Source organism: Agrobacterium sp. GW821-FHT02D03 (assembly GCF_059421725.1).
On record NZ_JBWKVN010000001.1, the window covers coordinates 1,649,308 to 1,761,805 of the forward strand.

The 112,498-nt window shown below is 58.0% G+C and carries 115 protein-coding genes, 1 tRNA gene and 1 riboswitch (2 of these 117 running past the window's edge); of the genes, 49 read left to right on the forward strand and 67 right to left on the reverse strand.

The annotated features are described in order from the left end of the window. The 4 genes from AC07U5_RS07680 to AC07U5_RS07695 all read left to right on the forward strand — a co-directional run. Positions 1 to 183: the end of a helix-turn-helix transcriptional regulator gene (locus tag AC07U5_RS07680; RefSeq protein WP_111850741.1), read on the forward strand. Its footprint begins 1,302 nt before the window's first position; 183 of the gene's 1,485 nt are visible here — the last part of the coding sequence; the start codon falls outside the window, past its left edge; its stop codon occupies positions 181 to 183. A gap of 147 nt (positions 184 to 330) precedes the next feature. After that, positions 331 to 510 carry a CsbD family protein gene (locus AC07U5_RS07685; protein ID WP_062427339.1) on the forward strand — a complete coding sequence of 60 codons (180 nt, stop codon included), beginning with the start codon at positions 331 to 333 and terminating at the stop codon, positions 508 to 510. A 25-nt stretch (positions 511 to 535) separates the two neighbouring features. Continuing rightward, positions 536 to 859 (forward strand): BON domain-containing protein, encoded by a 324-nt coding sequence (locus AC07U5_RS07690; protein WP_062427538.1) that lies wholly within the window; start codon positions 536 to 538, stop codon positions 857 to 859. Further along, positions 856 to 1,359 carry a DUF992 domain-containing protein gene (locus AC07U5_RS07695; RefSeq protein WP_113327145.1) on the forward strand — a complete coding sequence of 168 codons (504 nt, stop codon included), beginning with the start codon at positions 856 to 858 and terminating at the stop codon, positions 1,357 to 1,359. The genes AC07U5_RS07690 and AC07U5_RS07695 overlap by 4 nt, the downstream gene beginning before the upstream one ends. Before the next feature lie 96 nt (positions 1,360 to 1,455). Here AC07U5_RS07695 and AC07U5_RS07700 read toward each other — a convergent pair whose 3' ends face one another. The 3 genes from AC07U5_RS07700 to poxB are packed head-to-tail and all read right to left on the reverse strand — an operon-like array spanning position 1,456 to position 5,517. Then, on the reverse strand, positions 1,456 to 3,309 hold the full coding sequence (locus AC07U5_RS07700; RefSeq protein WP_494722674.1) for an FUSC family protein: 1,854 nt from the start codon (positions 3,307 to 3,309) through the stop codon (positions 1,456 to 1,458). Beyond that, entirely contained in the window at positions 3,296 to 3,781 is a 486-nt protein-coding gene (locus AC07U5_RS07705) for an FUSC family protein (protein ID WP_062437454.1), read from the reverse strand. The genes AC07U5_RS07700 and AC07U5_RS07705 overlap by 14 nt, the downstream gene beginning before the upstream one ends. 11 nt (positions 3,782 to 3,792) lie before the next feature. Further along, on the reverse strand, positions 3,793 to 5,517 hold the full coding sequence (gene poxB, locus AC07U5_RS07710) for a ubiquinone-dependent pyruvate dehydrogenase (protein WP_494722675.1): 1,725 nt from the start codon (positions 5,515 to 5,517) through the stop codon (positions 3,793 to 3,795). A 95-nt stretch (positions 5,518 to 5,612) separates the two neighbouring features. Here poxB and AC07U5_RS07715 point away from each other — a divergent pair, with 95 nt between their 5' ends. Together AC07U5_RS07715 and AC07U5_RS07720 are read left to right on the forward strand one after the other, a co-directional pair. Further along, on the forward strand, positions 5,613 to 6,551 hold the full coding sequence (locus tag AC07U5_RS07715; protein WP_494722676.1) for a LysR family transcriptional regulator: 939 nt from the start codon (positions 5,613 to 5,615) through the stop codon (positions 6,549 to 6,551). A gap of 95 nt (positions 6,552 to 6,646) precedes the next feature. Next, positions 6,647 to 7,750, forward strand: coding sequence for a hypothetical protein (locus tag AC07U5_RS07720; RefSeq protein ID WP_494722677.1), 1,104 nt, complete (start codon positions 6,647 to 6,649; stop codon positions 7,748 to 7,750). Positions 7,751 to 8,189: 439 nt separating this feature from the next. On the opposite strand, the gene AC07U5_RS07725 is transcribed toward AC07U5_RS07720, so the two are convergent. Together AC07U5_RS07725 and AC07U5_RS07730 are read right to left on the reverse strand one after the other, a co-directional pair. Then, positions 8,190 to 8,438, reverse strand: coding sequence for a hypothetical protein (locus AC07U5_RS07725; protein WP_112519110.1), 249 nt, complete (start codon positions 8,436 to 8,438; stop codon positions 8,190 to 8,192). A gap of 233 nt (positions 8,439 to 8,671) precedes the next feature. Further along, positions 8,672 to 8,761, reverse strand: a tRNA-Ser gene (locus tag AC07U5_RS07730). Between the two features lie 267 nt (positions 8,762 to 9,028). Between AC07U5_RS07730 and AC07U5_RS07735 the strand changes: the two genes are divergently transcribed. The 9 genes from AC07U5_RS07735 (at position 9,029) to AC07U5_RS07775 (ending at position 18,698) form a co-directional block, all read left to right on the forward strand. Beyond that, positions 9,029 to 10,084, forward strand: a complete 1,056-nt coding sequence (locus tag AC07U5_RS07735; protein WP_113179663.1) for a septal ring lytic transglycosylase RlpA family protein — start codon at positions 9,029 to 9,031, stop codon at positions 10,082 to 10,084. A gap of 111 nt (positions 10,085 to 10,195) precedes the next feature. Beyond that, the gene (locus tag AC07U5_RS07740) at positions 10,196 to 11,368 is read left to right on the forward strand and encodes a D-alanyl-D-alanine carboxypeptidase family protein (protein ID WP_494722678.1); all 1,173 of its coding nucleotides are present in this window, start codon (positions 10,196 to 10,198) and stop codon (positions 11,366 to 11,368) included. Between the two features lie 109 nt (positions 11,369 to 11,477). Beyond that, entirely contained in the window at positions 11,478 to 12,146 is a 669-nt protein-coding gene (gene tmk, locus AC07U5_RS07745) for a dTMP kinase (protein ID WP_494722679.1), read from the forward strand. Continuing rightward, on the forward strand, positions 12,143 to 13,168 hold the full coding sequence (locus AC07U5_RS07750; RefSeq protein WP_494722680.1) for a DNA polymerase III subunit delta': 1,026 nt from the start codon (positions 12,143 to 12,145) through the stop codon (positions 13,166 to 13,168). Before tmk ends, AC07U5_RS07750 begins: the two co-directional genes overlap by 4 nt. A 34-nt stretch (positions 13,169 to 13,202) precedes the next feature. Continuing rightward, entirely contained in the window at positions 13,203 to 13,622 is a 420-nt protein-coding gene (locus AC07U5_RS07755; protein WP_494722681.1) for an NUDIX domain-containing protein, read from the forward strand. 100 nt (positions 13,623 to 13,722) lie between these two features. Next, complete coding sequence (gene metG, locus AC07U5_RS07760) at positions 13,723 to 15,273, forward strand: methionine--tRNA ligase (RefSeq protein WP_494722682.1); 1,551 nt, start codon at positions 13,723 to 13,725, stop codon at positions 15,271 to 15,273. A gap of 8 nt (positions 15,274 to 15,281) precedes the next feature. Then, positions 15,282 to 16,064 carry a TatD family hydrolase gene (locus AC07U5_RS07765; RefSeq protein ID WP_494722683.1) on the forward strand — a complete coding sequence of 261 codons (783 nt, stop codon included), beginning with the start codon at positions 15,282 to 15,284 and terminating at the stop codon, positions 16,062 to 16,064. Between the two features lie 3 nt (positions 16,065 to 16,067). Continuing rightward, positions 16,068 to 16,898, forward strand: coding sequence for an MBL fold metallo-hydrolase (locus tag AC07U5_RS07770; protein WP_494722684.1), 831 nt, complete (start codon positions 16,068 to 16,070; stop codon positions 16,896 to 16,898). 18 nt (positions 16,899 to 16,916) lie between these two features. Continuing rightward, positions 16,917 to 18,698, forward strand: a complete 1,782-nt coding sequence (locus AC07U5_RS07775; RefSeq protein WP_494722685.1) for a chloride channel protein — start codon at positions 16,917 to 16,919, stop codon at positions 18,696 to 18,698. A gap of 149 nt (positions 18,699 to 18,847) precedes the next feature. Here the strand turns inward: AC07U5_RS07775 and AC07U5_RS07780 are convergent, their stop codons facing one another. The 5 genes from AC07U5_RS07780 to AC07U5_RS07800 form a co-directional block, all read right to left on the reverse strand. Next, complete coding sequence (locus tag AC07U5_RS07780; RefSeq protein WP_494722686.1) at positions 18,848 to 19,378, reverse strand: hypothetical protein; 531 nt, start codon at positions 19,376 to 19,378, stop codon at positions 18,848 to 18,850. Between the two features lie 107 nt (positions 19,379 to 19,485). Then, complete coding sequence (locus tag AC07U5_RS07785; protein WP_494722687.1) at positions 19,486 to 20,505, reverse strand: GlxA family transcriptional regulator; 1,020 nt, start codon at positions 20,503 to 20,505, stop codon at positions 19,486 to 19,488. Between the two features lie 21 nt (positions 20,506 to 20,526). After that, on the reverse strand, positions 20,527 to 20,649 hold the full coding sequence (locus AC07U5_RS07790; protein WP_494722688.1) for a hypothetical protein: 123 nt from the start codon (positions 20,647 to 20,649) through the stop codon (positions 20,527 to 20,529). Beyond that, a complete protein-coding gene (curA, locus tag AC07U5_RS07795) occupies positions 20,646 to 21,662 on the reverse strand; it encodes an NADPH-dependent curcumin/dihydrocurcumin reductase (RefSeq protein WP_494722689.1) in 1,017 nt (338 codons plus the stop codon). Before curA ends, AC07U5_RS07790 begins: the two co-directional genes overlap by 4 nt. Positions 21,663 to 22,105: 443 nt before the next feature. Next, a complete protein-coding gene (locus AC07U5_RS07800; RefSeq protein ID WP_494722690.1) occupies positions 22,106 to 23,029 on the reverse strand; it encodes an NADP-dependent oxidoreductase in 924 nt (307 codons plus the stop codon). 69 nt (positions 23,030 to 23,098) lie between these two features. On the opposite strand from AC07U5_RS07800, the gene AC07U5_RS07805 reads away from it, so the two are divergent. Beyond that, positions 23,099 to 23,881 carry an AraC family transcriptional regulator gene (locus AC07U5_RS07805; protein WP_494722691.1) on the forward strand — a complete coding sequence of 261 codons (783 nt, stop codon included), beginning with the start codon at positions 23,099 to 23,101 and terminating at the stop codon, positions 23,879 to 23,881. A 158-nt stretch (positions 23,882 to 24,039) separates the two neighbouring features. Further along, positions 24,040 to 25,245: an MFS transporter gene (locus AC07U5_RS07810; RefSeq protein WP_494722692.1), complete on the forward strand. Its 1,206-nt coding sequence runs from the start codon at positions 24,040 to 24,042 to the stop codon at positions 25,243 to 25,245. Positions 25,246 to 25,262: 17 nt separating this feature from the next. Here the strand turns inward: AC07U5_RS07810 and AC07U5_RS07815 are convergent, their stop codons facing one another. From AC07U5_RS07815 to crcB, 5 genes are all read right to left on the reverse strand, one after another. Next, on the reverse strand, positions 25,263 to 25,760 hold the full coding sequence (locus tag AC07U5_RS07815) for a hypothetical protein (protein ID WP_111850660.1): 498 nt from the start codon (positions 25,758 to 25,760) through the stop codon (positions 25,263 to 25,265). Between the two features lie 83 nt (positions 25,761 to 25,843). Beyond that, positions 25,844 to 26,629, reverse strand: coding sequence for an ATP12 family chaperone protein (locus AC07U5_RS07820; protein WP_494722693.1), 786 nt, complete (start codon positions 26,627 to 26,629; stop codon positions 25,844 to 25,846). 12 nt (positions 26,630 to 26,641) lie between these two features. Beyond that, on the reverse strand, positions 26,642 to 27,298 hold the full coding sequence (locus AC07U5_RS07825; protein WP_494722694.1) for an HAD-IA family hydrolase: 657 nt from the start codon (positions 27,296 to 27,298) through the stop codon (positions 26,642 to 26,644). Beyond that, a complete protein-coding gene (locus AC07U5_RS07830) occupies positions 27,295 to 28,287 on the reverse strand; it encodes an RluA family pseudouridine synthase (protein WP_062425328.1) in 993 nt (330 codons plus the stop codon). The genes AC07U5_RS07825 and AC07U5_RS07830 overlap by 4 nt, the downstream gene beginning before the upstream one ends. A 62-nt stretch (positions 28,288 to 28,349) precedes the next feature. Continuing rightward, on the reverse strand, positions 28,350 to 28,727 hold the full coding sequence (gene crcB, locus AC07U5_RS07835; RefSeq protein WP_062598390.1) for a fluoride efflux transporter CrcB: 378 nt from the start codon (positions 28,725 to 28,727) through the stop codon (positions 28,350 to 28,352). A 609-nt stretch (positions 28,728 to 29,336) separates the two neighbouring features. Between crcB and AC07U5_RS07840 the strand changes: the two genes are divergently transcribed. Continuing rightward, positions 29,337 to 29,765, forward strand: coding sequence for a plastocyanin/azurin family copper-binding protein (locus AC07U5_RS07840; protein WP_494722695.1), 429 nt, complete (start codon positions 29,337 to 29,339; stop codon positions 29,763 to 29,765). Positions 29,766 to 29,831: 66 nt separating this feature from the next. Here AC07U5_RS07840 and AC07U5_RS07845 read toward each other — a convergent pair whose 3' ends face one another. After that, positions 29,832 to 30,833 carry a copper chaperone PCu(A)C domain-containing protein gene (locus AC07U5_RS07845; RefSeq protein ID WP_494722696.1) on the reverse strand — a complete coding sequence of 334 codons (1,002 nt, stop codon included), beginning with the start codon at positions 30,831 to 30,833 and terminating at the stop codon, positions 29,832 to 29,834. Positions 30,834 to 30,909: 76 nt separating this feature from the next. Further along, entirely contained in the window at positions 30,910 to 31,317 is a 408-nt protein-coding gene (locus AC07U5_RS07850; RefSeq protein ID WP_494722697.1) for a hypothetical protein, read from the reverse strand. Between the two features lie 118 nt (positions 31,318 to 31,435). Between AC07U5_RS07850 and AC07U5_RS07855 the strand changes: the two genes are divergently transcribed. The 5 genes from AC07U5_RS07855 to AC07U5_RS07875 all read left to right on the forward strand — a co-directional run bounded on the left by AC07U5_RS07855 (position 31,436) and on the right by AC07U5_RS07875 (position 37,674). Continuing rightward, positions 31,436 to 31,621 carry a DUF3008 family protein gene (locus tag AC07U5_RS07855; protein WP_062598387.1) on the forward strand — a complete coding sequence of 62 codons (186 nt, stop codon included), beginning with the start codon at positions 31,436 to 31,438 and terminating at the stop codon, positions 31,619 to 31,621. Positions 31,622 to 31,748: 127 nt separating this feature from the next. Beyond that, positions 31,749 to 31,836, forward strand: a riboswitch (glycine riboswitch). 155 nt (positions 31,837 to 31,991) lie between these two features. Further along, positions 31,992 to 33,131 (forward strand): glycine cleavage system aminomethyltransferase GcvT, encoded by a 1,140-nt coding sequence (gene gcvT, locus AC07U5_RS07860; RefSeq protein WP_494722698.1) that lies wholly within the window; start codon positions 31,992 to 31,994, stop codon positions 33,129 to 33,131. 15 nt (positions 33,132 to 33,146) lie between these two features. Continuing rightward, the gene (gcvH, locus tag AC07U5_RS07865) at positions 33,147 to 33,509 is read left to right on the forward strand and encodes a glycine cleavage system protein GcvH (protein ID WP_494722699.1); all 363 of its coding nucleotides are present in this window, start codon (positions 33,147 to 33,149) and stop codon (positions 33,507 to 33,509) included. Further along, a complete protein-coding gene (gene gcvP, locus AC07U5_RS07870) occupies positions 33,509 to 36,373 on the forward strand; it encodes an aminomethyl-transferring glycine dehydrogenase (RefSeq protein ID WP_494722700.1) in 2,865 nt (954 codons plus the stop codon). The genes gcvH and gcvP overlap by 1 nt, the downstream gene beginning before the upstream one ends. Positions 36,374 to 36,537: 164 nt before the next feature. Beyond that, the gene (locus tag AC07U5_RS07875) at positions 36,538 to 37,674 is read left to right on the forward strand and encodes a GGDEF domain-containing protein (protein WP_494722701.1); all 1,137 of its coding nucleotides are present in this window, start codon (positions 36,538 to 36,540) and stop codon (positions 37,672 to 37,674) included. A gap of 36 nt (positions 37,675 to 37,710) precedes the next feature. Here AC07U5_RS07875 and AC07U5_RS07880 read toward each other — a convergent pair whose 3' ends face one another. After that, the gene (locus AC07U5_RS07880) at positions 37,711 to 38,211 is read right to left on the reverse strand and encodes a hypothetical protein (protein ID WP_112519090.1); all 501 of its coding nucleotides are present in this window, start codon (positions 38,209 to 38,211) and stop codon (positions 37,711 to 37,713) included. 137 nt (positions 38,212 to 38,348) lie between these two features. Here AC07U5_RS07880 and AC07U5_RS07885 point away from each other — a divergent pair, with 137 nt between their 5' ends. Further along, positions 38,349 to 39,608, forward strand: a complete 1,260-nt coding sequence (locus tag AC07U5_RS07885; protein ID WP_494722702.1) for an MFS transporter — start codon at positions 38,349 to 38,351, stop codon at positions 39,606 to 39,608. Between the two features lie 68 nt (positions 39,609 to 39,676). On the opposite strand, the gene AC07U5_RS07890 is transcribed toward AC07U5_RS07885, so the two are convergent. The 5 genes from AC07U5_RS07890 to cysG form a co-directional block, all read right to left on the reverse strand. Then, positions 39,677 to 40,489 (reverse strand): ferredoxin--NADP reductase, encoded by an 813-nt coding sequence (locus tag AC07U5_RS07890; RefSeq protein WP_062425338.1) that lies wholly within the window; start codon positions 40,487 to 40,489, stop codon positions 39,677 to 39,679. 145 nt (positions 40,490 to 40,634) lie between these two features. After that, the gene (locus AC07U5_RS07895) at positions 40,635 to 41,141 is read right to left on the reverse strand and encodes a DUF934 domain-containing protein (protein WP_144620799.1); all 507 of its coding nucleotides are present in this window, start codon (positions 41,139 to 41,141) and stop codon (positions 40,635 to 40,637) included. A gap of 11 nt (positions 41,142 to 41,152) precedes the next feature. Continuing rightward, positions 41,153 to 42,823, reverse strand: a complete 1,671-nt coding sequence (locus AC07U5_RS07900; RefSeq protein WP_494722703.1) for a nitrite/sulfite reductase — start codon at positions 42,821 to 42,823, stop codon at positions 41,153 to 41,155. A gap of 8 nt (positions 42,824 to 42,831) precedes the next feature. Next, positions 42,832 to 43,146, reverse strand: coding sequence for a DUF2849 domain-containing protein (locus AC07U5_RS07905; RefSeq protein WP_062437505.1), 315 nt, complete (start codon positions 43,144 to 43,146; stop codon positions 42,832 to 42,834). Next, positions 43,139 to 44,599: a siroheme synthase CysG gene (gene cysG / locus AC07U5_RS07910; RefSeq protein WP_312806615.1), complete on the reverse strand. Its 1,461-nt coding sequence runs from the start codon at positions 44,597 to 44,599 to the stop codon at positions 43,139 to 43,141. The genes AC07U5_RS07905 and cysG overlap by 8 nt, the downstream gene beginning before the upstream one ends. A gap of 234 nt (positions 44,600 to 44,833) precedes the next feature. On the opposite strand from cysG, the gene AC07U5_RS07915 reads away from it, so the two are divergent. Continuing rightward, on the forward strand, positions 44,834 to 45,421 hold the full coding sequence (locus tag AC07U5_RS07915) for a deaminase (protein ID WP_111850677.1): 588 nt from the start codon (positions 44,834 to 44,836) through the stop codon (positions 45,419 to 45,421). Between the two features lie 19 nt (positions 45,422 to 45,440). Next, on the forward strand, positions 45,441 to 46,274 hold the full coding sequence (gene mazG, locus AC07U5_RS07920) for a nucleoside triphosphate pyrophosphohydrolase (RefSeq protein ID WP_274102299.1): 834 nt from the start codon (positions 45,441 to 45,443) through the stop codon (positions 46,272 to 46,274). A 16-nt stretch (positions 46,275 to 46,290) separates the two neighbouring features. Here the strand turns inward: mazG and AC07U5_RS07925 are convergent, their stop codons facing one another. The 9 genes from AC07U5_RS07925 to dusB all read right to left on the reverse strand — a co-directional run bounded on the left by AC07U5_RS07925 (position 46,291) and on the right by dusB (position 58,467). Then, entirely contained in the window at positions 46,291 to 47,472 is a 1,182-nt protein-coding gene (locus tag AC07U5_RS07925; protein WP_113226133.1) for a GGDEF domain-containing protein, read from the reverse strand. Positions 47,473 to 47,713: 241 nt separating this feature from the next. Beyond that, positions 47,714 to 49,042, reverse strand: coding sequence for a GTPase HflX (hflX, locus tag AC07U5_RS07930; protein ID WP_494722704.1), 1,329 nt, complete (start codon positions 49,040 to 49,042; stop codon positions 47,714 to 47,716). Between the two features lie 198 nt (positions 49,043 to 49,240). Next, on the reverse strand, positions 49,241 to 49,483 hold the full coding sequence (gene hfq, locus AC07U5_RS07935) for an RNA chaperone Hfq (RefSeq protein ID WP_027673217.1): 243 nt from the start codon (positions 49,481 to 49,483) through the stop codon (positions 49,241 to 49,243). Between the two features lie 187 nt (positions 49,484 to 49,670). Next, entirely contained in the window at positions 49,671 to 51,047 is a 1,377-nt protein-coding gene (gene trkA / locus AC07U5_RS07940; RefSeq protein WP_062425344.1) for a Trk system potassium transporter TrkA, read from the reverse strand. A 46-nt stretch (positions 51,048 to 51,093) separates the two neighbouring features. Next, a complete protein-coding gene (ntrX, locus tag AC07U5_RS07945; RefSeq protein ID WP_062425345.1) occupies positions 51,094 to 52,458 on the reverse strand; it encodes a nitrogen assimilation response regulator NtrX in 1,365 nt (454 codons plus the stop codon). Further along, positions 52,448 to 54,712 carry a sensor histidine kinase NtrY-like gene (locus AC07U5_RS07950; RefSeq protein WP_494722705.1) on the reverse strand — a complete coding sequence of 755 codons (2,265 nt, stop codon included), beginning with the start codon at positions 54,710 to 54,712 and terminating at the stop codon, positions 52,448 to 52,450. The genes ntrX and AC07U5_RS07950 overlap by 11 nt, the downstream gene beginning before the upstream one ends. 148 nt (positions 54,713 to 54,860) lie before the next feature. After that, positions 54,861 to 56,312 carry a nitrogen regulation protein NR(I) gene (gene ntrC, locus AC07U5_RS07955; protein WP_062425347.1) on the reverse strand — a complete coding sequence of 484 codons (1,452 nt, stop codon included), beginning with the start codon at positions 56,310 to 56,312 and terminating at the stop codon, positions 54,861 to 54,863. Further along, positions 56,309 to 57,454 carry a two-component system sensor histidine kinase NtrB gene (locus tag AC07U5_RS07960; protein WP_062425348.1) on the reverse strand — a complete coding sequence of 382 codons (1,146 nt, stop codon included), beginning with the start codon at positions 57,452 to 57,454 and terminating at the stop codon, positions 56,309 to 56,311. Before AC07U5_RS07960 ends, ntrC begins: the two co-directional genes overlap by 4 nt. Beyond that, positions 57,451 to 58,467: a tRNA dihydrouridine synthase DusB gene (dusB, locus tag AC07U5_RS07965; protein ID WP_494722706.1), complete on the reverse strand. Its 1,017-nt coding sequence runs from the start codon at positions 58,465 to 58,467 to the stop codon at positions 57,451 to 57,453. The genes AC07U5_RS07960 and dusB overlap by 4 nt, the downstream gene beginning before the upstream one ends. A gap of 254 nt (positions 58,468 to 58,721) precedes the next feature. On the opposite strand from dusB, the gene AC07U5_RS07970 reads away from it, so the two are divergent. Continuing rightward, positions 58,722 to 59,909: a bifunctional 2-C-methyl-D-erythritol 4-phosphate cytidylyltransferase/2-C-methyl-D-erythritol 2,4-cyclodiphosphate synthase gene (locus AC07U5_RS07970; protein WP_494722707.1), complete on the forward strand. Its 1,188-nt coding sequence runs from the start codon at positions 58,722 to 58,724 to the stop codon at positions 59,907 to 59,909. Then, the gene (locus tag AC07U5_RS07975; RefSeq protein WP_494722708.1) at positions 59,906 to 60,409 is read left to right on the forward strand and encodes a CinA family protein; all 504 of its coding nucleotides are present in this window, start codon (positions 59,906 to 59,908) and stop codon (positions 60,407 to 60,409) included. Before AC07U5_RS07970 ends, AC07U5_RS07975 begins: the two co-directional genes overlap by 4 nt. Here the strand turns inward: AC07U5_RS07975 and AC07U5_RS07980 are convergent. From AC07U5_RS07980 to AC07U5_RS07990, 3 genes are all read right to left on the reverse strand, one after another. Further along, entirely contained in the window at positions 60,397 to 60,846 is a 450-nt protein-coding gene (locus AC07U5_RS07980) for a type II toxin-antitoxin system RatA family toxin (RefSeq protein WP_113226128.1), read from the reverse strand. The two genes, AC07U5_RS07975 and AC07U5_RS07980, sit on opposite strands and share 13 nt — an antisense overlap. A gap of 9 nt (positions 60,847 to 60,855) precedes the next feature. Next, positions 60,856 to 61,368 carry a P-loop NTPase family protein gene (locus tag AC07U5_RS07985; protein WP_494722709.1) on the reverse strand — a complete coding sequence of 171 codons (513 nt, stop codon included), beginning with the start codon at positions 61,366 to 61,368 and terminating at the stop codon, positions 60,856 to 60,858. 74 nt (positions 61,369 to 61,442) lie between these two features. Then, positions 61,443 to 62,027: a P-loop NTPase family protein gene (locus AC07U5_RS07990; RefSeq protein WP_494722710.1), complete on the reverse strand. Its 585-nt coding sequence runs from the start codon at positions 62,025 to 62,027 to the stop codon at positions 61,443 to 61,445. Positions 62,028 to 62,218: 191 nt separating this feature from the next. Between AC07U5_RS07990 and AC07U5_RS07995 the strand changes: the two genes are divergently transcribed. From AC07U5_RS07995 to AC07U5_RS08005, 3 genes are all read left to right on the forward strand, one after another. Continuing rightward, the gene (locus tag AC07U5_RS07995; RefSeq protein ID WP_062425355.1) at positions 62,219 to 62,401 is read left to right on the forward strand and encodes a hypothetical protein; all 183 of its coding nucleotides are present in this window, start codon (positions 62,219 to 62,221) and stop codon (positions 62,399 to 62,401) included. A 79-nt stretch (positions 62,402 to 62,480) separates the two neighbouring features. Further along, complete coding sequence (locus AC07U5_RS08000) at positions 62,481 to 63,212, forward strand: AraC family transcriptional regulator (RefSeq protein WP_494722711.1); 732 nt, start codon at positions 62,481 to 62,483, stop codon at positions 63,210 to 63,212. Between the two features lie 178 nt (positions 63,213 to 63,390). Further along, positions 63,391 to 64,323 (forward strand): DMT family transporter, encoded by a 933-nt coding sequence (locus AC07U5_RS08005; RefSeq protein WP_062425357.1) that lies wholly within the window; start codon positions 63,391 to 63,393, stop codon positions 64,321 to 64,323. A gap of 28 nt (positions 64,324 to 64,351) precedes the next feature. On the opposite strand, the gene AC07U5_RS08010 is transcribed toward AC07U5_RS08005, so the two are convergent. Continuing rightward, positions 64,352 to 66,079, reverse strand: coding sequence for an ABC transporter ATP-binding protein (locus AC07U5_RS08010; RefSeq protein ID WP_494722712.1), 1,728 nt, complete (start codon positions 66,077 to 66,079; stop codon positions 64,352 to 64,354). 222 nt (positions 66,080 to 66,301) lie between these two features. Here AC07U5_RS08010 and AC07U5_RS08015 point away from each other — a divergent pair, with 222 nt between their 5' ends. Next, positions 66,302 to 67,516, forward strand: coding sequence for an AI-2E family transporter (locus AC07U5_RS08015; protein ID WP_494722713.1), 1,215 nt, complete (start codon positions 66,302 to 66,304; stop codon positions 67,514 to 67,516). A 9-nt stretch (positions 67,517 to 67,525) separates the two neighbouring features. Here AC07U5_RS08015 and AC07U5_RS08020 read toward each other — a convergent pair whose 3' ends face one another. Further along, a complete protein-coding gene (locus AC07U5_RS08020; RefSeq protein WP_062438880.1) occupies positions 67,526 to 67,981 on the reverse strand; it encodes a GNAT family N-acetyltransferase in 456 nt (151 codons plus the stop codon). A gap of 101 nt (positions 67,982 to 68,082) precedes the next feature. Here AC07U5_RS08020 and AC07U5_RS08025 point away from each other — a divergent pair, with 101 nt between their 5' ends. Then, positions 68,083 to 68,481: a hypothetical protein gene (locus AC07U5_RS08025; protein WP_062425360.1), complete on the forward strand. Its 399-nt coding sequence runs from the start codon at positions 68,083 to 68,085 to the stop codon at positions 68,479 to 68,481. 154 nt (positions 68,482 to 68,635) lie between these two features. On the opposite strand, the gene AC07U5_RS08030 is transcribed toward AC07U5_RS08025, so the two are convergent. The 3 genes from AC07U5_RS08030 to AC07U5_RS08040 form a co-directional block, all read right to left on the reverse strand. Then, positions 68,636 to 69,772, reverse strand: coding sequence for a DUF2336 domain-containing protein (locus AC07U5_RS08030; RefSeq protein WP_494722714.1), 1,137 nt, complete (start codon positions 69,770 to 69,772; stop codon positions 68,636 to 68,638). 149 nt (positions 69,773 to 69,921) lie between these two features. Beyond that, positions 69,922 to 70,527: a flavin reductase family protein gene (locus tag AC07U5_RS08035; RefSeq protein ID WP_494722715.1), complete on the reverse strand. Its 606-nt coding sequence runs from the start codon at positions 70,525 to 70,527 to the stop codon at positions 69,922 to 69,924. Further along, positions 70,527 to 71,108 (reverse strand): nitroreductase family protein, encoded by a 582-nt coding sequence (locus AC07U5_RS08040; protein WP_494722716.1) that lies wholly within the window; start codon positions 71,106 to 71,108, stop codon positions 70,527 to 70,529. The genes AC07U5_RS08035 and AC07U5_RS08040 overlap by 1 nt, the downstream gene beginning before the upstream one ends. A gap of 108 nt (positions 71,109 to 71,216) precedes the next feature. Here AC07U5_RS08040 and AC07U5_RS08045 point away from each other — a divergent pair, with 108 nt between their 5' ends. Further along, entirely contained in the window at positions 71,217 to 72,197 is a 981-nt protein-coding gene (locus AC07U5_RS08045) for an RgsD C-terminal domain-containing protein (protein ID WP_494722717.1), read from the forward strand. 98 nt (positions 72,198 to 72,295) lie between these two features. On the opposite strand, the gene thrS is transcribed toward AC07U5_RS08045, so the two are convergent. The 4 genes from thrS to AC07U5_RS08065 form a co-directional block, all read right to left on the reverse strand. After that, the gene (gene thrS, locus AC07U5_RS08050; protein WP_494722718.1) at positions 72,296 to 74,305 is read right to left on the reverse strand and encodes a threonine--tRNA ligase; all 2,010 of its coding nucleotides are present in this window, start codon (positions 74,303 to 74,305) and stop codon (positions 72,296 to 72,298) included. Between the two features lie 109 nt (positions 74,306 to 74,414). Then, positions 74,415 to 74,849: a DUF2267 domain-containing protein gene (locus AC07U5_RS08055; RefSeq protein ID WP_494722719.1), complete on the reverse strand. Its 435-nt coding sequence runs from the start codon at positions 74,847 to 74,849 to the stop codon at positions 74,415 to 74,417. A 9-nt stretch (positions 74,850 to 74,858) separates the two neighbouring features. Continuing rightward, the gene (gene yidD, locus AC07U5_RS08060; protein ID WP_494722720.1) at positions 74,859 to 75,221 is read right to left on the reverse strand and encodes a membrane protein insertion efficiency factor YidD; all 363 of its coding nucleotides are present in this window, start codon (positions 75,219 to 75,221) and stop codon (positions 74,859 to 74,861) included. Between the two features lie 4 nt (positions 75,222 to 75,225). Next, positions 75,226 to 75,672, reverse strand: coding sequence for an iron-sulfur cluster assembly scaffold protein (locus AC07U5_RS08065; protein WP_494722721.1), 447 nt, complete (start codon positions 75,670 to 75,672; stop codon positions 75,226 to 75,228). A 273-nt stretch (positions 75,673 to 75,945) separates the two neighbouring features. Here AC07U5_RS08065 and folE point away from each other — a divergent pair, with 273 nt between their 5' ends. From folE to AC07U5_RS08080, 3 genes are all read left to right on the forward strand, one after another. Beyond that, positions 75,946 to 76,572 (forward strand): GTP cyclohydrolase I FolE, encoded by a 627-nt coding sequence (gene folE / locus AC07U5_RS08070; protein WP_062425368.1) that lies wholly within the window; start codon positions 75,946 to 75,948, stop codon positions 76,570 to 76,572. A gap of 32 nt (positions 76,573 to 76,604) precedes the next feature. Beyond that, positions 76,605 to 77,066 carry a phosphoribosyl-AMP cyclohydrolase gene (gene hisI / locus AC07U5_RS08075; protein ID WP_494722722.1) on the forward strand — a complete coding sequence of 154 codons (462 nt, stop codon included), beginning with the start codon at positions 76,605 to 76,607 and terminating at the stop codon, positions 77,064 to 77,066. A gap of 103 nt (positions 77,067 to 77,169) precedes the next feature. Next, entirely contained in the window at positions 77,170 to 78,120 is a 951-nt protein-coding gene (locus AC07U5_RS08080) for a patatin-like phospholipase family protein (protein ID WP_111850624.1), read from the forward strand. A gap of 60 nt (positions 78,121 to 78,180) precedes the next feature. Here the strand turns inward: AC07U5_RS08080 and AC07U5_RS08085 are convergent, their stop codons facing one another. Both AC07U5_RS08085 and AC07U5_RS08090 read right to left on the reverse strand, forming a co-directional pair. Next, positions 78,181 to 78,615: a CBS domain-containing protein gene (locus AC07U5_RS08085; RefSeq protein WP_062437545.1), complete on the reverse strand. Its 435-nt coding sequence runs from the start codon at positions 78,613 to 78,615 to the stop codon at positions 78,181 to 78,183. 129 nt (positions 78,616 to 78,744) lie between these two features. Next, positions 78,745 to 79,509 carry a rhomboid family intramembrane serine protease gene (locus AC07U5_RS08090; RefSeq protein WP_494722723.1) on the reverse strand — a complete coding sequence of 255 codons (765 nt, stop codon included), beginning with the start codon at positions 79,507 to 79,509 and terminating at the stop codon, positions 78,745 to 78,747. 310 nt (positions 79,510 to 79,819) lie between these two features. Here AC07U5_RS08090 and AC07U5_RS08095 point away from each other — a divergent pair, with 310 nt between their 5' ends. Continuing rightward, complete coding sequence (locus AC07U5_RS08095; RefSeq protein ID WP_062425373.1) at positions 79,820 to 80,425, forward strand: PilZ domain-containing protein; 606 nt, start codon at positions 79,820 to 79,822, stop codon at positions 80,423 to 80,425. 226 nt (positions 80,426 to 80,651) lie between these two features. On the opposite strand, the gene AC07U5_RS08100 is transcribed toward AC07U5_RS08095, so the two are convergent. Continuing rightward, the gene (locus tag AC07U5_RS08100) at positions 80,652 to 80,825 is read right to left on the reverse strand and encodes a hypothetical protein (protein ID WP_494722724.1); all 174 of its coding nucleotides are present in this window, start codon (positions 80,823 to 80,825) and stop codon (positions 80,652 to 80,654) included. A gap of 242 nt (positions 80,826 to 81,067) precedes the next feature. Here AC07U5_RS08100 and AC07U5_RS08105 point away from each other — a divergent pair, with 242 nt between their 5' ends. Then, positions 81,068 to 81,679 (forward strand): transglutaminase-like cysteine peptidase, encoded by a 612-nt coding sequence (locus AC07U5_RS08105; RefSeq protein ID WP_062425374.1) that lies wholly within the window; start codon positions 81,068 to 81,070, stop codon positions 81,677 to 81,679. Between the two features lie 215 nt (positions 81,680 to 81,894). Here AC07U5_RS08105 and AC07U5_RS08110 read toward each other — a convergent pair whose 3' ends face one another. Together AC07U5_RS08110 and AC07U5_RS08115 are read right to left on the reverse strand one after the other, a co-directional pair. Beyond that, positions 81,895 to 82,329 (reverse strand): DUF1489 family protein, encoded by a 435-nt coding sequence (locus AC07U5_RS08110; RefSeq protein WP_062437550.1) that lies wholly within the window; start codon positions 82,327 to 82,329, stop codon positions 81,895 to 81,897. A gap of 64 nt (positions 82,330 to 82,393) precedes the next feature. Beyond that, on the reverse strand, positions 82,394 to 83,797 hold the full coding sequence (locus AC07U5_RS08115; protein WP_335322579.1) for an L-serine ammonia-lyase: 1,404 nt from the start codon (positions 83,795 to 83,797) through the stop codon (positions 82,394 to 82,396). Between the two features lie 769 nt (positions 83,798 to 84,566). Between AC07U5_RS08115 and AC07U5_RS08120 the strand changes: the two genes are divergently transcribed. Continuing rightward, the gene (locus tag AC07U5_RS08120; RefSeq protein WP_494722725.1) at positions 84,567 to 84,920 is read left to right on the forward strand and encodes a hypothetical protein; all 354 of its coding nucleotides are present in this window, start codon (positions 84,567 to 84,569) and stop codon (positions 84,918 to 84,920) included. Here the strand turns inward: AC07U5_RS08120 and AC07U5_RS08125 are convergent. Then, on the reverse strand, positions 84,915 to 85,670 hold the full coding sequence (locus AC07U5_RS08125) for a phosphodiester glycosidase family protein (protein WP_494722726.1): 756 nt from the start codon (positions 85,668 to 85,670) through the stop codon (positions 84,915 to 84,917). The genes AC07U5_RS08120 and AC07U5_RS08125 overlap by 6 nt on opposite strands. A 235-nt stretch (positions 85,671 to 85,905) precedes the next feature. Between AC07U5_RS08125 and AC07U5_RS08130 the strand changes: the two genes are divergently transcribed. Next, the gene (locus AC07U5_RS08130; RefSeq protein ID WP_494722727.1) at positions 85,906 to 86,643 is read left to right on the forward strand and encodes an AAA family ATPase; all 738 of its coding nucleotides are present in this window, start codon (positions 85,906 to 85,908) and stop codon (positions 86,641 to 86,643) included. A gap of 203 nt (positions 86,644 to 86,846) precedes the next feature. Here AC07U5_RS08130 and AC07U5_RS08135 read toward each other — a convergent pair whose 3' ends face one another. Then, on the reverse strand, positions 86,847 to 87,008 hold the full coding sequence (locus tag AC07U5_RS08135) for an entericidin domain-containing protein (RefSeq protein WP_062425379.1): 162 nt from the start codon (positions 87,006 to 87,008) through the stop codon (positions 86,847 to 86,849). 116 nt (positions 87,009 to 87,124) lie between these two features. Next, positions 87,125 to 88,075 carry a LysR family transcriptional regulator gene (locus AC07U5_RS08140; RefSeq protein WP_440611975.1) on the reverse strand — a complete coding sequence of 317 codons (951 nt, stop codon included), beginning with the start codon at positions 88,073 to 88,075 and terminating at the stop codon, positions 87,125 to 87,127. Positions 88,076 to 88,271: 196 nt separating this feature from the next. On the opposite strand from AC07U5_RS08140, the gene AC07U5_RS08145 reads away from it, so the two are divergent. Both AC07U5_RS08145 and glgX read left to right on the forward strand, forming a co-directional pair. After that, positions 88,272 to 88,472 (forward strand): hypothetical protein, encoded by a 201-nt coding sequence (locus AC07U5_RS08145; RefSeq protein ID WP_443264209.1) that lies wholly within the window; start codon positions 88,272 to 88,274, stop codon positions 88,470 to 88,472. A 136-nt stretch (positions 88,473 to 88,608) separates the two neighbouring features. After that, complete coding sequence (glgX, locus tag AC07U5_RS08150; protein WP_494722728.1) at positions 88,609 to 90,684, forward strand: glycogen debranching protein GlgX; 2,076 nt, start codon at positions 88,609 to 88,611, stop codon at positions 90,682 to 90,684. A gap of 106 nt (positions 90,685 to 90,790) precedes the next feature. Here the strand turns inward: glgX and AC07U5_RS08155 are convergent, their stop codons facing one another. Then, on the reverse strand, positions 90,791 to 91,201 hold the full coding sequence (locus tag AC07U5_RS08155) for a response regulator (protein WP_246666337.1): 411 nt from the start codon (positions 91,199 to 91,201) through the stop codon (positions 90,791 to 90,793). A 94-nt stretch (positions 91,202 to 91,295) separates the two neighbouring features. On the opposite strand from AC07U5_RS08155, the gene AC07U5_RS08160 reads away from it, so the two are divergent. After that, a complete protein-coding gene (locus tag AC07U5_RS08160) occupies positions 91,296 to 91,586 on the forward strand; it encodes a hypothetical protein (protein ID WP_156380009.1) in 291 nt (96 codons plus the stop codon). Continuing rightward, complete coding sequence (locus AC07U5_RS08165; RefSeq protein WP_494722729.1) at positions 91,583 to 92,617, forward strand: GlxA family transcriptional regulator; 1,035 nt, start codon at positions 91,583 to 91,585, stop codon at positions 92,615 to 92,617. Before AC07U5_RS08160 ends, AC07U5_RS08165 begins: the two co-directional genes overlap by 4 nt. A gap of 211 nt (positions 92,618 to 92,828) precedes the next feature. Here the strand turns inward: AC07U5_RS08165 and gnd are convergent, their stop codons facing one another. From gnd to ccoG, 5 genes are all read right to left on the reverse strand, one after another. Further along, entirely contained in the window at positions 92,829 to 94,265 is a 1,437-nt protein-coding gene (gnd, locus tag AC07U5_RS08170; RefSeq protein ID WP_494722730.1) for an NADP-dependent phosphogluconate dehydrogenase, read from the reverse strand. 134 nt (positions 94,266 to 94,399) lie between these two features. Beyond that, positions 94,400 to 94,555 carry a cbb3-type cytochrome oxidase assembly protein CcoS gene (ccoS, locus tag AC07U5_RS08175; protein ID WP_113179613.1) on the reverse strand — a complete coding sequence of 52 codons (156 nt, stop codon included), beginning with the start codon at positions 94,553 to 94,555 and terminating at the stop codon, positions 94,400 to 94,402. Beyond that, a complete protein-coding gene (locus AC07U5_RS08180) occupies positions 94,552 to 96,852 on the reverse strand; it encodes a cation-translocating P-type ATPase (RefSeq protein ID WP_494722731.1) in 2,301 nt (766 codons plus the stop codon). Before AC07U5_RS08180 ends, ccoS begins: the two co-directional genes overlap by 4 nt. Then, complete coding sequence (locus tag AC07U5_RS08185; protein ID WP_494722732.1) at positions 96,849 to 97,349, reverse strand: FixH family protein; 501 nt, start codon at positions 97,347 to 97,349, stop codon at positions 96,849 to 96,851. The genes AC07U5_RS08180 and AC07U5_RS08185 overlap by 4 nt, the downstream gene beginning before the upstream one ends. Then, positions 97,346 to 98,929 (reverse strand): cytochrome c oxidase accessory protein CcoG, encoded by a 1,584-nt coding sequence (gene ccoG, locus AC07U5_RS08190; protein WP_494722733.1) that lies wholly within the window; start codon positions 98,927 to 98,929, stop codon positions 97,346 to 97,348. The genes AC07U5_RS08185 and ccoG overlap by 4 nt, the downstream gene beginning before the upstream one ends. Before the next feature lie 112 nt (positions 98,930 to 99,041). Between ccoG and AC07U5_RS08195 the strand changes: the two genes are divergently transcribed. Further along, entirely contained in the window at positions 99,042 to 99,443 is a 402-nt protein-coding gene (locus AC07U5_RS08195) for an SRPBCC family protein (RefSeq protein ID WP_494722734.1), read from the forward strand. Between the two features lie 42 nt (positions 99,444 to 99,485). On the opposite strand, the gene ccoP is transcribed toward AC07U5_RS08195, so the two are convergent. The 6 genes from ccoP to cobU form a co-directional block, all read right to left on the reverse strand. Continuing rightward, on the reverse strand, positions 99,486 to 100,349 hold the full coding sequence (ccoP, locus tag AC07U5_RS08200; RefSeq protein WP_494722735.1) for a cytochrome-c oxidase, cbb3-type subunit III: 864 nt from the start codon (positions 100,347 to 100,349) through the stop codon (positions 99,486 to 99,488). A 4-nt stretch (positions 100,350 to 100,353) separates the two neighbouring features. After that, a complete protein-coding gene (locus AC07U5_RS08205) occupies positions 100,354 to 100,506 on the reverse strand; it encodes a CcoQ/FixQ family Cbb3-type cytochrome c oxidase assembly chaperone (RefSeq protein ID WP_062425388.1) in 153 nt (50 codons plus the stop codon). 12 nt (positions 100,507 to 100,518) lie between these two features. Continuing rightward, the gene (gene ccoO, locus AC07U5_RS08210; RefSeq protein WP_333629904.1) at positions 100,519 to 101,250 is read right to left on the reverse strand and encodes a cytochrome-c oxidase, cbb3-type subunit II; all 732 of its coding nucleotides are present in this window, start codon (positions 101,248 to 101,250) and stop codon (positions 100,519 to 100,521) included. 11 nt (positions 101,251 to 101,261) lie between these two features. Continuing rightward, complete coding sequence (ccoN, locus tag AC07U5_RS08215) at positions 101,262 to 102,884, reverse strand: cytochrome-c oxidase, cbb3-type subunit I (protein WP_130979630.1); 1,623 nt, start codon at positions 102,882 to 102,884, stop codon at positions 101,262 to 101,264. Between the two features lie 166 nt (positions 102,885 to 103,050). Then, positions 103,051 to 103,728, reverse strand: a complete 678-nt coding sequence (locus tag AC07U5_RS08220) for a hypothetical protein (protein WP_494722736.1) — start codon at positions 103,726 to 103,728, stop codon at positions 103,051 to 103,053. 230 nt (positions 103,729 to 103,958) lie between these two features. Continuing rightward, the gene (gene cobU, locus AC07U5_RS08225; RefSeq protein ID WP_494722737.1) at positions 103,959 to 104,483 is read right to left on the reverse strand and encodes a bifunctional adenosylcobinamide kinase/adenosylcobinamide-phosphate guanylyltransferase; all 525 of its coding nucleotides are present in this window, start codon (positions 104,481 to 104,483) and stop codon (positions 103,959 to 103,961) included. 541 nt (positions 104,484 to 105,024) lie between these two features. On the opposite strand from cobU, the gene AC07U5_RS08230 reads away from it, so the two are divergent. Both AC07U5_RS08230 and AC07U5_RS08235 read left to right on the forward strand, forming a co-directional pair. After that, entirely contained in the window at positions 105,025 to 105,711 is a 687-nt protein-coding gene (locus tag AC07U5_RS08230; protein ID WP_494722738.1) for a DUF599 domain-containing protein, read from the forward strand. A 78-nt stretch (positions 105,712 to 105,789) separates the two neighbouring features. After that, positions 105,790 to 106,749, forward strand: coding sequence for an acetyltransferase domain-containing protein (locus AC07U5_RS08235; RefSeq protein WP_494722739.1), 960 nt, complete (start codon positions 105,790 to 105,792; stop codon positions 106,747 to 106,749). A gap of 24 nt (positions 106,750 to 106,773) precedes the next feature. On the opposite strand, the gene AC07U5_RS08240 is transcribed toward AC07U5_RS08235, so the two are convergent. From AC07U5_RS08240 to mgtE, 3 genes are all read right to left on the reverse strand, one after another. Further along, entirely contained in the window at positions 106,774 to 108,552 is a 1,779-nt protein-coding gene (locus AC07U5_RS08240) for a bifunctional diguanylate cyclase/phosphodiesterase (RefSeq protein ID WP_494722740.1), read from the reverse strand. A 333-nt stretch (positions 108,553 to 108,885) separates the two neighbouring features. After that, complete coding sequence (locus AC07U5_RS08245; RefSeq protein WP_062426111.1) at positions 108,886 to 109,272, reverse strand: MerR family transcriptional regulator; 387 nt, start codon at positions 109,270 to 109,272, stop codon at positions 108,886 to 108,888. 66 nt (positions 109,273 to 109,338) lie between these two features. Continuing rightward, positions 109,339 to 110,709, reverse strand: coding sequence for a magnesium transporter (gene mgtE / locus AC07U5_RS08250; RefSeq protein WP_494723273.1), 1,371 nt, complete (start codon positions 110,707 to 110,709; stop codon positions 109,339 to 109,341). A gap of 386 nt (positions 110,710 to 111,095) precedes the next feature. Here mgtE and AC07U5_RS08255 point away from each other — a divergent pair, with 386 nt between their 5' ends. Further along, positions 111,096 to 112,498 carry the 5' portion of an FdhF/YdeP family oxidoreductase gene (locus AC07U5_RS08255; RefSeq protein WP_494722741.1) on the forward strand. It continues 904 nt past the right edge of the window, so only the first 1,403 of its 2,307 coding nucleotides appear in the window; its start codon is at positions 111,096 to 111,098; the stop codon falls past the right edge of the window.

Below are 112,498 nucleotides of genomic sequence, written 5' to 3' on the forward strand. Positions count from 1 at the left end.
CTGACGCTGATCTGCGAAGGTTGCAGCGACAAAGAGATGAGCGACCGGCTTAATCTCTCCAAACACACCATCCGCAACCACATTGCCTCTCTCTATGGCAAGATCGGGGTGAACCGCCGTGCAGCCGCGGTCATCTGGGCGCGCGAGCGAGGCTTCAGCGGGCGCAAACTGCGCAAAGTTTGAATTTCCCTGCTGATTTTATTGAAAAAAGGCCAGTTTGTACCAGTAGGACTAGTAGTTTTCTCTCTGATGCGGAGGCCTTCCTCGCTCTATCTTTTCACCATGGCGCCAATGACGGCGACATCATGATGAGAAGGAAGGAGTTCTAAAATGGATAACAACCGCATCGAAGGCGCAGTTCGCCAAGTCAAGGGCTCGATCAAGGAAGCCGTCGGCAAGATTGCCGGCAACACGCACATGCAGGCTGAAGGCCGCGCCGAAAAGGTCGCAGGCGAAGTGCAAAGCAAATACGGCGAGTCCAAGGACACCGTTCGCAAGACCTTCAAGTAAAGCCTTCGGCCAGGAGTTGATCGAGATGATGATTTCTTCCGACGAGGCACTTGCGCCCGCCGCCAACCCCCAGGACTGCAGCCTCTGCGCCGCACTTCAGGCAATCATCGCCTATGCGGATGGGCAGGAAGGCAGCCGTATCACGGTATCCATGGAGAATGGCAGGGTCATGCTGACGGGTGAAGTGGAAACGCTTGCCTCACTCGAATGCGCGGTCTTCATCGCGGAGTGCTTTGCCTCGCGCCCGATCATCGCCGATCTCTCGATCAAACCGACCATTCAATACCTGGCGCCTCCGCGCCTGACCAAACCAAACCTCTATATCAACGACAACAGGAGTCCACTATGAAGAAGATCGTTCTTGCCACCGCAATTGCCGCTCTTGCCGTTGCACCCGTCGCCCATGCCGAAGCAAAGCGCTCGCACAAGCAGATGGAAACCGCACAGAAAGAGCGTGTCGGCACGCTGTCTTGTGAAATCGAAGGCGGCATCGGTCTGGTGATCGGTTCCAGCAAGGCGGTGTCCTGCGAATTCCGTCAACGCTCGGGCGACGTCGAACGCTACACCGGCACTATCGGCAAGATTGGCCTCGACGTAGGCGTGACCGGCAAGCAGTATTTGAGCTGGATCGTCTTCAACACGGCTGAATCCCGCGTCGGCGATGGCGCGCTGAGCGGTAACTACGTCGGTGCTTCCGCCTCTGCCGCGGTTGGAGTTGGTCTCGGCGCCAATGCCCTGATTGGCGGTAACGCCAAGAACTTCGCGCTGCAGCCCTTGAGCGCCCAGGCTGGTACAGGCGTCAACCTTGCCGCCGGTATCGCTAATCTGCAGTTGAAGTCTGCCGGTTAATCCGGTTTGCCAGAACGCCAAAGAAAGCGTTAGCCCATCATAGAATCGCGGGGCGGTGGAATTTCCACCGCCCCGTTTCTCGTTGACGGAATGGTTTCAGGTCACATGGTCCTTTGCAAGCCGCCTGTGCCAGGCTGCCGCTGCCTCTCCTGCAAGGTTGCGCATCTCACGCAGAGCCGACTGGTCACCTTCGTTCAGTCGATGGCGGCGGTATCGCAAGCCGCTGAGGTCGTGCAGCGCAACTTCGACATCGATACTCGCCAGGCCTGCGGCGCGTTGTGCGGTACGGACATCCAGCACAGGTCTTCCGGCTGTGACGCTTTCCAGATAGGCGCGATTTTCTTCCCGGCCTTTCACGATCAACGTGTGGAGCGGCGGTCCGAAATCCGGCCAGAGAACCAGCACGGCCAGCAGTGCTGCGATGCTGCCAAGCAGGTTGTCCACCACACGCGCTGCTGCAACACCGCTCCCCGGATGCATCATATCGGTGACGATGATGAAGAGCATGGTCAGGACCACGACGAAGATGGAATAATTGACCGCCCGCAGCGAAATCGTGACGCTGGCAAGCAGGATTGCCAGCACGCACAAGATGACGGGGTGCTGCGTGACAGAGAGCAGCGCCAGAGCCAGAAAGCCACCGAGCAGGGAACCGAAAATGCGTTCGAGCGATCGCGCCCATGTCACGCGAGCGCCGCCCTGAAGGCAGACGATCAGCGCCATTGTTGCCCAGTAGGGATAACCCAGCTGAAAGATGATGGCGATGTAGTAGACGCCAATGACACCCGCAGCCTGGCGTAAGCCCAGCCGCAGCGCACCCCTCATGCGGTCCTTCCAGTTTGGAGCGATCTGATGTGGCGGTGCTGCCAAGGCCTCGTTGGATTGCTCCGGTTTTTCAAGCACGCGCAACGCGTTCTTAAGCGCCAGCACGCAGCCGATCATGAGATCGTCTGTCAGATGTTTGGCTGTCCTGTCCAGCCGCTCGATGCCGCGGCGAAGGAGGTTTTTCTGACGGACATCGCCTCGCAGAGAAAGGCGGACTCCGAGCAGGGCGGTGGCGAACGCGCGCGCTGTTGCCGCGCGCTCCGTTGTCGGCCCCAATCTGTGGATATAGGCGTGGTCCAAGGCGACGAGGGCGCCGAAGATGATCTCTGTTGCCCGGAGCGCATTGTGGTATTGACGCGCGTCTGCCGGGTGCCGAGCCAGCACCGTTCTCAATCGCTCCATCGCCATGCGCACGGCGCGTCTGTGCTCGGCATGTTCACTGTGCCACTGCGCATCACGATGGTCGTGATCGCCGATCGCGGCCAGATCTGCTGCCATATCGAACAGCCGTGCAATGACCGCGCCCGCGTTGCGGTCGAGCGATGCCGTTGGATCGATCCGCCAGAACAGATTGATGAGGAGAAAGGCCCAGCTTCCCCCGGCCAGAAATGTCAGCGACTGTGCTGCGGCGGCGGGAGCCGGGTGCGGAAAGCCAACGGCAACAACGGCGACCACTGCGAGTAGGGTCCCGAGCAAACCGTCGAGGGAGAAGGCAGCACCAGCCAGTATGGCGACGAAGACGAGGGCAGGGCCGACGGCGAGAGCAGCTTCCATCCCCGCTGATGCGCCCCAGGATCCGGCAAAGGCGAGGATGGTGCCGATCAGGACGAAAAGTCCAAGGGTGCGGCGGCGCATGGCATGAGGACCTGGTCCGTCGCAAAGGCATGTCCAGAACGCAGCGAAGACCGCCCAGCCGAGTGCGGGCTGACCGGTTGTCAGCGCGATGATCAACGGCGCTCCGACAGCGAGTGCGGCGCGCGCACCTTCTTCGCCGCTGAATTGCTCGGGGAGCAGGCCGACGGCACGCAATTCCAGCCGGCGGGCGGCCCGTCGAAGATGAGGTAGCGCCCATCTGCCTTTCAACCGGATATTACCACGGCGTCTTTGCTGTTCAGCGTCGGCCATAACGCATCCAGATAATCTGTTCCGCGATGGCATGTAGCGCTGCACCGACAGCGCTCCCCAGCAAAACTTCTGCGCCTCGATACATGCCAACTTCCCAAAGCGGCGTCTCAGCCGTGGTTGTCAGGAAAACGATGGGACAGGTCCACATACAAACCTTCAAGGATGGATAGCGTCGCACGATGACGGCTGCGAGCGCGACGGCAATGGCAATTTCCGCTACAGGACCGATGCCAAAGCCTTGCGCCGCCGTTCCGATGACAACGGCGATGATCACGCCGAGCAGGGTGCCGGCAAACCGCCCGATGGTGGCCTGGCGCGTATCGCCAAGCTTTTCCTGACCGACGATGATGCCGGACATCGCGGCCCAGACGGGATGAGGAAGCCCGGCCGCCTCCGCCAGAATATAGGACAGCGTCGCGGCCCCCGAGCAGCGCAGGACAAAAGCCAGGTCGCGGACGCGTGTCTCGTTCACGGTCGTCTCCCTTACCTCAGCAGATTGGTACGTGCGAGTTCGACCACCTCATCGCCGCGGCAGCTGATGATGGCCTTTAGCATATAGAGGCTGAAGCCCTTGGCCTGTTCGGCCTTGATCTTCGGCGGCATGACGAGTTCCTGTTTTGCGGTCACGACATCCACCAGCACGGGTCCTGGATGGGCAAAGGCGGAACTCAAAGCCCAGTCGACATCGACGGATTCTTCGACGCGTATGCCTTTGATGCCCATGGCGTTGGCCATGGCGGCAAAATTCGGGTTTTCGAGGTCTGTGCCGGTATCGATATAGCCGGCCGCTTTCATTTCCATCGCCACGAAGCCGAGCGAGCCATTGTTGAAGACGACGATTTTGACCGGCAGATTGAGTTGCGCCAGCGTGATGAAGTCGCCCATCATCATGGTGAAGCCGCCGTCACCTGAGAGTGACACGACCTGCCGGTCGGGGGCTGCAGCCTGGGCGCCGATGGCCTGCAGCATGGCATTTGCCATCGAGCCGTGGTTGAAGGAGCCCAGCAGACGCCGCTTGCCATTCATCGCCAGATAGCGTGCCGCCCAGACAGTGGGGGTACCAACATCGGCGGTAAAGATCGCGTCTTCTGCCGCAAGTTCGCTGATCCTTTGCGCCAGATATTGCGGATGGATCGGTTGGCCGGCCCCAGAGGGTTTCGCCAGATCGTCCAATCCTTCGCGCGCCTTGAGATAATTGGCGCGGGCAGCTTCGAGAAAATGCGCGTCGTTGCGAGGCTTCAAGTGCGGCAGTAGAGCGGAGATCGTTTCGCCAACGTCGCCGACCAGACCTTGCGTCAGCGTCGCGCGCTTTCCCAGCGCGCCCGCATCGCGGTCGATCTGAATGATCCGCGCCTTGGTCGGGTAGAAAGCGCGATAGGGGAAATCGGTGCCGAGCATCACCAGCGTGTCGGCATTTTCCATGGCGTGATAACCGGACGAGAAGCCGATCAGACCGGTCATGCCGACATCGAAGGGATTGTCCCATTCGACGTGTTCCTTGCCGCGCAGCGCATGAACCACCGGGGCTTTCAGCGCATTCGCAAGCGCCACAACGGCATCGTGATGGCCAGCGCAGCCGCTGCCCGCGAGAATGGTGATGGCCTTGCCCTCATTCAGCAGATTGGCAAGGCGGCTGATCTCCTCTCCGCGTGGAAGGATGCGGGGCAGGGCCGGAACGGCCTGAGGTGGGACTGTCGAGACGGGCGCATCGGCGAGAGCGACATCGCCCGGAATGACAAGCACGGCAACCCCGTTCTGGCCGATCGCCGTATTTAGCGCGCGATTAAGGACGCCCGGCATCTGTGCAGGATTGGAGACGAGCTCGACAAAATCCGCGCATTCGCGAAACAGTTCCTGCGGATGGGTTTCCTGAAAATAGCCGAGACCAATTTCGGAGGAGGGGATGTGAGCCGCGATCGCCAGCACCGGAACGTGGTTGCGCTTGCAGTCAAACAGGCCATTGATCAAATGCAGGTTGCCCGGGCCGCAACTGCCGGCGCAGACGGCGAGCTTGCCCGTGACTGCCGCTTCGGCGCCCGCTGCAAAGGCAGCGGTCTCTTCATGACGCACATGCATCCATTCTATTTTTCCAAGCCGCCTCAGGCTGTCGTTCAGCCCGTTGAGGCTATCGCCAGTGACGCCCCAGATGCGTTCGACACCGATATCGGCGAGGGTTTCTGCCAGTAGATCAGCGACGGTCATGGTCATGGATATCTCCTTCTCTGCTTTGCATCGGTGTCTGTCTTGAAAGCTGGGAGCATTTCGATCTAATTTCCAATATATAAACAGAGGCTTTTTCATATATGATATTGGATGACATCGATATTCGGCGGCTTCGCTATTTCCTTGTCGTGGCGGAGCAGAAGCACTTTACCCGCGCGGCAGATAAGATCGGCATTCGCCAGCCGCCGCTCAGCATGCAGATTCGTCAGCTTGAGGAAACGGTGGGCGCACAGCTTTTCACCCGACACGCCAAGGGCGTGGAGTTGACGGCAGCGGGGAGGGTGTTTCAGGAGACTGCGCTGGATATCGTCGCGCGCTTCGAGGACGCACTCACTCAGGTGCGGCGCCACGCGGCGGGCCAAACGGGACGCCTCCGTCTAGGCTTTGCAGGTGCCACCTATTTTCATCCGGCAATTCCGCTCATCATTCGCGCCTATCGTTCAGCCTATCCAGATGTTGTGCTGTCGCCGGAGCAGAGCAATACGCCCGCTCTTCTTGCGGGCCTGCGGGAAGGGAGGCTGGATGTGGCCTTCATCCGCCCGCCGGTCCTTGAGGATGGGTTGCTCTCCGTTCGCGCCTGTCTGGATGAAGACATGGTGATCGCGCTGCCCGCCGATCATGCCTTGCGTGACCATGACGCGGTGCCGCTCGACGCCATTGCCGGTGAGAATCTGATTCTTTTCCCCCGAGACATCGGACCTGGCCTCTATGACAGCATTGTCTCCGCCTGCAACGAGGCAGGCGTCAGCCCCAAGCTCGGCCAGGAGGCGTCGCAGATCGTTTCCATTATCCCGCTGGTTGCCGCAGGCTTTGGCGTTTCGATCGTGCCGCGCTCGGTTGGTTCGATCAAAAGCGATGGCGCCGTCTACCGCCCGATCGCCGGGCAATCACCGCGCGCACCGATCGCCATAGCGACCAGAACCGATGACCGTGCGAAACTTGTCACGTCTTTTATGGTGAGCGCAATTCAGACCGCGCGGCGCACTGCCCCGACCGATTCCGCCAGCGCATCCGGATAAGGTGAGACCGGTCAAGTGGCTTGTCGCGGTTGTTTAGTCATCTCTGATAAACTATTGATGCCGCGCTTGTGATCAGAAACTGCGCAAAGGCCATCATGACAATCCCCGACATCAAGCTTCCTCCGCGCCCTTTAAAACTAAAGCGTGGCGTGTTGTCCGTACCATTCGCCTACTACTTCTCTCCGCTGATTCTACTGGCACTCGCCGTCTTCATGCTGTGGGCTGAAGGACCTGGAATCATCCGGGACTACAAGATCAGCCAGAACCCGGTGGAGATCGAGGACGGCGATCTCAACGGTAGTTGCAAAACCCGAAAGGCTGTCTTCACCACCTGCAACGCCAAGCTCGCCTACGACTATGAGGGCAAGCACTACAACAGTGACGTGGAGGTGATGTTCGTCGATATGCACTCCGGCGACTATGAGGCAGGTCTTTTCATCTCGGGCTCCGATCCGCAGCTTGCGACTATTTCGCTCGGTCTCGACATGCTGTGGAACAGGATTATCACCCTGGCGATCCTTTTTGTTCTTCTCGGCTTCGGCGGGATCGCCCTGCTTTTTGCACTCGTTCGATTTTTCCGGGCAAAGGCCAAGCTCGGCGAAGCTCAGCCACTGACGCTGTTGCCGGTCGCGCTCACGAATGTCACGAAAAAACGCGGTGGCCTTTTCCTCACCTATTCGGACACGATCCGCGACGACAAAACCAAACGGCAGTCCTTTTCGCTGATGGGTAGGGACGAGGTTCCGTTCATCATCGGACAATCCGAAAAACACGATATCGCGCTTGCCGCCTGGCAGGAGAACAGTCCGCTGCCAGTCCTTCTGGACGATCGGTTGGAGCGGATCGAATTGACCGATGCGGAAAGGGCACAGGCGCTGTCAGCTGTCGCTGCCAATACACCCGTGTCGGAAGGCGCGCGGGCGACAGGAACCCAGCCTCAAAAATCCGCTGGCGCTTCCACCCTGCAGGGACTCAAGGCATTCGGCATCATCATCCTGCTGATGATCGTCGGACTCGGGGGCTATTGGCTTTGGTACGTTACCGCCGCGCCGTCACAATTCACGTCACCGGCGATGGACATCAACAACCTCATGCCGGGTCCAATCAACAAGTGGGGATGCGCCCAATTGCAAAAACGCTTCGGCGATCAAAACGCACCATTTGGTTGCACGGCTGGAGATTATCGAAGCTGGAAGTGACCCACCTCGATGAGCCTGAACTGTCATCCGGTTTCGGCTCATTTTGCCGCTCATCCTTGGCGGCGGACGTCGAGGTGCGACGGATGAACAACCTAAATCTGGGGGCGAATTGCGGGTAGGCTCCAAGCTTGTGGGGCACGACCGGAGATGTGGTCCATGCCATGGCTTGAGGGTGCTGCAGATGCCGCCGACTGCTTAGTCTGATCGCCTCACGAAAGGACTGAACGACTCAAAATTGCAGAATAGAGATCGTGTGTGGAAAGCATCAGCCTGGTGCTGTTAAAGCCCTTTGGATAATGGCAAATGGCCGGGGAGGCGATTGATCAGATCGCATCTCCGGCCATCTAGCGTTTGCTACTCCGCGAAGCGCGCTATCAGCGCCGATGTCTAAAGGCTTGTATTCTGCTGAGACGTCTGAAACTGCAACAGTCCGTACAGTTTACCTGACTATAACGCCGTATTCTTGGGTGCCGCCATAAACCGGTGGGCGGTAGCGGTAGTCACGGCGCGGGCCGCGGCGATCACGCCACTCGCGGCGGTCGTAGTTGCGGTAGTATCGATCCCTTTCATAGGATCGGTCGTAAACGCCCGCCGAATAGTAGCCGCCGCTGCGGTAACCGCGGTCATCCACGCATCCACTCAGAATTCCGACAGAAACGAGGCAGATCGCTGCGCTTAAAAGTTTCATGATTTCTCTCCCAATGCCGGACATTAACATATGCCGATGCACAAGGTTCCACCGCGCTTGAAGGCGGTCATTCGAGACCACGAAGAAGAGCAGTTCGGATCACCAACTTCCAACACAAGCCAAGGCGTCGCTACGCCAGCATGTGGAGCCTAGCCGCTGTGAAAGCACTGATCAGAAGACTGCAGACGCTAAACACCTTGGGTGATACAGCAAGTATTTGATTTTTTTGAAAGTGGCGGATGGGGTGGGATTCGAACCCACGGTACGGTCTCCCGCACGCCGGTTTTCAAGACCGGTTCCTTAAACCACTCGGACACCCATCCTCGCCTGCCGCGGGTTTATAAACATTTGGGCCAGCGCGTCAATTGCCTCAAAAGCCTTATTTATCAGTCGCTCTCGCCAGATCAGATTTAACCATTGCTTAACCACGTTGATTACAATTTTAGCTTTCCGGATCATATCGTTCGCATTTTCGCCATGTTGCGGGCAAGATTAGGCATCCGTTAAGTGCTTCGATGTGATGGGCGTGATCATCGAGGTGTGAGAGGGGCCGTACACAGGCGCGGTCTAAAGCAGCACGGGGCAAGAATTTGAAGTCTACCGTTACGAAGCTTGGCGTCAGCGTCAAATGGGTCGGCATTGCCGTTCTCTGCGCCGCGACCGCATCATGTTCGACGACGTCGGAAACAAAAACGAAGCCGAAGCGCAGCAAGGAATATTTCGCCGAGTCGGAATATGGCGTGAAGGCAAGTCCGCGGATCGCAGAAGGTGCCAACGTCCCCAAGGGCGGTGGCCGGTTCCTCGTCGGCAATGCCTATACCGTCAAGGGCCGTCGGTACTTCCCGAAGGAAGATCCGGGCTACGACAAGTCAGGCCTGGCATCCTGGTATGGTTCCGCCTTTCACGGCCGCATGACGGCCAATGGTGAAGCCTACGACAAAGAACATCTTTCTGCCGCCCATCCCACATTCCCGCTTCCAAGCTACGCCCGCGTGACCAACCTCGAAAACGGCTCCTCTGTCGTCGTGCGCGTCAACGATCGCGGCCCGTTCCATGAGGGTCGCCTGATCGACGTCTCCAGTAAGACAGCCGATCTGCTCGACATGAAGGGTACGGGCACTGCCAAGGTTCGTGTGCAGTATGTCGGTCGCGCACCGCTTGACGGTCACGACATGCCATTCCTCATGGCGTCCTACATTCCAAAAGGCTCGCGCTCTCCGGGCGTCAATCCTGAAGGTCAGATTGCAAGCGGCGTGATGGTTGCCTCTGCATCGAAAAGCAATATTCCGATCCCGTCCAACCCCGCTTACGGTGGCTCGGCGCAGACCGCACTGGTTGGCACGAAGAAGAACAATGCGCTACAGGCCATGCCGTTGGTCGAAGGTGCTGCTCCGGCTTCCTTTGGAGGGCAGGGCAACGTTCAGTTCATCGCGCTTCCAGAGATTGGTCCGTTTATCAACGAGCGTCCGGAAGGCAACTTCCTGCGCGTTCCAGGCCCATCGCCGCGCTACGCTTCTGCCTATTCCGAAGCAGCGCCAGCATCCAAGGCTGCTCACGTTTTCGACGCCGTTCTTGTCGAGCGCGGCGAGCTGACGGAACAGTCCATTCTGAATTACGTAAAGAACAAGCAGAACAAGGCGCGTTGAGCTTTGCCTCGGCGGCCTTGTGGCCCATAATCGCTGTGTCTGAGGACGATTCCAATTTACGGATCGTCCGGCGGGCGTGGAGCAGCAAAACAGACGGCGGGCCGGCTTTTCATGGTGACTTTGATACCAAAAATCTTCCGGCGTCTCAGCCTCGTTGCGCTGGCGCTTGTCTGCTGCATCGGGACTGCATCTGCCCAATCCGGTGGTCTCGCCGTCAAGGCGCAGCAGGCCTATATGATCGACGCCGAAACGGGCACGGTTCTGCTATCGCTGAATGAAAACACCCAATTTCCACCTGCCTCTCTTGCGAAGCTGATGACGGTGGAAACCGTTCTGGATGCGCTGAAGAGTGGGCGCGTGACGCCGGAGACGGCTTATCCTGTCTCGGAATATGCCTGGCGAACGGGTGGTGCTCCGTCCCGAACGTCTACCATGTTTGCAGCACTGAAATCCTCCGTCGGGATCAATGATCTTCTGACAGGCATCGTGGTTCAAAATGCCAATGATGGCTGCATCATTCTGGCGGAAGGTATGACTGGCTCCGACGCGGCCTTCGCCAAGACGATGACGGAGCGGGCGAAAGCGCTTGGTCTGACGGGAAGCGTCTTTGCCAATTCCACCGGTCTTCCCGACCCGGCCAACAAGACGACCGCCAAGGACATGGTGACGCTGGCCAAGTATATTCGCGATACCTATCCGGATCGCTATAGCCTGTTCACCAAGCCGGATTTCGAGTGGAACCGCATCTTTCAGCGCAACAAGAATACGCTTCTTGCCGCTGATCTCGGCATCGATGGTCTTGGGCTGGGCTTTGCCGAGGGCCATGGCTATTCCGCTGTCATCTCCGCCGAACGAGACGGTCGCCGTATCTACCTGACGCTTGCCGGGATGGAGGACGACAAGACGCGGCAAGAGGAAGCCCGTCGCGTCGTCGAGTGGGGACTGACGGCGTTTCAAAAGCGCGAGCTGTTTCAAAAGAACGAGACCGTCGGCACTGTCAGCGTCTATGGCGGTGCTGCTTCGGCCATCGATCTTGCCGTGCATGAGACGGTAAGCGTGCTCGTGCCGCTCAACAACCCCGATCGGCTGTCGGGGCGGATCGTCTACAACTGGCCGCTCAACGCGCCGCTTGAGCCGGGTTTCAACGCTGCCACCCTTCGAATCTTCTCTGGTGAACGATTGTTGCGGGAAGTCCCACTCTATACGACGGCGGCCGTTGTGCCCGGCACGCTGACCCAGAATGCGGCAGGTGCCCTGAAAGAACTGCTGTTTTTCTGGCTCTGAAAAAGCGGGCAGCACGCCTGAAAAGGATGCGCAGCGTCGCCGAAGCGGTTTCGCGCCTTAGCGATATCGTCTAATAAGAAGCAAAAGCTGAGACCATCAGGAAGAGACATTGCCCCAAAAAGGACTGTTCATAAGCTTTGAAGGCGGCGAGGGCGCTGGCAAGTCCACGCAGATCCGTATTCTGGCGGACACCCTGCGCAGCCGTGGGCTGGAAGTTGTCGTCACACGCGAGCCTGGCGGTTCGCCGGGGGCTGAAGCCATTCGCCACGTGCTGCTCTCCGGGGCTGCGGAGGCGTTTGGCGTGCGCATGGAAGCAATGCTGTTTGCCGCAGCACGAAACGATCATGTCGAAGAGGTTATCCGTCCGGCACTCGAGAGCGGGGCGGTGGTTCTGTGCGACCGTTTTCTCGATTCGTCACGGGTTTATCAGGGAACGACTGGAAACCTGGAGACGGATTTTATCGAGACGCTGCAGCGTATCGCGGTGGACGGCACCATGCCTGATCTCACGCTGATCTTCGACATTCCAGCGGTGGATGGTCTTGCGCGGGCACGCAAGCGCGCCGATGATGGCGCGGCACCTGATCGGTTTGAGAAGGAAGAGCTGGAAACGCATGAAAAGCGGCGCGAAGCCTATCTCGATATTGCGCTGAACGAGCCCCGGCGTTGCCGGATCGTGGATGCCAAGCAGCCGCAAGAGAGGGTGACGGAAGACGTTCTGTCCATGGTCGAGCCGTTGCTGGAGCGTTTTGACCATCTTCCGGATGTGGCAAAATGAGTGAGACGCCCGGCGTTCTTGATGGTGCCATTGCCCCTCAGGATAATACGCGCCTTTTCGGTCATGAAGAGGCAGAGCAATTTCTGGCGCAGTCCTATCGCTCTGGCAAAGGGCACCATGCCGTTCTGATCGAAGGGCCGGAAGGGATTGGCAAGGCGACGCTCGCCTTTCGCTTTGCCAATCATGTTCTCACCCATCCCGATCCGGCGGAGGCGCCCGACCAGATTGTCGATCCTGAGCCATCCTCTTTCGTCAGCCGGCAGATTTCATCGGGTGCATCGCACAATCTCCTGCACCTGACTCGGCCAGTCGACGAAAAGACCGGAAAGACGAAGTCTGCCATCACCGTAGATGAGGTGAGGCGGGCAGGGCACTTTTTCTCGCAGACGTCGGGCACTGGCAACTGGCGGATCGTCATCATCGACCCGGCGGATGATCTCAACCGCAACGCTGCCAACGCGATCCTGAAAATCCTGGAAGAGCCGCCGAAACGGGCAATGTTTCTGGTGCTGTCCCATGCGCCCGGCAAACTTCTGCCGACCATACGATCGCGCTGCATGCCCCTGCGTCTCCAGCCTTTGGCTGACAGCGCCATGGAGCGTGCACTTGATAATCTCGGGCTGAGTGTCGCAGGCGACGAGCGCGAGGCGTTGCTACAAGCCTCCAAAGGCAGCGTCGCGCAAGCGCTGAAGCTCGTAAATTATGGCGGCTCCGATATCGTCGATGTCTTCAACGCCGTGATGAGGGCGGAAGGGCCTTCGGCGCGCAAGCAGATGCACAAGCTGGCCGATGCTTTGGCGCAGAAGGATGGCGACATCATTCTCGGATTTTTCATGGAACACGCGACCGAAGAGCTGATGCACCGCGCCAAAGCCGCGGCCATCGCCGGTGATCTGAGGGGCGCCGAGCGCCAGGCGCGCCTGTCGTCCTCGCTCTCCGAGCGTATTACGATTGCGCAGGCCTACAATCTCGACAAGAAGCAGATGGTGCTTTCCATTCTGGAAGATATGCGCTCGGTTTGATAATTTGTTCTCGTTTGGTGCGACAGAGGTGCGCATGGAGAAAGTCTGTCCGGTCGTCTGCCGTGAAACCTCAAGCGGTTGGCAAGTGCTCGGTTTCATCCATCCATCGGCGGGCAAGCAATTCGTCAAGGGAACGGTGGAGCAGGGCGAGACCTTGGAGGACGCTGCCAAGCGCGAGCTTGAGGAGGAAAGCGGCCTTATCGTCGGTTCTCCTATGATCTTTTTGGGTACGAGCCTTATCGGTCCGGGCAGCGTTTCTTGGCACTTTTTTGGCCATCTGGAAAGGTCGCTGCCAGATTCGTGGAATCATGTGACCGCTGATGATCACGGTCATACGTTTTCTTACTTCTGGCATCCGCTTGAGCAGCCGTTGGGCAGCGATTGGCATGTTACTTTCCACGAGGCATTCGCATTTTTTGGTCCACGGCTTCGTGAGTTAGGTTGGGGTCTCTAAGCCGCCAGTGATAGTCCGCTACGCTTTTGCTTTCGCTTGTGCGAACAATAGGCTAAAGCGGTCTAACTCAAAAATCAGACCGTAAAGCCGATCGAGCGTCATGACAGACAAGACCCCTTTTTACATCACCACCGCGATTTCCTACCCAAACGGCAAGCCTCATATCGGCCATGCCTATGAGCTGATCGCGACGGATGCCATGGCGCGGTTTCAGCGTCTGGATGGGCGGGATGTGTTCTTTCTGACGGGCACCGACGAGCACGGGCAGAAGATGCAGCAGACGGCGCGTGCGGAAGGCATTTCGCCGGAAGAACTGGCGAAGCGCAATTCCGATCAGTTTCGCGAGATGGGCAAGCTGCTGAATGCCTCCAATGACGATTTCATCCGTACCACGGAAGAGCGTCACCACGAGACGTCGCGCAACATCTGGAACCTGATGTCAAATGCCGGTGACATCTACAAGGATAGCTACGCGGGATGGTACTCGGTCCGCGACGAGGCCTATTACGCCGAGGACGAAACCGAGGTGCGCGCCGATGGCGTTCGCTACGGGCCGCAAGGCACGCCGGTGGAGTGGGTCGAGGAGGAAAGCTACTTCTTCAAGCTCTCCGAGTACCAGGATAAGCTCCTGAAGCACTATGAGGAGAATCCCGATTTCATTGGTCCGGCCGAGCGCCGAAATGAAATCATCTCCTTCGTCAAATCGGGTCTGAAGGATCTTTCCGTTTCGCGCACGACCTTCGACTGGGGCATCAAGGTGCCGAACGATCCGAAGCATGTGATGTATGTGTGGGTGGATGCGCTGACCAACTACATTACCGCGACCGGCTATATTGAAGACAAAAATGGCCCGCGGGCAAAATACTGGCCGGCTGATGTGCACATCATCGGCAAGGACATTATCCGCTTCCATGCCGTCTACTGGCCAGCTTTCCTGATGAGCGCGGGGCTGCCGCTGCCAAAGCGGGTCTACGCGCATGGCTTCCTGCTCAACAAGGGCGAGAAGATGTCGAAGTCGCTCGGCAATGTGGTCGACCCGGTCAATCTGGTAAACCATTTCGGCCTTGATCAGGTACGCTATTTCTTCCTGCGCGAAGTCTCGTTCGGCCAGGATGGCAGCTACAGCGAGGAGGGTATTGCGACCCGCATCAATGCCGATTTGGCAAATGGTATTGGCAACCTCGCCAGCCGTTCGCTCTCCATGATCGTCAAGAACTGCGATGGGCAGATCCCCACACCAGGCGCTTTCACGGATGAAGATAAGGCCATGCTTGCTGCGGCCGACGCGCTTCTGGCAAGCTGCCGCGACGAGATGAACAAGCAGATGATCCACAAGGCCTTGGCCTCGATTATCGCTGTTGTTTCCGAGACGGACCGCTATTTCGCCAGCCAGGAACCTTGGGCGCTAAAGAAGACCGATCCGGAGCGGATGGGCACCGTGCTTTATGTGACGGCGGAAGTCGTGCGCCAGATCGGCATTTTGCTGCAGCCCTTCATGCCGGCTTCGTGCGAGAAGCTTCTCGATCTCGTGGCTTCACCTGCCGACAAGCGGGATTTCGCGGCGCTTGGAGAAGCTGGCCGTCTGGTGCCCGGTACGCCGCTTGAGGCGCCAAAGCCGGTCTTCCCGCGTTATGTGGCGCCGGAGGCGTGAAGCACAGCATGCTGATCGATACCCATTGCCATTTGGACTTTGCCGATTTTGATGCCGAGCGCGACGACATCATCGCGCGCGCGCATGCGTTGGGCGTTGCCCAGATGGTGACGATCTCGACCCGTGTTCGGCGCTTACCCGACCTGTTGAAGATCGTAGAGGCATATCCGTCCGTTTTCTGTTCGGTCGGTACGCATCCGAACAATGCCGACGAAGAGTTGGATATTTTAACGGACGACCTCGTGCGGCTTGCCAACAGCCATGACAAGATCGTGGCGATCGGCGAGGCGGGTCTGGATTACTTCTATGATACGCAGAAGCCGGAAGACCAGAAAACCGGCCTGCGGCGCCACATCGAAGCGGCGCGTATCACCAAGCTCCCGCTCGTCATTCACAGCCGCAGCGCCGATGATGACATGATCGCAATCCTGCGCGAGGAAAGCGGGAAGGGGGCCTTCCCCTTCATTCTCCATTGCTTCTCTGCAGGTCCCGATCTTGCAAAGACTGGTGTCGAGCTTGGCGGCTACGTGTCCTTCTCCGGCATTCTGACCTTTCCGAAGTCGCAGGACATCCGCGATATCGCCGCGACCGTTCCGCTGGACCGGCTGCTGGTGGAGACGGATGCGCCGTATCTTGCGCCGAAGCGCTGGCGTGGGAAGCGCAACGAGCCATCCTACGTCGTCAACACGGCTGAGGTACTGGCCGAGGTTCACGGCCTCTCCTACGAGAAAATGGCCGAGATCACCACGGACAACGCGTTTCGCTGTTTTTCGAAAATGACAAAGGTCTGATCCTTGGCATTATACCGGCGTCGCTTCACCATTCTTGGCTGCTCGTCTTCTCCTGGCGTTCCGCGCATCAATGGAGACTGGGGTGCCTGCGACCCGACCAACCCGAAAAACAGACGCACCCGTGCCGCGTTCCTGATCGAGCAGATCGCGCCAGACGGCGGTGTAACGACGGTCGTTGTCGATACCGGTCCGGATTTTCGCGAGCAAATGATTGCTGCCGGGGTCAAGACGATCGATGCCGTGATTTACACCCATCATCATGCGGATCATCTGCACGGGATCGATGACATGCGCGGCTACTTTATCACCTCCGGAAGCCGGATACCGATCTATGCCGAGCCGGACACGATGCAACGCATTCGCGACGGCTTTCCTTACTGTCTTGAGACGCCCGTCGGCAGCAACTATCCGCCGATCATTGAACCCCATCTGATCGAGGATCTGGATCAGGACATCGTCATCGACGGCGAGGGTGGTCGTCTGCGGATCACGCCGCACCTGCAGCAACATGGCGATATCATCTCGCTTGGATTTCGCATCGGGGATGTGGCCTACTGCACCGATGTCAGTGATTTTCCACCAGAATCCGTAGCGAAACTTCAAAATCTCGACACGATTGTCATCGACACGTTGCAGTATCGCTATCACCCCAGCCATCTTTCGCTTGAGCAGTCGCTCGCCTGGATCGAAATGCTTGGCGCCAAGCACGCGATATTGACGCATATGCACACGCCACTGGATTATGAAACCGTCTTGCGGGAAACGCCGGACCACGTCGAACCCGGCTATGATCAGATGCGTTTCGAAGTGGAATCGGCGGACGAGCGCCTGTAGCTGCAACAGAGGAATGCAATGTCGACCAAGCCCTTCCGCGCCCCCAGCATGGCGAGCTTTTTCGACAATATCCGCAGCGGTCGACTGCGTGCTCTGTTCCGTCGTGGCGAACTTGCGCTCGTCATTCTCGCAATCCTCGTGGGTGCCGCCGCAGGTCTTCTCGTTGCGTTGATTGGCGCGCTGAGCACGGCGCTTCACGTTTTCGTTTTTGGGGTCGAGAGGCTGAGCAGCAGCAATCTCACCGGTTGGATCGTGCTGGCCGGGCCAGTGGTTGGCGGTGTCGTTCTCGGCTTGATTCTCTTCATTCTCTCCCGAACCCGCAAGAAGCCGATGGTCGACCCGATCGAGGCCAATGCGCTGCATGGCGGGCGTCTGTCCTTGACCGACAGTATCATCGTCTGCGTGCAGAACATCGTCTCCAACGGCTTTGGCGCCTCTGTCGGCCTTGAGGCCGGCTATACGCAGGTCGCCAGTGGCGTCGCGTCGAAGCTCGGTCTTAATTTGAAGCTGAGGCGAGGGGACATGCGCATCCTTGTTGGATGCGGCGCCGCCGGCGCCATTGCTGCCGCCTTCAACGCGCCGTTGACGGGTACGTTCTACGCCATCGAGTTGATCATCGGCACCTATACGATCGTCACGCTTGCACCGCTGATCGTCTCAGCGCTGGTGGCGAATATCGTGGCAGGTCTCGTTTCACATCATGGGATCAATATCGATGTTGTTGGCTCCAGTACGGTGACGCCGACGGATTATGTGCCGGCCATCTTCCTCGGCGTTGTGTGCGCAGGCATCGGCATCGTTCTGATGCAGGCCGTATCCTTCATCGAGGAGACCGCACGCAAAAGCGCCATTCCACTTTGGCTTCGCCCAACACTCGGTGGTCTCGTGGTTGGCGCATTGGCATTGATTTCACCGCAGGTGCTGTCCAGTGGCCATGGCGCGCTGCATCTCAATCTCGATGCGAACATCACACTGTTTGGTCTTGTGGGGCTGTTTCTGCTCAAGGCGACGGCCAGTGCGGTCTCCATCGGATCGAGCTTCCGTGGCGGCCTGTTTTTCGCGTCGCTGTTCATGGGCTCGCTGCTGGGCAAGATTTTTGCGATCTGCGCACCATATATCGGCTATGGCGCCACGCAACCGGTCGTCTACGCCGTTATCGGCATGAGCGCCTTTGCTGCCGCTATCATCGGTGGCCCTTTGACGATGACGTTTCTTGCCCTGGAGTTGACCGGTGATTTCCAGATCACTGCGCTTGTGCTGGCCGCCGTGATCACCACATCGCTCGTGGTGCGAACCACCTTCGGCTACTCCTTCGCCACATGGCGTTTTCACCTGCGCGGAGAAAGCATTCGTAGCGCGCATGACATCGGCTGGATCCGCGACCTGACCGTTGGCAAGATGATGCGTGCCGATATCCGCAAAGCCAACCTCAGCATGGGCCTTGAAGCCTTCAAGGAAAAGTTTCCGCTCGGCTCGACCCAACGCGTCATCATGACTCACGACGACGGTCGCTATGCAGGCATGATTCTGGTGCCGGAAATCTACGCCGACCCGATGGAGCGCGACGCATCGAAGATCGAACTTGAAACATACCTGCATTACAAGAACGACGTTCTTCTGCCGACCATGAACGCGCGCCAGGCCGCGGCCGCTTTCGACAACACCGAAAGCGAAGCACTGGCCGTCGTCAACGACAAGGTGGAGAACCGGCCGGTGGGACTGCTGACGGAAAGCCACACGTTGCGCCGCTACAGCGAAGAACTGGAGATGCGACGCCGCGAGGCTTCGGGTGAGATTTGAGGAGCAATTTCGTCAATTGGGCAAAAGCTTGCGCTTGCCGGCCATCATATCAAAATAGTTCCATAATCTATATTATGCGATCTTTGTGCTTAAGGCTATTTGGGTTTGAGACCTTGGGACCGGACAGGAATGCAATACTCCCCCCTCACTCACGTCGACCAACTCTTCTCTTTCTGCGATCGGGGCTCAATTTCGGTGATTGGTGACAGCGTAGGATTTTGCGTCAGATATTCGCTAAGTTCTGGGTCTTCCACGTACCGGATTTGCTCGTCACGTATCTCGTATTGATTGCCGAGTTCAACGCGCAGGATCGCGAGTAAACGGTCCACGTCATCATTAAATCGGTCACAAAGCGCTTGGCTCCACAAGCTTGGATCAGGCGGATATATAGGGTTGAGGTAGCGGGAGTGCTGGAAGTCCAACCGATCCCGAAGAGTTTGAGCGACTTCCGAAAGCCCTAGCGGCGGACGTACACTAACTCTTCCTTCGAGGTCGAAAGTGAATGCATCAACTGGCCCTACATCTAGACGAGCAAGTGTCGCTTCATCACCAGCCCACAGGCAGCCACTGGCACCATAGTCGAAGAAGAACCGTAGCACGCCTTTAGACATAGATTTCCTATCGTGAGCTTTATCGATGCTCAGGAACAAGGTGAGTCCACTTAGCTTCTGTTGGAACATCACCGGGTCTGTTGTGGTTTAAAACTGAGATTGAGCGGCAATCACGGGATCTAACGTAGCCTCGGGCTTCGGTCTCGAGATCAATTCCTAGTCTTACAATTTGCTCTTCAGTTACCCTGCTCCTCACATTTCGCCCCTCGCCTCGCCCTGGCACTCGATGGCGTTTCACCAAACGCCAGCTTGAACGACTTGGTGAAATGCGACGGATTGACGTATCCGACGTCGAAGGCGACTTCAGTGATTTCGCGGTCTGTGTTCGTCAGAAGCTCAAAGGCTCGCTCGAGGCGCAGTTGGCGGTAAGCGGCGGCTGGGGGCATTCCTATCGTTATTTCAAAGAGACGTTCCAATTGTCTGCGGGAGAGACCGACCGACTTGGCGAGCCGTTCGGTGTTTATATCGCCGGAGAGGTGTTGCTCCATCGTAATCAGCGAGGCGAGGACACGCGGCTCCTTGACCTGCATCTTCAGGGGTTGGCGGGATTGCGGCGCGTTTGAGCTTCGCACCCTATCCATCTGCAGAACCTCCAGCGCATTGCGGGCGGCGTCGCGGCCGATGTGACGCTCGACGATGACATTTGCCAGATCTGCGGAACTGCTGCCGCCAGCACAAGACCCTCTTCGACCTTCAAGATGAAACAAGCGATCGGGTCGCACGACGAGATGCGGGAAACGCTCCTGAAAGGCTTGGTAATGGAGCCAACTGACGCAGACTTCGTGGCCGTCAAGCAGCCCTGCTTCGGCCAGAATGAAAGAGCCGGTGCAAACACCGATCATTCTCACGCCCTTGGCTGCTGCAGATTTCAGGAAGGTCACGGTGGCGTGATCGACGGGTTCGGGCACGCGTAGCAAGCCGCCCACCACGACGATGTAATCAAAGTTGGACGGGTCGATGAAGTCACTTGTCGGTGCGATCTGGACACCGCAGCTTGAGGTGATGAGATGCCTAGTACTCCCGAGCACGTGCCAGTCGGCAAATACGCGGCCTGAATGGTCCGTTTCGTCACTTGCCAGCCGCAACGTGTCGATGAACAAGGCAAATGGTGAAAGCGTGAAGGATTTGGCCAGAACAAAGCCAACCTTCAACCGCTTCGCTGGCAAACTATCTTGACGATTTGGGAGGTGTTTCATCTTTGATCCTCCGAAATCTTGTCACATGATCTGAAAGGCCCGTGCAAGCAAATAGTGGTGCTGCGCAAGGCGCGGGGCTGCCAACGGGACAGAGTTGCTCTGGCGCCGCATGCCGTGGCGCACGATGCCAGAACGGGCTGTCATTCGGCAATCTTGACCAGCAGCTTACCAAAGTTGCCGCCGGAAAGCATGGCGATGAAGGCCTCGGGAGCCTTTTCCAGTCCCTCCACAATGTCTTCTCGGTAATGGATGTCGCCAGCGGCCACACGAGGACCGATCTCAGCCAGAAACTCGTCGAAATGGTCTTTCGCGAATTCGATCTGAATGAAGCCACGCACGAGGATGCTCTGGCGAAGGATGGTCGACATTGTCGCCGGGAGGCGATCCTTATCGCCAGCGCCGGCGCCATTATAGTGTGCGACGAGCCCGCAGACGGGGACGCGCGCAAACTGGTTGAGAAGCGGAAGTACGCCATCCCACACGCGACCGCCGACATTTTCGAAGTAGACATCGATGCCATCGGGGCAAGCGGTTTTCAGGTCCGCTTCGAAGTTCTCCGAGCGGTGATCGACAACAGCGTCAAACCCAAGCTCGTTTTTCACGAATGCGCATTTCTCCTTGCCGCCAGCGATACCGACGGCGCGGGCACCGGCAAGCTTTGCCAGTTGTCCGACCATCGAGCCCACCGGTCCCGACGCTGCGGCAACGGCGACCGTTTCACTCGGCTTGGGCTGGCCAATGAACTTCAGTCCGGCCCATGCGGCGAAGCCTGGCATGCCAAGCGCGCCCAGCGATGTGGTGATCGGCGCGCCGTGGGTTTCGACGCGGCGGAGTTGGTCGCCATTGATGACCGCGTGACTGCTCCAGCCTGTCCTGCCGCGGACGATGTCTCCCGGTGAAAAGTCGTTGTGTCTGGATTTGACGACCTCGGAGATCGCCTCTCCTTCCATGACGCCGCCGACGGGAACCGGTGCTGCATAGGATTTCGCGTCGCTCATGCGACCACGCATATAGGGATCGAGGGAGAGATAGAGAGCCTTGACGGTGACGTCGCCCTCGCCTGCCTCGGGAAGTTCGAACGCCTCGGTGCGGAAATTATCAGATCCTGGTTGCCCAGCGGGTCTGCTTGCGAGAACGATACGGCGTGCAGAAGTCATCTGATGTTCCTCTTGTTCAGCATCAGACTTATCTAGGAAGCCCGGCAGCGTTTCCAAGTCGAGTCATCGCGAGCGAGCCCGCGATTGCTCAAGATCGGCGTAGCGCACGCCAGATGGTTCTGCAGAGTGGGATCGCCAAGAGGACGCCGATCGTCGCCATAACACCTGCGAGGACCATCGCAAACTTTGCGTCGTAACAGTCGTTTCCATCGGGGCACTGAGATTGCGCCGCAGAGTATGCGGCAAGGCCAACAACGCCAAACAAGCACAGCAATGACACGCCCGCCAATGCAGCAATAATGACAATTAAACTTGGCATGGGTCCCGCGGCACAAAAATCTTCAGACTATATCGACGACCATATCGTGTGCCGCCCAGTTCGCCCATAGTAAAATGGGCGGAATCGGATCGAACTCAAGCGCCAACATACGAGACGAAAGCGGTTACTCCGGGACTGTAAGAACGATCTTGCCGCGGGTGCGACCGGCCTCCGATATTGCAAATGCGTCTCGAACGTCCGCAAAAGGCAAGACCGCATCAATATATGGCGTGACTTTCCCTTCCTCGACCAAGCGGGCAATTTCTTTCAGACTTAGAGCGTTTGGAACGGTGAAGGATCGTTTAGCACTGACGCTGTATTGCTCGGCCTCGTCCTGAGGAAATGCCACGACCGTGATCATCTTGCCGCCCTTCCTCAGGGTTTGTAATGCCCGATGGTAAACCTTACCGCCCATCGTATCGAGAACGACATCCATGTCAGTGGCAATGTCTTCGAAGTCCTGGCGGGTATAGTCGATGAAGTGATCGGCGCCCAAGTCACGCACGAATTTTTCGTTGCGACCAGATGCGACTGCGGTCACCTGAGCGCCGCGGGCCTTGGCAAATTGAATGGCCAGAGAGCCGACGCCACCGGAGCTGTTGGTGATCAGCAGCCGTTGGCCTGCCGAGAGTTTCGCCTCGTCGAACAGTGCTTGCCAGGCGGTTGTCCCGGCCAGCGGGATCGCTGCGGCTTCGACGACGCTCAAGTTTTTCGGTTTGAGCACCAGATGATCTGCGTTGATGACAGCGTATTGCGAAAATGCGCCAGATGGTACCATGCCGAATACTGCATCACCTTTTTGAAATTGACTGACGCCGGCACCGCAGGTTTCTATCGTGCCAACGACTTCGCTGCCTAGCCGTATGGGTAGCGTCATTCCCATCCGTTCACCGGCGCCACCGCGGATTTTCCAGTCGATCGGATTGACGCCCGCAGCGTGCACCTTGACCAGCACTTCACCAGCCGCCGGTTCTGGCCGGAGAACGTCTGTGACCTCTACGACATCGTTGGAGCCGTATTCCCGGATCAGGACAGTTTTCATTTCCATCTATCAAACCTTGCCTTGATTGCCTTGTATTCCTCATGTTAGCCAACTTCTTCTTCGATGTGGCGCCAAATGGCATCGCGCAAAGGCCAAACCGACGTGCAGCAGCTCTTCACGATTCACCGTGCTTCAAAGCCAAGAGGCGCTGGCTTGCCGCTTCATACGCATGACGAAGCGCAACTGATCTTTGCTGCCTCCGGCATGGTGCAGGTGCATACGGAACGGGGTGTTTGGTTGGTGCCGCCGCAGCTTGTCGGGTGGATCCCTGGAGGCGTGTCTCATCGGCTCGACATCCTCAGCGATGCAGAGCTTTGGTTGGTGCTATTGCATAAGCAGGCATTGCAGGATTGGGCGCCCTCGTCTTTCCCTGATCGCGCCTTCGTTTCGCGGATCGCACCTTTGCTTCGCGCCCTGCTTGATGAGGCCATCGCTATCGACCCGGCGTCGGAAAAGGCTGAGCTCGTCGTCAGGCTGATATTGTATGAACTGACCGCAACGCAGGATGCCCCAACTTTCTTGCCTCTTCCACAAAGCGTTCTGGGTCGGCGGCTGGCTGAGATTGCAATCGCGGATCATCGCAACGCTCTTGATCTGAGCGACCTGGCATCGCGCGCTGCGACGTCTGTGCGCTCCGCCAGCAGGCTCTTTCCAACGGAAACGGGGATGACGCTCAAGGCGTGGCGACAACGGGTCCGGATCGTCTGGGCGATGGAGCAGCTTTCTCGTGGTGAGTCGATTGCGCGCGTGGCAACACAGGCCGGCTTTGCCAGCACTGCGGCATTTTCGGCCGCCTTCCGGCAGGTCACATCGATGACGCCGACGGCCTTTATCGGAGATCCGACGTCCGCTTCGTGATCGGCCCCTGCGAAACATTCCCGCAGGTCAAAAGCGACTTTTGTTGCTTCTACCGTCGCTTAAGTCCGCCAAACAATTCTCCGGGATAGTGGCGTTGCGCCTCTGGCCAGGCACGCTATGGTGGCCTCCCATTCCCTTATGGAACTCCACTCGATCCGATGACATTCCGCAGCCGCCTGATTCTCTACGCCTTGCTGACCTCCCTCACCTCGCTCAGCATCGATGCTTTGCTGCCGGGGCTGAGGCAGATCGGACTGGAGCTGGGCGTGGCGCCGCCACTCTCCACCCATCACGTGATCTCGCTGTTCATCTTCGGCATGGCCTTTGGCGAACTTGTCATCGGCCCTCTCTCGGATGCGTTCGGGCGCAAACAAGCACTCCTTGGCGGACTTTGCGTCTATCTCATCGGAACAGTCGTCGCACTTTTTGCCCAGTCTCTGGAAATGGTGCTCATAGGCCGGTTCCTGCAAGGTGTGGGCGTCTCGGGTCCGAAGATTGCGACCCGCGCCATGATCCGTGACCAGTTCGAGGGCGATGCCATGGCGCGTGTGATGTCGTTTATGTTCACGCTGTTTATCCTGGTCCCAATGCTGGCTCCCGCTCTGGCGCAGGCGCTTATCGCCATAGCCGGCTGGCGCAGTGTGTTTGTTGCCTATTTCGTCATCGCCGTGCTGCTCGGCGCGTGGGTTGCTGCTCGTCATCCCGAAACGCTGCCAGTGGCACGGCGTATTCCATTTCGGCCACGCCTGCTGTTCCTGAACGCGCGGCGCATTCTCTCCAGCCCTCGCGTGACGCTGCTGATCATCGCCACCGGACTGGTTTTCGGGGCGCAGCTCCTCTATCTCAGCACGGCTGCGGATCTTTTCTTCGAGGCCTACGGCGTGAACGAGGGCTTCCCGCTGTACTTCGCGGCTCTGGCTCTTGCGATGGGCCTTGCCTCCTTCACCAATGCGAGGCTGGTCCAGCGCCTTGGCGTGGTCACGATGGCGCGTGCCGGTTTTATTGGTCTAACAGCGGTGTCTCTCTTGATGGTGATTGCGACTTTCTGCGCAGAGGGTGTGTTGGCCTTCGAGGTATTCTTGACGCTGCTGTCCCTCGCCTTCTTTGCGATCGGTATCCTGTTCGGCAATCTCAACGCCCTCGCCATGCAGACACTAGGAAACGTTGCGGGGTTTGGGGCATCCTTGATCGCGTCGGGGTCAAGCCTCGTTGCCACACTGTTTGCAGTTGGTTTCGGCGGCTTTTACAGCGGCGACACCACTTACCTCGCAGTCGGATTCTTTGCAGCGGGACTGTCTTCACTCGTTCTTGCCGAGATCGCCATCAGAAGAAACGAGTTGCCGGTCGTTGGCGTCGCCCTATGACGCGCGTGGTGGCGGGCTTACCGGCTCCCGGGAAACAGGGCGGTCGCGAGCGTCGATGGTGCGGTTCGATTCAGCTTAAACTCGGATATCACCCGCTCCGCCACGCCGAAGGCCAGATCACGCTCTATCGACGAGGCATCGATACCGATTGCCGTGACGGTAAATTTCGCCTCCGCGATGACCTCGCCTGTCTGCACCGCCGCTGCGCGCACTACGGCCTTCACCGAGGCACGTTGGCCTAGAAGCAAGGAGCCTCTGGTATAGGATTCGAGCCGGATGGTCAGCACGACGCGGGGTCGCGCACGCACCCTCACTGTGTCGTTGATGGCATTGGCGACCTGATAATGGATCGACTGCATAAGCTCCGGCGAGACGTCCGGCCGGGCGGCAACGAAAGCGCCCCGCACGTCATAGATCAGCCGGTCTCGCTCGCCCGTTTCAGGTCCAAGCCTGAAAGACATGAGTGCGAGCGACGCCAGCAAAACCATGCCGAAACGCTTCAGTTGCCGATACAAGAAAGACGCCTCCCCTAAGGTAACCCTCAGGGTGCATCTTCATCCATCGTGGTTAAAAATGCTCTAAGTCGTGACGACGACCTTTACCGCGCTGCAGCAAGAACACGCGCGGCTGCGCGCATGTCGGTAAAGCGCACGGCGCGGCGCTGCTGCGCCTCTTCGTCCTCGCCCCACTGTTCGGCAGTCCAGTCTTCGTCGAGATGAGCGAGTGCCCAGACCTCTTCGAGGGATTTCTCCCCTTCAGCTAGGGCGAGCGCAAGAAGCGCCGATCCGGTGAGCGTGGTCATGGTGTGGAGAGCCGCAAGCTCGATCGGCGTATCGTATTTGCGCAGAGTGACGGCAAAGGCCGCCACGGCTTCCCGCGGTTGTTCCTGGTGCATCACGCCTTCGATCAGGATGAAGCGTGCTCCAAGCGTGTTCGCAGCCCAGTCGATGACTTGGTCCCATTGCTCGCTCTGTCGCTCGACAAGGGCTTCCGGCTCGCCCGCGCGGTAACACAAGAGGTCGCCGGAAGAGAAGCGAAGGATATCTTCGAAGACTGCCTGCGGATCATTGGCAATGCCATCAATCGCCGTATTGATGTGACGGGAGACCGGCATGGTCGCCGGGTCTATCACCTCCGCCTGCAAATCCCACTCATCGCGCATCAAGACGGCAAGTGCTTTCGTCGGTACGGAAAGTGCATGTTTCGCTGGGGTGCGCAGCGTCTTGCCGTCTAGACGGATTGTAAACGCTCCGTCGTCCAGTTCCTCAACGGTGACATCCTTGTAGAAACGCTTGGGTAGCGGCTTCTGCATCTGGATCTGCGCCCGGCGGATCGGGTCTGGATGGCTCAAGCCCTCCGAAAGATCGTTCAGCAAATCACGCATCTTCTGTCCTTATCAGCCCGGTATGTGGCCGGGAATTTCGCTTGGATGGTTGACGATCGCATCTGCACCTGCAGCCCAGAGCGCGTCGACGGAGGCATAGCCCCAGGCAACGCCGATTGCCTTGGCACCGGCGGCTTTTGCCATCTGCATATCGTAGATCGCATCGCCGATGACGATCGTATCGGCCGGAACCATCCCGGTCTCGTTGCAGCATTCGCTGACCATGGCCGGATGGGGCTTCGAGGGGCAGTCATCGGCCGTGCGCGACACGATGAAATGGTTGCGAAAGCCGTGCGTGTCCATGATGAGGTTGAGGCCGCGCCGGGATTTGCCGGTCACAGCACCCATCAAGAGTTCTTCCCGCTCGGAGAGCTTCGCAATCATCGCCATGATACCGTCGAAGACCGGTTCCTGAAAGCCAGCTTCAGCGCGCGTCTCCGCAAAGATCGCCTTATAATGCGCCGTCATGGCCGTCGCCTCGTCATCCACATGCGTCTTGCCCTGCATGCGGGCAATCGCGATGTCGAGCGTCAGTCCAATGATGGACTTCGTCAGCGACACCTCAGGCCGTGGATATCCAAAATGCACAAAGGTGCGCGCCATGACTTCATGGATGAGACCAACGCTATCGACCAGCGTGCCATCGCAATCAAAAAGAACAAGCTTCATTGATCGTCCCTGTCACCATCGGCAACGTCGAGGCCGAGAAGATTCCACGTCTGCACCATATGCGGCGGCAAAGGTGCGCTGACCCGGAGGCGCCCGCCTGAGGGATGGGGAATGTCGATGTGGCGCGCGTGCAGATGCAGGCGTTTCTGGATGCCGCCGGGGAAATCCCAGTTCGGGTCTTCGATATAGTATTTGGGATCGCCGATAATCGGATGGCCCATATGCAGCGCGTGGACGCGCAACTGGTGGGTACGGCCGGTATAGGGCTCCATCTCCAGCCAGGCGAGGTTCTGCGCTGCGGTATCGATCACCCGGTAGTAGGAGATGGCGTGGTCGGCACCCTCCTCGCCGTGTTTGGCAATGCGCATGCGGTCGCCGTCCGGCGTCTGCTCTTTCACCAGCCAGCTTGAGATCTTGTCCTGGTGTTTGCGCGGCACGCCTTTGACCAACGACCAATAGGTCTTCTTGGTATCGCGCTCACGAAAGGCCGCAGTCAGCTTCTGTGCTGCGCCGCGTGTGCGCGCGACGACGAGAACGCCCGACGTATCGCGGTCGAGGCGATGCACGAGACGGGGCTTTTCGCCCTTCTGGCTCGTCCAGGCTTCCAGAAGACCGTCGATGTGGCGGTTTACGCCCGAGCCGCCCTGCACTGCGATGCCGGCTGGCTTGTTGAAGACAAAGACCTTGTCGTCTTCATGCAGCAACATGCGCTTGAGAAGATCACCGTCTTCCGAATGCTTCAAATCCTTGGAGCCGATGGGACCGCTCTTGACCTTGGCGTCGACATCGAGCGGCGGCACGCGGACCATCTGCCCCGGTTGAACCCGAGCATCGGTCTTGACCCGTCCACCATCCACACGAACCTGGCCGGATCGCATCAGCTTCTGCAGCTGGCCAAACCCCAGTCCCGGATAGTGGATCTTGAACCAGCGGTCGAGACGCATTCCGGCCTCGTCGGCCTCTACCTTGATGTGCTCGATACCTGCCATGGCAATTCCAGTCTTTCTTTTCTGATCTGCCGCCTCGTTCCTGTGCGGCCTTTGCCTTGCCTTTAAAACAAAGCGCGGCCCAAGGCCAGCCCGGCGAAGATCGCAGCAAAAGAAACCAGCAGGCTGGCCAGCAGATAGAGCGCTGACAGGCCGACTTCACCACGTTCGAACAGCACCATCGTGTCCAGCGTGAAGGACGACCATGTGGTGAAGCCTCCGAGAATACCGGTAACGATGAAGGCTCGCATCTCATTGGAGGCGTCGAAACGGCGCGCGACCATTTCGACCAGAAGGCCGATCGCAAATGCGCCAACGACGTTCACAGTCAGCGTGCCCCAAGGGAAATTCGGCCCGGCAAGACGCGTCGCCCAAAGCCCGACGAGATAGCGGCCGACTGAGCCGATGGCGCCGCCGATGGCGACGAGAAGAATGTTCGACATGCAAAGACGCTCCGGTCCTAATGCTAGACGCTGATGACCCGTCAGCTTTAAGTCATGGCGATGGATTTAGAAATATGCTGGCGATAGTGGTCCGGCCCCGGTGGTGATTAAAATGCACATCAAATTCAACCTGAAGGTTTAGCCGAAGCTAAATCTCGCCTTGTTACATTGCTGTCCATTATTACTATCGAGGTCTGGCAATGTGGCAGGTTTGGTCGGTTTCCGCGAATATCGCGGCGTATGCGTCTGAGGGCGCAAAATCTCCGCAGCGCGCTTCGCGCAAAGCGGAGGTCGAAAAGGCTGCCAAGGAATTGAAGCAGATCACGCGCAACGATGGGTCGGAACATACATTGATGAACCTGACAGCCGCGGCGCCGTCCCTTTCCCTCTTCACATCCGGGCGACAAAACCCTCAGGCGACATTGGAGCAGGCTCGGCATGCTTATGAGGAAGATTGGGACACGTCCGACTAAGGCCTATCGCGATCTTTCAGATTCGGTCATATGCTTCAGGACCATGCTTTAAGCTTCGGCCTTCATAACGACGTTCAGATTCCTGTCAGGCAAATCACCCAACTTCTTTTCGTAATCACTGAAACAGAGGTTGATCATGAAGACCCTAGCAAAATTGACGATGGCAGCGGTCGCTGCCTTTACCCTCGCAGCTCCGGCATTCGCCGCAACCGCCATCATGGTTCATGAAGGCGGCGAAGGCGGGCAGCCGATGACGCTGACACTCGATAAGCCCAGCGTCAAAGCGGGAGAAGCCGTCTTCATGGTTCACAACGACGCCGTCTCGGAAGATCACGAGATGGTTCTCGTCAAGCTGAAGTCACCCGACGAGGCGATTCCCTTCGACGGGGCAAAACATCGCATCGATGAAAAGAAGCTGAAGAGCCTTGGCGAAGTGGCGGATTTGAAACCCGGCAAGGACGGCCAGTTGAAAGCCAAGCTGACGCCCGGCACCTACCTGCTTTTTTGCAACATCAAGGGTCACTACGAGGCCGGAATGCAGGCGAAGCTCACGGTCACGAAGTAAGAACGATTTGCGCGTCGATGGCCGTCGAGATGCCGATGCATCCCGGCGGCCATCGTTTGAGAGCCGTCAATTGTGATTGTGCTTCGCCTCACCCGGATTGGCGGGACCAACCGGAAGCTCGATCGAGACCTCTCCGGCCTTTTTGAAAGTCAGGGTCACGGGAACCTTGTCGCCTTCGGCGAACGGCTTCTTGACGTTGAAGAACATGAAATGGAGACCGCCCGGCGAAAGCTCCACCGTCTGACCGGCCGGCACGACGATACCGTCATTCAGCTTGCGCATCTTCATGACGTCATTGGCCATGGCCATTTCGTGAATTTCGGCGCGACCCGCCAGGGGTGACGAGACCGAAACCAGCCGATCGTCAGAGGTACCCGTGTTGCGGATGGTGACAAAGCCGCCGCCGACCGGCTGTCCGGGCAACATGGCTTTGGTGGATGCTTGAGACAGTTCCAGATCCCCCGCTTTGACCACGCCAGCGGAAGCGCTCGTACCCGCCATAGCGCCGTGATCATGGTGAGCGTGCCCCTCGCCTTCACCATTCTGCGTGGCCGTGATGCGGATGACCGGTGCGGGATTGTCCAGTGAATGAGGGTCCTGGCCCTCTGCCGCGATCTGATCCCAGCTAGCGGTGCCCTTGTCGCCGCAAAGCTGCTTTACCTTGAAGGGAAGCGTCTTGCCTGGCGCAACACCTGCGATCTTCCCCTGGATGTTGAAGGTGTCATAAAAATCATCCGGCAGGTTGCCGCCCTTCCAGCGAATTTCGACTGGTCCGCTCTTCACGTCTTTTCCGTGGTTCCTGTAGGTCTTCTGGTAGTCGCCCTTGATGATCTCCAGCTCCCAGCCGGCTTTCGGCTGCGGTTTGGCGGAGATGAAGCCCTCGGGCAAAACGACCTGAACCTCTGTCGTCGCAAGACCGCCTTCGCAGCCATGCGGCACCTGAAGGGCCGCGACGATGGTGCTGTCTTCTTCCGCCGTGCCGTTGACGAAGCTCGTATGGGCGAAGGCGGAGGTGGTCGAGAGGGCGGCTGCAAAAGCTGCGAATGTGGCGTGCTTGATGGTTGTCATCTTTCGATCCTTGCGGCTGCTTATCTGGCAGTCCGTTATCTAGAAGTGCCGCGCTGCGGCGTTGTTTGCGAAGGGATCAGAAAGCTGAGGATGGCGGTCCGCGGGCACGGTTGGTGCGCAGTTCTGAAAGCGTGAGCGCTTCTTGCTGTTGCGGAAGCGTATTTTCGAGCGACGCCGGATTGGGATTGAGGCCATCATCTGCAAATGGTGTTGGCAGAAGGATGGAGGATGCCAGCAGGCAAGCCTCGCAAAAGAGGATCGCACCGCCTTCGTGCTTGCCATGCTGCGATTGATTTTGCGGCAGATGCTCGGAGCAGATCTCGGCAAAGGTGCCATCCGGCAACCGATAGGCTTCATCAAGTGCAACGACGGGAGCAGCCTGAACCGGCTTATGCGCAAAGCCGAGAGACAGCATCAGTACGGCGCAGACCATGCGCAGCACAGACTCGATTGTCTTTGCCCTGTTGCTTTCGAACACCCTCATGGTCATTCCGATACCGCGCTTTGATCCAAAATCAAAGGGCCACTCGGCGTGTCGCGGAACAGCTCCCCATGGCTGGCGTTTTATCTGCAGGACGCAACGCATCACCGAGGAGTTGAACATGCCAGCAAAATCCAAAGCCCAGCAGAAAGCCGCAGGCGCCGCTCTCGCCGCAAAGCGCGGTGACATGCCGAAATCCCGTTTACAAGGTGCTTCAAAAAGCATGGCTAAGTCAATGACAGAAAAAGAACTTGAAGATATGGCCTCCACGAAGCGCAAGAAACTTCCGGAGAAAAAGGACGCTTAAGTTTCGGCGCGCTTTGGGAAACGCCGTGGTTGACCGGATGACAAGCAAATGACGCAGGTTGAACAAAAAACTGTTCACCTGCGTCATTTCGTCCTTGCCAATCTGAGAGCTTCACAGATAATGAGCTTCCATACCGTTGGGAGAAACCGCTTGGATGCGGTGCCGAAGGAGCAACCGCCCCGGAAACTCTCAGGCAAAAGGACCAACGGTCGAACGGAACTCTGGAGAGAAGCCTCCTTGCACTTATAAGGGCAGGCTCGCCGAAGGGATAACAATCTCAGGCGACAAGGACAGAGGGGGCTCTTGAACCCGACGCTCGCAGAGTGTCACGAACATGAGCCCGCGCGAATGCGCTACCCCGGAGGCGTCCTTGGCCGATACAGCCGAGCTGAAAGTCACCCCACTCCATTCCCTGCATCTGTCGCTTGGTGCCCGCATGGTGCCCTTTGCGGGCTACGATATGCCTGTGCAATATCCGGCGGGCGTTCTGAAGGAACATCTTCATACCCGTGCGTCGGCCGGTCTCTTCGATGTCTCCCACATGGGCCAGGTCATCGTGAAGGCTAAGTCTGGCAAGGTCGAAGATGCCGCCCTTGCTTTGGAAAAGCTGGTGCCGGTCGATATCCTCAGCCTCAAGGCTGGTCGCCAGCGCTACGGCTTCTTCACCGATGAGAATGGCTGCATCCTTGACGACCTGATGATCACCAATCTCGGCGACCATCTGTTCGTTGTCGTCAATGCTTCCTGCAAGGATGCCGATCTCGCGCATATGAAGGCGCATCTTTCTGACAGCTGCGAGATCACGTTGCTTGACGATCGGGCGCTAATCGCGCTTCAGGGTCCGCGTGCAGAGGCTGTTCTCGCGGAACTCTGGGCGGGCGTCTCCGACATGAAGTTCATGGATGTGCGCGAAATTCCGCTGCATGACGTTCCCTGCATCGTGTCGCGCTCCGGTTACTCGGGTGAGGACGGTTTCGAAATCTCCGTTCCTGCTGACAAGGCCGAGGAGATTGCCAAAGCCCTGCTCGAACATCCCGACTGTGAGGCCATCGGCCTTGGTGCGCGCGACAGTCTTCGGCTCGAAGCCGGTCTCTGCCTATATGGCAACGATATCGACACCACAACGTCACCGATCGAAGCATCGTTGGAATGGGCCATCCAGAAGGCGCGTCGTGCCGGCGGTGACCGCGAAGGCGGCTTTCCAGGTGCCGATCGCATTCTTGGCGAACTTGGCAATGGCACGAGCCGTCGCCGCGTCGGTCTGAAGCCCGAAGGCAAGGCGCCGGTGCGCGGTCATTCCAAGCTGTTTGCCGATGCCGAAGGCAAGACCGAGATCGGTGAGGTTACCTCTGGCGGCTTCGGCCCCACTCTGGAAGGCCCCGTTGCCATGGGTTACGTGCCCACCGACTATACGACACCTGGAACGGCGATCTTCGCCGAGGTGCGCGGCAAGTACCTGCCGGTCACTGTCGCTGCCCTGCCCTTCATCACACCCACCTACAAGCGCTAATCTGCGGAGAAACCCATGCTGAAATTTACCCAGGAACACGAGTGGCTGAAGATCGAAGGCGATGTCGCCACCGTCGGGATTACCACGCACGCCGCAGAACAACTCGGCGATCTGGTTTTCGTTGAACTGCCCGAAGTCGGCGCGACATTCTCCAAGAACGGCGAAGCCGCAACCGTCGAGAGCGTCAAGGCCGCGTCGGATGTCTATTGTCCGCTGGACGGCGAGATCGTCGAGATCAACCAGGCGATCGTTGACGATCCGTCGCTCGTCAACTCCGACCCGCAGGGTGCCGGCTGGTTCTTCAAGCTGAAGCTTTCCAACTCCGCCGATGCCGATGCGCTGCTGGATGAAGCCGCCTATAAGGAGTTGGTCGCGTAATGAACACGCCCACTGAATTTCATTTCACCGACTACCAGCCCTATGACTTCGCCAATCGCCGTCATATCGGTCCGTCGCCGGCGGAAATGGAGGAGATGCTCAAGGTCGTTGGTTACAAGAGCCTCGATGCGCTCATCGACGCGACGGTGCCCTCCTCCATCCGTCAGAAGGACCCGCTTGCCTGGGGTGCTGCGCTGACCGAACGCGAAGCACTCGACCGCATGCGCGAGACGGCGAACAAGAACAAGGTTCTGACCTCCCTGATCGGCCAGGGCTACTACGGCACGATCACGCCGCCAGTCATCCAGCGCAACATTCTGGAAAACCCCGCTTGGTACACGGCCTACACGCCCTATCAGCCGGAAATCTCGCAGGGCCGTCTCGAAGCGCTTCTCAACTTCCAGACGATGATCTCCGACCTGACCGGCCTCGACGTTGCCAACGCCTCGCTTCTCGATGAAGCCACCGCTGCTGCCGAAGCCATGTCCATGTGCCAGCGCGTGGCGAAATCCAAGGCGAACGCCTTCTTCGTCGACTCCAATTGCCACCCGCAGACCATCGCGCTGATCGAAACGCGCGCCGCGCCGCTTGGCTGGAAAGTCGTCATCGGCAATCCGTTCACCGATCTCGATCCGGTCGATGTCTTCGGCGCGATCTTCCAGTATCCCGGCACGCATGGCCATGTGAGCGATTTCTCAGGCCTTATCTCCCGCCTGCACCAGACAGGTGCGATCGCCGCCGTTGCCTGCGACCTGCTGGCGCTGACGCTTCTGAAGTCTCCGGGTGAGATGGGCGCGGATATTGCGATCGGCTCTTCGCAGCGGTTCGGCGTTCCGGTTGGTTACGGTGGCCCGCATGCAGCCTTCATGGCGGTCAAGGATGCCCACAAGCGCTCCATGCCTGGTCGCCTCGTCGGCGTGTCTGTCGACGCCCGAGGCAACCGTGCCTATCGCCTGTCGCTGCAAACCCGTGAGCAGCACATCCGCCGCGAGAAGGCGACCTCCAACATCTGCACCGCACAGGTGCTGCTTGCCGTCATGGCATCGATGTATGGCGTCTTCCACGGTCCGCAGGGCATCAAGGCAATCGCCCAGCAGACGCACCAGAAGGCGGTGCTGATGGCCAAGGGTCTGGAGAAGCTTGGCTACAAGATAGAGCCGGACACCTTCTTCGACACGATCACTGTCGAGGTCGGCCACATGCAGGCGCTGATCCTGCGGGCTGCAGTTGCCGAAGGTGTGAACCTTCGCAAGGTGGGCTCCACCAAGATCGGCATGAGCCTTGACGAGCGCACCCGCCCAGCAACGCTGGAAGCGGTCTGGCGCGCCTTTGGCGGCAACTTCTCGATTTCGGATTTCGAGCCGGATTACCGGCTTCCGAAAGATCTATTGCGTACAAGTGCTTACATGACGCACCCGATCTTCCACATGAACCGCGCCGAGAGCGAGATGACGCGCTACATCCGTCGTCTTTCGGACCGTGATCTGGCGCTCGACCGGGCGATGATCCCGCTCGGTTCCTGCACGATGAAGCTGAACGCAACCGCCGAAATGCTGCCGATCACCTGGCCGGAATTCTCTGACATCCATCCTTTCGTCCCGGCCGATCAGGCTTTGGGCTACAAGGAAATGATCGACGATCTCTCCGCCAAGCTCTGCGCTGTGACCGGATACGACGCCTTCTCCATGCAGCCGAATTCCGGCGCGCAGGGCGAGTATGCGGGTCTGCTGACGATCCGCAATTACCATCTGGCACGTGGCGACGCGCATCGCGATGTCTGCCTTATCCCAACGTCGGCACATGGCACCAACCCTGCCTCCGCACAGATGGTCGGCATGAAGGTCGTTCCGGTCAGGGCGAAGGAAAACGGCGACGTCGATATCGACGATTTCCGAGCAAAAGCAGAGCAGTATGCGGAAAACCTCTCGTGCTGCATGATCACCTATCCGTCCACTCACGGCGTGTTTGAAGAGACGGTTCGCGAAATCTGCGACATCGTGCACAAGCACGGCGGACAGGTCTATCTGGACGGCGCCAACATGAACGCCATGGTCGGACTTTCCCGTCCTGGTGATATCGGTTCCGATGTCAGCCACCTCAATCTGCACAAGACCTTCTGCATTCCGCATGGTGGTGGTGGCCCCGGCATGGGCCCAATCGGCGTCAAGGCCCACCTTGCCCCCTACCTTCCCGGTCACCCGGCAAGCGACGGTCGTTCTGGTGCAGTCTCTGCCGCACCTTTCGGCTCCCCGTCAATCCTGCCGATCTCCTGGAGCTACTGCCTGATGATGGGTGGCGAAGGGCTGACGCAGGCGACCAAGGTGGCCATTCTCAACGCCAACTATATCGCCGCACGCCTGAAGGGCGCCTATGACGTCCTCTACAAGTCAGAGGCTGGCCGCGTGGCGCATGAGTGCATCATCGATACGCGCCCGCTCAATGACAGCTGCGGTGTGACCGTGGATGATGTGGCAAAGCGCCTCATCGACTGCGGCTTCCACGCGCCGACCATGAGCTGGCCGGTGGCTGGTACGCTAATGATCGAGCCGACGGAGTCGGAGACCAAGGCTGAAATCGACCGCTTCTGCGACGCCATGCTGACGATCCGTCAGGAGGCCCGTGACATCGAGGAAGGCCGTGCGGACAAGCTCAACAACCCGTTGAAGAACGCCCCGCACACGGTCGAAGACCTCGTCGGCGAATGGGACCGCCCCTACAGCCGCGAACAGGGTTGCTTCCCGCCTGGCTCCTTCCGCGTGGACAAGTACTGGTCGCCGGTCAACCGTATCGACAACGTCTACGGCGACCGTAACCTCGTCTGCACCTGCCCACCAATGAGCGAGTATCAGGAAGCAGCGGAGTAAAATCGACTGACGAAGCCCGGAGCGATCCGGGCTTCCTTCGTTAGAGCCCGCCATGATTCACGATTTGATAGCCGTCGTTTCAACATGTCCGGCAGAGCCGTTGTGCGGATCACGCCATAGGCCGTATAGAAGCAGTCGACATCTGTTTCTTTAAAAATTTGGCTATGCTCTCTCCTATCGCAACATCGCTCAGCATTGTCTTCGTCAGCCTGTTCTTCGGTACAGCTCTGATCGTGGCATGGCGGCGTTTTGGGGTCCAATTCCACGCTGCGTTCTGGGCGTTGTCCTTCATGTTTTCGGCGGTCGGGCATGGGGTCCGGGTGTTTGGCGTCGTCTGGCCGGAGTATCAGAGCGTCATGGCGATGCTCGCCTGTCAGGCTTCCATCGGCAGTTTCGCGCTTCTGGCAATCGGGTTCCGTTCCCGAGCCAATCTCGATCATCGTTTGATCTCTCTGCTATGGGCATTGTCTGCTGTCGCCATTTTGGTGTTCTGGAGCGGGCAGCCATTCGAGTGGCGAATGGCATCGCGGATGATGACGTCAGCGGCCGATGCGCTCTTCGTTGGAATGATCGTCTTCCTGCCTAGAAACACAAAGGGCCTGTCATCACCGGTTCGCTTGGCGCTGGCATTCTTTGGGCTCTACATCCTATCTGTCGGCATTGCGGCTTGGATGGCCAGACCGAATGGTGAAATAGCCGAGGCGTCTTTCATCATCGTCCTGTCGCTCGGCACGCCGACGGGCATGATGGCGACGGGGATCTTGACGCTTTTCATCCTGGCGGCGGATCTCGCGGGAGAGCTGCAGAAGCAAGCGCAGTACGACTACCTGTCCGATCTACTCAACCGCCGGGGCTTTGAGGAGCGGCTCGCTTCCCAGCGCTTGGCATCGAATGAAACCGGCTTTATCGTCGCAACCGATCTCGATCGTTTCAAATCCATCAATGACAGGCTCGGTCATGCAGCCGGCGACGAGGTCATCCGTCGCTTTGCCCGCCATCTGCAGGACGCGGCAAGTGATCACGATCTTACTGGCAGAATGGGTGGTGAGGAGTTCGCGCTTTTCATTGCTTCCGGCGACGGGAGAGATGCGCTTGAGCGCGTTGAGCGCCTGCGCATGGGCGTGTCCTCTCTCTACCCAGACATTGATGTAGAGACCCCGGTGACGGCGAGCTTTGGTGTCGTGCGGCTGAAGCCAGAGGAAAGCTTTCATCAGGCTTATGCGCGCGCTGACGCAGCCCTCTACGCATCGAAAAGTGCTGGCAGAAACACGACGGTCGCGGATCTCGACGAAGCCGCCTGAGGCTCTCGCTATGCTGTAGTATGTTCGCGCCGTATTTTATCGCGTCAGCCTGATGTCCGCGGTGGTGACGGTCGGCCCATTAGCGCCGTCCTTATCCGTCGTGCGAAGCCTCAAGCCGTCGCGCCCAAGCTTGCTGATGGTCATGCCCGCCACGCGATCGCCGTTGATGTCACGGTTCCAGCGGACAGTCAGGTTGATGTTGTCGCCTCGACGGCTGCCGCTGAGGGCAGATGGGCGCCCCGACGGGCCGACATAGTTTCCGCTGTATCGCGTGCCACGGGCTGTCAAGTCGGCCGAGATTGATCGGCGTACGACGACGAAGCCACGGCAGGTGCCGTTCATCTGTAAAGATGGTCCGGATGCTGTCGTCTGGAAGGTGCAGTTGACATTGACCGGGCGAGAGCCGATGCGCGTCGTGACCGTGCCGCTGCCTTTCCAGCTTCCACCAAGCGAGGATAGAAACGCAGTTTCGTCCGCCGCGGCTGGTGTGGAGATCATTGCAGCAAAGGCAAAAAGGCAGGCTGTCTTCAGTTTCATGGTGATCGCTCCCTATCGAGGAATGCGAACGGTAAAGACATCCATAGAGTTCCTAATTTAGATCGTTATGGTCCATAGCAACCAATAACGTTTTCGTGCGTTCTGGGCTCGCTTCATCTCCATCTGGAAACGCGCCGATGACATCCCTCACCTCTTCTGTCCCGGAACGAGCCTCTCTTGGCCGATCCAGCGGTATCAGCGACCGTGCATTATTCGCCCTCGCCGTGTTGAATTTCTTCCTGGCAGATGCGCGCGACGGGTTAGGCCCGTTCCTCGACGCGTTTCTGGCAACCAATGGCTGGTCGCCGATGCAGTTGGGGATAATTGCAACCGTTGGCGGCCTTGTTGGCCTTGCCGCAACACCACTTTGCGGCGCGCTGGTCGATGGAACCACCTGGAAACGGGGGCTCATCGCCGGGCCGGTCATTCTCGTAACCGCAGGGGCGCTTTTGACATTGCTCTTCCCAACTGAGACCATCGTTTGGGGTGGTCAGATCATGACGGCGGTTGTCGGCGCAACTGTCGGTCCAGCACTCGCTGGTTTGACGCTCGGCCTTGTTGGAGAAAAGCTGTTCTCCAAGCAAATCTCACGCAATGAATTCTGGAACCATAGCGGCAATTTTGCCTCGTTGTTTGCCACCTATGTCGCTGTCTCCTATTTCGGCATTTCCGGCGTTATTGGCCTGATGGTCATTACCGCCATCGGAACGCTGATTGCGATCACGGCAATCGACCCCAACCAGATCGACCACAAGGTGGCGCGTGGTCTAGGTCACGATGAGGGTGAGCCCGGGCCTTCCGGATTTGGCGTGTTGTGGCACGAGCGAGGCCTGATCCTGCTTGCCATCATTTTGCTGATCTTCCATTTCGGCAATGCCCCGATGGGCCGATTGATCGCTCAGGATTTCGCCGTCGAGCTCAACTCGCCCTTCAAGACAACGGCGATCATCACGGGCGTTGCCCAGTTCGCCATGATCTTCGTGGCAGCGCTCGCCCCATGGCTGATCCGCCGCTTCGGTCTTTCTGCCGTGTTCCTGATCGCGCTCGCAGCCCTACCCGTACGCGGATTGCTGGCAGCGTCCTTCGAACAGTTCTGGGTCGTCTATCCGGTTCAGCTCCTGGATGGCATCGGTGCTGGTCTTCTTGGCATTGCGACACCGGTTGCTGTGGAGCGAATTCTGAAGGGCACCGGACGCTTCAATGTTGGCCTGGCAAGCGTGATGACTGTTCAGGGTATCGGTGCGTCGCTCAGCAACGGTGTGGCCGGATGGCTGACGACTGAGGGCGGGTTTGCGCTCTCGCATCTGGTCGGCGGTGGTGTCGCGGCAATTGCCATTCTGCTCTTTATTTTCTACCGGCGAGACATCGTCCCCGATAATGAGCCCGAGGACGCCTGAGTCCAGACAACGCTGAAGCCAAAAAAGGAGGCACGTGACCTCCTTTTTCTCAAGATATCAAAACGGTATCAGCCGACGAAGGCACGCTCGATGACGAATTCAGCGGGCTTGTTGTTCGCACCTTCGGTCAGGCCAGCCTTCTCCAGAAGCTCTTTGGTGTCTTTCAGCATGGCCGACGAGCCGCAGATCATTCCGCGGTCAATCGCCGGATCGAGAGCTGGAACACCAAGGTCGGCGAACATCTTGCCGTTGGCAATCAGATCGGTGATACGGCCCTTGAAGGGATATTCCTCACGCGTCACTGTCGCATAATGCTTCAGCTTGTCGCCAGCAATCTCACTGAGGAACTCATGGTTCTTGATCTCTTCCACAAGATCGAAGCCGTATTTCAGTTCGGCGACGTCGCGGCAGGTGTGGGTGAGGATAACCTCCTCGAATTTTTCGTAGGTCTCGGGATCACGAATGAGGCTTGCGAAAGGCGCAATGCCCGTACCGGTCGAAAACATATAGAGGCGCTTGCCAGGGGTCAGCGCGTCAAGGACCAGCGTCCCTGTCGGCTTCTTGCGCATCAGCACGGTATCGCCGGGCTTGATCGCCTGCAGGTGGGAGGTCAGCGGACCATCCGGCACCTTGATGGAGAAGAATTCAAGCTCTTCATCCCAGGCCGGGCTGGCGATCGAATAAGCGCGATAAATCGGCTTGTCGCCAACCATCAACCCGATCATCGCGAACTCTCCAGAGCGGAACCGGAAGCCAGCGGGGCGCGTCATACGGAAGCGGAACAGGTGGTCGGTGTAATGCTCAACCGAAAGAACCGTTTCGGCGTAGACGCCGTCCGGGATCTTGACCGCAAATTCTTCCGTTTTGGCAGGAGCGTTCATTCTTCTTCCGTCCATTTCACAAAAAGCCAGACATTCTTGAGGCGGGGAAATACACCATCCGCACTGCCTTTTGAAGGTACAGGAACGTCATTGGAGCTATGCAGGTGGAAATATGTATCATTAACTCATGTTTCGGCGCAAGACTTCAAACTGCAGCACGGCGCCGCCAGCTATAGGTCTCACCCTCCGCAGCAGGTTTGGCCGTCGGCTGGTAATAGACGTCGATGCCCGGCAAACGGTTTTCCGACAGGCGACGGATCGCCGTCTCGTTCGTGACTGCAAAGCTGGTAAAACCGGTTCTCAGCATCAATGGCACCTGGTCGATCAAGACGTCACCGACAGCCCGCAACTCGCCCTGGTAGTTCAAGCGCGTGCGCAGGAGCGACGCATGGCTGAAGCCTCGCCCGTCGTTGAAGGCGGGGAAGCTGACGGCAACAAGCGCGATTCGATCGATGAAGGGGGCCAGTTTCGTCACATCGTCCGCCGGCGTGATGAGAACGCCGAGACCGACATCGTTGCTCTCAGCTGCTCGCGTCAGAAAGGCATCGAGCGACAGGACCGCATTCTGCCCCTCGCCCGCCTTCACATCATCGCTCTCGATAATCCAAGGATCGTTCTCAACGAAGCCTTGTTCGCTCCAGATTTTCGTCATTTCGATAGTCCTCAAGCAGCTTCTGCGGCTGCAGGATAAAGGGCATCCTTGAAAGGCTGCGGTCCAACACGGCGGTAGGCTTCGAGGAAAGTTTCTTCCTTCGATAAGCGCAGGCCAAGATAGGTGTCGACAATCGTCTCCACCGCATCCGTCACCTTCTCCGGCTCGAAGCCGCGACCGATGATTTCGCCGATCGACGAATTCTCATCGCCCGAACCACCCAGCGTAATCTGGTAAAGTTCGGCACCCTTCTTCTCCACGCCCAGCAGGCCGATATGGCCGACATGGTGGTGACCGCAGGCGTTGATGCAGCCGGAAATCTTGATCTTCAGCTCACCGATTTCAGCCTGACGCTCTGGAGAACCGAAACGTCTGGAGATTTCCTGCGAGACAGGGATGGAGCGCGCATTGGCGAGCGCGCAGTAGTCCAAGCCAGGACAGGCAATGATATCGGTGATGAGACCGGCATTGGCGGTTGCCAGACCTGCGCCCTGGAGTGCTCGATAGACCGGCTCCAGATCGGCAAGTGCGACATGCGGCAGGATGATATTCTGCTCATGGCTGATGCGGATTTCATCGAAGGCATATTCTGCGGCGATATCCGCAACGACGTCCATCTGTCCGTCGGATGCGTCGCCCGGAATGCCGCCGATCGGCTTCAGTGAGATCGTCACCATGCCATAGTCGGGGTGTTTGTGTGGCTGAACATTCTGATCGACCCAGCGCGCAAAATCTGCGTCCGCCTTCTTCCAGCGCGCAAGGCTTTCCCAGCTTTCCGGGCGGTCCTTCAACTGCGGCGGAGCAAAGTAAGTGGTGATCGCAGCGATATCCGCGTCGGGAAGCTTCAGTTCGCCGTTCTTCAGGTGAACGAACTCCGCCTCGACCTGCCGCGCCAGTTCTTCCGGACCCGTTTCATGCACGAGGATCTTGATGCGCGCCTTGTACTTGTTGTCGCGACGACCATGAAGGTTGTACACGCGCATGATGGCGGTGGTGTAGGACAGAAGGTCCTCTTCGGGCAGGAAGTCGCGGATCTTCTTGGCGATCATAGGCGTTCTGCCCTGCCCGCCTCCGACATAAACCGCAAAGCCGATGTCGCCCTTGTCGTTCTTCTTTAGATGCAGACCGATATCGTGAACCTGAATTGCGGCGCGATCGCGCTCCGCGCCTGTTACGGCAATCTTGAACTTGCGTGGCAGGAAGGAGAATTCCGGATGCACAGACGACCATTGGCGCAGGATTTCCGCATAGGGGCGTGGATCAGCCACCTCGTCTGCCGCAGCACCTGCAAAGTGGTCGGCGGTGACGTTGCGAATGCAATTGCCCGAGGTCTGTAGCGCGTGCATCTCCACGCTCGCCAGTTCTTCCAGGATGGCGGGCGTATCGGCAAGGCGCGGCCAGTTGTACTGGATATTCTGACGGGTGGTGAAGTGGCCATAGCCGCGATCGTACTTGCGGGCAATGTGGGCCAGCATCCGCATCTGCTTGGAGTTCAGCGTTCCATAGGGGATTGCAACGCGCAGCATGTAGGCATGCAGCTGGAGATAAACGCCGTTCATTAGACGCAATGGCTTGAACGCATCTTCGGCCAGCTCACCGGACAGGCGGCGCTCCACCTGATCGCGAAACTGCTCCACGCGACCTTTTACGAAAGCGTGGTCGAACTCGTCATAACGGTACATGATCTTCCTCAGACTGCGATAAATGCTGCGTCAGCAGGCTTGTAGCCCGTGGCATATTCGATGGTGGGGCCCGCTGCACGGATGCGCTCACGAAGACGCGTCGGCCACAGGCGGCCGTCTTCTTCAGCCACGTCGATGATGTTGACGTCCACGACCTTGTTGGCGGAGAAATCTCGCTTGCCGATTTCTTCCAGCGACGCGACGGCTTCCGCATGACGCGCAACAAGCGAGGACTGCAGATCCTCGTTCCATTGTCCGTTTGCGTCGAGCCACACAGCGATGCCATCGCTCAGACGATTGGCGGTCAGTACCTTATCAACCATTTGCATACTCCTGTCCGATCGGGGCGCTGAGCGGCGAAACCGCCAGCGCTTCGGACCTTTCGAAATTCGCACCGGCGACCGCATCGCCGATGATCACCATAACCGGACCGGTCAACTCATCGCGATGCTCGAGATCCGGCAAATCCTTCAATGTACCGTGCATCAGGCGGCGATAGCTACGGCTGGCGTTCTCAATGACGGCAACCGTCGTGTCGGCGTTCAGGCCAGCACTCATCAGTCTTGTTGCCACCGACGCCGCGACGCTACGGCCCATATAGACGGCAATGGTCGCACCTGAGACCGCAAGACGAGCCCAGTCCGGCAAGATATCGCCCGCAAGATCATGGCCGGTGGTGAAGATCAGCGACGATGCAACACCGCGTAGTGTCAACGGTAACTCGAAGTCGGCCGCCGCAGCAAAGGCCGAGGTGATGCCAGGCACGATCTCGTACCCGATTCCCGCTTCACGCAGTGCCGCCATTTCTTCGGCCGCGCGGCCATAGACCAGTGGATCGCCAGATTTCAGACGAACGACGCGCTTGCCTTCCTGGCCGAGAGCCACCAACAGCTTGTTGATATCTTCCTGCGACTTGGAATGACAGCCCTTGCGCTTGCCGACCGAGAGACGCTCGGCGTCCCTACGGCCCATATTGACGATTTCCTGCGGCACAAGCGCGTCGTAGACGATCACATCTGCCTGCATCAGAACGCGTTGCGCCCGCAGCGTCAGCAGATCTTCCGCACCCGGCCCTGCACCCACCAACCAGACATAGCCTTCCGGGCTTTCAGGGGAGAGAAGAAGCTTTTCGGCTGCGGCGTGAGCGCCATCGACGTCGTTCAGTGCGACAGCATCTGCCACGCTGCCGGAGAAGAAGCGACGCCAGAAATTGCGGCGGAGCGCGCCTTTAGGAATGCTCGCCTCGGCAGCATCGCGATATTCAACAGCGAGCCGTGCTAGACGACCGAGCGACGGCGCCAGCATCTGATCGATGCGTGCACGAACGATCTGGCCGAGCACAGGTCCCGCGCCTTCCGTGCAAATCGCGACGGCAAGAGGTGCGCGCGATACGAGGCCCGGCGTGTAGAAATCGCAGTAACCCGGCTGGTCGACGGCATTGGCGGGAATGGACTTTGCGCGCGCCGCATCCACGATCTGACGGTCAAGCGCTTCATCGCCCGTGGCAGCAAAGACCAGCGTCATGCCCTCCACCTGATGCACTGCGAATGCTTCTGCGACCACCTTGATCTGCTCTTTAACGAGGAAGGCGGCGTAGTCGGACTGTGGATCGTCAGAGAAGGCAACGATCAGCGCATTGGTATTTGAAAGAAGCCGCGCCTTGGCGTAAGCCTCGTCGCCATTGCCGAAGACAGCAACGTGCTTGCCCTCAACCTTGAAGAAGGCGGGGAAGGTCGTCAGACGGTTTTCGGTGCGGGAAGCGGTTGTCTCAAACATGGTCGCAATATCGCCGATCGATTAAAAAGGTTGAAGGCACGAAAATTCCAACATCATAATGCCGTAGATTATTATTTCTCGGCAAGCGACGTTTTTGAGGAAAAGCAACCGTAGGGACCAAGCGGCCACACCGTCTCTAAAGGATGGTATTTTCTATCAAAATTCTATATTTCTCCGTGGTTTCTGGCTGTAATCAGCCATGAACCTGACTGCCACAGAATAAGGGTGCATATCTTGACAGAGCAATCTTTGGCCTCCCGCCTTCTCGACGTGATCGAACATGACATTTTGCCACTCACGAGCCGCGGTGTTGCGCTGGGAAACAAGGTGTTCGGAGCGGCCATTCTGCGCAAGTCCGATCTGTCGCTGGTGGTCGCCGAAACCAATAATGAGCTCGAGAATCCTTTGTGGCACGGCGAGGTTCACACCCTGAAACGTTTCTACGAACTGGGCGAAAAGCCGGACACGAAAGACCTGATCTTCCTTTCCACGCATGAACCCTGCACCATGTGCATGTCGGCGATCACCTGGGCGGGCTTCGACAATTTCTACTCCTTCTTCAGCCATGAAGATTCCCGCGACGCTTTCGCCATTCCGCATGATCTGAAGATCCTGAAGGAAGTCTTCGGTCTGGAGCCTGGCGGCTATCGGCGCAGCAACGCCTTCTGGCACTCATACTTCATTGCCGATCTGGTAGCAGCGGAGGACGAACCGTTGAAAACGAAGCTGCAGGAGCAGACGGCGCGGATCAAAGCGGTCTATAACAACCTCTCCAACAGCTACCAGTCGGGCAAGTCCGACAACAATATCCCCTTGAACTGACAGTCCGGAAAGCATCGCCATGGAAGCCTCGACAGATATCTCCCGTCTCATCGAGATCATGGAGGCGTTGCGAGCGCCTGAGACAGGATGTCCTTGGGATATCGTCCAGACGTTCGAGACGATCAAACCCTATACGATCGAGGAAGCCTATGAGGTGGCGGATGCGATCGAGCGCAACGACATGGACGATCTTTGCGAAGAGCTTGGAGATCTCCTGCTGCAGGTCGTCTTCCATTCGCGTATCGCCGAGGAGATGGGAGCATTCTCCTTTGGCGATGTCGTCCAAGCCGTGACCTCGAAGATGATCCGCCGTCATCCGCATGTCTTTGCTGTTTCCGACGCCGACACGCCGGAATCGGTGAAGCTGCAATGGGATCAGATCAAGGCTGCCGAGAAGCGGGAGCGGCTAGAAAGACGGGCCTCGCGTGGCGTGAGCAACGATCCGAAGGCAGGTTTTCTGGGCTCGATTCAGCGCAGCCAGCCGGCGCTGACAGAGGCGCTCAAGCTTCAGGAACAGGCGGCGCGCGTGGGTTTCGACTGGTCAGCGGCAGAGCCGATCCTCGACAAGATCGAAGAAGAGATCCGGGAACTGAGACAGGCGCTTGCCGAAGGCAGGTCCGAGAGTATCAGCGATGAGTTGGGCGATCTGATCTTCGCTATGGTCAATATCGGTCGGCATGTCAAAGTCGACGCCGAAAACGCACTGCGCGGCACCAACACCAAATTTCGCCGCCGGTTTCGTCACATTGAAACCTCGCTTGCCGACTCCGGGGAAACGCTTGAGGCAGCAAGCCTAGAGCGAATGGAGGAGTTGTGGCAGGCGGCGAAAGCGATCGAGCGACAGCTCGGATGAACGTCACACTGATGCTTCAGGTGTCGTTGTTTCTCCGCATAAACTGCTCATTGACGAAGTCTTCGGCGCGATAGAGCGTCAAACGGTTACGGCCGGCGGCTTTTGATGCGTAGAGCGCCATGTCTGCCTTCTTGAGAAGCGACATTGCGGTGCTCGTCTTCTCATCGCCCACCGCGATGCCCATGCTTAAAGTCGCCGTCACGGTTTGATCGTCCATCACGTGCGTGATCGAGCTTACGACCTTCTGGAGCGAATCAGCAAAGGCCAGCGCCTCTTCCTTGCCAATATCCGGCTGATAAAGGATGAACTCTTCGCCGCCAAAGCGGGCAAAGCTGTCCACCGGACGGATGCGGGTGAAGAGTTCTCTTGCCACACGCGCGAGGATCTCATCGCCGGCGAGATGGCCGAACGTATCATTGATCCGCTTGAAATGGTCGATGTCGATCATCACGATCGCATCGCCATAGCGAACGGTCTCTGGAAGCCGCGAACGGAAGGAGTGCCGGTTCGGCACGCCCGTCAGAACATCGAGCCCGACCAAGCCTCTCAACCGCTCTTCGGTGCGTTCCTTGACGAGCGCCATGACGAAGAACGCAATGGCGAAATGGCAAATGATGGAGGCGAAAAATGCGTTTCTTGCGATGTTCATCGCTTTCAGAGGAAAGGCGATCCCGACCGCTACGAGCAGTGTAAGAACAGCGGCGATGAGGATCGATATCGCCAGGGGCTTTCTGACGGGGAGCGGCTCTGTAAGGTTGTCGGCGCGAACCGTAAGTGCAGAGGCGAAAAGCAAGGCTGCGGCCGTAGTCTGGAACGCGATCGTTCTGCTATGTGGCAAATCGTACAGGCCTGCGGCGATTATCAACAGGCAGATGACGACCGGCAGAGCCAGAACCAGCCATTCACGATTTCTCTTCCTCTGCCTGCTGATGCGGCACATGCCAATCCAGAAGACGGCGTATCCGACAAGGCCCGCAAGCATCCCCGCCATTGCGAAAACATAAGCGCGCGCCTGCACAAGCGATCCAGCTCCAACAAGGATCGACGCCAGCGCAACAAGAAAGAAGCCCACCGCCAAAAGGCCAAGACCGACGCTTTCGCGGGATTGAGAGCGAACGTAGATGAAGCAAAGGCCGGCAACGACAAAGGAAAGCTTGTGGAGAATGAGGACAGTTGGAAGATCTAATTCCGGCAACATCAATATCCGCTCACATCATATTCGCCACGCGATTATCAGCTAATGGACATTCCCAACCTTAAGGCCTCGCAAGAGGCGACCGTGACTGAGGACATAGTTGATATGCGATGCTGCTATCGATTCTAAAACGTGCCGCGATCCTTCATGTTCACGTCCACGCTTCAAGTTGTTGTTTCGCCCTGCTCCCCCATCGCATAGTGGCGTCACACTTTATGGGACCGGTTTCGGCGAGATATCGCCGTCACCGTTCCCAGTCTTCCGACTGCGTCTTGGCACCGAGACCGAGCTTCCGCTCAAGGGCTGCCCCCTGCTCTCCCGAAAGCCGAATGTCGAGCGCAACCGAACCGTCTTCGCGGTCTTCGCGGCCATCGACGATGGCATTGTCGTAAACCCATGAGAGCAGCTGCAGCTGATCGACGCTCAACACGATTGTGGTTTCCGTCAGGACGCCCGACAGACGAACAGAAACATCGTCCATCAGCGCATCGACACCCTCGCCTGTCAGTGCGGAGACAGCACGGACATTCGCCCTTCCCTCTGCCTTCTGCATGATGGCGTCATGTGCTTCCGGCTCGAGCCGGTCCACCTTGTTCCAGACCTCGATGATCCGTTCCTCGGCAACCTTTTCGTCAATGCCAAGATCGCCAAGAATGCGCATGACATCGCCCGCCTGTGCGGCATTGTCGGGATCCGACATATCGCGCACATGCAAAACGAGATCGGCTTCGAGGACCTCTTCCAGCGTTGCGCGGAAGGCGGCGACCAGGTGGGTCGGCAGATCGGAGATGAAACCGACCGTGTCCGAGAGGATAACGGTGCGCCCATGCGGCAGCTTCATACGGCGAAGCGTGGGATCGAGCGTGGCAAACAGCATGTCTTCTGCCAGAACGCCCGCACCGGTAATGCGGTTGAACAGCGTCGATTTACCGGCGTTGGTGTAGCCAACCAGCGCTACGATCGGATAAGGCACCTTACGGCGTTTGGCGCGGTGCAGTTGGCGGGTCCGCACCACCTGCTCCAACTCGCGCTCGAGACGCACGATACGGTCTTGGAGAAGACGTCTATCCGCTTCGATCTGCGTTTCACCCGGACCACCCATGAAGCCCGCACCACCGCGCTGACGCTCAAGGTGGGTCCAGCTTCTGACGAGGCGGCCCTTCTGGTAATTGAGATGGGCAAGATCGACCTGCAGTGTGCCTTCCTTTGTGGAGGCGCGGCGTCCGAAGATCTCAAGGATAAGACCGGTCCGGTCGATGACCTTGGAGTTCCACTGCTTTTCGAGATTGCGTTGCTGAACCGGCGTCAAAGGGTGATCGACGATCACGAGACCCGCATCCGTTTCATCGAGCAGATGACCGATTTCTTCGATCTTACCGGTGCCGAACAGGGTCGCTGGACGCGGCTGGCTGACGGGGACGATCAGGCCTTGTGTGACGGTGAGGTCAATGGCGAGAGCCAGACCTTTGGCTTCTTCGAGCTTTGCCTCCATCGACCGCAGAGGTGCTGTCGCCGTCGCCTCGCGATGGTCACGCTGCTGCTTCAACTGCGGGACGAGGACGACGGCGCGCATGTCGTCGCGCCGCTTTTCGAGCTCGGGAATGATGGATTCGTTCGACGTATCGCGTGTAGAAATGTGCTGGCCCTTTCAATTGCTGGTGCCAGTTTAAAATATAGGCAGCTACACGACAAAAACAACGGAGCTCGATCGTGAGTTCCGTTGTCGATCGCTGCAGGACCGGGAGATTGGGTCCGTCTCAGAAGCGGTGAATCAGGCCGCGCCTTCTTCGGTCTCGAACATCTGCATGGGCTGGCCGGGCATGATGGTGGAGATCGCGTGCTTGTAGACGAGCTGCGAATGTCCATCGCGGCGCAGGAGCACGCAGAAGTTGTCGAAAGACGTGACGACACCGGTCAGCTTGACACCGTTGATGAGGAAAATCGTCAACGAAATCTTTTGCTTACGAACGGTGTTGAGAAAGAGATCCTGTAGGTTTTGAGAACGTTCCGCCATGGCGCCGCTTCTTTCTTTTTTGCCCGGATGGGAGACCGGGAAATCAAACTATCAATAATGCAATCCCGCTGGCCGTGCCCCCTGCCAATGGGTGAAACTCTGGTATCAAATCACGCTCTGTTCCGCAATGTCGAAAAACTCATGCTACTTTTTGGCGGCCTGCCGACATAGTGCGTTTGTCGATAAATTAGAAATATTGCAACGACACCCTGAAAAGTTGTTCCACATCGCGCACGGAATCCGCCGAGGCGAAGAGAATGACCCGGTCCTTCGCCTTGATCTTCATGTTGCCATCAGGTCGCAAAACGGTCTTGTCGCGATAGACCGCACCGATACGAATCCCCTCGGGAAGATCGATCTCGCGAAGCGCTTGCCCGACGAGTGGAGAGGTTTCCAACGCCTCGGCCTCGATGATTTCGCCATTGCCGCGCTGCACCGCATAGACGGAGCGAATGCGGCCCTTGCGTACATGCTGCAACACGCGTGAAATCGTCACGGCCCGCGGGTTGATATAGGCGTCCAGCGCCAGCGATTTTGCCGCATCGTGGAAGGACGTGGCATTCAGCAAAGCGAGGTTCGATTTGCAGCCCATCTGCTTTGCCATCACCGCGCCCAGAATATTGGTCTGGTCGTTGTTGGTCAGCGTCACAATCAGGTCAGCGTCCTGGATGTCGGCCTGGTGAAGGATTTTCTGGTCGAGAACCGACCCGTGCAGCACGATCGTGGAATTCAAATTCTCCGACGCCGCAATCGCCTTGTCGCGATCGAACTCGATGATCTTGACCCGGGTTTTCGGCTGCAGTTCCTCGATGGAACGCGCGACATACTGGCCGATATTGCCTCCACCGGCGATCACGATACGGCTCGCCTCTTTCTCCACGTGGCCGAAAAGTCCAAGCGTGCGGCGGGCGTGCTGACGTTGACAGATGACATAGGCGAGGTCGCCGGTGCGCAATTGTTCGGAGGAATCGACCGACTTGAGGTGGCCGTTGCGGAAGACACCGACCACAGTCGCCACCAGATCAGGAAAGAGCTGGCTCAACTGCTGCAGCGGCGTGTTGACGACCGGGCAGTCCTCCATGCATTCGATCGCCAGCATCGAGACATTGTCATCGGCAAAGCGCACCACATCGGTGGCGCCCGGGAAAGCAATGCGACGAAGCACCATCTTGCCGACCTCGATCTCTGGAGAGATCGTCACATCGATCGACATGTTCTCGCGGCTGAAGAGATCGCCATATTCGGGCGCCAGATAGCTTTGATCGCGGATGCGGGCGATCTTGGTCGGCACGCTGAACAGGGCATGCGCCACCTCACAGGCGACGATGTTGATCTCGTCATAGAGCGTGACGGCAATGATCATGTCGGCCTGGTCGGCGCCGGCCTTTGCCAGCACATCCGGGTGCGAGCCGTGGCCGACATAGCCGCGCACGTCGAGCGTTTCGGTGATTGCCGAAATCAGGGCTGCTGAGGTATCGATCACCGAAACCTCGTTGTCTTCGCGCGACAGTTGTTCGGCGATGCCGTAACCCACCTGCCCCGCGCCACAAATGATAACCCTCATGCGCCCTCTCCGAGCCTATTTCTAAACCCTGCCGAGCGCATGCCCATCAGACGCCGAGAGATTTGAGCTTGCGGTGGAGCGCGGAGCGTTCCATGCCGACGAATTCAGCCGTGCGGGAGATATTGCCGCCAAAGCGGTTGATCTGTGCCACGAGATAATCCCGCTCGAACATTTCGCGCGCCTCGCGAAGCGGAAGCGTCATGATGTGTTGATCACCCTGTGCGGCAATCTTCGGCAGCATGTCGCCAATATCGGAGGGCAGCATGTCGGCGGTAATAGACGTGTCGCCGCCTTCCGGACGGGTCAGGATCATCAGGCGTTCGATATTGTTGCGAAGCTGGCGGATGTTGCCCGGCCAATCATGCGTCTGCAGGACGGCCATGGCGTCATCGCCGATCTTGCGCGGACGAATGCCGGCCTGTTCCGAAATCTGGCGGATGAACATGTCCACCAGGAAGGGGATATCCTCGCGGCGCTCGGACAGTGCCGGAACCTTGACCGGGACAACGGCGAGACGGTGGTAGAGATCCTCGCGAAACAGCCCCTCGGAAATCAGGTTCTCAAGATTGAGAGCCGTGGAGGAGATGATGCGGACATCGACCTTAACCCGCTTGCCGCCGCCCACACGCTCGAACTGCTGGTCGACAAGTACGCGCAGGATCTTGTTCTGCGTCTCGCGCGGCATTTCGCCGACTTCATCGAGATAAAGAACGCCGCGATGCGCCTCTTCCAGCGCACCGACCTTGCGTGGTTGCCCCGGTAGCCCCTCGGTGCCGAAAAGCGCGATCTCCATGCGTTCCGGTGTAATCGTGGCCGCATTCAGCGCAACGAAAGGCCCAGTGGCACGCGACGACTTCTTGTGAATCATACGCGCCACAAGCTCCTTGCCGGAGCCGGAGGGGCCAAGGATCATGATGCGGCTATTGGTCGGTGCTACGCGATCAATCGTCTGACGAAGCTGCGAAACGGCGAGAGACGCGCCGATGAGTTCGACAGCATCGCCAGTCCGCTTCTTCAGCTCCTGAACCTCGCGCTTCAGCTTGGAGTTTTCCAGCGCACGTTCGGCGATCAGAATGAGACGGTCGGCCTTAAACGGCTTTTCGATGAAGTCGAAGGCGCCGCGCTTGATGGCATTGACCGCGGTCTCGATGTTGCCGTGACCGGAAATCATCACGACCGGCAAGTCAGGGTGACGGTTCTTGATTTCATCGAGAAGCGCCAGACCATCCAGCTTGCTTCCCTGCATCCAGATATCGAGAAAGATCAGCCGCGGCACGCGCTCCGAAATGGCAGCGAGCGCGCTGTCGCTGTCATGCGCCATGCGGGTCTCGTGCCCCTCATCAGACAGAATGCCCGCAACGATCTCACGGATGTCGGCCTCGTCGTCGACGACCAGAATATCAGATGCCATATGCAACTTCCTTGTCAGTTTCGCTGCCAACGACGTCAACACGCGGTAGCAGCACCCTGATCATGGCACCGTGGCCATGATCGAAATCGGCCGGTGCATCATGCAATTCGAGATGACCGCCGTGTTCTTCAATGATCTTCTTGACGATGGCGAGACCAAGCCCAGTGCCCTTGTCGCGCATCGTCATGTAGGGCTCGAGGATGCGGTGACGGTTTTCGACCGGCAGACCTCTGCCATTGTCGATGACGTCCACCACGAACCGGTTGTTTGATTCGTCAAAATCCGCACGGACCAGGATACGGCCATCGCGACCTTCGGCAGGATCGACGGACTCGATTGCCTCGGTGGCATTCTTGATAAGGTTGCCGAATGCCTGGCCGAGCATGCGGGCATCGAACATGCCTTCCAACGGCCTATCGCCGAGCTGGGTTTTGAAGCTCACATGGCTTGCACCCATCTCTCTGAGGAAGGTGGCATCTTTGAGGACGGTGCGCAGATCGGAGCGTTCTTTGGTCGGCTTCGGCATGCGGGCGAAGGCGGAAAACTCATCCACCATACGGCCAATATCGCCGACCTGACGAACGATCGTGTCGGTACACTGATCGAAAACCGCGCGATCACTGTCATCGATTTGCTTGCCGAAGCGGCGCTTGAGGCGCTCTGCCGAGAGCTGGATCGGGGTCAACGGGTTCTTGATCTCGTGCGCAATACGTCGCGCTACGTCAGACCATGCAGTGGAGCGCTGGGCAATAACGAGATCGGTGATATCGTCCAAAGTGATGACATGGGACTCGCGGCCATCGCGGGCATCCTCGCGCGTGACCTGAACGCTCAAGGTGCGCTCCTTGCCGCGGCGCATGATGTTGATCTGCTGACGAAAAGCTGCGCGACCGGATGCCGACGCCTCCGCCAGCACATGCTCGATCTCAGGTGCTGCCACGGAGAGCGGCGAACCGACGAGTTCGGAGGAAGGAAGAGCGAGAAACTCTTCTGCCGACGGATTGACGATGGTGATCACCCGGTTTTCATCGACGCCGATCACGGCGGCCGTGACGCCGGAGAGCACCGCTTCGATAAAGCGACGGCGATCATCGATATCGTCCTTCGCCTCGATGATCTCTTCCTGCTGGCTGCGGATCTCCGAAATCATCTTGTTAAAGGTTCGCGACAGACGGCCGACGTCACCATCAATGGCGCGCACTGGCACCAGGACATGCAGGTTGCCGGTTGCCACACTGTCAGCGGCGCTGATGAGCAGACGGATCGGGCGAACGATACGATCGGCGACCGCGATGGCCGTCCAGATTGCGGCGAGGAGCACAATCAGCGCAAAGCCGAGATAGAGAATGGCAAAGGCAATTTGAAGCGGCGCACGACCGGATTCCATTGCCTTGTATTCTGCGCGGTTCTCCTCCATCAGCCGCATGGCCGACATGACCTTGGGATCGACGGCGCGCACCGTATAGAGGAACGTTCCGCCGATCCCCTCCAATTTGATGATGGCGCCCACAAGGTTGGTCACACCCGGCGGAATGAGCGTTGGCTGGCCTGCTGCGGCCTTTTCAAGCGCATCTGCCGGGATTGCCGGTAGCGGGCGTTCAGTGGCGATATCGGCCTGCACGACCGCGTCACCATCTGCCTGGACAAGGAAGGCACCAAGCATGCCGCGACCTTTGGCCTGTCGCGTCATCAGATCGACGAAACCGGTGCGGTCGAGATAAAAAAGCGCACGGTTGCGGTCGAGGTCGGTCGCCATGGAAAGCGTCTGGCCCTGCAGATAACCGGCATTTTCCAGCATATAGGCCTGGGCGATATTGCTGGAGGAATCAACGATCGCCTGCGTACGAAGAGCGAACCAGCGGTCCAGTCCGACATTCAGCGTCAAACTGGCAAAAATCGCCACGAGCACAGCCGGCGTGATTGCGACGATGGAAAACAGCACGACAATGCGCACATGCAGGCGAGCCGCAGCCCTTCCCTTGCGGCGGGCCTTCAACAGCCGGCTGATTTCCCGGCCGATGAGATACATCAGGCCAATAACGAAGATGGAGTTGATGACAACTGAAGCGATGACGACGTTGGAGGTCGGCGCGATCGGCGTCAGCCCCAGCAGCACGATCAGCGTGACGATGGCGCAGATTAGCGCTACGCCGGCGAGAACGAGACCAGGCAGCGCAAAGGACATGCGGCGGTCGGCAATCAACATGCCCGCCGCTTGCTCGTCGGCTTTTCCTTCGACGACAGGTTTACGCATCGATCATCATTCCCAAGCCGCCATGATAGGCAGAGACGCCACAGCCAAACGTCGTTCGTCGCGGATCGCGAATCTATGACGTCACAGTGTTTTTCAAGCAACAGTTTGTGGCGAAAATGCAACGACGATCGTCGTATTGTCAATATCCTCAGGTGGTACGAGAGCTGCGATACACGGAAACGCCGAGTTCGCGGATCTTTTTCCTGAGCGTATTGCGATTGAGGCCGAGCAGATCTGCCGCCTTGATCTGATTGCCGCGCGTGGCGGTCAGTGCCGCAAGGATCAACGGATACTCCATTTCGTGAAGTACGCGATCATAAAGGCCGGGTGGCGGCAGGTTCTCGCCGAAGCTCGAGAAATACTCCCGCATATTCTCTTCCACCGCCTGCGAGATCGTCAGGTTACCGCTGCGAACGGTCGTGCGGTCGATCGGGCTGTCTGGAACATCCGACTGGAGTTCCTGCTCGATGATCTCGCGGGTAATGACTTCCTGTGGATAAAGCGCCATCAGGCGGCGGATCAGGTTCTCAAGTTCGCGGACGTTGCCAGGCCAGGCGTAGGCCTTCATCAGTTCCAGCGCCTCACCCTCGAAGCGCTTGCCCTCAAGACCTTCCTTCTCACCTGTCTGGATGAAGTGACGGACGAGATCGGGAATGTCTTCTGCTCGGTCACGAAGCGGAGGCAGGCGCAGTGGAACGACGTTCAAACGGTAGTAGAGGTCTTCGCGGAAAAGACCTTGGTTGATCGACTGCTTCAAATCCTTGTTCGTCGCAGCGACGATGCGGACATCGGTGCGGATCGGTGTGCGGCCGCCCACAGTCGTATATTCGCCCTGCTGCAGGACGCGCAGCAAACGGGTCTGTGCATCCATCGGCATGTCGCCAATTTCGTCAAGGAACAGCGTGCCGCCTTCTGCCTGTTCGAAACGGCCAGTTGAGCGGTTCTGTGCACCGGTGAAGGCGCCCTTCTCGTGGCCGAAGAGTTCCGATTCGATCAGATCACGCGGAATGGCGGCCATGTTGATGGCAACGAAGGGACCGTTGCGGCGCTTGCCATAGTCGTGCAGCGCACGCGCCACCAGTTCCTTGCCGGTACCGGACTCGCCGGTGATCATCAGCGTCAGGTCGGTCTGCATGAGACGCGCCAACACGCGGTAAATCTCCTGCATTGCGGCGGAACGGCCGACGAGCGGCATGCCATCCTGCATGTCGTCATCGAGCTTGGCAGGCTTGCGCTTCGGCTCCGACAGAGCGCGACCGATGATGGCGATCAATTCCGTCAGGTCGAAGGGTTTGGGCAGGTAGTCGTAAGCGCCCTTTTCCGACGCCTTGATGGCGGTCATGAAGGTGTTTTGCGCGCTCATCACGAGAACCGGAAGCTCGGGACGAGCCTTCTTGATGCGCGGCAGAAGATCGAAGGCGTTCTCATCCGGCATGACCACATCGGTTATGACGAGGTCACCCTCCCCAGCCGAGACCCAGCGCCACAGCGTTGCGGCATTGGACGTGATGCGCACATCGTAACCGGCGCGGCTCAGCGCCTGGTTCAGAACGGTGCGGATAGCCGCATCATCATCGGCCACGAGAATCGTTGCTGTCATGGATTGGACCCTGTGTTCGGTATAATGCTGTCGTCCGGTGCAACTTCAGGCGAAACCGGCATCAGGACGCGAAATGTTGTGCGATGGTTCTGGCTGTCGCACTCAACGATGCCGCCATGCGCGCCGATCAGCTTTGCCACCAGCGCCAGCCCCAGGCCGGACCCGTTGGTCTTGGTGGTGATGAAGGGATCGAAGAGATGCGGCAGAAGATCTGATGGCACGCCCGGGCCATTATCGTGGACGCAGAATTCGAGCGGCAGAGAGATGCGCTCGCGGCTGCCCGCCACCGATAGGCGAATGCCCGGACGATAGGCTGTGGTCAGAATAATCTCGCCGTCTGTCTGGTTGCCGACCGCTTCGGCCGCATTCTTCACCAGATTGAGGAAGACCTGCACCAACTGATCGCGGTTGGCATAGACCGGCGGCAGGGACGGATCGTAATTTTCAGTGATCTTGATGTTGCGGGCGAAACCGGCCTTGGCAACGGCTTTGACATGGTCGAGGACCGAGTGAATATTGACCGGAAAGCGGTCCACTGGACGCTCGTCGGAAAAAATCTCCATGCGGTCGACCAGAGAAACGATGCGATCGGTTTCGTCGCAGATCAGGCGGGTCAGCGCTCTGTCCTCATCCGGAACCGATGATTCAAGCAGTTGTGCCGCACCTCTAATGCCGGACAGCGGATTTTTGATTTCGTGCGCCAGCATCGACGCAAGGCCCGTGACGGAGCGAGCCGCCGCGCGATGGGTCAGTTGACGGTCGATCTTGTCCGCCATCGACCGTTCCTGGAACACAACGACGACCGAGCCCGGCTCGCTGACAACGGGAGCGACATACAGATCGACGAGCTTGTCCTGGCCAAGGCGTGGGGAGGACAGATCGACACGATACTCATTGACGGGAGCGCGGCGTTCCCGGACCTGATCGATCAATGCCAAAAGCGGGCTGCCAAAAGGGATGAAGGTAGAAATGCGATAGCGCGCCAGATGGGCGGCACTGGCACCGAAGAAGGCCTCAGCCTCCCAATTAGCGAAAGCAACGAAGCCTTCGGCATCCACCAGAATGACGGGGTTCTGGACGGCGTTCAGAACGGCCATGGCCAAGGCGTTGCCACCCGGCGCAGAGGAATTTCCAGCGCTCATGCGGCCTTCCTTGAAGCATCGTCCTGCGCGCCGCGTTCAAGTGCGCCGCGCAGCACAGCGATGACCTCGTTCGTGTTCTTTGATGTCATGATTTGCACCTTCTCCTCCACCGTGGTTGAGGGAGCGAAGCGATCGAGATACCAGCCGAGATGCTTGCGCGCATGACGTAAGCCTGCCTCCAGACTGTAGAATTCGAGCATCATCTCGTAATGTTCAACAGCGATATTGGCGATCTCCTGCCGCGCAGGTGCTGCGTGACCGGCAAGAACAGCCGGCAACCAGGGCTGCCCCTGCGCCCCACGTCCCACCATCACCGCATCGGCGCCCGAGCGGCGCAATATCTCGGCGACATCGCTTTGCGTTTCCACGTCACCATTGGCGATCAGCGGTATGGAAATGGCGGCGCGGACGGCGCGAATTGCGTCCCAATCTGCCTTGCCTTCGTAAAACTGCATGCGGGTGCGACCGTGGATGGTGATCAGCTTTACACCTGCGGCTTCGGCCCGCGCTGCGATGTCCGGAGCATTCAGGGAGTTTTCGTCCCAACCCAGCCGCATCTTTACCGTAACCGGAACATCGACCGCCTTCACGGTGGCTTCGATGAGGGTCAGAGCATGATCGGGATCGCGCATCAGCGCGGAGCCGGAATAGCCGCCAGTCACCTTCTTTGCGGGACACCCCATATTGATGTCGATGATATCGGCGCCGTTATCGGCGGCGATTTTTGCAGCCTCAGCCATCCAGTGGGCTTCGCGTCCGGCAAGCTGAACCATATGCGGCGTCATGCCGGCATTCTTGAGACGAGCCCAGGACTCGCCCTTGTTTGCGACAAGCTCACGGCTTGCGACCATCTCGGTCACGACGAGGCCTGCACCAAAGCGCCAGGCCAGCTGACGGAAAGGAAGGTCGGTTACCCCGGACATGGGGGCAAGCACTGCCCGGTTACGAACAGCCACACCACCGATCTGAAATGATTCTGACAGCGCCGGGAGATGCAATTGGCGATCTTTCATGCAGGTAGAAAAGTTGCATTATTTTTAGACAGCGTTTTCGCGCTTGCCAAGCACCCACGCTGCTTTTTTGCGTGTTTTTTCATGAAACTTCATTGCGTAAGAGCAAGCCATGTTCAAATGACGAAGCAATAGGCGAATTTCAGCTCGTAGCAGGCGCCAATCACGGCTGGTCATTCGGCTTTTGAAACGTTAGATCACGCATGTCAATCTGGAACAGCAGCAGATACGGCATAGGGGAAATGCGGAAATCCAATATGAAAATCGGTGTCGTCATTGTCGCAGCTGGTCGCGGGGAACGCGCAGGCTCACCGGAAGAGGGTCCGAAACAATATCGGTCGATCGGCGGCAAACCCGTTATCGAGCACACGCTGAGGACGTTCCTCGGCTGGCAGAAAGCCGCAAAGATAGCAGTCGTCATTCACCGCGAGGATTTTGCTCTCTATGAGCCGATCGCACCCCGTCTGTCTGCGCCTGAGCGGATGCTCGTCGTCACCGGCGGTACAACCCGCCAGCAATCGGTTCTTGCAGGGCTCGAAGCGCTTGGCGCAGATGACGTCACGCATGTGATGATCCATGACGCAGTCCGACCATTCATCGATGCCGATCTTTTGGAACGGGTAGCTGCGCGTCTCGAAAGTGGAGCCGATGCGGTGCTGCCTGCCCTTGCGGTCACAGACACGTTGAAGCGCGGTGACGCATCGCTGGTGCGGGAGACCGTATCCCGCAGCGGCCTGTTTGCCGCCCAGACCCCACAGGCCTTTCGATACAGCGCGATCCTTGCAGCGCACCGTGATGCGGCCTCATCGGGCCAAGACGATTTTACTGACGACGCCTCGATTGCGGAATGGGCCGGACTGCCAGTCAGCCTCGTCGAAGGATCTGTCGATAATGTCAAACTTACTTTGAAGCGGGATATTGCCATGGCTGACGAAAAACTTTCTGCCGCACTTCCGGATGTACGGACCGGCAATGGGTATGATGTCCATCAGTTGGAAGACGGCGATGGTGTGACGCTTTGCGGCATCTTCATTGCCCATGATCAAAAGCTCAAGGGCCATTCCGATGCGGATGTGGCGCTTCATGCGCTGACCGATGCCCTGCTCGCCACCTGTGGTGCCGGCGATATCGGCGATCATTTTCCACCATCGGACCCGCAATGGAAGGGTGCCGCCTCGCGGATTTTCCTCGAACACGCAGCAAATGTCGTGCGTGGCAATGGCGGCACGATCATGAATGCGGATGTGTCGCTGATTGCAGAAGCGCCACGCATCGGACCGCATCGCCAGGCCATGCGCGAGAACCTGGCAGAAATCCTCGGGATCTCGCTCGACCGTTGCTCAGTCAAGGCAACCACCAACGAGATGATCGGCTTTGTCGGGCGGCGTGAAGGCATTGCAGCGATCGCGACTGCGACGGTGGTTTATCAGCAGAGGCCGGTATGAGCATCTTCCCAACGGATATCTTGGAACAGGCCCGTCACATCATCGCAAGCTTCTCTGAGGCAGGACATATGGTGTCGACGGCGGAAAGCTGCACAGGCGGTTTGATTGCCGGCGCCCTCACCGAGATTTCCGGCTCCTCCGCCGTCGTCGACCGCGGCTTCGTCACTTACACGAACGAGGCGAAGATGGACATGCTGGGCGTCTTGGAGCCGACCTTGAAAGCCTATGGCGCGGTCTCCAGGGAAACTGCGCTCCAGATGGCGCATGGCGCGCTATTTCGCTCCCGTGCTCATGTCTGCGTCGCGGTCACGGGCATTGCCGGCCCCGGTGGCGGCTCCGCCGCAAAACCGGTCGGTCTGGTGCATCTGGCAGCAAAGAGCCGCGATGGCAGGCTCATTCATCGTGAAATGCGTTACGGCGATATCGGCCGCGATCAGGTCCGTCTTTCAACCGTCAGAACCGCTTTAGAGATGGTTTTGGAGCTATCTCATTCCGCATAGATACGGTCGGCACGGGCTTCGAAAGCTTCGGCGAACATGCGGAACGCCCGATCGAACATCGAGCCCATCAGAGCGCCGAGAAGGCGGTTCTTGAACTCGTAGTCGATGAAGAAATAGACCGAGCACCCGCCATTATCGGTCGGCTCGAAGCGCCAACGATTGTCCAGATAGCGGAACGGCCCGTCAAGGTATTTGACATCGATAGCACGCTCTTCCGGCTTCAAAAGAACCTGTGTGGTGAAGGTCTCGCGGATGGCCTTGTAGCCAACCGTCATATCCGCCACCAACAGCGTCTTGCCGTCGCGCTCTTTCTTGGAGCGCACGGTGAGCCCGTCACAGAGAGGCAGAAATTCCGGATATTTCTCCACATCGGCGACGAGATCGTACATCCGGTCGGGAGAATGTTTGACAAGGCGGCGTGTTTCAAATTGCGGCATGAGCCGGAATTAATGTGCACTCCGCATAAGATCAAGGAGGCGGTACGCCTCACGTCGAGATTTCACCTGAAATATCGGGACCTCTGGACCATAAAGATCGAAATTGCGTTCGAAAAGCGGTGCGTGACGTTTCTCGAATGTCCAGATATAGGTCAGGAATTCGAGATTGGGCAACGGTTCAGCGCAACCGTCAGCCATATCTTGTCGAACGCGCCCATAGTTGCGCATGACACGACGCCCAATACCGGCCAAACAGGTGAGGCGGGAAAGGCGCATCCAGATCACGACATCGGTCCTGGGCAAGCGAATATCGAAGGTGGAGGGATTGCTTCCGTCCAACACCCAGCGATCATGAGCAACGATATCTCGGATGATGCGATGCTGCTCTCCTTGTTCGCGTTGCGTCCAATTTGTTAGCCAGCGCACATCTCGGTCAATCGAGAAGTATTCGGCTTGAAGGTGATGCGCGACCTGCCGCGAGAGCGTTGTCTTTCCGCCACCGGACGAGCCGACCACCAGCACGCGGGAAGCACGTCCCAATAATCTCGCGGCCTCTACGATATCAGAAATATAATTCGGCATCCCTGCCCCCTGCTCTACCGCTTCAGTTCACCGCCAATCGCCGAGTCGAGATCACTGAGCAGGCGATTCGTATCCTGGTAGCTTGTGAGAATGATGACCGGTAAATCCCTCCGGGCAGCCTCGAGATGCTGAACGATCTCAGGTGACTCAGCCTTTTCGAAATTCCAGATATAGGAGAGAAATTTTGCATCGATCTTTTCCGGACACCCTTCGGCCATTTCCGGTCGCACTTTGCCACGGTAACGAAGCCAGCGCTTCACGACGCTGGTCAACGACATCCAGCGGGGAAAGCGCAGCCAGATGACCGCCTCCGTCCGCGGCAGGCGAAGAGGCAGTGTGCCTGGGCTGTTGCCATCGATAATCCAGCGGTCTTCGGCTGCAAAGGCGGTCATGCGCTCAACAATCTCCGGCCTCGGTCTCAGCTTCCAGCCCGGCAGCCAGAAAATGTCGCGGTCACATGATATGTGTGGCAGTCCGAGCCGTTCGGACAGCCGGTTGCTCAGCGTGCTTTTGCCGTTGCCGGAGCACCCCATGACAAGAATACGGCGGGAGCCCTTGATGATTTCAGCGGCTTCTTTAGTGTCATTGACGATGATCATCCTCATCACCCCTGCATAGCAGTTCTTAGAAAATCGCTATTGCAACCCTGCTGGGTGGATTGCTATTAAATTAGAAGATTGTTTGCAGCCATGAGATGCAACCGAGCCAAGATGATCATTTTTTGGCGCGGTTTCGTGTCTGGCGCATTTTTCAACCATAAACAGGACCTAGGGTCCAGCCGAGAGATACGATGGACGACTTTGCCAACATCATCAACCTTCTCGAATCCGCCAAGCAACTCGCCTCGATGAATAGTATGCCGGTATTGGCTTACCTTATCGATGTAGCAAAGTGTGAAGCGCGCGAGAACAAGCCGGTTCTGCGCAAGCGCAAGCGTGGCGAATCGACGGTGAAGCAGGAGACCGAGGCCTGAACTACTGTTCAGTCCTTCATGCTTCATGTTAGAAAGTGGCCGCAAGGCCACTTTTTTTGTTTGAGGGAAGGAGAACGCCATGCAAACCGCATCTGTCGATCTTCGTTCCTATTCAAAGGAATGGCCAGAGGAACGCCATGCCTTTGTCCAGATCGTCGTGCCACTGCAAGGCAGCATGGACATTGAGGTTGGCGGGTTGCAGCAGCGCCTCTCGACCTCCAAGGCCGTTCTGATTACCGGCAATATAAAGCACAGCATTGTCACATCGGACAACAACCGCTCCCTGATCGTCGATCTCGACGAGAGATACGTCCCAGAGGCGACGCTGGAGAGATTTTGCAACAGGCCATTCATCGACCTCACTAATCGATCGTCTTCTATCGCGCGCCATATGCGACGATCCATTCACGATGGCGAACACAACTCATCCTCAACGAGGTTGTGGGCAGAGCTTCTGGTCGGAAGCTTCACGGACGAAGGGGCCGACGTCGCATCTCGACTGATGACGCTCAAAGCATTGATCGAGATCGATCCGTTTCAACCTTGGACGGTGGAGCGCATGGCGTCCGAGGTGGAGATCAGCACCAGCCGCCTGCACGCGCTATCTCTCGATTACTTTGATGCCACGCCGCACGCTCTGCTCGCCGATGTCCGGATGAAGAAAATCTGCGCGCTTCTTTCAGGCTCGTCCTTGCCGATTGCAGAGATTGCAACACGGGCGGGCTTCTCCGATCAGACGGCCTTGACGCGCGCCATGAAGAAGGCGCTCGGCACCACGCCTGCCGCCTATCGGCGCAACGCCATTTCCTGAACCGTAAGAGTTTATGTCAAGACAGGCATTTCCTACGCATGGCACATAGAGCGCCGCGCGGCTTATTGGCCGCACCGAGGACGCTCTATCTTTTTGAATCTACGCATCGTGCTTTTCCGAAAATCGATGCCGATTTTCTGGCCGATGCTGTAGCCCGCCATAGACACAAGGACATGACATGAACAAGACCGGGTTGGGGCTATTTTACGGAATGCTGGCGGGCGCGCTGTGGGGCGGGATTTTTCTTGCACCGAAGCTCATCCCGGCAGGCTTCACACCGTTGCAACTCTCCACCGCCCGCTATCTGACCTTTGGCGTTATCGCGCTTGTGCTGATTGCGCCGAAGATCAAACGTGTCTCGGCGCAGTTCGGCCGTGCAGAGTGGATAGCCCTCCTGTGGCTTAGCCTTGTTGGCAACCTGCTCTACTATGTGTTCATCTCGACCGCCGTTCAATTGAGTGGGGTCGCCTTCACCTCCATCATCATCGGCTTTCTGCCGGTCGCCGTCACCATTATCGGCAGCATGGACCATGGCGCCGTCTCGTTGAAGCGGCTCTGGCCATCCCTGTTCTTTGGCGCCGTCGGTATCATCGGCATCTCATGGCAGTCGCTTATGCATGACGGGACACCAATGGATGCTCGCAAGCTCATAGGGCTTGCAGCCGCGATCGGCGCGCTGGCATCGTGGACGGCATTCGCGGTCGGCAACGCGCGCTGGCTCGTTCGCTTGCATGCTGTCAGTGCGGATGAATGGAACCTGATGACCGGTGTCGTCACCGGCGGCATCGCGCTTGTTCTTGCTGTCCCCGCTTTCGCCTTTGGCGGTGTTGCCCATCCCGCTTCGGACTGGATGCAGTTTACCATGGTTGCCGTTGGTCTTGGCATTTCGGCATCGATTTTCGGCAACGCGCTTTGGAACCGCATGAGCCGACTTCTGCCACTAACGATGGTCGGGCAGATGATCCTGTTCGAAACCCTGTTCGCCCTGCTCTATGGCTTCCTATGGGAAGGCCGTGGACCGACGCTGATCGAAAGCGTCGCGATCGTCTCCGTCGTTCTCAGCGTCTTGCTGTGCATGCAGGCGCATCGACCGCGTAAGGTGCATGGTTGAGGGCATAGCCCTCACCCAGTTCGAACTGTCACGCAATAAGGCCAGCGCCGAACTGTGCTTCATAAAGCCGGCTGTATGGTCCTTTCGCGGCAAGAAGCTCCTGATGGTTTCCGCTTTCGACGATGCCGTTGGCATCGACCACGACAATGCGCGACGCATCTCTGATGGTTGCCAGACGATGAGCGATGATGAGCGTCGTGCGGCCTTCGGCAAGTTCACCAAGCGATTGCTGAATGGCGCGTTCGGTTTCGGTGTCGAGTGCGGATGTCGCCTCATCGAGAATGAGGATTGGCGGGTTCTTCAGGAACATGCGGGCAATCGCGAGACGCTGCTTCTGGCCGCCGGAGAGCTTGACGCCACGCTCGCCAATGACTGTCTCCATGCCGTCTGGCATGGCTTCGATGACCTGATCGAGCCGCGCGCGCCGTGCAGCAATCCAGATATCCTCATCGCTTGCGCCAAGCCGTCCGTACTCGATGTTCTCGCGCACGGTGCCGCCAAACATGAAGACGTCTTGTTGCACGATGCCGATCTGACTGCGCAGCGATGCCAACGTCATGTTGCGAATATCGATGCCGTCGATGGTAATGGCGCCGTCGGTGACCTCGTAGAAACGCGGCAGCAGCGAGCAAAGGGTCGTCTTTCCGGCCCCTGAAGGCCCGACGAAGGCGACGGTTTCGCCGGCATCAATCGTCAGATCAATGTTGGACAGGACGTGCTTTCCATCGGCATAGCCGAAACTGACGTTCCTGTAAGCGATGTCTCCACGAAGAGACGGAGCAGTGATCGCATCCGGCGCGTCGGCGATATCCGGCTCGGTATCGATCAACTCGGTAAAACGACGGAACCCGGCGATGCCCTTGGGGTAGGTTTCGATCACGGAATTGATCTTCTCGATCGGGCGGAAGAAGACGTTGACCAGCAAGAGGAAGCTGACGAAGCCACCATTGGTCAGGTCGCCGTGCAGGACGAGCCAGGCGCCGCAGATCATGATGACCATCTGCGTCAGACGCATGCTCATATAGCTGAGCGACGTACTGGCAGTCATGATCTTGTAGGCGTCGAGCTTGGTGCGGCGATAGCGTTGATTGTCCTTTTCGAACAAAGCGCGTTCGTGATCCTCATTGGCGAAAGCCTGCACCACCCGCATGCCGCCAACATTCTCCTCGATGCGGGCATTGAAGGCGCCAACGCGATTGTAGAGTGAGCGGAAATTGTTTGTCATGCGCGTGCCATACCGGCTGGTAACCCATGCCGTCAGCGGCACAATCACAGCCGTGATCAGCGCCAATGGCACATTGACCCAAAGCATCAGCAGGAAAGCGCCGATGAAGGTCATGATCGCGATGAAAAGATCTTCCGGTCCGTGATGCGCAACCTCACCGATCTCTTCCAGATCCTTGGTCAGGCGGCCGACAAGATGGCCGGTCTTCTGATTATCGAAAAAGCGGAAGGAGAGTTTCTGCAAATGGTCGAAAGCGGCACGGCGCATATCGGTTTCGATATTGATGCCGAGCATGTGTCCCCAGTAGGTGACGGTCGCCATCAGGCCGGTATTGAAGACATAGATAACCAGCAGGCCGAAAGATGCCGCCATGATGACCGGCCAGTTCGATGACGGCAGAAGAACATCGACGAGAAGCTTCACCGCCATGGGAAAGCCGAGTTCGAGAAGACCCGAGAGCACGGCGCAGGAGAAGTCGAGAATGAAGAGCCCCCGATATGGGCGATAGTAAGCAAAGAATCGGCGCAGCATGATCAATAGCCCAGAACGGAGCAGGAAACCTCAGAGGTTGTAAAAGTGCCTGTTCATTCTCACATTCATGTCAGAAGTCCAAGCTTGTTGCTCAATTTTTACCAAATTCGTTCAATATGTTTTGCGACAACATAAAAGCGAAATAACGGGGGAATAGATTGCACCCCATATCTCACCTGTGACAGTGTGACCCGCTGCTCCGGGAATGCGAAAGAGACTAGAGTGAATAAAGCCGACAATCATCATCCGGATGGAGAACACCGGTGGCTGGGTGCTGCGACCCACGCCCGGATTGCCTTGGTCCCCTCTATTTCGGCGGCGCGCTGGCTTCTGCTTTTGATTGTCGCAGCCGGGATCTACTTCTTCTACGGCTTTCTCGTTCCGGTTCTTGCCGCTCTCGTCATCGGCTTTGCAAGCTGGCCGATCTATCGGCGCCTGCTGACCCGTGTGGGCGGCAACAATACGATCGGGGCGACGGTCGCAATCCTGCTGATTATCACCTTCCTCATCGTTCCGATCGTGATTGCTGCGTCCTATACGGCCGGTGAGATTCGCGAATGGTTCGGCTGGGCCGTGGAGGTCAACAAGACGGGCGCGCCCGTTCCACAATGGATTGCAGCGCTTCCAGGTGTCGGCGTCTGGATGAGCGAACAGTGGACACGCTATGTCGGCACACCTGGCGCGATCGGCGAAGTGATCCAGCTCGTCAGCGGCGCCAATATCGGCAATATCTATCGCGCGATCGTGGCGGCAGGTAACGGAGCTTTCCACCTTGTCCTGACGCTGCTCTTCATGCTGATCGCGCTGTTTTTCGTCTATCGCAACGGTGTGGGCTTTGCCCGCCAGGTCGATCTCGTCGGCGAACGCATCCTGCCAAACCGCTGGGAGCGCATCTCACGCGTCGTTCCTGCTACGATCAGCTCCACTGTGACAGGCATGACGCTGATCGCGATCGGCGAAGGCATCATTCTCGGTATCGCCTACTGGATCGCCGGCGTCCCCTCCCCGGTGACGCTTGGTGTGTTGACCGGCGTCATGGCGCTCATCCCAGGCGGTGCGCCGCTTTCCTTCACGCTGGTCTCGCTCTATCTCCTCGCAAGCGGCTCGCCCGCGGCTGGTATCGGCCTCTTCATCTGGGGCTCGGTCGAGCTCTTCATCGTCGACAAGACGATCCGTCCGCGCCTTGTTGGCGGCCCGATCAAGCTTCCTTTCCTGCCAACCTTCTTCGGCCTTGTCGGCGGCGTGAAGACCATGGGTTTCCTTGGTCTCTTCATCGGTCCCGTGCTGATGGCGCTGCTGGTTGCCGTCTGGCGCGAATGGGTGCGCGAAGCCGAAATATCGGCGGGCGAACCCGTGATCGTCCATGACGTTATTGAGGAGGAGATAGAGCTGGTGGAGGAACCTCCAAGGCCGCGAAAGGCCGCCAGCTCCGTTTAGGCACGCCGCTTAAAGACGAAGTTCCATGAACATGCTGAGCGGATCCGGCTTGTAAGGCGGGAATGGCTCGATCTCGACAAATCCGGCCTTGCGATAAAGGCCGATCGCCTCCGGCTGACTGATGCCGGTTTCGAGGCGAATGGCTGAAAGCTTTAGCGCCTGTGCGCGTTCAATCAGCGCCGCCATCATGCGTTTTCCGATCTGAAGGCCTCTCGCTTCGGGATCGACGAACATCCGTTTGATCTCCGCCGTGCCGTCTCCAGCCTCCACCAGCGCACAACAGCCGACAATGGCTCCGTCATTTCGCGCGACCAGGAATGAGACGGTGGGCTTTTCAAGCGCCTCGAGATCGACGAGGTGGTTGCTTTCGGCGGGATAGAGCGAGGCCATGTAGGCATTCGACAAATCCATGAGGCGGGCGATTTCTGGCTGACGGGGTGATTCCGGATTGATTTCAACTGGCATGCTATTTCCATAAAAATTGGGCGGCTTCAGCCGCAATAAGACTGCAATCATATTGAATGACACGCTGAGTAAACCAGCTCTTTCGTCCGGAGAAAAGTGAAATGCGAACCGCGCTCGTCTTGATGACAATCCTCGGCTGCGACGACACGGCATCAGACTGCCGCTACATCGCGACAATGCAGCAGCGGTGGACGAGCGTTGAACTCTGCGACGCGGAGTCGGAAAAGCAGCTCGGCCAATTCACCAATGTCTCTTATCCGGTCGTCGTTGCCGTGTGTCAGATGCCGGACGCGCCCGTCGAGCAGGCAACCACCGGGCAGGACGCTCCAAAGCAAACGCCGCAAACCGAGGAGCAGGAGGAGGAGAACCTTGCGCAGCGAGCAATTGGCCGCGTACGAAAAATCCTTCCCTCAACGGAAGGTGTGAGGGAGGTTCTGGGCAAACCGGTGCGCATGGTCGAAGACAGCTATTCCTGGATTGCCAGACGCCTATCCAAGTAAGGCTTGCCACGCGTCCGTCGGACTAAAGCATGTCGCACAAACGCGTGGCGCGGTTTTGCGATAACCACATGCGATGAAACGAGGACATAGAGCCAATGAGCGAATCCGAAAGATCGCGACACGCTTCAAGCGTGGTAGCTGCCTGTTCCGAAGATCAAGCGGCCTCGGCGATCAGTTCCTCGGCGAAGGAGCGTGCTCTCTGACGTTGGTCGACGATCAGAAGCTTTTCAATCATCGACATCATTTCGTAGACGCTTGCATCGCTCTCAGTATTTGAGAACGTCTCGAGGAGCCTTTCGGCGACCCGCTGCACCGCTCCACCATAGGGCATCTCGGCCGCCTGGCGCCACAGACGAGTCGCCTCGATAAAAACCTCAAGGGCGCGGCCGGACAGACCGGTCGACTGATAGAGCGCCTTGACCGCATGGTTTCTGCCGGTTGCAAGGATTGAGCGGACACGTCGCTCCTCAAGCCCGGAGAGGTTGGACATGGCCCCGGAGAAGAAGTCGAGCTTTCCGGTGCAAAGAAGCTGCAGAAGAAAGGAAGGCGTCAGTTGTCGGTGCTGGCGCAGATGCTCGACCAGATATGATCTTTCCTGACCGGATGCCTCGCCGGCAATCAGCGTAACAGCTGCGTCCGATGCATCCTGAACGATCTGGCGGGCGCGCGCCACGGTGATGACCTGACCCACGATTCCAGCAGAGGCCAGCGCCTCTCCGACCAGAAGGACGAGGGTGTGGCGCACGTCGGCTGGGAGATCGTTGCGATCCAGTAGGAGACTGCGGATTTCGGACTCTTCTCCGAAACGCTCAGAGACACGCCGCAGCGTGAAGGGTGTGATCTGGGCTGATAGGTTTTCCAGCATGATCATCACTTCACATTCGCTGCCGATTTCCGCCATAGCGGCGCAAACGCCAGCGCTCAGATCAGCACGTGCCGCAATCAGCGCTCTTGTGGTCGACGATCCTCGGCCGATCAGATCGACAAGATCCGATTCCCGAAGCACCGGGGAATTGATGATCACCGGACATGCAATCTCGGCCTGGTCTTCAGCCAGTGCGATAATGATAGGACGAGGAGCATCATCAGAGCAGGCAAGCGCGTCTGCAAGCGCCTGACGGACTTTGGGAGATGGATCGTCCAGAAGGTAGGACATCGCCATATAGGCGCCTGCCTGTTTGTCTTTGGGCAAGGATGAGGTGACATAGGCTGCCCCCAAGGCCTTCGCAGCCTTGGCTCTATCGCCAGCACGCGCCTTATCCGTCCAGCTGAGAAATGCCTCTACGACCACCCTGCACCCCAAGAAATGTTCTTATGACCCCGCGGAGGTTATCGCGACTCGCTACCGAGCCGGCGATCACCTCCCATGGGTGAAACCTAGGGGGAAAAGGTTTACGATTGGTTCACCATGCTCCTTAACCATGGCGTAAATGGAGGCTATTAGGCCTTCGGGCGGGCCAGCTGGAAGACATCCGCGCCGCCGTCGGCGTAGTCCATATAGCCCATCCGGGCGACGGGCCGCGCAAGGCCCATATCGATGCGACCATCGCGGATGATCGTCTCATCGATATGAATGCCCATCACCTGCCCGAAGACGACCCAGGAGTCGGCCGCCTCGCCTTCGATATCGTGCGGCTGCACGATCTGCGTGACGCGGCACTCCAGCGCGGCAAGAGCCTCCGCCACATAGGGCGCATCGACCACCTCGCCCGCACGTGCGGTCAGGCCAGCCAGTGCGAACTCGTTGACGGCGTAATCGACAGGTGCCGACGAGGCGTTCATCCGGTCCACGAGATGGCGGCTGACGAGGCTAGCGGTGAAGACACCGCTCTCGCGAACATTGCGCAGGCTGTCCTTCTGTCCGCTCGATGAGAACATCACCAGTTTGGGCTTGTCCGCGATGGCGTTGAAGAAGGAATAAGGGGCAAGGTTCAGCGTCCCATCGCTCCCCTTGGAACCGATCCAACCGATGGGTCGCGGCGCGACGATCGCCTTGAAGGGATCGTGCGCCATGCCATGCTGGTTCGTGTCTGTGGTGTAGAACATCACGCTTCACCGACCCAGGTCACAACGTCGGTCAGTTCCGGGCGCGGACGCTCGACAGGCGGGAACGTCGTCGATCCGATGTAGATAAGCCCCGCCACCTTCTCTCCATCCTTCACGCCCAACTCAGGCAGAAACTCAGGATCGTAGGACACCCATTCCGTCAGCCAGTTGGCGGCATAACCAAGCGCGTTCGATGCCATCAGCAGGTTGAGGCATACGGCGCCTGCCGACATCACCTGTTCCCATTCGGGGATTTTCACGTGAGGACCAGCCTTGCTGACCACGGCGATGACGACCGGTGCTCTGGTGAAGCGGGTTCTTTCGACCGATTGGAAGTCGGCGCTCAAATCAGGGTTCTTTTTCAGCGCGAGTGCCAATGCGGCGTCGCCCAATCTCACCCGCTCTTCGCCTCGGATCACGATGAAGCGCCAGGGTGCGATCTTGCCATGGTCTGGAACGCGGACCGTCAGGCGAAGAATCTCTTCGAGCTCCTCACGGCTCGGACCCGGCTCCGACAATTGCGGCGCGGGGGTCGAGCGTCGTACATTCAGATAGTCGATGAGCTTGATGTCAGTTGTCATGGTCGCACCGTTCCATTCGCATGCAATGTAAAGACAGGCCTTGAAATAGCCTTGCGGTTCGGATTGAAGTGGTCCCACAAAAACAAGAAGTCAATCCGGTCGAGAGAAATGACGTTTACCAAAATCGGAGCAGGTCTGTGCATCGCGCTCGTCTCGGCTAGCGCGCTACCCGGTATTGCCGTCTCGCAGGATGCCTTCAAGGAATTCAAGCAGCTTGGGGGCACGCCTAAAATGCCGAAGCTGAACGCTTTCTCCGTTCCCTCGCCCAGCGAGCCGGAGCCAGCCAAATCCCGTGATATCGTGCTGGAAGCAAAGCTGACCCAGCAGGGCGAGCCGATGATGGAGGGGCTGGCCTGGCGGGTCTTCAGCCCTATTCCGGGCGCCGATGGCAAGCTGCCGATGCTGGCAAGCTCTGAAGGCGGTTCAGCCGAGTTTCACCTTGAGCCGGGAGATTACTTCGTCAACGTCGCCTTCGGTCGCGCCGGTGTCACCAAGAAGCTCAGCGTTCCCGAAACCGGTAAGATCGAAAAGCAGGTCCTCATTCTCGATGCTGGCGGCTTCGTCCTCAATGCCGTTGCCGGCAACGACAAGACCATTTCCGCCAATCAGTTGAAGTTTTCCATCTACGCCTCTGAAGCCTCCGAAAACGGAGAGCGGAAGCTGGTGATGACCGATGTGAAGCCGAACACTATCGTCCGTCTCAATGCCGGAACCTACCATGTCGTATCGGAATACGGGTCGGTCAATGCGGTGGTTCGCGCCGATATCCAGGTCGAAGCCGGCAAGCTGACCGAAGCAACGCTGCAGCACCATGCGGCACAAGTGACGCTGAAGCTCGTCTCCGAGCATGGCGGCGAGGCGATCGCCGATACGGCCTGGTCTGTGCTGACGGGCGCTGGCGACGTGGTGAATGAAAGCGTCAGCGCCTTTTCCACCATGGTGCTCGCCGACGGCGAGTACACCGCAATTGCCCGTAACAAGGACAAGGTCTATCAGCGCAATTTCAGGGTGAAGGCCGGACAGGATTCCGATGTCGAAGTGCTGATGAAGGACCAGGCACCGGAAGACGCGACGGGCGATTTCGAATAGCCGACTCCCCACAGATCCGCGCCGCTGCGGACGTCCCTAACAAGCCCCACACCAGCATCTTATGAAAACGGCGCCCGAAGGCGCCGTTTTCTTTGGGATCAAGCAAGCTTGGCTTTCGCCTTTGCAGCGCGCTTGCGCTTGACGTCAGGCGGCGTCGCCTCGTCGACCAGATTGGCAATCGCCTCATCCAGAGCAAACGAGGTCTGGGCCTGGGAACCGAGGCGGCGGATGTTGACCGTGCGCTCTTCCGCTTCCTTTTTGCCGCAGACGATGATGACCGGAACCTTGGTGACCGAATGCTCGCGGATCTTGTAGTTGATCTTCTCGTTGCGGAAATCGGTTTCCACCGAGAGACCCGCTTCTCGAAGCGCCTCGGCGACCTCGCGACCATAATCGTCGGCATCCGAGGTGATCGTGGCGACGACAACCTGTAGCGGCGCAAACCACAACGGCATGTGGCCAGCGAAGTTCTCAATCAGAATGCCGAGAAAGCGTTCCATCGAACCACAGATCGCACGGTGGATCATCACAGGCTGACGCTTTTCAGACGCCTGGTCGATATAGAAGGCACCGAAACGTTCCGGCAGATTGAAGTCCACCTGGGTGGTGCCGCACTGCCATTCGCGACCGATCGCATCCTTCAGGGTGTATTCGAACTTTGGACCATAGAAGGCGCCCTCGCCCGGCAGAATGCCGGTCTTGATGCGCCCGCCGGATTGATCCTCGATGGTCTTCAAGACCTCGGTCATCACGCTCTCGGCGCGATCCCAAAGGTCGTCCGAACCGACGCGCTTTTCAGGACGCGTGGACAGCTTGACCACAATCTCGTCGAAGCCGAAATCCTGATAGACCGACAGGATCAGATCGTTGATGCGCAGGCATTCCGCGGCCATCTGCTCTTCGGTGCAAAAGACGTGAGCGTCATCCTGGGTAAAGCCACGAACGCGCATCAAGCCGTGAAGAGCACCTGACGCCTCATAGCGGTGCACAGTGCCGAACTCTGCAAGTCGAACAGGCAGTTCTCGGTAAGACTTCAACCCATGCTTGAAGATCTGAACGTGACCGGGGCAGTTCATCGGCTTCAGTGCGAAGACGCGATTGTCCGCTTCCTTGTCCTCCGGATGGGTGAAGGCATAGGCGGATTTTACCGCGAACATGTTTTCCTGGTACCAGCCCCAGTGACCGGAGGTCTCCCACAGCGAAGCATCCAGAACCTGCGGTGCGTTCACTTCCTGATAGGTGCCTTCCAGATGGCGGCGCATATAGGCGGTCAGCGTCTGGAACATGCGCCAGCCCTTGCCGTGCCAGAACACCACGCCCGGACCTTCTTCCTGGAAATGAAACAGGTCCATTTCGCGGCCAAGGCGGCGGTGGTCGCGCTTCTCGGCTTCCGCCAGGATGTGCAGATACTGATCCAGCTGTTCCTGCGTGGCCCAGGCCGTGCCGTAGATGCGCGTCAGCATGGGGTTATTGCTATCACCACGCCAATATGCACCGGCAACCTTCATCAGCTTGAAGGCCGTACCGATCTGCCCCGTATTGGCCATGTGCGGGCCGCGGCAAAGGTCGAACCAGTCGCCCTGATAATAGATCTTGAGATCCTGACCTTCAGGAATCGCGTCGACGAGTTCGACCTTGTAGTTCTCGCCCTTGGCGGCAAAGACTTGCTTGGCCTTCTCTCGCGACCAGATTTCGCGCGTAAAGGGCTTCGAGCGGCCGATGATCTCTTTCATCTTCTTTTCGATCTTGGGAAGATCGTCCGGGGTGAAAGGCTCGTTCTTGGCGAAGTCGTAATAGAAGCCGTTTTCGATCACAGGACCGATCGTCACCTGCGTGCCGGGCCACAGTTCCTGCACGGCTTCGGCCATGACGTGGGCGGCATCGTGGCGGATAAGCTCAAGCGCACGCTTGTCGTCGCGGGTGACGATCTCGATTGCGCCATTGGCAATTGTATCGGAAAGGTCGCGCAATTGACCGTCCAGCGCGATGGCGACGGCCTTCTTTGCAAGCGACTTGGAAATGGATTCGGCAACATCACGTCCGGTCGTACCCGCGGGATACTGACGAACGGAGCCATCTGGAAATGTAAGGGAAACGGCGTCTAACACTTTGAATTCTCCTGTCCAGTCCCGCCAACGAATGCGGGTGGGGTAACGGTCAGCCGAAAGGACTGACAATGCAGCGCGTGGATACTGAAATTTGCCTGTTCAGTAAAGTCTATTCAATTTCGGTCGAAAAACCCCAGAAAGAGAGCGCGTCAGATGAAACGGATTTGAGAAAGCTCTTCAACTTCTCCTCGTCCATGTGGAGACGCAACGCTTCCGTCACATCTTGGATAGCCGTGTCTGGTGAAAGATTATGGTCTCGCCTCAACGACATGACCTCCTCTTGCATCTTGGGCCTCGTGGCGAAAGGAACGACGGGCTCGTCCATCGTCCAGTCAGCGACGAAAAGTGCTCGCACGCCCACTTCCAGCAAACCGGCGAACGCCAGGCTTTGATCCGCCGTCAGACGCCGCCGGAAAACACGAAGCACCGCCTCAAGCGTCGTGAAGGCACGGTGCGTCGTGCTGACCAAGGCTATGTCGCGAATATCGACAAGGACGGCTTCGAAATCTCGCGATGCCTGAATGTATTCCTGGGGTACCGTCATAAACCAGCGTCACCCTTTGTGCTTGCCGACAGTCCAGAGTTTCCAGAGCTGCCAGGAACGGACCGATCGAAGACTTTCTGGCACGCCATCATATCCGCTCGTTCCACCTGGTCCGCAACGTGCGACGCGAAACAGGCTCAGCCAACCGCCAGACCACAGGCCGTGACGGGCAATCGCTTCATATCCATATTCCGAACAGGTCGGAATGTGACGGCAAGAATTTCCGATAAAGCCGGAAAGCGTCAGTTGATAGAGCCGAATAAGGCCCATGCCGAGTAGCCTGCCAGGGGTCTTTCGAAACGGGCCAGCCCAATTGCGGGAGCGGCTTACAGGCGTGTCCGATTTATGATGACAACCGGGTTGTCCGCACATGAGATCAACTCGCTGCGGACAGAGGCTGCTTCGCCTCCAACTGATCCAGGCAATCACAGACCGCCTCGAAGGTAAGCAGAGTGGAGGCGTGGCGTGCCTTGTAATCCTTGACCGGCTTTAGCACCCGCATATCCTCGAAGCGTCCCTTCGGTCCTTCACCGCCCGCAGTTAGCATGTCGATCATGTCCTGGCGAGCCTTGCGGATTTCTGCCCGGCTGGCACCCACCACGTGATGCGCCATGATCGAGGAGGATGCCTGACCGAGCGCACATGCGCGCACTTCGTGCGAGAAGTCGCAGACCTTGTCGCCATCCATCTTGATGTAGACCTTGACCTTGGAGCCGCAGAGCTTGGAGTGCTTCTCCGCTTGCGCATCGGCATCCGCCATGCCGCCAGCACGCGGAATATTGCCGGCGAATTCCAGGATGCGGTTATTATAGATGTCGTCCATGGTCGATATTCCAGGTAAAGGCGCGGGCGGAAGGTTTTAGCGCTGTCATCATTTTCTAAACGATGTGTCGCTCTGGGAAAAGCTTTCCTGCATTTGGCCACCGTAATATGTTAACTCATTAACCGTACATCAAGGTTTGATAAAATAATGGAGGCGAGACGCGCAAACTCTTGCCAAAATTCAGAAAAACAACCAGATAGCAGCAACGTGGCGCGCAAGCGTCGTTGCAGGGCGTGTTCAGGTGTGGCCTTGAACCATACCGGGAGATAAAAAATGGATGCAATCGTGAAGAATTTTCCTGGCGCAGGCGCGACGGACGATGTGACAAAGGCACGGCCAACGCAGGCTGAAGCCGAGGATGCCGTGCGCGTCCTTCTGAGTTGGGCTGGCGACGATCCAACCCGTGAAGGTCTGCTCGATACGCCGAAGCGCGTGGCCAAAGCCTATCGTGAACTCTTCTCCGGCTATGACCTTGATGCCAAGGACGTCCTCGGCACCTTCTTCGAAGAGGTCGGCGGCTATGACGACATCATTCTCGTGCGCGATATTCCGTTCTTCTCCCATTGCGAACACCATATGGTGCCGATCATCGGCAAGGCGCATGTCGCCTATCTGCCGAATGGACGCGTTCTCGGCCTGTCCAAGATCGCTCGCGTCGTCGAGATCTTCGGTCGTCGCCTGCAGACCCAGGAAACGATGACGGCGCAGATCGCCTCCGCTATCGAAACCACGTTGAAGCCACGCGGCGTCGCCGTGATGATCGACGCCGAACATATGTGCATGTCCATGCGCGGTGTGCAAAAGCAGGGCTCGACGACGTTGACGACGAGTTTCACCGGCGCGTTCAAGAAGGACCCTGCCGAGCAGGCCCGCTTCATGTCCATGGTGCGCAGCCGCTGAACCGGCTGCCTCCCTCTCACCCAGGGGATCTCATGTCCGCCATTTTCCCAGTCGCGCCATCCGATAAGACGGCGCTGGAAGCATCTGGACCGTTCACGCCTAAGTTCGACGCGAACGGTCTCGTGACTGCAGTCGTCACCGACATCAAAGACGGTGAATTGCTGATGGTGGCGCACATGAATTCGGAGGCCCTGAAGCTCACGCTTGAAACGGGCATTGCGCACTACTACAGCCGCTCGCGAGACAAAATCTGGAAGAAGGGGGAAACCTCCGGCAATCTCCAGACGGTTCGCGAGTTTCGCACCGATTGCGACCAGGATGCCGTGTGGCTCAAAGTCTCTGTCGCCGGACATGATGCCACCTGCCACACCGGCCGCCGTTCTTGCTTCTATCGCACCGTGACGATGGAAGACGGCAAAGCGGTCAATACCATCACCGACGACACGCGGCATTTCGACCCCGAAACCACCTATGGCTCATCCTCTTCGCCGTGATGAAGAGCTCAATCTTTTCGATTTCTTTGCCTTTTGCTACGATCATGTGACGAGGCCTTGAGGAGACTCAAGGGTCTCGGGAGATGCAAGTGGGAGACGTCGAATGCTTGGATGGGGAATGAACCGCGATAATCCATCGTCCGCGACGACACTCGGCACCCTGGAGAAAATCGCGCCCGCACCCAAACCGCAGCTCCCACCGAACCGCATCGCGCTGGCGCTTGGCGGAGGTGCGGCTCGTGGCTGGGCGCATATTGGGGTTTTACGAGCGCTTGATGAAGCCGGAGTGAAGATCGGCATGATTGCCGGAACGTCGATCGGCGCTCTCGTCGGCGGCTGCTATCTCGCAGGCAAGCTCAACGAGCTGGAAGAGTTTGCCCGCTCGCTGACGATGCGCCGCATTGCCGGACTTTTGGACCTGACGATTGGCGGTAGCGGCCTGTTCGGCGGCATGCGTCTCACCAAGCGCATGCAGGAGCATCTTGAAGGTCTCAACATCGAAGATCTCGAGCATCCGTTCATCGCGGTGGCGACCGAACTGCGCACCGGCCACGAGGTCTGGGTTCACCAGGGCAATCTGATCACTGCGCTGCGCTCTTCCTATGCCCTGCCCGGCATTTTCGAGCCCGTGCGCTGCAACGGCAGGACGCTGATCGATGGGGCTCTTGTCAATCCGGTACCGGTATCGGTTTGCCGCGCCTATGAGCAGGCTCTGGTCGTTGCGGTAAACCTCAACTACGATATTTTCGGTCGCTCGGCCGTGGTCAAGCACGGCGCGGGTGCCGGCAGCAAGAGCGAAGCCGAAACGCCGATCAAGGCCACATCGCGCATGGGGCTGCCAGGCGTGATGGTTCAGGCCTTCAACATCATTCAGGACCGAATTTCGCGCGCAAGACTGGCGGGCGATCCGCCGGATCTGACCCTGCATCCGCGCATCAGCCATATCGGCCTCTCGGAATTTCACCGGGCGGCCGAGGCGATCGACCAGGGCTATGAGGAAACACGGTCTCGAATTCCGGAATTGAAGCGCATGCAGCAGGTGTTTCAACCCTGATACCATGAAAGGCAGGCTGGGTGCCTGCCCTCCTTCTACCTGCTCAAGGCGGACGGCCGATCAGCCGGCAATATAGGCCTTGATGTGCTCGGCTTCCGTCTCGATCTCGCTGATCCGGGCCTTGACCACGTCACCGATGGAAATGATACCCGCAAGGCGCCCATTGGCCTCTACCGGCAAATGACGGAACCTGCCGCCGGTCATGATCTCCATGAGGTCGTCTGTCGTGGTTTCCTCGTTGCAGCGGGTCACACTCTTGGTCATCACGTCGGAGACCCTGGTCTCCAAGGCTGCGGATCCTTTGGCGGCCACGGCACGCACGAGATCGCGCTCTGTAAAGATGCCGAGGACTGCGCCCATATGGTCGGTCACGACAACAGCACCAATCCGATGCTCGTAGAGCGTCACGGCAGCATCGGCAATCGACATGCCGGGATCGACCGTCACGACCTCTCTACCCTTGATATCGAGAATTTCCTTTACAAAAATCGGCATGCGTACCTCCCTTATCCGTTGCAGCCCGGCTATCGCACCCAAGTCTCCTCCCTGAGAACGAAGCACCGTCTTCAAATTTTTGCGCTCCCTCGAAAGGGAAAGCAACAGGATTTGAGGTTCGATCAAACTTCAATCGATTGAGGTAGCCTTCTCTCCCGAGGCGACTTTGGGATCGAACAGGCCGAAGAAAAGGAAGCCGAAGAAGAAGCCAAAGATGTGAGCGTCCCACGCCACTTCCCCGCCGACATCACCGAATAGCGGGAAGCCCACGGCAATCAGCGCATTACCCGCAAGCCACGCGATCGTGAAAATCAAAACCGTTCTATTGGTCAGCGCCTGGACAATTCCCTGGCGCGGGAGAAGGTGGCCGAAGGAAGGATGATAACGCTGCCCGCGGGGCGGAAAGGCGAAGCGGCAAGCTGCACCCATCAGGGCTGAGACGACGCCGGACGCACCAATCAGAACCGTGATGCTGCTCCAATCAAGCGCCGCATGACCGAACGCGGAAATCGCCGACGAAATTATCCAGAAGAGAATAAATCGTGTCGTGCCGATGCGGCGCGCCACAGGCGCACCAAACGCCATCAGCCACAGCCCGTTGAACAGGATGTGCTCAACACCACCATGCAGGAAAGAATAGGTCACTGGCGTCCAGAGCCATTCCAGGCCTTGCTGCGCCAGGGGAATGGTATAGCGCGCGGGGATGAAGCCGAAGGTGAAGAGGAAGGCTTCATAAGTCGTATCCGACATCAGGTAGGCCGAACCGACCTGGATGGCGATCATGAAGCCAAGGACAGCGACGATGATAAAGGGAAGGTTGAACACCGGCTGCTTCTGCGGCGGGGGGCGATCGTCTCGCGGCTCTTGCAATTCACCGCCGTCATGATGCGTCATTTCATTTCCATTTCATATCGTTCGACCCAGTTTCAGCCATATAGGAAGGGTCGACCAAATAAAAGCAGCCGCGAGGTGCCAACACGGTCGATAAGACTCTTTTTCAAAATCGTCTGACCCGCCAACGAGACGATGAAAACCGACATATTTTCCGCCTACAACAGTTTTGCTTCACAATGAGACAGTGGAGCAGAAGCTTTCGCTGATATCGCGTAATTCTCCTCAAATATTGCTGTACGACAAAACAGTCTGTTAACCCGCGCGTAGTAAATAGGGCTTGTCCTTTTCTTCATGCAACATAGCGCAGGCCATGTTTTCATCACATCTCGCACACGCCCACGTTTCGAAGTCAGTCGACACCGCCGAACCGCCGGTTACCGTCGGTCTTTCCGGACGTCTTATGTTGCCGACTGAAGATGAGTTTGACTGTACTGCCACAGAAATGACGGCGGAAAGTGCGCGGCTGACGTGCTTTGCCAGACCGAACCGGAATGACCGGATCATCATCTATCTGCAGCATATCGGTCGCGTCGAAGGCAAGGTGACGCATCTCACTGGCGACGGTTTTTCGATCGCTATTGCAGCGACAGAACGCAAGCGCGAGAAACTCGCCGCTCAACTGGCGTGGATTGCAAAGCGCCAGGCGCTCGGCCTGCCTGAGGACCGGCGGCATGATCGTCTGACTCCGCGCAACCCAAATGCCTCGCTTCTCTTGAATGACGGCAATACGGTCGGCTGCCGCATCATCGACCTTTCACTCTCCGGTGCCGCTATCGAGATCGAACCTCGGCCAGCGCTTGGCACCACCGTCCGCCTCGGCAATATGGGTGGGCGCATCGTTCGCCATTTCATGGAAGGCGTTGCGATCGAGTTCGACAGTGTTCAGTCTAAGGACGCCCTGATCGAGTTTCTCTGACACTTCTTCACGATCGAATTTAAGGACCGGCGACGCTCAGCGTTTGCCGGTTTTTTCTTGCCTTTTGATCGTCAGTTTCCACTGCAGATCTTGCGCATAAGGTGCGACAGGCAGTCACCATCTTGAGCGCGCTCGTGAGTTTCGAGCCTTGTTTCAATGATTTATCGGTCCAACTCCCTTCATGCTGCATAAGTACGCTCGGCCAAAGGCCTCCCAAAGGCTGGGATCAACCTGCTCCAAAGCGGGATTCAAAAGAAATTTCAGAAAAAAGCACAGAAAAATACGGTTGAAGTACGATTTTTTCTGCAATCAGAACAGGAATTTTCGCCGCTTTCAGCCGTTTTGAGCGTGTTTTCGCCTCCAAAACAAAGTGAATGAATGGTTGAGTGTTGATCAACACTGGCTGAAATCAACGTGCCCGTTAACCCTGCTTCATTCACAGGGTGCCGGAATGTGGGCGGTTTGCAGCCTTCGGTCGACTGACGAGCTAATCGGATCGATAAAATTCTATTCAAATTCCATTCAAACACGAATCAAATAAGCTGTTGTTTTTGCTTAATTTAAGCTCGAATTTGAGCACGCTTTTTTGCGTGCGATCAAAGTGTCGCTGGCATTGTCCTCCTCACAACGGGGAGACAAGAAATGAAAAAACACAGCCGTTTGGGACTGATCATTGCAGCACTGGCAATTGGCGCATTCGCCCCGCAGGCAGAAGCATCGCCGGGAGCAGCAATGCGCATCATCGGAAAGGCCAATCCTCCGATCGGGCATTACGAATTCTGCCAAACCTATCAGAGCGAATGCCAGCCAACCTCGGCCGATATGGGCCCGCTTCGGTTGACGGAAGAAACCTGGAAGACGATGCTGGACGTGAACTACACGGTCAACACCACCATCACGCCAGCGACCGATATGGAGATTTACGGCGTCGAAGAGCGCTGGGCCTATCCGACGACAGCAGGCGACTGTGAAGACTTCGTGCTCTTGAAGCGTAAGATGCTGATGAACAAAGGCATCTCCGCCTCCAACCTGTTGATCACCGTCGTGCTGCAGCCAAACGGCTCGGGCCATGCGGTGCTGACGGTGCGGACCGACCGCGGCGACTTTATTCTCGACAACCTCCGCAACAAGGTCATGGACTGGTCGGATACCGAATACACCTATCTCAAGCGCCAGGATTCGAACAATCCAGGCCGCTGGGTCAAGGTTCAGGATGGCCGCAACGTCAGCGCCGTTGCCGGGATCAAGAACTGATTGCAAGGGACAGAGCGCCGGAACGCCTCCCCGCAGCCCGGCGCAGTTCAAGAAGCAAAAGTCGTGACGGCAAAGACGTTCGTCGCAAGTGCTTCCAAGGTTTAGGCAGGTCGCTCTACCCCGTGTCGATCCTGCCGCAGAACCGGTTCCGTTGCCCCCGGAGCCGGTTTTTCTATTTTGAAATGTGCTGGCGCTTAAGAACTGCGAGGGTCGCGCTAAAGAAGTCCGAGTTCCGCAAGTTCCCGTCGGAGATCGGAGGGCATGTCGTCCGCAAGGCCTGAGCCGCCCAGATCGCGCGGGGCCTCCTCGTCTTTAAGATAACGCCAGCCCTGGAAGGGACGCTTTGGTGCAGGCGAGGTCTCGATGACTTCCGGTCCCAAAACCAGATCACACCGCGTGATGCCATCGCCACCGGTGAAGGAACGGATATCGAGAAGCTTTTGGCGCGCCTGTACCTGTCCCTTGATCACCCAATAGAGAGAGCCACCATCGAGCAACTCTTCCATGCGCTTCGGGATCATGCGAGTAGTGTGGACGCTGTGCGGTTCCAGGCCAGCCGCCATAGCGGTTAGCGAACGTTGGGACACCCATTCGCGCAAATCCTCGATGGAATCCGCGCCGACGCAGAGCTTGATCAAATGTAGAGCCATGCCGCTATCAATGCCGTTTCGACGGGCGCGTCAAGCGCCCGTCAAACAATCGCGCCATCAAGTATCAACATTCCACGACATTGACGGCGAGGCCGCCGGTGGAGGTTTCCTTGTATTTCTCGCTCATGTCATTGCCGGTCTGGCGCATGGTTTCGATACAGGCGTCGAGCGGCACGAAATGTTCTCCATCCCCCTTCAACGCGAGCGAGGCAGCCGTCACGGCTTTCACCGCGCCAAGCGCGTTGCGTTCGATGCAGGGCACCTGCACCAGACCAGCAACCGGATCGCATGTCATACCTAGATGGTGCTCAAGCGCGATCTCCGCAGCATTTTCCACCTGTGCCGGCGAGCCGCCCATCACCGCAGCAAGACCCGCCGCCGCCATAGCCGCCGCGGAGCCCACCTCCCCCTGACAGCCCACTTCAGCGCCGGAAATCGACGCATTGTGCTTGATGATCCCTCCGATCGCCGCTGCCGTCAGCAGGAAGTCACGAACGTCGTCGACCGAGGCATCCTCATGGAAGTGGCGGAAATAGCGAACAGTGGCGGGCACGACACCTGCCGCTCCATTGGTCGGAGCGGTCACGACACGACCGCCGACTGCGTTCTCTTCATTCACCGCCATGGCGTAAACGCTCAGCCAGTCGTTGGCGAGAACCGGGTTCAGCCGGTTGCTGCGCCATTCGGCATTCAGTTTGTCGTGGATAGAACGCGCGCGACGGCGAACCTTAAGCCCGCCCGGCATGATTCCTTCGCCCTTCAGTCCGCGTTCGATACAGCCGTTCATGGCATCCCAGATCTGGTCAAGCCGGCTATTCAGCACGTCGCGGCTCATAACCGTCTCTTCATTGGCGCGCTTCATCTGGGCGATGGTGCGGCCAGAGCGCGCTGCCATGTCCAACATCTCCTTTGCGGTAGCAAAGGGATAAGGCACCTTGGGACCGTTATCGACCGTCTTTCCGCGCTGGCGCATGGCGTCGAGTTCGGTGTCAGTGACAACGAAGCCGCCACCGACGGAGTAATAGATGCGCTTCAAAAGCATCCTGCCCTGATTGTCATAGGCAGAGAAGCTCATGCCATTGGCGTGGCCGGGAAGCGGGTTCTTCTTGTCGAATACGAGATCTTCGTTCGGACGAAAGGCATAGGACGGATGACCTGCCGGCTTCACAAGGCCCGTGCGCTCCACCTCAGCGATAATCCCGTCCATGGCATCCGGATCGACCTGATCCGGCTTCTCGCCCGTCAGGCCCAAGACAACAGCCTTGCCCGATCCATGGCCGATGCCCGTGAAGGCCAGCGAGCCGTGCAGGCTGACCTTGATGGCAGATACTGCTGCGCCTGAAGGCCGGGGCCAGTCATCCGACAGGATCAGTTCAAGAAAGCGGTTGGCAGCCGACATGGGTCCCATTGTGTGGGAGCTGGAAGGTCCGATGCCGATTTTGAACACGTCGAAGACGGAAAGAAACATTCTGGGATGCCCTATGTATAGACCTATTGGCGCGACTCTATCGGAAGCACACGGCACGAACCATATCAAAAAGCGGCCAAAACTGTGTCGGTAGCGCTGTGGCAAGGACAGCAGCGACCCGAAATCGGGACCGATTTCGGGAAAGCGCGATGCGTGGATTCTGAAACGATGGAGCGTCCTCTGTGCGTCCAAAGGGACGCACGGCGCTCAAGCGGTATCGCCAGACGAAAACAACGCGGCTCTTGGGAGAGGCCGCGCTGTTTTGCGAAAAAACTTTTTAAAAAGTGAGATGCTTACGGTGTACCAAAAAGATAGGTCAATGCGAGAAAAGCAGCGAAGCCTGCAAGTGCCCGTAACGTAACACCCCAGCAGGATTTCTGAGCGGTTTCTTCCATGATGACTCCAGCGTGTTCACTCTTCGGGCGGCTCTTGCAGCACGCCCCGTTGCGCAACCATTTATTAAAAATGTATGACGAACGCAAATGCAAAAAGAGGCTAAACCAAGGCGAATCCTGTGACCTGCCATACGTCCAGCGCATAGGTATGTGAAAAAACAAGCGCTTAATTGACGATGGTCAGCGAGGTGCTGTCAGCTTTGTGACCTCAATTCGGACACGAGTGTAAATGCTACAAGACACGCCTTACTTTTGGTAGCTGATCTGTCGTTGAAGAGGTGCTCAGCTTGGCGCACTGCACGAGGCCGCAAAGACTGCTTGAAAAGCATCAATCTCTGCACTACCGGAAGGACACTCAAGCAGAGCGGGGAATCATGCAGAGCGCTTCATCAGCCTTTCCAGACCGGGATACCGTGGCCTCGAAGATTGCGACGCTGAGCGCAGACGACGAGGCCTGGTTGAGACTTCTCTTAGAAAATCCACAGCAAGACGAAGCGCTGCTGGAAGGCCTTCTCGTCTTTTTAGACAGAGAATCTCAGTCGCGTTTTCTGAATGCTCTGAAGCTGGAAAAATGCGGCAGATGGTTTGGTGACAATGCCCCTGCCCGCCTGCAGATCCGCCTTCACGAGGTGGCCAAGAGCAGCCAGCACCCCGCCTATAATGCGTTTAAAAGCGGGCTCGCCAAATCCGGCGGGCTTGAAAAAGCCTATCCCAAGTCACCTTTATAAGTCCGGTACCCGTTCCACGACAGCGATGATCGGGCCCATGGGGAAAAGACTATCGCGCCTGCCCGCCGCGGGAATATCGACGCTCGAGATCGTGCCATCCAGATAAAGAGCGTTGTCGGTCTTCAGTCTGTCGCGGAACAGCGTGGCGAAATCATAGAAGCGCACCGGGTCTTCCGAGATGACGAAATGGACGATGCCGTCGGATGAGACGCCGACGCCGTTTCGGCGTTTGAAACTGTCGCTGTCGGCAAGGAAGCGCGGATGGAGTTTTCCATCGATGACGAGCATCGGGCCTGATTGCGTGGCAAGATCGGGTTTGAGATTGGCATTCAGGTAAGCGCTGGTTTCGCGCACGCCTGCTTTCCCGTCGGCAATGAAGAAAACGCCATTCGGCTGCATGTGGAAATTGCCCCAGCCCCCGGCAGTGCTGATCGGTGTCTTCTCGATCTTGTTGTCTATGTAGAGCCCGACTGGCGAGAGATCGCGGTGGTACATGCCGCCATTCATGGCGAAGACGATGAATTGATGCTGCCGCCACAGGGCCGACGACAATGCAGCGAAGCCGCCATAGGAGGCGCCCGTGACGTCGTCACGGCTAAAAAGCCGGATATCGACTTTGCTCGGGTCAAAGCTGCAAACGGTATAGGCCGCGCCGGCGTGTTCCATTCTGAGACAGTAGGAAGGTAATTCACTACCGCGTGCTTGTGTTGCGAGAAGCAATGACAAAAAATATATTACAAAGCGGCGCATATTTTCCCTTGGCGGAAGCAAAGAATCATCGTTTCTATTGGGTGGGCGCCGGTGCGCCGCATAAGCGAGATTCAGAAGATCTGAGACGAGGCCACCTTCTTTCCAGACGGACTTTCCGCCTGAATTGAGGCCGTAGCACTACAATCAAATAAGAAAACACGTTCCGTTTTATGATGAAGCGGTTGTCGATTGCGGGCGATGATACGGCTCGAACACAAGATCAGGGGTTCAGACAGTGCCAGTCATTACATTTGCAAATACCAAAGGCGGAGCGGGAAAAACGACGGCTGCCGTCATCATTGCCAGCGAGCTTGCCCGACTGGGACACCGCGTCACGTTGCTGGATGCGGATCCGCAACAGTGGACGTCCAGATGGTACGGGCTGACGAAAGCCCAGAAAAACCTTTCCGTCATTTCGGACGTGAGCGATGATACCATCGAAGGCCATATCAAGAGCAGCAAGAAGCGCGGCGGTTATGTTATCGTCGATCTTCCCGGCGGGCGGTCACCGCTCATGGCGAAGGCCATCGGTTTTGCCAACCACGTGCTTATTCCTGTGCAGGGCTGCGCCATGGATGCTATGGGCGGCGCCGAAGTTCTCGGTCTTCTGAAGGACCTTGCCGAGCGTTGTGACATCCATATTCCGCATTCGGTCATTCTGACGCGCATCAGCCCAATCATCACCACCCGCTCCATGCAGGCTGTGAAGTCTTTGCTGGCGGAGAAGATGGTGCACGTGATGGGAACGCCTTTGGTAGAACGCGCTGCCTATCGCGATATGTTCGTGACCGGCGGTGCCCCGCATATGATGGATCCGGAGCGCGTCAGCAACCTGGACAAGGCGTGTGAGAATGCGCAGGCGCTTGCTCTCGACGTCCTAAGCCTCGTTCCTGCAAAGACCGCTGCGGCCAAATCCGCCAAGGCTGCGAGTGCAAAGGCCGTCGCTACGAAGCCGGCTAAAAAAGCGGCCTGAAGCAAGTCGCGCAAGAGTGCGAAGCGGTCTTGCGATAACGACATGCGACAATACAGGAATCGAAAGCGTGAGGAGCGAATCTGAAAGATCGCGACACGCTTGAAAAGCCAGCTTGGTACTTGTTGAAAACAGAAAAGCCGACGATTGCTCGTCGGCTTCATCATCTTCGTCAACCTAAGGCACGCGGCGGTGCCATGATCGTGTCAACGGCGCGCTGCGCGGTCCACGCTGCGTCCTGCATCCTGCGTTGCATCCACGGCATTCGCTGTGTCACGGCCGACGCCGCGAATTGTGTTGCCGCAAGAGCTAAGGCTAGCGACCGTAACGAGAATGGCAGCAACGGTTGCGAGTGCACGTGTCGTCATATTTCAAAACTCCCCTTGAGCCTGCACCTGCAGGCGTGATCCGTGACGCACGAAAAACGCCGCAAGCTTCTTGAGGTTCCACGCGTTTTCAAAAAAACGTGAGGGCGCAACCTATTTCACCCACGATCTGCGCCAACCTGCGCGACATCGCGAAACGCATTGCGAATACTGTCTGCAACGGCCTGGATCGGACGGGACACTTTGTCGTTCATGATCAGGCGGATATCGAAACTGCCAAGCGGCGGCAGTCCCTCCTTCTCTCCAAGAATGACCATGTCGTTATGGACATAGGAGCGCGGAAGCGGCGCAATCGCCAGATCGGCTTCGATTGCCGCTCTTTGTGCCATCGTGTGACCGCTGAGATAGGCAACCCGGTACGGACGATTGCGCTTATCCAGCGCGTTGATCGCCTCCGAGCGCCAGATGCAGCCATCCTCCCAGATCGAGATCGGCAATGGCTCGCGCAAATGCGCGGTGCCGCATTTTGCACCCGCCCAGACCAGCCGTTCCCGCATTAAGACTTCGCCGGTATCGCGCAAGGGATGGGAGGCGCAATTGACCAGCGCCAGATCAAGCCGCTGCTCATCGATGCGCTTGTAGAGTTGCGAACTGGAGTCGATCGTGACGTCCACCATGATTGCGGGAAAAGCTTCTGCAAAGCGCTTGAGGATGCCGGGCAGCAATCCGCGCTGACCGAGATCATCTGGCGCACCCAGCTTCACGACGCCGGACAGTTCCGGCATGACGAAGCGAGACACGGCCTCGTTCGACAGCGCGATCATTCGTCTGGCATAGGTCAGCAGGGTCTCGCCATGTGCGGTCAACGTTACCGAACGTGCATCTCGCAGGAAGAGCGTCGTCTTCAACTGCTCTTCGAGCTTCTTGATCTGCATGGACACTGCGGAGGGCGTTCGAAAAACCGCCTCGGCAGCCGTCGAAAAATTGCCCGTCTCGGCGATCGCGACGAAGGTGCGGAGGATATCGTTATCGAGCAAGGGAAGAGGCTGGCGAAATGAAACAGTCATGACTGTGTCCGTCAATTTTTCTGAATGATAGATCGATATCATTTCGTTTGATTGAATGTCAAGTGACGTCCATTCTTCCTCACATGCAGAAACGATCGCACCTGCAATCGGAATAAAGCAACACAAAATGTCATGGATGCCATCACTGTCATTCGATTGATTGATGATTTTGGCAAGCGCATAGGTGTCGTGTCGCATTCACGACAGACGCTGAAACAAAAAGGAAGGAGCGTTAAAAATGACTATGATAATCCTGCATGAGGAGACCGGTAGCTGGCTTCGGCTGCGCCCGCCATCCTGGCTGTCCCGCGCGGTCACCGCTGGGTTCGAGCTTCGTGCTTCCTGGCAACGCAGACGCAACCTGCGCATTCTCGAGAGCCTGCCCGCAGACACATTGAAGGACATTGGATGGCCTGCCAACGACACCATCCGCAAGTGACCAAATGCTGTCGACGCTGCGTCGAGATAAATGAGTAAAAGGCTCGCCAGGATATTCCGGCGGGCCATTTTTTTGCGCTGCGGAACAAACCACAGACAAGCCAGTTTCACTCGGTCACTTCATCAAGAGGAAACCAATGTCCAAGTTCGGCTCTAGCATTCAGCCCGGCGATTTCACGCGTCTGGGCGCCAATTTCGATGGCGACGGCGTAAATTTTGCAATCTTCAGCGCATGTGCACAACGGGTCGAACTTTGTCTTTTCGATGAGACGGGCAACACCGAAATCGAGCGCATCACACTGCCTGAGTTCACCAACGAAATCTGGCACGGCTATGTTCCGGGACTGAAGCCCGGCGCCCTTTACGGATATCGCGTCCATGGTCCCTATGATCCGGAAAATGGCCACCGCTTCAACCCCAACAAGCTGCTGGTCGACCCTTACGCGCGCGAACTGGTGGGCGACATCCAATGGGGCCAGGAGCAGTTCGGCTACGACCTGAACAGCGAGGAGAAGGATCTGTCCTTCAACGAGGCCGACAGCGCGTCCAAGATGCCCAAGTGCCGCGTGATCGATCCCAAGGATTACGACTGGAGCGGCGACAAGCGCCCGAACATTCCGTGGTCGAAGACCATCTTCTACGAAACGCACGTCAAGGGCTTCACAAAGCTGCACCCTGCTCTTCCCGAGGAGCTCAAGGGCACCTATGAAGGGCTCGGCCACAAGGATGTCGTTTCCTACATCAAAAGCCTCGGCATCACGTCGATCGAGCTTCTCCCGATCCACTACTTCCCCGACGATTCGCATCTGCTCGACAAGGGTCTGAAGAACTTCTGGGGATACAACTCCCTTGCCTTCTTTGCACCGGCATCGCGTTACTACGGCCCCCGTGCCATGGCAGGCTTCCGTGATATGGTGCGGGCCTTCCACGATGGCGGCATCGAAGTCATTCTCGACGTGGTCTATAACCACACGGCAGAAGGCAACGAGCTTGGGCCGACCCTCTCCTTCAAGGGGATCGACAATTTCTCCTATTACCGCACGCTGCCCGATCAGCCCCGCTATTACATCAACGACACGGGAACGGGAAACACCGTCAATACCTCTCACCCGCGCGTGCTGCAGATGGTGACGGACTCGCTGCGCTACTGGGCCGAAGATATGCATGTCGACGGCTTCCGCTTCGACCTTGGCACTATTCTGGGTCGCGAGCCGGAAGGGTTCGATCAGCGCAGCGGTTTCTTCGATGCTGTCGGCCAGGATCCGGTGCTGTCTCGCCTGAAGCTCGTGGGCGAGCCCTGGGACATCGGCCCTGGCGGTTATCAGGTCGGCGGCTTCCCGCCCGGCTGGGCAGAATGGAACGACAAGTATCGCGACACGGTGCGCGAATACTGGAAGGATGAGGATGGCACGGCCGGCGATTTTGCCGCGCGCGTTCTTGGTTCCGGCGACGTCTACGATCTTCGCGGCCGCAAGACCTGGGCAAGTGTGAACTTCATCACTGCGCATGACGGCTTCACCCTGAACGACCTCGTCTCCTACAACGAGAAGCACAACGAGGCGAACGGCGAAGACAACAAGGACGGTCACAGCGACAATCGTAGCTTCAACTACGGCGTTGAAGGCCCGACGGACGATGAAGGCATCACCGCCGTTCGTGATCGCCAGAAGCGCAATTTCCTCGCAACGCTTCTGCTTTCGCACGGCACGCCAATGATCCTTGCCGGCGACGAGTTCGGCCGCAGCCAGATGGGCAACAACAACGGCTATTGCCAGGATAGCGATCTAAGCTGGGTGCACTGGGAAGGTCTGCCGGAAAGCGCCGAGACGCTGCGCGAGTTCACCCGCCGCCTGATCGAGCTAAGGCAGACCCATTCCGTGCTTCGTCGCGACAGCTGGCATGACGGCACGCATGTGACCTGGCTGAACCCAGGCGGTGGAGAGCAGACGCCGGAACATTGGGCGGACGCGGGAAGCACATCGCTCGGGCTGCGCATGACCCGAGAGGGCGGCCCGGAAGGTGACGAATGGAATGATGTCCTCATTCTCTTCAATCCGCATGAGGGCGATGTCGAGTTCAAGCTTCCCGAAGTCGAGCATGGCTGGACGACGGAGCTGACCACAGCTGACCCAACCGTGACCGGCAACCAGATCGCCAACGCGCAGAACTATACGATGGAAGCCCGGAGCCTGGTCTTGCTGCGCGCCGCGTAGTCATCGATCACAAAGTCTGATGTGAGAATGAAAGCCGGAGTGACCCTCCGGCTTTTTCTTTACGGGCAAGACCGGTCGTCAGCCGAACGGTGCGCACCTCTCAGGGTCAGCGTGCCGCGGCGCCGACGAGGCGCAAACCGCGACGCTTCTTCAACAGCTTTGCCTTGGCGGCGATAGCGGAGCGCACGGCGAAGAGAATGTCGTCGAAATGATAGGGCTTGCTGAAGAAGCGGGCATCTGCCGGAAGGTCCAAGCTTTCAGATGCATGTCCCCCGGAGGTGACCACGACTGCAATGTGATGTTGAGACTTGTCTAGTGTCTCGACGAGATCGAGGCCGGACAAGCCGCCCGGCATATCGATATCCGTCACCACGGCAGCGATCTGCTCGTTCTTGCCGATCACACCCACGGCTTCGAGCACATTGGATGCTTCCAAAACGCGGTAGCCCTTCTCTTCCAAGGCATCCACAAGGGCAAATCGAATGATTGGTTCGTCTTCTACAACCAATACCGTCACGCCAGCTTCCTGCATACGCAATACTCCGCTTTAAGCCTGGACCGCCAGACACAAGACTTGGCGGTTCACGTGCTGTGGCACCCGATGGGTGGCGGTGGCTTCGACGTCCGCCATTCCATCTTTCCAACAGAACGCGCAATTCGGCGACATTGATGAGAGCATGCGGGACAAAATTGAAAACAATATTAATAAAATGCAAAATATCTCGAAACGGCATGTCGCAAATCAGATATTGCTGTTTGTCAAGCCGGTCTCACGGATTGTTTTTTTGACGTGGACGAACCCGCGTCGTATTTCTCCTTCAGGCCGTCGCATTCAGAACATACAGATGATAGTTTCCAAGCAAGAAATTGCTTTTCCGCAAAATGGGGCATGGTCGTCATGAGCAAAACTCCCAAGAAACGTTCAATCGTATTTTTTATGGTTCCTCAGTTCACCATGCTTCCGTTTACGGCAGCTGTGGAAACGTTGCGTATCGCCAACCGTATGCTCGGTTACGACGCCTATGAATGGCGCCTTGCTTCCATTGACGGCCTCAAGGTGACCTCCTCCAGCGGTATTGCGCTCGAGGCAACTACCTCTCTTGCTGAAGAGCGCAAATGCATCGGCGGCGAGAACCGCCCAAGCATGGTGCTGGTCTGTTCCGGGATAGACATCGATCAATATGTGAACAAGTCGGTCAATGCCTGGCTGCGTGAAGTCAACAATCGCGGCATCGCTGTCGGTAGTCTCTGTACGGGCGCACATGTGCTTGCCCAGGCGGGACTGCTGAATGGCAAGCGCTGTGCGATCCACTGGGAAAATCTCCCAGGTTTTTCCGAAGCTTTCCCCCAGGTCGAAGTCTATGCCGATCTCTACGAAGTGGACGGCAACATCTATACCTGTGCCGGCGGAACGGCTTCGCTCGACATGATGCTGAACCTGATCGGTCAGGATTTCGGCGAAAACCTGGTAAACCGCGTGTGCGAACAGCAGTTGACGGACCGTGTGCGCAATCCACACGATCGCCAACGCCTGCCGCTCCGCGCCCGTCTTGGCGTGCAGAACGACAAGGTTCTCTCGATCATCGAGTTGATGGAAAGCAATCTCTCCGAACCTCTTTCGCTTCTCGATATTGCCGAAGGTGCCGATCTTTCCCGCAGGCAGGTGGAGCGATTGTTCCGCCAGGAAATGGGCCGATCACCCGCGCGTTACTACCTCGAAATCAGGCTGGACCGGGCGCGTCACCTTCTGGTGCAATCGGCCATGCCGGTCGTGGAAGTCGCGGTCGCCTGTGGCTTCGTCTCGGCCTCGCACTTTTCCAAGTGTTATCGCGAAATCTACAACCGCACGCCGCAACAGGAGCGAGCAGAGCGCAAACTCGTGATCAGCGCGTCGAGAATGCTGGCAGCCAGCCAGGGCAAGGCCGCACATTGAATTTGCCGTTAGCACGCGCCGCGCTACCTCAGTGCAGCGCGTTGTCGGTCGCTTCCATAAAGTACGAGAGCCCAAATTTTCGACCGCGTGTCGGGACCGGCAATCCATTGAAAGCTCGATGGTCGGGTCAACCTCGGCAATTATGCCTGAGCCCACGTAGATCGTACATCGCCCCGAAAAAGAAAGGCCCGCCGAAGCGAGCCTTTGTTTATTACTTCGAGAAGATATCGAGGCCGCTGCCCCACGGGCCGTGCGGTTTGTCGACGCCGTCTGTCCGCTCAAAGCCATGCGCGCCGAAGAAGTCGCGCTGCGCCTGAATGAGGTTGGCCGTGCCACGGCCGCGGCGGTAGGCGTCGAAATAACCCAGTGCGGAGGCAAGAGCCGGAACCGGCAGGCCAGACAGGATGGCGTGCGAAACGACATGGCGCAGCGGTGCGTCCGTGTCCTGAACCATCTTGGAGAAGGCAGGCGTCACGATCAGGTTTGCCACATGCGGATCCTTGGTGAAGGCCGAGGTGATTTCATCGAGGAACTGCGAGCGGATGATGCAGCCAGCGCGCCAGATGCGGGCGATGGTGGGCATCGGCAGGTCCCAGTCGAACTCCTTGGAAGCCGCAGCCATCACGGCAAAGCCCTGCGCATAGGCCCCGATCTTTGCAGCAAGAAGTGCGTTTTCCAGATCGTCGATGAAGGCCTGCTTGTCCGCGGGAGCGGCAAGTGCCTTCGGAACGCCGAAGATTTTCTCAGCGGCTTCGCGCTCGTCCTTCTGAGATGAAAGAATACGGGCAGCGACGGCAGCTTCGATAGCCGTTGCCGCGACACCCATGTTCTGAGCCTCGATCACGGACCACTTGCCCGTACCCTTCTGACCTGCCTTGTCGAGGATCAGATCCACCATCGGCTTGCCGGTGACGGGATCGGCGGCGCGCAGCACCTTCTCGGTGATCTCGATCAGATAGGAATTCAGGCGGCCCTTGTTCCACTTGCCGAAGACATCGGCAATTTCGCCGGCGCTGAGCTTCAGACCATCGCGCAAGATGCCGTAAATTTCGGCGATCATCTGCATATCGGCATATTCGATGCCGTTATGGATGGTCTTGACGAAATGTCCCGCGCCATCATTGCCGAGCCAGGCAACGCAAGGGTCGTTATCATATTTGGCCGAGATCGATGTCAGCACCTTTTCAACGCGCTTCCAGCTCTCTTCGGTGCCGCCGACCATGATGGACGGACCATGGCGAGCGCCCTCTTCACCACCGGAAACACCCATGCCAATGAAGGTCAGGCCGCTGTCCTTCAGAGTGTCGAAACGACGGATCGTGTCGCGGAAGTTGGCGTTGCCCGCATCGATCATGATGTCGCCGTTTTCCAGATAGGGCTTGAGAATTTCCATCTGCTGATCGACGGGATCGCCGGCCTTGATCATGATGATGATCGGGCGCGGCGGGCGGATGGCTGCAACGAAGTCTTCAATGGTTTCGCAAGGGATGATCTGTCCCTGCAATTCGCCAGCGTCGGCGTAAAATTTCTTCGTCGCTTCCGGGGTTCGGTTGAAAACGGCAATCTTGTTGCCTTTTTCCGCGATGTTGAGCGCCAGGTTCGAGCCCATGACGCCAAGACCGATCAAACCGATTTCTGCCTGTTCCACGGATGTGTCTCCATTTTGCATTTGATGGCGCCTGTTTTGGCACTCCAGTCTTCAAACGGCAAGGTGAGACCCAATTGAAACGGTTAAATTTTGATGACAGCGGTCACCTTTGGTGCCGCCGACCCCCAAAGCCGTCAAGTGGAAGGTTTGTCATCGCCATCCTCCAACGCACGCCAAGCCGAGCCATCCATGTCCTCATACTGACCGCTTTTGAGCGACCAGAGGAAGGCGAACAAACCGAGCGCGCCGAGAAGCAACGCGACGGGTATCAGGAACACCAGCATGTTCATGCGATCTGTGCTCCAGTCACCACCTCAGTATCTGTATCTCGCTGCTCGAGTTTCCGTGTCGCTTTCCGTTCGAAGCCACTAAGGCGAAGCGCGTTAGTGACCACGATGATCGAGGACGTCGACATGGCAATGGCTGCAATCATGGGCGTGGCGAGACCTGCAAGTGCAATCGGAACAGCGATGACGTTATAGCCAATCGCCAGCGCAAAATTCTGCCGGATGAGCCGCCCTGCCCGTCGCGAGATATCGACAGCAAAGGCCACAGACCTTAGATCCTCGCGCACGAAGACGAAGTCTGCGGCCTGGCGGCCAATGTCGGCTGCCGATGCCGGAGCAATGGACACATGGGCTGCGGCCAGCGCCGGGGCGTCGTTGATCCCGTCGCCCACCATCAGCACTTTGCGACCTTCGCGCGCAAGCTCCTCACAGCGCCGCGCCTTATCCGCCGGGGCGAAGCCGCCGTGCCAGCTTGCAAGCCCGAGCTTGCCTGCCAACGCCTCGACGGCGGTTGGTCTGTCTCCGGAGACGATCTCTACGCTGAACCCGAAACTCTGCAAGGTTTTGATCGTCTCGCACGTGCCGGGCCTCGTCTGGTCCTCGAAGCGGAAGCAGGCAACTTCTTCACCCTCCAGTGACAGCACCGCCTCCGACGCCGTGTCTCCATCACTTCGTGGCGCCTCGGTCGGGCAACAAAAGCGCCTGTTGCCGAGCCGGTAGATGCCTTTGTCTGTCTTCGCCTCCACGCCGCATCCGGGTATCTCGCTGACAGCATCGAACACTGGGAGCGCGCCGCGAACCGAGCCGTAGAGCGCCTGGGAAAGAGGGTGACGAGAATTGGCGGCGAGGCCCGCGGCAAGCCGCAGGGCATCGTCCGGCATATCCGCCATATCGAGCAGACGGGGCTCGCCGAGCGTCAATGTACCGGTCTTGTCGAAGAGCGCGGTATTGGCCTCGGCAAGCCGCTCCATGGCCGAGCCATCCTTGACCATGACACCGTTCTTGAACAGTTCCCCCGCTGCAACAACCTGCACGACAGGAACCGCAAGGCCAAGGGCACACGGGCAGGTGATGATCAGAACGGCAATCGCAATCAGCATCGCCTGTTTCCAGTCGCCGCCAAACACGCCCCAAGCGATGAAAGATATGAGCGCCAAAAGGTGAACCACGGGCGAATAGTATTGCGCAGCGCGATCTGCCAGGCGCCGATAACGCGCCCTGCCCCCTTCGGCCGCTTCCATCAAGCCAATGATCTCCGCCAGGAAGGACTCACGCGCAAGCGCCGTTGCCCTGATGGTCAGTGGACCGGTGAGGTTCAGGGTACCCGCGTGAATACTCTCGCCTGGCTGGACAATGCGGGTGGCGCTCTCACCGTTGACGATGGACATGTCCAGGTCGCTGGTGCCCGCTAAGATCACGCCATCCACCGGCACCCTTTCGCCCGCTGCAACAAGGATGGTATCTCCCGGAACCAACTCGGCAATTGCCCGGTATTCGCGCGCTCCACCGTTGAGGAGAACCATGGCACCGCGCGGTGACAGTCTGGCAAGACCGGCAACGGCTGACCGGGCGCGGTCGCGCATGACGTGATCGAGCGTGCGGCCGATCAGCAGAAAGAACAGCAGCGAGACGGTCGCATCGAACCAGGCATGGCTGCCGCTATGCATCGTTTCCCAGACTGAGACGGCATAGGACAGCGTGATTGCAAGAGCGATCGGCACATCCATATTGGTCCGGCCATGCTTCAGAGCGCGATAGGCAGACTGATAGAAGAACCGGCCACCATAGATCAGCGCAGGTGCCGCGATCAGGGCGGATATCCAGTGAAACATGTCGCGCGTGGAAGCATCCGCGCCGGACCAGACCGACACGGACAGCAGCATGATGTTTGCGGCTGCAAAACCCGTCAGACCGACGGCCCGGATCAACTGGTTCCTGAGTTGGTCGGAGGCTTCTTCGGCACTGGTAAAGAGATGGGTTTCGTATCCCGTTGAGGCGACTGCCCTGGCAAGGATGCCCGGATCGGTGCGAACGTCGGCGACTTCCTCCCTCCAAACAATGGATACGCGTTTCGAGGACAGGTTGACGCGGGCGCGCTCAACCTCGGGCAGTCTTTTCAAACACGTTTCGATCGTGGTGATGCAGGTGCCACAATAGACGCCGGGCACCGAGAGATCGATCTGTCGTAAACCCTGCCCGAGATCACGACTGGCGAGCATCATCTCTTCCGACGACGGCAAAGCCTTTCTCAATCCCGCATGGTCGAGAGCACTTTCGGTGCCAGGCGCGCAGCAGCTCATCTGACGCCCCCGGCAATATCGATGCGGGTGCCTTCATGAACGATGATCTTGCCATCCTTCACGGCGACAGCCTCGACGATCCAGTCTCCTGGCGCCAACTGGTGATGGGCCGCAAATCCATTCACCGATTGTTTGTCCAGAACCAGAGAGAAATCCTGTTTCTCGCCAACCGGGCGGCGAAAATTGAGCGTCACGGCGTCGGTCTCGACAGGCCCCTGGATGGGGTGGGTCACCTCGTAAGCGATGGTATCGCCATCGAGTTTGAGCTTGCCGACGATGCCGCTTGCCGCACGCGCCTTGGCGGCTTCCGCCTTGCCGTTGAACTGCTGGCTGGCGACATAGGTGTTTTGCACCACAAGTCCACTCCAGCTCGAAACGGCGTTCCACGCCATGGTCACATTGACGGCAATCACCGTGCCGAAGAACAGCACCATGATAGTGAGCATGTGCCAGCCGGTGAAGACAAAGCCTGGCTTTTCCTGTTGCTCGATCGTCATTTCTTTGCTCCCGGCCCATTGAAGATGGCCTTGTAGTGCGCGGTCTCTGAGTTATCAGCGTCCGACGCGAGGAAGGTGAAATCGCTTGCTGTTTTGTTGGCACCGGCGGGCATGGTGACGAAGAGCTTGAGGCTTGTGACTTCGTCTGGCTTTACCTTGATGTCGAAGCTTCGCGCAGGCTCATCGGCCACACCGTTGATCTTCATCACCGCCCCAGGTAGCCCTTCCAGCGACAAGGTGATGGTGCGCGGCTGCGCGATCATGTTGAGAAGCCGGACGGTGTATCCGTTGCGGATCGAGCCATCCGATTCCAGCACATATTGCGGATTGCGATCGTGAATGACGTTGACGGCAAGGCGCTCGCGGGTGGCCAGCGTCACCAGCATGACGACACCGACAAGGCACCAGACTGTCATGTAAAAGATCGTGCGTGGACGCAAAATGATCCGCCAGTTGAAATGGCGTATGGCATTGACGAAGCGGCCATCTGGATTGCGGACAGCACTCGGCTGAATGGCATGCGCGCCATTGCCGGTCGCCAGCGCCATGTTCGCATCATATTCCTGAAGCGTGGCATAGGCGATCAGGCCGCGCGACTTACCGACCTTGTCCATGACGCCATCGCAGGCATCGATGCACAGCGCGCAGGTGATGCACTCCATCTGCTGCCCGTCGCGGATATCGATCCCCATCGGACAGACGGCAACACAGGCATTGCAATCGACGCAGTCGCCCACCGGCTCGCCTGCGGCAACCGCCTTTTTGGTGTGACGCGAGCGGGGTTCGCCGCGCCAGTCATTATAGGTCACCACCAACGAATGCTCGTCCAGCATCGCGCCCTGGATGCGTGGCCAGGGGCACATATAGGTGCACACCTGCTCGCGCATCAGACCACCAAAAACGTACGTCGTCGCCGTCAGGATCGCCACTGTGTAATAGGCGACGATCTGCGCCTCGCCCGTCATGAAATGCTTCAGCAGTGTCGGAGCATCGGCGAAGTAGAATATCCAGGCACCGCCCGTCATCACACCGATCGCCAGCCAGATGAGATGCTTGGAGACGCGTTTTCGCAACTTGTCGAAGCTCCACGGAGCGACGTCGAGCTTCATGCGCGCGTTTCGGTCGCCCTCGATGGCGCGCTCTACCACGAGGAAGAGATCGACCCACACCGTTTGAGGACAGGTATAGCCGCACCAGGCGCGGCCGATTGCCGACGTGATGAGGAAGAGGCCGAAACCTGCCATGACCAGAAGCCCGGCAACGTAGTAGAACTCCTGCGGCCAGATTTCGATGAAGAAGAAGTAGAAACGCCTGCTGGCAATATCGACGAGCACCGCCTGATCGGGCGCATAGGGACCACGGTCCCAGCGGATCCAGGGTGTCAGATAGTAGATGCCGAGCGTGATCAGCATCACGATCCATTTGAAACGACGAAACCGCCCCTCTGCCCGCTTCGGGAAAATCTTCTTGCGCGCCTCGTAAAGCGGCTTCCTGTTTTTCGCAGAATTGACCGGTTCGGCATTCAATCTCTCGACAGGCTCGGAGCCATTGCCGGGGTCGGGGGCGGTATAAAGGTTCATGATCGCAAGGTCCGTTTCTGTCCTTGCGTTTTGACATCTCGGGGGGCCATCATCCTTGACTTAGGTCAAGTCGGGACAATGTGGCGCAGGCGCTGCGGACGGGAGAAGAATGATGGCGACGATGATCTCACGGATCGTGCACCTGGCAATCGATCGGCCATGGCAGGAGGTCTATGCCCTTGCTTCAGATCCGAACAGGATGCCGCGCTGGGCGGCGGGTCTGGCCAGTGGATTGCGACAGGATGGTAAAGACTGGATCGCTTCAGGGCCGCTCGGAGACGTCCGCGTGCGCTTTGCTGAGCCGAATGATTTTGGCGTCGTCGACCACGTAGTGACGCTGCCCGATGGGATGCAAGTCTACAATGCGCTTCGGGTGACACCGAATGGTGACGGGGCGGAAATTGCCTTCACCGTTTTACGACTGCCGGGGATGACGGAAGAGGATCACGACCGGGATGCCGCCGCCGTGTTGGCGGATCTGAAGACTTTGAAAGGACTTCTGGAGCATCAATAAAAAGGGCCGCACGACGCGGCCCCAATTGCCTTTTAAGTCGCGCTATTCACCACCACCCAGCGAGTGGACGAAGAGCGCCAGTTGCTTGACCGTGGTATCTCCCAGACGCTCTCCCCAGGCGGGCATGACACCATGCTTGGGTGCCCGGATCTGGGCGACGACGCCCTCTTCGCCATGGGCCTTAAGCCAGATTGCGTCAGCGAGGTTTGGCGCGCCCATATCGCGGTTGCCCCTGGCATCGTCCCCGTGACACGAGGCGCAGTTGTCGGCGAAGATCTGCTTGCCAGGCTCAATCATGGCCGGATCATGCGGCGTTCCTGTCAGGCTGACGACATAGGCCGCGACGGCACGGATTTCATCGCTCTTCAGCACATCGGCAAAGGCCGGCATTTCCGACACGCGCGTTTCCGGATCCTCGGTGAAGCGTATGCCGTGGGTGATGGTCGTGTAAACATCCTCTGCCTTCCCACCCCACAGCCAGTCATCATCGTTAAGGTTGGGATACCCATTGCCGCCCTCAGCGCCAGAGCCGTGGCACTGGATGCAGTTGACCTTGAAGGCCGCTGCGCCACCGGCAACGGCAAACTGCATGAGTTCGCTGTCGGCCTGGATATCCTCCAGTGACGAGGATGCGATCTTGTCGAGGTAGGCGTTCTGGCCTGCCTTGGCATTGGCCATCTCGGTTGCCACAGTGGCGCGGCTGCTCCAGCCAAGAACGCCATGCTTCGCACCGCTGATCAGCGGCCAGGCGGGAAAGGCAATGGTGTAGCCGATGGCCCAGATGATGGTGGCGTAGAACGTCCACACCCACCAGCGGGGCATGGGGTTGTTCAGCTCTCGAATACCGTCCCACTCATGGCCGGTGGTTTCGACGCCGCTGATCTGGTCTATGTGTTTGTCCGACATGATATCAATCCTCCTTGAGAGGAATCTTGGCGGCGTCGCTGGCGGCCTTTCCGCCACCGGGACGCAAGGTGAAAAGGACGACGCAGAGGAAGAAGAGCGTCATGACGAGCAGGCCCCAGCTATCGGCGAAGTGGCGCATGGCGGTGTAGGTTTCCATCTCGTGCTCCTCCTATCGGTAGCCGGCGGCGTCGTCGTAGGTCGAAAAATCGACCAACGTGCCGAGCATCTGCAAATAGGCAACCAGCGCGTCCATTTCGGTCAGCTTCGCCGGATCACCGTCGAAATCTCCAATCTTTGCCTTGGGATACCGCGCCTCCAGGGCCGTCGTGTCGGCGTTCGGATCTGCCTGCGCCTTCATGTCGGCCTCGGCGTTCTGCAGCATGTCGTCGCTATAGGGCACGCCGACGGCCCGGTTGGCTTTTAGCTCCATCGCCACATTCGACACCTGCAGCGGTGTCGTCTTCAGGAAGGCGTAGCTCGGCATGACCGATTCCGGCACGACGGAGCGTGGCGCGCTCAAATGCTGGACATGCCATTCGTTCGAATAGCGATCCCCCACACGCGCCAGATCCGGTCCGGTTCTTTTCGAACCCCACTGAAACGGATGGTCGTACATGCTTTCTGCCGCAAGGCTGTAATGGCCGTATCGCTCCACCTCATCACGGAAGGGGCGGATCATCTGGCTATGGCAGACATAGCATCCTTCGCGGATGTAGATGTTACGCCCCATAAGCTCCAGCGGCGAGTAAGGCCGCATGCCCTCTACCTTTTCGATCGTGTTTTCGAGATAAAAGAGCGGCGCGATCTCCACGATGCCGCCGATCGAGACCACCGCCAGCGATCCGACGAGAAGCAAGGTGGCGTTGCGCTCGATAATGCCGTGTTTGTCCAGAATAGACATGATCGATCTCCTTACTCGGCCGGTTGCAGCTTGGGCGCTGCAGCCTTGCCGGTATTCTCTTCGCGCATATGGCCGAGAATGGTTCTGGTGATGTTGTAGGCCATGACGATTGCGCCACTGAGGAACAGCAGCCCGCCCATCGCGCGCAGCAGATAGTATGGGAACATGGCAGCGACGGTTTCGGCGAAGGAATAGACGAGGAAGCCCTGCGCATCATACTCACGCCACATCAGGCCCTGCTGGATGCCGGCAACCCACATGGAAGCGGCGTAGACGACGATACCGAGTGTGGCGAGCCAGAAGTGCCAGTTGACCAACACCAGGCTGTAGAGCCGTTCGCGATGCCACAGCTTCGGGACGAGGAAATAGACCGCGCCGAAGGTGATCATGCCGTTCCATCCAAGCGCACCTGAATGCACGTGGCCGATGGTCCAGTCCGTATAATGGCTGAGAGAATTGACGGCCTTGATCGACATCATCGGCCCTTCGAAGGTCGCCATGCCATAAAAGGCAACGGCCATGATCATCATGCGCAGGATCGGGTCGGTGCGCAGCTTGTCCCATGCCCCAGAAAGCGTCATCAGACCGTTGATCATGCCGCCCCATGAAGGCATCCAAAGCATGATCGAGAACACCATGCCGAGCGTCTGCGCCCAGTCGGGCAGCGCTGTGTAATGCAGGTGGTGCGGACCAGCCCAGATATACATAAAGATCAGCGCCCAGAAGTGAATGATCGACAGGCGGTAGGAATAGACCGGGCGGTTCACCTGCTTGGGAATGAAGTAGTACATCATCCCTAAGAAGCCAGCGGTCAGGAAGAAGCCGACGGCATTGTGGCCGTACCACCACTGCGTCAACGCGTCCTGGACGCCCGAGAAGACCGAATAGCTCTTCACGCCAAGGAACGACACTGGCACTGCCAGATTGTTGACGATGTGGAGCATCGCGATGGTAACGATGAAGGAAAGGTAGAACCAGTTCGCTACATAGATATGCGGCTCCTTGCGCACGAAGATAGTGCCAAGGAAGGTAATCAGATAGGCCACCCAGACGATGGTTAGCCAGATATCGACATACCATTCAGGCTCGGCATATTCCCTGCCCTGCGTGATGCCGAGCAGGTAACCGGTCGCTGCCATGACGATGAAGAGATTGTAGCCCCAGAAGACGAACCAGCCGAGGTCGCCGCCGAACAGTCTGGCGCGACAGGTGCGCTGCACCACGTAAAAGGAGGTTGCGATCAGCGCATTGCCACCAAAGGCAAAGATGACGGCGGAGGTATGTAGCGGACGGACGCGGCCGAAATTGAACCATGGCTGGATGTTCAGGTCCGGATAGGCAAGTTGAAGCGCAACGATCACGCCCACCAGAAAACCGACGACGCCCCAGAAGACCGTGGCGATCACCCCATAGCGGATCACGTCATCGAAATACTCGGTCTTCCTGCGTGCCTGGACTGCCGGATCGACAGGCGCGAAGGAGACGCGGCGCAGCATCACGACCGTGCCGACCAGGAGCACGAAGAACAGCACCCACATATGGGCGGCGAAAAGATTGTCGTGAGCGAAGGCCGCCCCGAGCAAAGCGAGGAAGGCACCCACGGCCACCATCGCTATTCCTAAAGTAGAGTTCATTGTTGGCTTCCCCCAACCTCACATCAGATATGACGCGGAGCGAAGGAACCGGAATCAAAGCGGCAAACATGCTTTCGCGTCGTTTGCAGCTTTGCCACCCGCAACGGGAAGCGACCTTGATCCAAATCAAGACCGCAGCCTCAAAGGACGGCGCGAGGTCACCCGATCAACGAGCGATGGCGGGCGGCTGGAAGCTCAGGAGCGCGGCCTTATAGTTCTCGATGACAAAGCTGATCGGGGTCCCATCCGGCTTCGTGAGAACGGCTTCATTGGTGATCAGAGTTTGAGGGATATCCAGTGCGGTGCTGTGGCCGGGCGGAACTGCCTGACCCATTTCCCAATGCTCTGGAAGAGGCTGCCAGATCAGCCGGGAGGACACGGTGTGGCGCTGGAAATGAAGTGGTAGCACGACCTTGCCGAAGGGCGTATCCGTGGTATCCAGCGTCTGGTTCATGTCCGTCGTCAACCGATCCGGCACATACCAGTTATCCGCTTCCGAAAGCACCAGATCGCCGCATTTCAGCAAAACGTGCCGGTAGCCGAGCGGGTCGGAGGCGGAAACGTTCAATTGGTGGCGCACCTCATCCGGTGCTGTCTTCGTCTCCTTGAGGCGGACGGCCGAGATTTTCGCGGGTTCGGCAAGCTTATGGTCGGCGCACCAGTGCTCCAGTGTCAATGTCGCGCTGTCCTGGCTGAGCAGCTGGACGCTCAGATCCTGCACGGTGGCCAGCGCCGCGAGACGGCCGACAGGCGTGTCCGGCCAACTTGCTTGCGCGGCAAGGGCTTGCCCGGAGATGGAGATGGCTAGGCTGCAGAGAAGGGCTTTGAAGGCGGAGGATGACATGTGCTGCTGGCTCCGGATCGATTTGATTGGATAAAATCGCATCAAGCAGTCGGCATCAAAACGATGCAGACGCAGCAAATCATGATGCCTCTGTGGCGGATTTGTGGGAGGCTGAGAGATACCACAGCATAGGCCCGAAAATAGAACTCGATTTTCGGATCAGCACAACGCGTAGATTGAAAGAGTTAGGGGCCGCGCTGCGAAGCAAGCCCGGGCGTGCGATGGGCGACCTACCCTTTCATCTTCAAAGGCAAACCGGCCGCGATGAAATAAACGTCCGAGGCCGCAGCAGCGATCCTCTGATGCAGCCGGCCAGCGTGATCGCGAAAGTCTCTCGCCATGCGATTCTCGGGCACGATGCCGAGGCCTACCTCGTTCGAAACGAAGACAATCTTCGCTTTGGCTTTCGCCACATGTTCAACGAGTGGCAGAAAAGCCACTTCAACGTCCCGCCCCTCTTCCATCATCAGGTTCGTGACCCAAAGGGTCAAGCAATCAACAAGGATGGTGTTGGACGCGTCATCCAGTCGTTCCAACGTCTCCACCAGATGCAACGGTTCCTCATGCGTGTTCCATTTATCCCCGCGCTGAAGACGATGGCTGGCGATGCGAGATTTCATTTCCTCATCCCAGGCGCGGCCTGTTGCCACATAATGAGCGATCCCCCCAGACGAGAGCACCAGCCATTCAGCAAAAGCGGACTTGCCAGAGCGTGCGCCGCCGAGCACCAGGACGGCACGAGATATGTCGCTCATCCAGAACCTGCAGGGAGAAGAATTAAGAGCGATCCGACCGCCAGTTCGGACTGTGCCGAAAGCCTTGAGGCGCCAGACATGAAAAGAGAACGATTCGTAGATATGGAGGCGTTCTCCCGGTCGATCATGCTGGATCGTCGCGGTAACCGTCATAAAAGACTAATGCCCGTCCGCACTGCGCGGTCAAGTCGACATCGGCTCTCATGGGGAAAGCGTCGGATCGCTAAAAAGAAGGTATGATGCGATGCGGCTCTTGTCAAACTTCTAGAGAGGAAAAAACCGCTGGAGACACGCTTTCCGCTCCTGGAATGAACGGAAATGAGAGGAAGAGGCCCGGTACTCAATACCCGCTCCGGAGCCCCGCCGATCTGTCTAATGGTATAAACTTACCGGATGGTTAGCGCGGGCTAAAATGGATTGGATTTTTCCGCCAGCATGTCTCGATTGCCTTGCAATCATTTCTTGGTATGACAACCTCCGAAACACGTCAGGTTATCGCCTGGCGGAACAGGCGAGAAGCGGGTTACTGGGCGGGACCGACATGACGACAATGGACTACATCGCGCTCGTCATATTCCTGGTTCTGTGGGTGTCCTACGCCTATATCACCACCGCACGATCGCCCTTTGGCAGAACGAGCCTTAATCAAGCCATGGCCGACCGGCGCAGACGGTGGATCTACAACTCTCTGTCGCGCGATCTGAAGATGATCGATACGCAGATCATGGCAGGCCTTCAAAACGGCACTGCCTTCTTCGCATCGACCTCTATCTTCGCGATCGGCGGGTGCTTCGCGCTCCTCGGCGCCACCGACCGGGTCGAATCGGTGTTTCGGGACATGCCATTCGTCTATTACGGCGGACGAACCGCTTTCGAGCTGAAGGTTATCGGGCTGACCTGTCTTTTCGGCTATGCCTTCTTCAAGTTTGGTTGGTCGTACCGGCTGTTCAACTATTGCACCATCCTCTTCGGTGGAATGCCGATGATGCATGAGGCAAATGCGGATAGAAAAGCGGCCGAGCGCGCGGCGGAAAACGTCATCCGCATGAATGTCATTGCGGCGAAGAATTTCAATGACGGCCTCAGGACCTTCTTCTTGTCGATCGGTTATCTTGGCTGGTTTATCAACGCCTATGTGTTCATCGTCATGACCATCATCATCATCGTCGCGCTGTTGAGACGCCAGTTCTACTCGGAAGCGCGTCTCGCCATCATGGACGATCATTAATCGCCTGTCATGAAATCGCCCCACTTTGCGGGCGAAGCGCAGGCAAAGCCCCCTCACCGTTGCGAAGGAAATCACAGAATGAATGAGGCAACCGCAACGGTTACCAAGTCCGGCCGTATCGGCTTTCTCGACACATGGCGCGGCATCGCGCTCATCGCCATGGCGAGTTACCACTTCACTTGGGATCTCGCGATGTTCGGCTATATCCCGCCGGAAACGCCGACCGAGGGTTTGTGGCGTCTTTATGCGCGGGCGATTGCCAGTTCGTTTCTGTTTCTCGCAGGTTTCAGCCTGTTTCTGGCGCATCGAAAGGGTATAAACTGGCCGGCCTTCGGCAAACGGTTTGCGATGGTCGCGGGTGCAGCGTTGCTGATCTCGGTTGCGACATTCTTTGCCGTTCCCGGTGGCTGGATCTTCTTCGGCATTCTGCACAATATCGCCGTCGCGAGCCTGATCGGTCTTATATTTCTGCGCTTGCCTGCGGTCGTGACGTTGGCCGTCGCTGTTCTGGCCTTTCTCGCGCCGATCTATTTCTCGTCGGATGCCTTCAACTCAATCTGGCTGTCCTGGATCGGATTTGCCACAGCACCTCCCCGCTCCAACGACTATGTGCCGGCGTTACCGTTTCTGGCGCCGTTTCTCGCCGGTCTTGGTGTCGCGCAAATCGCCGTGCCGCGCGGGTGGCTGGATCGGTATCGCAAGCCTAGCGGCAAGCGCAATCTGCTTGCCTTCTTCGGCCGCCACAGCCTGTCCTTCTACCTCATTCACCAGCCGGTGCTGATCGCGCTGGTCTATTTGGGATCGATCACTTTCCCGCCCCCGCCGGTGGATCAGGTGGAGGCTTACAAGAAGAGCTGCGAAGCGAGCTGCATGCAGACCCAAAACAATCTCGATCTCTGCCAAAGCTTTTGCGGCTGCACCTTGGAGAAACTGCACAGCGAGAATGTCTTCGACGCGATGATGGCGAATACAGCCAGTATCGAGCAGCAGAGCAAGATCAGGGATGTCGCAGCCCAGTGCTCGGCGGAGGTTCAATAATCCGGGGTGAGCTTGAGGTCACAGTCAGTCGCTGATCGCTTCAAGACGGTAATGCTGAGCAGTTTGACGCTCCGACATCCAACGGATAAGAGCGTCCGCAGCAATCGGCCTTGACAACCAGTAGCCCTGGAGTTCATCGCATCCCATGACGGTCAGCAGTTCGGCGTGCTCGCGTGTCTCCACACCTTCCGCCACGACCTCGTAACCGAGCGAGTGGCAGAGCGTGATCATGGACTGGACGAGGACGCGCTCTCGATTGCCTTCCTGCATATCGTTGATGAAGCTGCGATCAATCTTGACGGTTTTGACCGGCAGCTTTTGAAGATAGGACAGGCTGCTGTAACCAGTGCCGAAGTCGTCAATTGATAGCTGAATGCCCGATGCGGCAAGCGTTTCGAGCAGGTCCTGCGACCCTTTCGTCTCCATCATCATCGCCGTCTCGGTTATTTCGAATTCGATCTGATCGTGATCGACGCCGAAGCGAGCCAGATCGACGCTCAGCCGATCCCAGAAGTCGGCCTCCTGAAGATTGGTGGCTGACAGGTTGATGGAAAGCTTGATGGGAAAACCTGTGGAATTCCATTCGGAAAGTTGCTGGAGGGATGTCGCGATGACCCACATGGTCAATTCACGAGCATAGGCTGACGCTTCGATAACCGGGATGAATTCGGCAGGCGAAATTGGGCCAAGCTCCGGGTGGGTCCAGCGCAACAGAACTTCCGCACTCTTGAAAAGACCACTGGCGGCGTCCACCCGCGGCTGAAATACGAGCGACAGCTGCGCGTCGTCGACAATCGCCCGTGGAAACTCGCGCTGGATCATGAAGTTGCGCTGATGCTGCACATCAAGAGATGGGCAAAAAAAGGCGATTTTCGATGGATGAATACGCGCGTCCTGCACGGCACTTTGCAACGACCGTAAAATTTCCTCGGCACTGGTCTCGCCAGGGCGGAAAACCATTGAGCCGATGGACGGCGTCATGGTGATCTGGAACTCGACCTCGTTATAAAGCGCACGCATGATCTGCTCTAGAAACGGTCGATAGTCTTCGACCTTCGTACCCTTGGGGACAATGAATGCGAATTGCGTCGGGCCGATATGGTAGGCGAATGTTCCCCCATCCAGGTGCTCCCTTAGGATGCGCGCCACCTTGGTCATCAGACCATCGAGATAGGAAATGCCGACGACGCGCATCATTCGGTCGAACTGCGTTGTCTGTGCAAGGTCAATCAGGCTGATGATTTGCTCTGAACCTTTTTCGTGAAGAGCAAGGTCAGAGAGATCGCTCATCAACTGGTGACGGTTTGGCAATCCGCTCGACGGATCAATCCGTCCCATCGAATGGTGCAACTCAATCTGATCCATGACCATAGCTGCAAGATCTGAGAGGGTCGCCATCTGTTCATCGGTGACTTCGAAAGGCTCGATCCCCAAGACACAGAGTGCGCCAAGGCCGTGGCCATCCGGCGTTACAAGTGGAACGCCGCAATAGAAACGAATTCCGGCCTGACCTAGCGTGCTGTCGGCATAATAGTCGTCTTTCTGCAAATCCTTCACGACCACGGGACGCTTGTGTTCCGCTACCTGCGAACAAGGCGCTTTGTGCCGAGGTATCTCGTGGTGGTCGACGCCCACTTTCGACTTGAACCATTGGCGGTCCGTGTCCGTCAACGAGATGGCTGCAATCGGCAAACCAAAGTAATTTGCCACCAGTCGCGTGATACGATCGAAGTTCTCGCTCGGCATAGTATCGAGTAAGCGCATATTCTTAAGCGCGGAAATACGCGCATGCTCGTCCAACATAAATCTATATACCCATGCCACGCACGAGGATGGCGCGGCGTCGCCGTTGATCAGGGAAACATTTTTTATCAGCCCTGCGTCACACGAACCGACAGACACAGTCGGTTGCAGTCACCATTGCGAGCATCATGCCCGGGCTTGAAGATGTGATTTAAAACTAACGCTAGAAAACAGTTATATGACTTAACCGTTCCAAAGGGTCTTCAAGCGTGGTTAGCGAAGGATTAATTACGACGGTGGGGAGCATGAAGCTAGAATGAAGGTGGGCGCCAGATTGGCGCTACTGAAAGATTTCAGTGCCCAACTCTCAACAGCAAAAGGCGAAGCGGTCCGTCAGGTTCCGACGCCGATTTCTGCCAATCGTGTGAGGCAGGCTTCCTCAACATTGTCGAGCTCGGCAAGCGTCTCTTCAATGTCGCGGCGCTTCTGACGAAGGTCGGCGCGCTTCTCATCGACTTTCTTCATCAGAAGCTCGAGCTGGCCGGATTCACCCGGCGGTTCCTTGTAAACCTGGATGATTTCGCGAATTTCGGCGATCGTAAAGCCGATGCGGCGACCACGGAGGATTTCCTGAATGAGCCTGCGATCGGCGGCGCGGAACAAGCGCGTACGGCCACGGCGCTCCGGATGGATCAGGCCCTCATCCTCGTAAAAACGAAGAGTGCGGGTGGATACACCGAATTCGCGCGTCAGTTCCGTAATGCTATAATACTTATTCAAGGCTTTGTCCGATTCTGGCTGCCGGACATTATGTTTGACCTTCACGTAAAAGTCAATTTTCGATCATCATCCTGATATACCGAACCACCAGGTTGCCAGGCCGAGAAATGAGAAGAAGCCGACGATATCGGTCACTGCCGTGACGAAAACGGCGGAAGAAACGGCCGGATCGGCGCCAAACTTATCGAGGAACAGCGGAATAAGAATGCCGGCCAGAGCTGCTGCAAGCATGTTGATCAGCATGGCTGTTGCGATGATGCCGCCAATATTCACGTCGTGGAACCAGATGCCGGCAATAATGCCGATCGCGCAGCCGAAGAGCGCGCCGTTCAACAGGCCCACACCTGCCTCACGTCGGATGATGCGCGCCGCATTATGGATATCGAGGTTCTTGGTGGCGAGAGCGCGCACCGAAACGGTCATCGTCTGCGAGCCGGCATTTCCGCCCATGCCCGCGACGATCGGCATCAGGATCGCAAGTGCCACGACCTGCTGGATAGTGGCGTCGAAAAGTTCGATCACCGAGGCTGCCAGGAAAGCCGTCATAAGATTGATGCCGAGCCAGGGCACACGCGATTTGGACGTGCTGGCGATACTGTCGGACAATTCTTCATCGCCGACGCCGCCGAGGCGAAGCAAGTCTTCCTCCGCCTCTTCCTGGATCACGTCCACCACGTCATCGATGGTGAGCACGCCGACGAGGCGACCGTTGCTATCCACGACCGCCGCAGACAGAAGGTCATATTGCTCGAAGAGCTGGGCTGCCTCTTCCTGGTCCATCTCCGCTGGAATGGGATGGTTTGTTTCATGCATGATGGTTTCGATCTTCACCTGCCGCTTTGAGCGCAGCAGCCGATCGAGATCGAGCGCGCCGACGAGCTTGAAGGTGGGATCGACAACGAAAATCTGAGAGAAGGATTCAGGCAACTCCTCCTCTTCTCGCAGGTAATCGATCGTCTGGCCAACCGTCCAGAATGGCGGCACGGCGACGAACTCGGTCTGCATACGGCGACCGGCAGAGCTTTCCGGATAGTCCAGCGCCCGCATCAGCCTGACACGTTCGGTGAACGGCATCTGCGAGAGAATGTCTTCGCGGTCCTCGCGGTCGAGGTCTTCCAGAATGTAGACTGCGTCGTCCGAATCGAGTTCGCCGATACCGGCAGCAATCTGCTCGTTCGGCATCTGATCGACGATATCGAGGCGGATTGCTTCATCCACCTCGGTCAGTGCCGTCATGTCGAAGTCGGTACCCAGCAGGCGCACAAGTGCATGGCGCTGTTCCGGCTGGATCGATTCCAGCAGGTCGCCCAGTTCGGATTCATGCAGGCGGGCGACGTTTTCACGCAGGAACAGCACGTCGCGATCGGCGATCGCAGCGCCGACCATGGCGAGAAAGTCTGACCGGATCGAGCCGTCTTCGGCATAGATGTCGGCCATCACTTCCGGACGCTTGGCCTCTTCCGTTGCGGGATGATCGTGGTCGGCTTGTGTCAACTTGCGCCCCCTTCTCCGGTCATTGGCCTGCTTTGCAAACGGGCTGGAGATTGTCGTTTAGAACAACAATGTCAACAACCCGTTAGGCAAGAACTGGTTTCATCTTCTTCCTCGCCATCATCGCACCGCAGCGACGGGTGGCTCGATGTCGTCAACGCGCGGACAGGGTGTCGCTAATGGGAAAACGAAACGCGCATCCGTGCAACGCAGAGAATTGATATATGCTAGGTAAGCGCCTATCTGAACAGTTATGCTGCAGTGCAAACTATGGATCGGGTGAGTCTTTCTCGGGACCAATCGAGACGAAGCCTTCAAGGAGAGACGTTATAATGGGCAAGATGGATTTCATCGGCAAGCCCTCATCCGCGGCCGGCGGCTGGGGCGCGCTGAAAAGCGTTGGCAAGCGCCTGCTGGAATCCGGTGCCCCCCTCTCCAATGCGAAGGCGCTTCTCAAAACCAATCAACCCGATGGCTTCGATTGCCCCGGCTGCGCCTGGGGCGACCCGGAGCATGGCTCATCCTTCGAATTTTGCGAAAACGGTGTGAAGGCCGTTTCCTGGGAAGCCACGGAGGCACGCGTTGCGCCGGAGTTTTTCGCTGCGCATACGGTCTCCGCTCTGAGCCAATGGTCGGATTACGAACTTGAGAAACAAGGCCGCCTGACGAACCCTCTGCGTTACGATCGTTCGTCCGACCGATACGTGCCCGTGTCCTGGGACGATGCATTCCGCGAGATCGGCACCATCTTGAGCGGCCTCGACAGCCCGGATCGAGCCGAGTTCTACACATCCGGTCGGGCCTCCAATGAAGCTGCCTTCCTCTATCAGTTGATGGTCCGACTTTACGGCACCAACAATTTTCCCGACTGCTCCAACATGTGTCATGAAGCGAGCGGCGTTGGTCTGAAAGCCTCGATCGGTGTCGGCAAGGGGACCGTGCTTCTGGAGGATTTTGAGAAGGCCGATGCGATCTTCGTCATCGGCCAGAACCCCGGCACGAACCATCCCCGCATGCTGGGTGATCTGAGGCGAGCGGCACTTCGCGGCGCGCGCATTGCCGTCTTCAATCCTATCAAGGAAAAGGGTCTGCAGCGCTTCAGTGATCCGCAGGACAAGCTGGAGATGATTACCGGCAGTAACACAAAGATTGCGACCAATTACTATCAGCCACGCCAAGGCGGTGACATGGCCGCTATTCGCGGTATCAGCAAGGTGGTGTTCGCGGCCGATGAGGCGGCGCGTGCGGCGGGTCAACCAGCCATCATCGATTACGACTTCCTGACTGACCATGCCGTGGAGTTCGAGGCATACCGCGCTGCCGTGGATGCAACGAGCTGGGAAACCATTCTCGACCAGTCGGGTCTGACACGTGAGGCGATTGAGGAAGCGGCCTCCATCTACATGAATGCCAGTTCCGTCATCGCCACCTGGGCGATGGGCGTCACTCAGCACAAGCACTCCGTCGCTATCGTTCGCGAGATCACCAATCTGATGCTGCTGCGGGGCAATGTCGGGCGGCCCGGTGCCGGCCTCTGCCCTGTCCGCGGCCATTCGAACGTGCAGGGCGATCGCACCGTTGGCATCGACGAGAAGGCACCGCCTGCCCTGCTTGATGCGCTCGAAAAGGAACTCGGCGTGACGATGCCTCGCAACCGTGGGCACAACACGGTGGAGGCGATCAGCGCCATGCTGGATGGCAAGGCGCAGGCCTTCATCGCGCTCGGTGGCAACTT

Coding starts and splice junctions, on each gene's coding strand:
- AC07U5_RS07685 (WP_062427339.1), top strand. CDS start 331: ATGGATAACAACCGCATCGAAGGCGCAGTTCGCCAAGTCAAGGGCTCG.
- AC07U5_RS07690 (WP_062427538.1), top strand. CDS start 536: ATGATGATTTCTTCCGACGAGGCACTTGCGCCCGCCGCCAACCCCCAG.
- AC07U5_RS07695 (WP_113327145.1), top strand. CDS start 856: ATGAAGAAGATCGTTCTTGCCACCGCAATTGCCGCTCTTGCCGTTGCA.
- AC07U5_RS07700 (WP_494722674.1), bottom strand. CDS start 3,309: ATGGCCGACGCTGAACAGCAAAGACGCCGTGGTAATATCCGGTTGAAA.
- poxB (WP_494722675.1), bottom strand. CDS start 5,517: ATGACCATGACCGTCGCTGATCTACTGGCAGAAACCCTCGCCGATATC.
- AC07U5_RS07715 (WP_494722676.1), top strand. CDS start 5,613: ATGATATTGGATGACATCGATATTCGGCGGCTTCGCTATTTCCTTGTC.
- AC07U5_RS07720 (WP_494722677.1), top strand. CDS start 6,647: ATGACAATCCCCGACATCAAGCTTCCTCCGCGCCCTTTAAAACTAAAG.
- AC07U5_RS07725 (WP_112519110.1), bottom strand. CDS start 8,438: ATGAAACTTTTAAGCGCAGCGATCTGCCTCGTTTCTGTCGGAATTCTG.
- AC07U5_RS07740 (WP_494722678.1), top strand. CDS start 10,196: ATGGTGACTTTGATACCAAAAATCTTCCGGCGTCTCAGCCTCGTTGCG.
- AC07U5_RS07750 (WP_494722680.1), top strand. CDS start 12,143: ATGAGTGAGACGCCCGGCGTTCTTGATGGTGCCATTGCCCCTCAGGAT.
- AC07U5_RS07755 (WP_494722681.1), top strand. CDS start 13,203: ATGGAGAAAGTCTGTCCGGTCGTCTGCCGTGAAACCTCAAGCGGTTGG.
- metG (WP_494722682.1), top strand. CDS start 13,723: ATGACAGACAAGACCCCTTTTTACATCACCACCGCGATTTCCTACCCA.
- AC07U5_RS07765 (WP_494722683.1), top strand. CDS start 15,282: ATGCTGATCGATACCCATTGCCATTTGGACTTTGCCGATTTTGATGCC.
- AC07U5_RS07775 (WP_494722685.1), top strand. CDS start 16,917: ATGTCGACCAAGCCCTTCCGCGCCCCCAGCATGGCGAGCTTTTTCGAC.
- AC07U5_RS07780 (WP_494722686.1), bottom strand. CDS start 19,378: ATGTTCCAACAGAAGCTAAGTGGACTCACCTTGTTCCTGAGCATCGAT.
- AC07U5_RS07785 (WP_494722687.1), bottom strand. CDS start 20,505: ATGAAACACCTCCCAAATCGTCAAGATAGTTTGCCAGCGAAGCGGTTG.
- AC07U5_RS07790 (WP_494722688.1), bottom strand. CDS start 20,649: ATGACAGCCCGTTCTGGCATCGTGCGCCACGGCATGCGGCGCCAGAGC.
- curA (WP_494722689.1), bottom strand. CDS start 21,662: ATGACTTCTGCACGCCGTATCGTTCTCGCAAGCAGACCCGCTGGGCAA.
- AC07U5_RS07800 (WP_494722690.1), bottom strand. CDS start 23,029: ATGGAAATGAAAACTGTCCTGATCCGGGAATACGGCTCCAACGATGTC.
- AC07U5_RS07805 (WP_494722691.1), top strand. CDS start 23,099: ATGGCATCGCGCAAAGGCCAAACCGACGTGCAGCAGCTCTTCACGATT.
- AC07U5_RS07810 (WP_494722692.1), top strand. CDS start 24,040: ATGACATTCCGCAGCCGCCTGATTCTCTACGCCTTGCTGACCTCCCTC.
- AC07U5_RS07820 (WP_494722693.1), bottom strand. CDS start 26,629: ATGCGTGATTTGCTGAACGATCTTTCGGAGGGCTTGAGCCATCCAGAC.
- AC07U5_RS07825 (WP_494722694.1), bottom strand. CDS start 27,298: ATGAAGCTTGTTCTTTTTGATTGCGATGGCACGCTGGTCGATAGCGTT.
- AC07U5_RS07830 (WP_062425328.1), bottom strand. CDS start 28,287: ATGGCAGGTATCGAGCACATCAAGGTAGAGGCCGACGAGGCCGGAATG.
- crcB (WP_062598390.1), bottom strand. CDS start 28,727: ATGTCGAACATTCTTCTCGTCGCCATCGGCGGCGCCATCGGCTCAGTC.
- AC07U5_RS07840 (WP_494722695.1), top strand. CDS start 29,337: ATGAAGACCCTAGCAAAATTGACGATGGCAGCGGTCGCTGCCTTTACC.
- AC07U5_RS07845 (WP_494722696.1), bottom strand. CDS start 30,833: ATGACAACCATCAAGCACGCCACATTCGCAGCTTTTGCAGCCGCCCTC.
- AC07U5_RS07850 (WP_494722697.1), bottom strand. CDS start 31,317: ATGAGGGTGTTCGAAAGCAACAGGGCAAAGACAATCGAGTCTGTGCTG.
- AC07U5_RS07855 (WP_062598387.1), top strand. CDS start 31,436: ATGCCAGCAAAATCCAAAGCCCAGCAGAAAGCCGCAGGCGCCGCTCTC.
- gcvH (WP_494722699.1), top strand. CDS start 33,147: ATGCTGAAATTTACCCAGGAACACGAGTGGCTGAAGATCGAAGGCGAT.
- gcvP (WP_494722700.1), top strand. CDS start 33,509: ATGAACACGCCCACTGAATTTCATTTCACCGACTACCAGCCCTATGAC.
- AC07U5_RS07875 (WP_494722701.1), top strand. CDS start 36,538: ATGCTCTCTCCTATCGCAACATCGCTCAGCATTGTCTTCGTCAGCCTG.
- AC07U5_RS07880 (WP_112519090.1), bottom strand. CDS start 38,211: ATGAAACTGAAGACAGCCTGCCTTTTTGCCTTTGCTGCAATGATCTCC.
- AC07U5_RS07885 (WP_494722702.1), top strand. CDS start 38,349: ATGACATCCCTCACCTCTTCTGTCCCGGAACGAGCCTCTCTTGGCCGA.
- AC07U5_RS07890 (WP_062425338.1), bottom strand. CDS start 40,489: ATGAACGCTCCTGCCAAAACGGAAGAATTTGCGGTCAAGATCCCGGAC.
- AC07U5_RS07895 (WP_144620799.1), bottom strand. CDS start 41,141: ATGACGAAAATCTGGAGCGAACAAGGCTTCGTTGAGAACGATCCTTGG.
- AC07U5_RS07900 (WP_494722703.1), bottom strand. CDS start 42,823: ATGTACCGTTATGACGAGTTCGACCACGCTTTCGTAAAAGGTCGCGTG.
- AC07U5_RS07905 (WP_062437505.1), bottom strand. CDS start 43,146: ATGGTTGATAAGGTACTGACCGCCAATCGTCTGAGCGATGGCATCGCT.
- cysG (WP_312806615.1), bottom strand. CDS start 44,599: ATGTTTGAGACAACCGCTTCCCGCACCGAAAACCGTCTGACGACCTTC.
- mazG (WP_274102299.1), top strand. CDS start 45,441: ATGGAAGCCTCGACAGATATCTCCCGTCTCATCGAGATCATGGAGGCG.
- AC07U5_RS07925 (WP_113226133.1), bottom strand. CDS start 47,472: ATGTTGCCGGAATTAGATCTTCCAACTGTCCTCATTCTCCACAAGCTT.
- hflX (WP_494722704.1), bottom strand. CDS start 49,042: ATGCGCGCCGTCGTCCTCGTCCCGCAGTTGAAGCAGCAGCGTGACCAT.
- hfq (WP_027673217.1), bottom strand. CDS start 49,483: ATGGCGGAACGTTCTCAAAACCTACAGGATCTCTTTCTCAACACCGTT.
- trkA (WP_062425344.1), bottom strand. CDS start 51,047: ATGAGGGTTATCATTTGTGGCGCGGGGCAGGTGGGTTACGGCATCGCC.
- ntrX (WP_062425345.1), bottom strand. CDS start 52,458: ATGGCATCTGATATTCTGGTCGTCGACGACGAGGCCGACATCCGTGAG.
- AC07U5_RS07950 (WP_494722705.1), bottom strand. CDS start 54,712: ATGCGTAAACCTGTCGTCGAAGGAAAAGCCGACGAGCAAGCGGCGGGC.
- ntrC (WP_062425347.1), bottom strand. CDS start 56,312: ATGACAGCAACGATTCTCGTGGCCGATGATGATGCGGCTATCCGCACC.
- AC07U5_RS07960 (WP_062425348.1), bottom strand. CDS start 57,454: ATGAGCGCTGGAAATTCCTCTGCGCCGGGTGGCAACGCCTTGGCCATG.
- dusB (WP_494722706.1), bottom strand. CDS start 58,467: ATGAAAGATCGCCAATTGCATCTCCCGGCGCTGTCAGAATCATTTCAG.
- AC07U5_RS07970 (WP_494722707.1), top strand. CDS start 58,722: ATGAAAATCGGTGTCGTCATTGTCGCAGCTGGTCGCGGGGAACGCGCA.
- AC07U5_RS07975 (WP_494722708.1), top strand. CDS start 59,906: ATGAGCATCTTCCCAACGGATATCTTGGAACAGGCCCGTCACATCATC.
- AC07U5_RS07980 (WP_113226128.1), bottom strand. CDS start 60,846: ATGCCGCAATTTGAAACACGCCGCCTTGTCAAACATTCTCCCGACCGG.
- AC07U5_RS07990 (WP_494722710.1), bottom strand. CDS start 62,027: ATGATCATCGTCAATGACACTAAAGAAGCCGCTGAAATCATCAAGGGC.
- AC07U5_RS07995 (WP_062425355.1), top strand. CDS start 62,219: ATGGACGACTTTGCCAACATCATCAACCTTCTCGAATCCGCCAAGCAA.
- AC07U5_RS08000 (WP_494722711.1), top strand. CDS start 62,481: ATGCAAACCGCATCTGTCGATCTTCGTTCCTATTCAAAGGAATGGCCA.
- AC07U5_RS08005 (WP_062425357.1), top strand. CDS start 63,391: ATGAACAAGACCGGGTTGGGGCTATTTTACGGAATGCTGGCGGGCGCG.
- AC07U5_RS08010 (WP_494722712.1), bottom strand. CDS start 66,079: ATGCTGCGCCGATTCTTTGCTTACTATCGCCCATATCGGGGGCTCTTC.
- AC07U5_RS08020 (WP_062438880.1), bottom strand. CDS start 67,981: ATGCCAGTTGAAATCAATCCGGAATCACCCCGTCAGCCAGAAATCGCC.
- AC07U5_RS08025 (WP_062425360.1), top strand. CDS start 68,083: ATGCGAACCGCGCTCGTCTTGATGACAATCCTCGGCTGCGACGACACG.
- AC07U5_RS08035 (WP_494722715.1), bottom strand. CDS start 70,527: ATGTTCTACACCACAGACACGAACCAGCATGGCATGGCGCACGATCCC.
- AC07U5_RS08040 (WP_494722716.1), bottom strand. CDS start 71,108: ATGACAACTGACATCAAGCTCATCGACTATCTGAATGTACGACGCTCG.
- AC07U5_RS08045 (WP_494722717.1), top strand. CDS start 71,217: ATGACGTTTACCAAAATCGGAGCAGGTCTGTGCATCGCGCTCGTCTCG.
- AC07U5_RS08055 (WP_494722719.1), bottom strand. CDS start 74,849: ATGACGGTACCCCAGGAATACATTCAGGCATCGCGAGATTTCGAAGCC.
- yidD (WP_494722720.1), bottom strand. CDS start 75,221: ATGTGCGGACAACCCGGTTGTCATCATAAATCGGACACGCCTGTAAGC.
- AC07U5_RS08065 (WP_494722721.1), bottom strand. CDS start 75,672: ATGGACGACATCTATAATAACCGCATCCTGGAATTCGCCGGCAATATT.
- folE (WP_062425368.1), top strand. CDS start 75,946: ATGGATGCAATCGTGAAGAATTTTCCTGGCGCAGGCGCGACGGACGAT.
- hisI (WP_494722722.1), top strand. CDS start 76,605: ATGTCCGCCATTTTCCCAGTCGCGCCATCCGATAAGACGGCGCTGGAA.
- AC07U5_RS08080 (WP_111850624.1), top strand. CDS start 77,170: ATGCTTGGATGGGGAATGAACCGCGATAATCCATCGTCCGCGACGACA.
- AC07U5_RS08085 (WP_062437545.1), bottom strand. CDS start 78,615: ATGCCGATTTTTGTAAAGGAAATTCTCGATATCAAGGGTAGAGAGGTC.
- AC07U5_RS08090 (WP_494722723.1), bottom strand. CDS start 79,509: ATGACGCATCATGACGGCGGTGAATTGCAAGAGCCGCGAGACGATCGC.
- AC07U5_RS08095 (WP_062425373.1), top strand. CDS start 79,820: ATGTTTTCATCACATCTCGCACACGCCCACGTTTCGAAGTCAGTCGAC.
- AC07U5_RS08105 (WP_062425374.1), top strand. CDS start 81,068: ATGAAAAAACACAGCCGTTTGGGACTGATCATTGCAGCACTGGCAATT.
- AC07U5_RS08110 (WP_062437550.1), bottom strand. CDS start 82,329: ATGGCTCTACATTTGATCAAGCTCTGCGTCGGCGCGGATTCCATCGAG.
- AC07U5_RS08115 (WP_335322579.1), bottom strand. CDS start 83,797: ATGTTTCTTTCCGTCTTCGACGTGTTCAAAATCGGCATCGGACCTTCC.
- AC07U5_RS08120 (WP_494722725.1), top strand. CDS start 84,567: ATGCAGAGCGCTTCATCAGCCTTTCCAGACCGGGATACCGTGGCCTCG.
- AC07U5_RS08125 (WP_494722726.1), bottom strand. CDS start 85,670: ATGCGCCGCTTTGTAATATATTTTTTGTCATTGCTTCTCGCAACACAA.
- AC07U5_RS08135 (WP_062425379.1), bottom strand. CDS start 87,008: ATGACGACACGTGCACTCGCAACCGTTGCTGCCATTCTCGTTACGGTC.
- AC07U5_RS08140 (WP_440611975.1), bottom strand. CDS start 88,075: ATGATATCGATCTATCATTCAGAAAAATTGACGGACACAGTCATGACT.
- AC07U5_RS08145 (WP_443264209.1), top strand. CDS start 88,272: ATGACTATGATAATCCTGCATGAGGAGACCGGTAGCTGGCTTCGGCTG.
- glgX (WP_494722728.1), top strand. CDS start 88,609: ATGTCCAAGTTCGGCTCTAGCATTCAGCCCGGCGATTTCACGCGTCTG.
- AC07U5_RS08165 (WP_494722729.1), top strand. CDS start 91,583: ATGAGCAAAACTCCCAAGAAACGTTCAATCGTATTTTTTATGGTTCCT.
- ccoS (WP_113179613.1), bottom strand. CDS start 94,555: ATGAACATGCTGGTGTTCCTGATACCCGTCGCGTTGCTTCTCGGCGCG.
- AC07U5_RS08180 (WP_494722731.1), bottom strand. CDS start 96,852: ATGAGCTGCTGCGCGCCTGGCACCGAAAGTGCTCTCGACCATGCGGGA.
- AC07U5_RS08185 (WP_494722732.1), bottom strand. CDS start 97,349: ATGACGATCGAGCAACAGGAAAAGCCAGGCTTTGTCTTCACCGGCTGG.
- ccoG (WP_494722733.1), bottom strand. CDS start 98,929: ATGAACCTTTATACCGCCCCCGACCCCGGCAATGGCTCCGAGCCTGTC.
- AC07U5_RS08195 (WP_494722734.1), top strand. CDS start 99,042: ATGGCGACGATGATCTCACGGATCGTGCACCTGGCAATCGATCGGCCA.
- ccoP (WP_494722735.1), bottom strand. CDS start 100,349: ATGTCGGACAAACACATAGACCAGATCAGCGGCGTCGAAACCACCGGC.
- AC07U5_RS08205 (WP_062425388.1), bottom strand. CDS start 100,506: ATGGAAACCTACACCGCCATGCGCCACTTCGCCGATAGCTGGGGCCTG.
- ccoO (WP_333629904.1), bottom strand. CDS start 101,250: ATGTCTATTCTGGACAAACACGGCATTATCGAGCGCAACGCCACCTTG.
- ccoN (WP_130979630.1), bottom strand. CDS start 102,884: ATGAACTCTACTTTAGGAATAGCGATGGTGGCCGTGGGTGCCTTCCTC.
- AC07U5_RS08220 (WP_494722736.1), bottom strand. CDS start 103,728: ATGTCATCCTCCGCCTTCAAAGCCCTTCTCTGCAGCCTAGCCATCTCC.
- cobU (WP_494722737.1), bottom strand. CDS start 104,483: ATGAGCGACATATCTCGTGCCGTCCTGGTGCTCGGCGGCGCACGCTCT.
- AC07U5_RS08230 (WP_494722738.1), top strand. CDS start 105,025: ATGACGACAATGGACTACATCGCGCTCGTCATATTCCTGGTTCTGTGG.
- AC07U5_RS08235 (WP_494722739.1), top strand. CDS start 105,790: ATGAATGAGGCAACCGCAACGGTTACCAAGTCCGGCCGTATCGGCTTT.
- AC07U5_RS08240 (WP_494722740.1), bottom strand. CDS start 108,552: ATGTTGGACGAGCATGCGCGTATTTCCGCGCTTAAGAATATGCGCTTA.
- mgtE (WP_494723273.1), bottom strand. CDS start 110,709: ATGGCCGACATCTATGCCGAAGACGGCTCGATCCGGTCAGACTTTCTC.